Here is a 115,343-nt window from a genome sequence, read left to right on the forward strand (position 1 = left end):
CTAATGATCCGTGCGGCTTGACCATATAACCTCAAGTTGCCTTGGCCGACATGACATGTCGATAGATCCAAGTGCACGCTACGTCACAAGACCAAACGAGAGGCAGGCGCCCAGGCGCGTCTCTTTGTAAAGCCGGCATATCCATGCCCGCTCCCTGCAAAGACACGCTCTGCGGCGACACTCCAAAAGCCTCCCTGGTGAAATTAGCGCTGTGGAACCACCCGATCCCATCCCGAACTCGGAAGTGAAACGCAGCTGCGCCGATGGTAGTGTGGCTCAAGCCATGCGAGAGTAGGTCATCGCCAGGGTTTATACCCAAAAACCCCGCTGCTCACGCAGCGGGGTTTTTCTTTGTGCGCGTCATGGCGCCCCTTGGGACAGCCCCTGGATCCACGCTGCCCAGTGCGGACCCGAGGCGCGGTACATGGCTTCACGTTCGCGCAGCGCGGGTCCTTCTTCATGCAGCGCGTTGAATATCTTCAGCAGCGTGGCATTGCCCAGTGCCTGGTCATAGCGACCACCGAGCAGCGTTGCCATCTCGGCCAGGTAGGCGTGTTTGCCTGTAGAAACGTCGCTGGCACCGGAACGTTCGATATCCCACCGTTCCAGCACCGCGGTATGGGCTTCCAGCCACTTGATCGCCGCTGGCAGCAGTGGTCGCAGGCAGCCCGGCCTGTCGAGATACGCCGCGAATACCGGTTGCGCCAGCAGCTCCGACGGCGCCTTGTCCAGCAGCAACTGACGTGCAGACAGCTCGAAGACCCGCCGTGCCGACGGCGGCCAGGACGCATCAAGATCCGACAAAGCATGCGCCACCAGGTCATTCTGGAGCATCCGCCAGCCATGGCGAAGTTGCCACGAACAGGCTTCAAGGGCCGCGTGTTCCTGCGCCGTAAGCGTCGGGCTGCTGGTGTCATCGACAGCAACATGCGTCAGGGGCGCGCCGACGCATTCCCTTTGCGTCCACACCAGCTCGGAAGGCACAACGCGCATGTAGCCTGAACGACATTGCGAGGCCTGCTGGGGCGTGGTCCGGGCAGCACCGGTACTTGGCTCCCACGTCCGCGGATGCGGGCGGTTGCCAAGGGCGCGTAGGGAAAGTGCCTGATGTATGTGCTGCGTCGTCGACGCGGCAGGAATGGCGGGTGCCACGCGCTGGATGCTCAGCACGGACAGGGCGGCGGTAACGGCGGGAGGGGGCTGGGGCATGCTGGATCCTGGGAGATGATGCAGGTCATCGTTCTCCCCATCAGATCACCTACACCGCACGCACGCGCTTCAAAAACCGCTCAGCCCAGGAATCGCAGGATGATTCCGGCTATGTCGGCCGGTCGTTCCATGTGCACATGATGGGTACCGGGCAACACAGCCAGCTGGCCGTGGCGCAGATGCGCGAGGCGATCGCTGCGCAGGGGCTCGGGATAGTAGGACTGGGCCGGCGTGGCATAGATCACCTGCACAGGACACGCGATCGCCTGCAGCAGGTTGTCGATCTGGCCCTCGGTCAACCGGATCGCGGTCGGCAGCATCAGCCGTTGATCGGTGCGCCAGCGGTACCCGCCCGGCACTTCCTGCACGCCGCGCTCCACCAGCAGCCGTGCGTTGGCTTCGCTCAACTGGTTGGCCATCATCCGGGCGCGGATCGGGGCGGCCAGCGTGGGGAACACCCGCAGCGGTCGAACGGCGGTCCTGCGGCTGGCATCGACGTGCTCGCGCAGCCGCTGTGCCGTTTCCGATTCGGGTCCGCGCAGGCCACCCAGTGCCTCGATGGCGACCAGGCGCTCGACGCGCTCGGACACCGAGGCGGTCAGGCTCGCGATACCAGCGCCCATCGAGTGGCCAAGCAGCGTGAAGCGCTCCCAGCCCAGCGCATCGGCCACATCCAGCACATGGCAGATCGCTGCCGGCGTGGTGTAGCTGGCATCGCGGGACAGGTGGGAGCTGAAGCCATGCCCGGGCAGATCCAGCATGACCATGTCCAGCCCAGGCAGGTGGTCCAGCAGCGGGACGAAGCTGGCGGCGTTGTCCAGCCAGCCATGCAGGGCCAACACCCGGGGCCCTGGGCCGGGTCGCCGCAGACCACTCGCGACCTGCCCAGCGAGCTGCAGCGAAAACGGCTGCAGGCTCACTTCAATGCGTCCTCCGCCAGCTGCGCCAATGCGGCCGCGTGCGCGGCATCATCGTTCAGACAGGGGATATAGCGCATCTGCGCGCCGCGCTCAGCCAGGGTATGGGTGAAGCCCAATGCGACCTCTTCCAGTGTTTCCAGGCAATCGGTGGCAAATCCGGGGCAGACCACGTCGATCTGCTTCACGCCGCGCTCGGCCAGCGCCCACAGGCTGGGTTCGGCGTAGGGCTGCAGCCACTTCTCACGGCCGAATCGCGACTGATAGCCCATCTGCCATTCACTGGCTGACAAGCCCAGCGCCGCCGCGATCGCCGCAGCACTTGCCTCGCATTGCCGCGGATAGGGATCACCGGCATCAGCGACACGCTGCGGGATGCCATGGAACGAGAAAAACAGGATCTCGCCCCGGCCGTTCTGCTCCCACCACCGGCGGATCGACCCGGCAACCGCCTCGACCCAGGCCGGGTCCACCGGATAATCGCGGATCAGCGTGACCTGTACGTCGCCATTCTTCTGCCGCCAGCGATCCACCAGATCCTGCACCGACGCGGTCGTGGTGGTTGAATACTGCGGATACAGCGGCAGCACCACGATCCGGCGGATACCGGCGGCCTTGGCCGCATCCAGCTCGCTGCCCAGCGCGGGAGCGCCGTAACGCATCGCATGGCGGACCCGACGACCGGGCATCACGCGCTGCATCGCCTCGGCCAGGTTGCGTGTGTGCACCATCAGCGGGGAGCCGCCCGGCAGCCACACCTGCGCGTATTTTTCCGCCGAACGTCCGCTGCGCAGCGGCAGGATGATGCCGTACAGCAACGGCTTCCAGAATAGCGCCGGGATTGCGACGACGCGCGGATCTGAAAGGAATTCAGCAAGATAGCGCCGCACTGCGGGGGCAGTCGGGGCTTCGGGCGTGCCTAGGTTTACCGCCAGCACGGCGGATTCGGGTGCGTCGAGCATGGGTCATTGTCGCCGATGAAGTCCAAGGGGGGGATGAGATCGATCAATGAGAGTTATCGAAAGAGTGAATGGACTACTAAAACACTCATAGCTGATTCATCCGAAGGGCCCTACTTTCAGCTACTTGCTATATCTTCTTCGTGAACAGATACGGAGTCCGTCATGCGTCGCCTTCGCCTTACCCTGCTGATCACCGCTGGCCTGATGTTGAGCAGCCAGGCTGCGCTTGCCGGCCCCCTGGAAGACCAGCGTGCGCGCAATGCGGTCCGCGTGCTGGCTGAGATCCAGGGCATTCCCGAACAGGGCATCCCGGACAAGCTGCTCGATGAGGGCCATGCGGTCGTCGTCATCCCCGACACCATCAAGGCCGGTCTGGTCATCGGCGGTCGTCGCGGCCACGGTCTGATGTCGGTGAAGATGCCCGACGGCAGCTGGTCCAATCCGGTATTCATGAAGCTCACCGGTGGCAGCATCGGCTTCCAGGCCGGCGTGCAGTCCTCGGATGTGGTGCTGGTGTTCCGCAACGAACGCAGCCTGGACAACCTGGTCAATGGCAAGTTCACCCTCGGCGCGGATGCCGGCGTGGCGGCCGGCCCGGTCGGGCGCAACGCGGCCGCTGCAACGGATGGCCAGTTGAAGGCGGAAATCTGGTCGTGGTCGCGCGCGCGCGGGCTGTTCGCCGGCGTGGCGCTGGACGGCGCGGTGCTGCAGATCGACGACGCCGCCAACCTGGATGCCTATGGCAGTGGCACCACGCCGCGGATGATTTTCGAAGGGCGTGCCGCAGGTGCCCCGTCGATGGACGTGGTCGCCTTCCGCGATCGCCTGGAAGAGGCGACCTACGCCGCCCGCAACAATCGCGGTTCCGCTGGTGCCGCGCCCGCCCCGCGTGCGGCAGCGGCCGCGCCGGCCGCCCCGGCGCCGCAGGTAGCTGCGCCGCCGGCCGCTGAAGCGACCACCACGCCACTGCAGAACGGACCTGCCACGCCCCCGCCGCAACAGGGCTTCCAGCCGGTCACCGAAGGTGAAATCCGTACCGAGTCACTGGACGGCAACTGACTTCCAGCATGCGCGCCGGCCCCCTGCCGGTGCGCTATGCTCGGGGTCCTGATCCCTGAATATATTTGCGAGCGTCTTTATGGGCAGTTTCAGCATCTGGCACTGGTTGATCGTGCTGGCCGTGGTCCTGCTGGTGTTCGGCACCAAGCGGTTGACCAGCGGCGCCAAGGACCTCGGCTCGGCCGTGAAGGAATTCAAGAAAGGCATGCGTGACGAAGACAAGCCGGGTGCACAGCTCGGTGACGAATCGCGTAACGATGCCTCGCGCAGCAGCACGGTGCAGGACGAGCGCGACCGCGACCCGCGTTGATCCGGAGGGGTAGCGGTGTTTGATATCGGCTTCAGTGAGCTGCTGGTCATTGCGATCGTGGCATTGGTGGTCCTTGGCCCGGAACGGCTGCCGAAAGCGGCGCGCTTTGCCGGCTTGTGGGTGCGCCGTGCGCGCAACCAGTGGGATTCGGTGAAGCAGGAACTGGAGCGCGAACTGCAGGCCGAGGACATCAAGCGGCAGATGCAGGACGTGCGCCAGTCGATGCAGGACACCGAAAGCGAACTACGCGCCAGCGGCGAAGCGGCGCGCCGGCAGATGCAGGAGGTTGACGACCAGGGCCGTGGGATCGCCGAAGAAGTGCGCGGCACGCCCCGCGCTACCGCGTCGGTCGCTGATGTCCGCCCTGTGTCTGAACCCGTTGCGTCGGATCCTCCACCGTCCGCATCGAGCGTGCCGCCCGGCTCCAGTCCGGCACCTGCAACGACTGAGCTGCCGGCCGAAGCGCCTGCGCCTGCCAATGCGAAGGAGAACACCCCATGAGCGAGCACGAGTTCGGTGAAAGTTCGCTGGTGGAGCATCTGGTCGAACTGCGCGCACGCCTGGTACGCGCGCTGCTGGGCCTGGGTGTGGTGCTGTTGGGCCTGCTGCCCTTTTCGCGCACCCTGTACACCGTCGTCGCCGAGCCGCTGATCTCGCAGCTGCCCAATGGGCAGTCGATGATCGCGATCAATCCGGCCGGCGCCTTCTTCGCCCCGCTGAAGCTGACCTTCTTCGTCGCCCTGTTCGTGGCGATGCCGTGGTTGTTGTACCAGCTGTGGGCCTTTGTCGCGCCGGGCCTGTACGCGCGCGAAAAACGACTGGCCGTGCCGATCCTCGGCTCATCGGTGCTGCTGTTCTACATCGGCTGCGCGTTCGCTTATTTCCTGGTCCTGCCGGCGGTCTTCCACTTCCTGACCACGTTCCGACCGGACGTGATCGCGATCACGCCGGATGCGAACGCCTATCTCGACTTCGTGCTGGCGATCTTCTTCGCCTTCGGTGGCAGCTTCGAACTGCCGGTGGCGATGGTCATCCTGACGCTGCTCGGCTGGGTCACGCCGCAACAGTTCAAGGAAGGTCGCGGTTATGCGGTGGTCGGCATCTTCGTGCTGGCCGCGGTGTTGACGCCCCCGGACGTGGTGTCGCAGCTGATGCTGGCCATCCCGATGTGCCTGCTCTACGAGCTCGGCATCCACGCCTCGAAGTGGCTGGTGCCCTCCAGCGTCCGCCAGACCGAACCCTGACCCGGTAGCGCCGGTAGCGCCGGGCCATGCCCGGCGAGTGCAGCGGAGGGCGCGTGGCCCCCGCCTTCGATCAGGCGTGGAACACGTTCGACGGTCCGCTGTCCGGCAATGCCGGCGGCGCGCCCACTTCGCCGAACATCTGCTTCCAGGCGCTGTACACCGCGCCGGCGAACACCGGCATGATCACGCCCATCAGCAGCAACTGCGCGGCGAACAGGGCCAGCATCGCCCCGCCGACCAGCTGGGCCACCATCGCCACGATCATCACCAGGAAGTAGACGGCGAACACCGCCACGAAGGCGAGCAGGAAGAACACCAGCATCGGCAGGAGGTTGTGCACGCAGGCGCGCAGGCTCAGGCGCAGCGCCTGCAGCCCGTTGCGCTGCTCGAACATGACCTGCGGTGACAGCGTGAACAGCGCCAGCGCCACCGCGATGAACACCACCAGCACGCACAGCAGCCACAGCAGGATGCGGCCGGCGGGCAGGCTGGCGGCCAGCGCTTCCATCTCCGCTGGGCTCGGCTGGGCGCCGGACTGGCTCAGTTCGTTGAGCTTGGTCATCACCTCGCTGAGCTGGCCCAGGCCGGAGCTGCCGATCAGCAGCAGCAGCAGGATGCCCAGCACCAGGCCGGCCACCAGCTGCGGCAGCAGCGACACCAGCAGGTGCGGCGCGCGGCCGTCGTGCAGGCCCTGCAGCAGGTGCGCCGGCTGTGCCGGACGACCGTGGTCGACCTCGCGCACCGCCCACACCAGCCCACCGAAGATCAGCGGGCCGGCCAGCGCCATCACCAGCTGCGCCGGCAGCGCCAGCACCGGTACCATCGTCGCCAGCGCCGTCACCAGCAGTGCCGCCAACGCCCAGATCATGCCGAGGATGCCCAGGCCCAGCGGCGCCTTGCGCAGCAGGGTGAAGCCGGACACCAGCCATTCCGCACCAGCCGAAGCCGGTAGCTTGCGCATCTCGCTCATACGAATCCGAAAAACAGGGGAGGGGCAGGGCACAGGCCCCGCGTCCGGTGATTATCCCTGTTTTACGACGCCGTGACCTGAAGCGTGACGGGCCTGGCGCACGAAACGGCGCAGCAGCTGGCGGGCCAGCGGGGCAGCGGTGACGGCCCGTTCAATGCTGCGCGCGCAGCCGCCGTGCTGGCGGATGCACTGGGCACGGGCGCGCACGTAGCCGCGCATGTGGTGGGTGGCGAATTCCGGATGGAACTGCACCCCCCAGGCGCGGTCACCCCAGCGGAAAGCGTGGCAGCCATCCAGCGTGGAACGGGCCAGCACCGAGGCACCTTCCGGTGCGCGCAGCACCGTCTGCATGTGCGTGGCGTGGGCCGGGAAACGCGACGGCAAGCCGCTGAACAGTGGGTCCTGGTCGGCAGCCGGATCCAGTGACAGTTCGATCGTGCCCGATTCGCGGCCGGCCGGGTTGTAGTCCACCTGCCCGCCCAGCGCGTGCGCCAGCAGCTGGTGGCCGTAGCAGATGCCGAATACCGGACTGCCGCCGTGCACCGCCTCGCGCAGCCAGGCCGCGCTGCGTTCGCTCCAGTCGGCACGATCGGTCACATAAGCGGCCGAGCCGGTGACCAGCACGCCGGCATAGCCGCGGACATCGGGCAGCGTGTCGCCGTGTTCGGCGTCGACCACCACGGTTTCCTGTACTTCCAGCCCCGCCGCTACCCGGATCCAATGCGGAAAACGGCCGTAGCGCCGCAGCGAGGCGAGCGGTCGGCCGGTTTCAACGATCAGGAAGGGCAGGCGGTTCATCGGCAGCGGGCACGACTGACAGGACTTCCTCGATTGTAGTCAGCCCAAGGGCCACCTTTTCAAGCCCTGCCTGGCGCAGGGTGCGCAGTCCTGCACCGCGTGCTTCACGCGAGAATGCCCCCAGGTCCATGTCGGCGCGGATCCGGCCACGCAGCCGCGAGCCCAATGGCAGCAGCTCATACAGCCCGATCCGCCCCATGAATCCGGTGCGCCGGCACTCCAGGCAACCGACCGGCCGATACGGCGTGGCGGCATCTGGATATGCCATCTGGCCATCAGCCAGTACCGCCCAGTCGGCCGCTTCCAGCACGTGCGGCACCTTGCAGTGCGTGCACAGGGTGCGCACCAGCCGCTGGGCCAGGATGCCGTTGAGGGTGGAGGCCAGCAGGTAGTGCGGCACGCCCAGGTCGAGCAGGCGGGTGATCGCCGAAGGCGCATCGTTGGTGTGCAGGGTCGACAGCACTAGGTGGCCGGTGAGCGAGGCCTGCACCGCCATCTGCGCGGTTTCCAGGTCGCGGATCTCACCGATCATGATGATGTCCGGGTCCTGCCGCAGCAGGGTGCGCACACCGCTGGCGAAATCCAGGTCGATGTTGGTCTGCACCTGCATCTGGTTGAATTCCGGGGCGATCATTTCGATCGGGTCTTCCACCGTGCACACGTTCACGTCCGGGGTGGCCAGCCGTTTCAGCGTGGAATACAGCGTGGTGGTCTTGCCCGAGCCGGTGGGACCGGTGACCAGCACGATGCCGTGCGGCTGCTCGACCAGCGTGTTCCAGCCGGCCGCTTCCTGCGCGCTGAAACCCAGCTGGTCGATGCTCTTGAAGGCTGCATCGGGATCGAAGATGCGCATCACGCATTTTTCGCCGAACGCGGTGGGCATGGTGGAAATGCGCATTTCCACTTCGCGGCCCCCCGGCGAGCGGGTCTTGATGCGGCCGTCCTGCGGGCGTCGCCGTTCGCCCAGGTCCATCCGGCCGAGCACCTTGATCCGGCTGACCACGGCGGTCATCACCGCCGGCGGCACTTCGAACACCTTGTGCAGCACGCCATCGATGCGGAAACGCATGCGGCCCATGTCGCGCCGTGGCTCCAGGTGGATGTCCGAGGCGCGCTGTTCGTAGGCGTACTGCAGCAGCCAGTCGACGATGTGCACGATGTGCTGGTCGTCGGCATTGACGTCGCCGGCACGGCCCAGTTCCACCAGCTGCTCGAAGCTGGGCAGGGTGCTGCTGGTTTCCGAACGGGCATCGCCGCGCGCGCCACGCACCGAACGGGTGACCCCGTAGAACTCCATGGTGTAGCGGTGCAGGTCCAGCGGATTGACCAGGGCCAGTTCGATGGGGCGCCGGGTGAGGTGCTGCAGGTCGCGCCGCCACTCCTGCGCCAGCGGTTCGCTGGTGGCCACCAGCACGCGTTCGCTGTCTACCGCCAGCGGCAGGAAGCGATGCCGGCGCGCATAGGCGTGGGACACCAGCGCAGTCACGCTGGCCACGTCCACCCGGGTCGGGTCGATGCGCAGGTAGCGGGTGCCGGTGCGCTTGGCCAGCCAGTCGGTGAGCCGCTCCAGCCCCAGTTCGCCGCCGCCGCTGGCGGCCAGTTTCAGGTTGGCCAGCAGCACCAGCGGATGCACTTCGCTGGCGTTCTTCGCGCCCTGTGCGGAAAAGCGCACGCGCTCCAGGTCGCTGTCGGCGACCAGGCCATCGGCCACCAGGGCGGTGGCGACCTGTTCGAACAGCAGCCGGCCGGGCGGCAACACCGCTGCCGGATACGGGGACGACGCTATCGGGTGCTGCTCCATCGTCCTGTGTCCTTGGTTGCCACATGGTGCGTTGAACGCCGCCGCCGCGCCGGCCGGATCGCGCCCAGCGCCCGGCGGTGGTCGCTCGTTATACTAGCGCACCCCTCTGCCCGGCCAAGAAACGACCGCATGTCCGCGACCCCGACCGTTCCGATCACCTTCCAGGGCCTGATCCAGACCCTGAACCAGTTCTGGGCGCAGCAGGGCTGCGTGCTGATCCAGCCGCTCGACCTGGAAGTGGGCGCCGGCACGTTCCACCCGGCGACCTTCCTGCGCGCGATCGGCCCGGAGACCTGGAATGCCGCCTACGTGCAGCCTTCCCGGCGTCCCACCGATGGCCGCTACGGCGACAACCCGAACCGCCTGCAGCGCTATTACCAGTACCAGGTGGCGATGAAGCCGGCGCCGGACAACATCCAGCAGCTGTACCTGGATTCGCTGAAGGCGCTGGGCATCGATCCGCTGGTGCATGACCTGCGCTTCGTCGAAGACAACTGGGAATCGCCGACCCTGGGCGCCTGGGGCCTGGGCTGGGAAGTCTGGCTCAACGGCATGGAAGTGACCCAGTTCACCTACTTCCAGCAGGCCGGTGGCCTGGAGTGCCGCCCGGTGCTGGGCGAGATCACCTACGGTCTCGAACGCCTGTGCATGTACCTGCAGAACTGCGACAACGTCTACGACCTGGTGTGGACCTATGGTCCGGACGGCACGCCGGTGACCTACGGCGATGTCTACCACCAGAACGAAGTGGAGCAGAGCACCTACAACTTCGAACACGCCGACGTGGAAGAAATGTTCCACCGGTTCGATGCCTGCGAACGCGAAGCGAAGAAGCTGGTCGAACTCGGCCTGCCGCTGCCGGCGTATGAGCAGGTGACCAAGGCCAGCCACGCTTTCAACCTGCTCGATGCGCGCCGTGCGATCAGCGTGACCGAGCGCCAGCGTTACATCCTGCGCGTGCGCGCGCTGGCCCAGGGCGTGGCCCAGGCGTATTACGAACAGCGCGAGAAGCTCGGTTTCCCCGGCGCCAGAACGCAGGCCTGATTCCCGCACCTTCCCGAACACCCGGGCGCCGGCCGCGTCGCGCGCTGCGCCCCCAACTGGATTGAACCGATGAGCCACCTGTCTCCCCTGCTGATCGAACTGGGCACCGAAGAGCTGCCGGTCAAGGCCCTGCCTGGCCTGTCCCAGGCCTTCTTCGATGGCATCGTCGACGGCCTGCGCAAGCGCGGCGTCGAGGTCGACCTGGGCGATGCCCGTCCGCTGTCCACGCCGCGGCGGCTGGCCGTGCTGCTGCCGGGCGTGGGCACCGAACAGCCCGAACAACACAGCGAAGTGCTCGGCCCGTACCTGAACATCGCACTGGATGCCGACGGCCAGCCGACCAAGGCGCTGCAGGGCTTCGCGGCCAAGGCCGGGATCGACTGGAGCGCGCTGGAAAAGACCAGCGACGCCAAGGGCGAGCGCTTCGTGCACCGTGCGGTGAAGCCAGGTGCGCGCACCGCCGACCTGCTGCCGGACGTGCTGCGCGAGGCGATCGCGGCGATGCCGATCCCCAAGCCGATGCGCTGGGGTGACCATGCGTGGGGCTTCGCCCGCCCGGTCCATTGGCTGGTGCTGCTGCACGGCCCGGACATCGTCGATGCCGAACTGTTCGGCCTGAAGGCCGACCGCATGAGCCGCGGCCATCGTTTCCACCACGACAAGACCGTGTGGCTGACCCAGCCGCTGGATTACGTCGAGTCGCTGCGCTCGGCCTTCGTGCTGGTCGACCCGGCCGAGCGTCGCCAGCGTATCGTCGCAGAAGTGGAAGCCGCTGCCGCCACCGCCGGTGGCAGTGCGCGCATCACCGAGGACAATCTCGGCCAGGTGGTCAACCTGGTGGAGTGGCCGTCGGCGGTGCTGTGCAGCTTCGAACGCGCGTTCCTGGCGGTGCCGCAGGAAGCGTTGATCGAGACGATGGAGATCAACCAGAAATTCTTCCCGGTGCTGGATGACGCCGGCAAGCTGACCGAGAAATTCATCGGCATCGCCAACATCGAATCCAAGGACGTGGCCGAGGTGGCCAAGGGCTACGAGCGGGTGATCCGTCCGCGCTTCGCCGATGCCAAATTCTTCTTCGACGAAGACCTCAAGCAGGGGCTGGAGTCGATGGGCGATGGCCTGAAGACGGTGACCTACCAGGCCAAGCTGGGCAGCGTGGCCGACAAGGTCGCGCGCGTGGTTGCGCTGGCCGATGCCATCGCCCCGCAGGTCGGCGCCGACCCCGTGCTGGCCCGGCGTGCCGCGCAGCTGGCCAAGAACGACCTGCAGTCCCGCATGGTCAATGAGTTCCCCGAACTGCAGGGGATCGCAGGTCGCCATTACGCGGTGAGCGGTGGCGAGTCGCCGGATGTCGCGCTGGCCATCGATGAGTCCTACCAGCCGCGTTTCGGCGGTGACGACATCGCACTGTCGCCGCTGGGCAAGGTGCTGGCGATCGCCGAGCGCCTGGACACCTTGGCCGGTGGTTTCGCCGCAGGCTTGAAGCCGACCGGCAACAAGGATCCCTTCGCCCTGCGTCGCAATGCGCTGGGCCTGGCCCGCACGGTCATCGAAAGCGGCTTCGAGCTGGACCTGCGCGCGCTGCTGGCGCAGGCCAACACGGGGCTCGCACCGCGCAGCGTGCAGGCCGACGTGGCCGAACTGTACGACTTCATCATCGAACGCCTGCGTGGCTATTACGCCGACAAGGGCGTGCCGGCGTCGCAGTTCAACGCGGTGGCCGAACTGAAGCCCGCATCGCTGTATGACTTCGACCGACGTATTGACGCTATCGGCACGTTTGCAGCCTTGCCGGAAGCGCCGGCCCTGGCGGCAGCGAACAAGCGCATCGGCAACATCCTGCGCAAGGCCGACATCGAGATCCCCGGACAGATCGATCCGGCGCTGCTGCAGGAAGACGCCGAACGCGCGCTGGCCGAAGCGGTCGCCGCGGCCATCGACGATACCGGTGCCAGCCTGCAGCAGAAGGACTACGTCAGCGTGCTGGAACGGCTGGCACGCCTGCGCCCGCAGGTGGACGCGTTCTTCGACCAGGTGATGGTCAATGCCGACGACCTGGCCGTGCGCGGCAATCGCCTTGCGCTGCTGAAGCGGCTGGCCGACCGCTTCGATGCGGTGGCATCGCTGGCCCAGCTGTAACCCGGGCACCACCGGATCCAGGCCAACGTGGGGGCCGCCATGCAGCCCCCACCTAAAATCGCAATTCGGCTCATAGCCGTCTGCGGCATGACGCAACACCATGTGCGTCATGTCGTACTCCAGCCTCTCTCCACATTCGCAGGCGCAGGCGTCCAGCGTTTCGTACGTGGTGCCACGCGCTGAATCCGTGCTGCTGGTCGCTGGATGCGGGACCGCGGACGTCGAACTCGGTGCACTGCGCGGTTCGGCCGATGGTCACCATCGCATGGTGATCGAAACCGGCGGCAGCCTGCTGCTGGCCACCGGCGAGCGCCCGCTGATGCTGCAGGGCCGCAACCTGCAGGTGCTGCCGTTGCCGGACAGCGCCACGCGCCTGCTTGCCTTCCACGACCACGCCAAGGGCCTGCAGCGCACGCTCGAAGGCGACCGTCGCAGTGCCGCCCTGCTGCCGCTGCGCGGCGCGCTGGACCCCCCACACGCGCCGCAGCACTGGCTGCTGGGCGAACTGCTGGGCGACACGCCGGCGTTCCAGGCCATCGCCGCACGCTGGGCGCGGCGCGAGGTCTACCAGCTGGTGCGCTTCGTACTGGAAAACCCCGATCACGGGGTGCAGAAACTCGCTGATCGCTACGGCCTTTCCGTCGCGCAGTTCCGGCGTATCGGCCGACGCGCCTTCGGCCGCTCGCTGAAAGAACAGCTCAGGTTGCTGCGCGCCGGCCGTGTACTGCATCGCTACGCCGACACCGGACACACCTTCACCCGCCTGTCGTCGGATTTCGGATTCTCGTCGCCGTCGCACTTCTGCAGCGAGATCAAATCGCTGTTGGGCAGGTCGCCCAGTTCCATCTATCAATCAGTCCACTCCCTGTGAAATCCATGCGCTCTTTTCTCTGCCTGCTCGCACTGCTGGTCGCCGGGTCGCGATCGTCTTCGAGCCGTTGCTCGCAAGCCGACCGGAGGCGTTGCTGCTGGTAGCGCCGGACGTGCGCAGATTCGTCAAGCGTTTCATCGAAACCCGATTGCCAGGTCTTGCGGTGCTCTCCTTTTCGGAAATATCCGATGCCGTATCCCTTGATGTAGTGAGATCCCTATGACGCTCAAAGAAACCCTCTGCGAGGCCCTCGACCAGCTGGGTGCGAATTCCGGCGATTATCAGTTCGATGATCATTCCACCATCGTCATGTCCTTCGACGATGTGGGAGATATCTATCTCGACCCGCGGGAAGGTGAGCAGGTCTGGCTGTGGGGCGCGATCGAGGAAATCGGCGCGCGTGCAAGTGGCGTGCTGGCCGAACCCTTGCTGGCGGAAGTAATGCGTCCGGTAGCGCATTGGGATGCCGGTGCGATGGTGCTGCGCGAAGACGGCAGGGTCGGCGGGCTGCTGCACCCGGACTACGTGCAGCAGCCAGCCCGGCTTGCCGAGGCGCTGCAGGATTTCCACCAGTGTCTTGCGCGGCTGCAGGCGCTGCGATGACCCTGCTGCGCTCTCTCTGGCGACCTGCCGCGCATCCCGCCGCGATCATCGGCTCGATGCTGCGCGCGCCGTTGCCGCAGGTGGCGATAGGCGATGTATGCCGGCTGCAGCAGGCGGCCCATGACGATGCGCCTGTTGGCTCGGGCACCGTCGTGGCGATGGATCACGGCATTGCATCGATCGGCCTGCTACGTGACAGCGCGGGCCTGTCATCGCAGTGCCTGGTGATCCCGACCGGACACGGACCGACCATCACCGCTTCCGACGCGCTGCTGGGCAGTGTGCTGGATGGCCAAGGGGTGGAGGTGGAGCGATTGTCCGTCGCCGCTGCATCGCCCGCGGTGATCCTTGCGTTCTATGTCATGCATCCGATTGTCAGCTCCGTGCAGACGGCCTACCAGGAGCTCGACCAGCCGCTGACCACGATGCAGGCAACCGCGGATTTCCTGGACGGAAGCCTGGGCGAATACCGTGCCTACCTGGCCCGTCATGCGGACCCGGAACTGCTGCGCTTCTTCGAACGCGCGCAGGTCACCGACGGTGCGGACGTTCCACCGCCCGATCTCGCCGCTGAAGATCGATCGCTGTCCGCGTTGTTGCCGGCCTACGCGCTGAGCGAGCTGAAAGACGCGTTCCTGATGGGGTTCTACCTGTACCTGCCGTTTGTCGTGGTCGATCTGGTGGTGTCCAGCATCCTGCTGGCGCTGGGCATGATGATGATGAGCCCGGTCACCATCTCCGCGCCGATCAAACTGATCCTGTTCGTGGTGCTGGACGGGTGGAGCCTGCTGTCGCAGGGACTGGTGCTGCAGTACCTGGATGTTCCGGCATGACCCCGCCGCGTCCATCATCGGCCCGCAGGCAGGGCGCACGGCCATGAACGAACTGATGGCGATCGGCAACAAGACGCTGATGCTGGTGCTGGTGCTGTCGGCCGCGCCGGTCATCGTGGCAACCGTGGTGGGCCTGCTCATCGGCCTGTTCCAGACCGTGACCCAGCTGCAGGAGCAGACCCTCCCGTTCGGCGCCAAGATGCTGGCGGTGGTGGTGACGATGCTGGTGCTGATGGGTTGGATGGCGCGCACGCTGATCGACTTCGGCAGCCTGGTGTTCGTCCGCGCGCTGGGGGTGTAATGCAGATCGGCATGACCCCGCTGGATGGTGCGTTGCTGCAGGCACTCGGTGAGTATGCCGTGCCGGCCACGCTGGGCCTGGCCCGGCTGCTGGCGTGCTTTGCCTGGCTGCCCTACCTGTCCAGTGGCGCGGTTCCATCGCGGATGGTCAGGACGGTACTGGCGCTGGCGGTGCTGATCGGCGTATGGCCGGTGACCGAAGCGCTGCAGCGGCCGGCGGACATGCCATCACTGGCGCTGGCCGCACTGCGTGAAGTCATGGCCGGCACGGTGCTGGGGCTGCTGCTCGCGCTGCCTTACCACGTCTTCCACGCCATCGGTTCGGTGATCGACACCCAGCGCGGTGCCGGCGTCGGCGCGATGCTCGACCCACTCACCGGGGTGGAGGCCACCGAGATGGCCAACCTGCTGCAGATGATGAGCGCGGTGGTATTCCTGGTGGCAGGCGGGCTCGTGCCGCTGCTGGAGGCCATCCGGGGCAGCTACGTGCTGGTGCCGATGGGGGGCAGCTTCCTGCCGGAGCTGGGCAGCATCCACCACTTCGTGGATATCGTGCTGTCGGCCGCGATGCGCATGGCCGCGCCCGTGCTGCTGCTGTTGCTGCTGGTGGAAATCCTGCTGGGCGTGATCTCCCGTTTCGCACAGCAGCTCAATGCATTTTCGGTATCGCTGGCGGTCAAGTCGATGCTGGCCTTCGCCGCGATGGCGGTCTATTTCATGGCGGTCATGACCGATCAGGTGCCTGCCCTGTGGCGGCAGTACCCGGCGTTGCGCGGCCTGCTGCCCGGGGCGGCGGGATGAGTTCGGGCGCCAGCGAGAAAACCGAGAAGCCGACCGCGCAGCGGCTGGAAAAAGAGGGCAGGAAAGGCAAGTCATTCAACAGCCGTGACCTGGTGGCCGCCGGCGTGTTGTGGCTGGGACTGCCGGCGATCGCGCTGCTCGGATCGCTGGCGCCATTGGCCCAGCTGTACGTGGATATCGTGCGCGGCGGGTTTGCCATGACGCCCACCGCAGCGGCATTGGCCGCGTTGAAGGGGCTGCTGCTGGCGTTGGCACCGGTGCTGCTGGCGGCCGGGGTGGGCGTGGTGCTCTGTTCGCTGGCGATGAGCAGGGGACGCATCGCGACCGAGGCGATCCGCTTTGACCTGAACAAGCTCAATCCCATCAACGGCTTCAAGAACCTGTTCTCCGCCCGCGTGCTGAAGGACCTGCTGCGCACCGTGCTGTACCTGCTGTGCTGCGGACTGTTCGCGTGGCTGGCGCTGGGCATATGGGGCACCGATCTGTTCAGTCAGGTGCAGGCCAGCGATGCGCAGTTGGCCGGCGTCTGGCGGCACGTGGCGCTGATGTTCGGCCTGGGCCTGCTGCTGGCGATGGCGCCGGTCTACCTGCTCGCCGGCCTGCTGGACCACTTCCTGTTCATCCGGGAGATGAAGATGGAAAAGCACGAGGTCAAGCGCGAGCGGAAGGACAACGAAATCAAACCGGAGATCAAGCAGCGCCGGCAGCAGGTCAGCGAAGAGCTGTCGGCGCAGGTCCAGGCCGACACCCGCGGCTCCACCGTGGTGCTTGCCAATCCCACCCATATCGCCATCGGCATTTTCCTGATGGACGACAACATGCCCCTGCCGTTCGTGGCGGTGCGTGAACGGGGTGCGCGCGCACGCAAGGTGATCGCGCTGGCCGAAGCCCACGGGGTGCCGGTGGTACGCGACATCGCGCTGGCACGCGCCATCTACTTCAGCACACGCCGCTACCGGTTCGTGCACAACCGCAGCATCGAGCCGGTGATGCAGATCGTGCGCTGGCTGCGCGACGTTGAGCGCGCCGGAAAGCCGGACCGGGATACCGATGCCGCGCCGCCCGATCCCTCCGATTGACCCCTGTCCCACCACTGGAGCATTGCATGACCATTGACAACGATCCGAACCGCTCCCCCGAGTCCCCTGCCGAAGACCAGGACATCACCCGGCTCATCCTGGAAGGACTGCGCGAGGGCGCCACCGTTGCTGACCTGAAGGGCGTGAGCCGCGACACCCTGGAAGGCGTGTACGCCATCGCCCACCGGTACTACGAAAATGGACAACTGGACGAAGCCGAAGCCTTCTTCCGCTTCCTGTGCCTGTATGACTTCTACAACGCCGACTATGCGCTGGGCATGGGCGCGGTGCTGCACCTCAAGCGCGAGTACGACAAGGCCATCGGCATGTACGCGGTGGCGCAGGCGCTGAACCTGAGCGATGACCGTCCGATGTTCCATGTCGGCCAGTGCCACCTCGCCCTGGGGCGGTCCCGCAAGGCCCGGGAATGCTTTGAAGCGGTGGCCGCACGTGCCGTGGGCAACGATCTGGGGACGCGCTCGGCGGCGTATCTGAAGGTGCTGAAGGAGACCGTGGACGCTGCGGACGGCGCCGACACCAACGCCACCGAGGACGTGAGCGACGGCTGACAGGCCGGCGTCACAACGCCACGGAACGCGCCGGCACACGGGCGGAAACTGAAAGCCATGGCGCGGGCACAGCCGGATACTCACCCCACTGGATCCGTTGCCTGCCGCCACCGTGCAGTCCTGCAAGGCGACGTCCCATTCCCCGGCCCGCCCGGGCGCCACTGCAAGAGGATCACGCATGACCCTGTCCCTGTCCCCCGCTACCGCGCCGCACCTCCCGCTGGTGTTCCGTCGCAGCGGCCACGAGTCCGCCATCCAGGCCGCCACGCTGTTCGACGTGGGCCTGCCGGCCGCACAGATTGAACGGATCAACGCCGAGGTATTCGCCGCCTTCGCCGCCAGTGCGCCGCGCGCCCAGGGCGAACCCCGACCCCACAACGACGCGGTGGCCCTGCGTACCCCCGACCTGGAGCGGCTGTACCGCGCGGCCGGCGATGAAGGCCGGCGCATGTCGCCGCAGAGCCTGCGGACCTGGGCGTTGGGAGAGTTGCAGCAGTCCCTTGGCAAGCAGGGATTCGATCACATCGAGCAACGCCGGCACACCCATCGCAGCACCCTTGACGCGCGTGTGCAGCGCGCCGAACACCTGTCAGCCGAGATGCGGGCGGCGCTCGATGCGGCCACGGCAGCGCAGGACGCGGCCGAGGCCGCTGCGGGAGAGGTGGGTGCGGAGCAAGGTGCGCTGGAAGCGGCGCGCGAACATGTCCAGCAGCTGCAGAGCGAGCTGGACGCACTGCAGCCCAACGACCCGGCCCGCGCGGCGAAGCAGGAGGAACTTGCCGCTGCGCGTGAGGTCCTGCAGCAGGCGCAGCAGCGCTTCGATGCGGCAGCGCAGGCGTTGTGCGAGGCCGCGTTGGAGCTGGATGCCAAGCTGGGCGAACTGGACGAGCTGGAGGCGACGCTGCGCGGCTTCAACCAGGGCCAGGCAATGGTCGCCGGGTACACGGAGCGGAAACTGAGTTCTGCCGACACCTTGACCCTGTTGCTGGCCCTGCTGAGCAAGGAGGAGGCAAAGGACGCCATGGCAACGATGAAAACCATGAGCGAGTTCACTATCCGGACCCTCAAGGCGCGCCAGGCAAAAGAGCAGGAACGCATCCGCCAGCACGAAGAAGAACTGCAGCGCGCACGCGATGCCGAAAAGAAGACCGGCTGCGCGGGAAAGATCTTCGGCTGGATCGGCGCTGCGGTGGGTGCGATCGCCAGCATCGGCGCCATCGTGGTGGGGGCGTTGCACGGCAACGTGGCGCTGATCGCCGGCGGGGTGATGGGCATGATGCTCACCATCGACAGCATCGTCGGCATGACCACCGGATTTTCCGTGGTCGGCAAGGTGGTGGAGGGCGTCGGCTCGGTGATTGCCAAGGGATTGATGTTCTTCGGTGTTTCCGAGGACCTGGCCAAGCAGATCGGTTCGATCGTTGCCACCATCGTGGTCATGGCGGCGATCGTTGTGGCCATGCTGGTCACCGGGAATGCGGCCGCCGCGACCCGGACCGCAGCACTCGCCGTCAAGGGCGCCGTGGAAACGACGGCGGCGGCCGCGGCGCGGATTGTCGAGCAGGCGACCAAGGTGCTGCAGTTCGTGGCACAGGCGGCGGGCGCCATCGGCCAGACCGTGCACAACGTCGGCCAGGTGGTTGTCGCCGGCATCATGATCGACGTAAAAAAGCTGCTGAAACTGATCCAGGAGAGTCTGTTCGGCGATCAGCTGCTGCAGGACATCATGCGGATGTTCGCCGAGAGAACCAAGGAAAAGCTTCGCCGCTCGCTTGACCATGTGACCCAGATGAGCGACGTGCAGCAGGACCGCGCGGATACCAGCGCCTATGTCATCGGCCATATGCGCCAACGCGCCTGAGTGCGCCCCTTTCTTCAACGTCTACAGGAAAACCTTCCATGTCACAGATCTCCCCCGTCCTGCAGCCGGTGCTGCAGCGATTCGCGCCTGCGCCGAATCCCGCCCCGTCGCCCTCGTCGCTGGACGAGGCGCAGGCCCGGCGCGCTGCCGACAGCATTGCGCAGAACAGCGAACGAACGCGGCAGGAGCCGGCCCGCCGCAGCGCCCCTGATCTTGCTGCGCCGGCGGCGTCGGTGGCCGGGTTTGCCGGTTTGGGCGCGCTGCTGCCGCTGATCGCCGGCCAGCATCCGGCCATGGTGCCCGGAGCAACCGCCGAAGCGTTTGCCGTGCTGCATCGGAGCGCAGCGGTCGCGGTCGCCAGCGCGGACGCAGGCGCGCCCGCACTGCTGGCCCAGGCGAGAACACTGACGGACCTGGCTACGGTCGATGGACCGCTGGTGCTGCCGACCACGGCGGAACTGCGCGCACTGGCCGGCACTGCCGATGGCGCGCTGCCGGGCAGGGAGACGCTGCATGCAGTGTTGAGCGATGCACCGGCCGTGCGCGACGTGCTGGAGGAGCTGGCGCAGCCCGATGAGGAACCGGAGATCGGGCAGGGCGGTGATGCGCGCTCGGACTACGTGCTGCTGCTGGTCGCCCTGCTGATGAAGATGAGCGCCAGCCAGCGCGAGCAGTCGGTGGCCATGGTTCACTTGGCCGAGCAGTCGCTGGCCGCGATGACCACCAGCATGGTGGAAAGTGCGAAATCGACCCAGTCATCCAAGATCACCGCTGCCGTGGTCGGTGGGCTGATAGCCGCCGGCGGTGTCGGGCTGGGCGGCGTCGCTGCCTACAAGGGCGTACAGAATCTTCGCACCAACCGTATGGCGGCTGACGCCTCCAATGCCGAAGCCAACCATCTCAACAACCAGACGGCGGTCGGCATGAATACCGCACCGGCCGGCGCCTCGGCACGTCCGCCGCAGGTGGAAGCCCTGCGACAGCGTCCGCAGGCACTGCAGGAGACCGCTTCGGTAAGCGAGACACAATACGCCATCAACAATACGCAGCTCGGCGTGGTGTCCAGCGCGGGTCAGGCGGTCATCCAGACCGGGGGCAGCGTGGGCACCGTAGCGGGCACCCCGTTCGATATCCAGAGCACCGAGCACTCGGTCGATTCCGAGCGTGACCGGATCAACAAGGACATCGAGATCGACCTGGGCAGCAAGATCAACCAGGACGCCAACAAAAGCAGCGAAAGCCAGCAGGCGTTGTTCAACACGCTGGTCAGCCTGGAGCAGGACAAGCACGACGCAATGAAGCACGTCGTCGGCAACATGCGCCGCTGACCGCGCCCATCCACTTCCGGGGTCGGGGCGCATCGCGTGCCGGCTCCGCCTGCCACGGAGCATTCCATGACCATTGAATCCAGCCTGCCACTCGCCCGCAGTCCGTCGCCGTTGCCGCCGCCGACCCGTCCAGAACAGGGGGACGTGGTCGCGACGTTGGCTGAACGGCCTGTCCCCACGCGGCGGTCTCCCGCTTCGCCTCTATTAGCGCACCTTGCCCGGTTTGCGGAGGGCAGCCCGCTGCCAGCGGAAGACACCGAAGCCATGCTGCAGCTTGCGACCCATCAGGAAGCGCTTTTCCTGGCCAGGAAGCAGGCGGAGATAATCGATGTGCTGAGCCATTCGCCTTGGCCGGCGTTCGCCGACGCCGAACCGGACAATGCGCAGGCAAAGCTTACGATGCAGGAGGCACGCCGTGCCCTGCAGGAACGGGTTCCGCAGCAACTGCTGCAGGACGCCGAACAACGGGCCGGCGGCTCCCACGCCGATTTCTTCAAGGAGATCAGCGGGCTGATCGGTCGGCTTGATAAAGAGTGGATCGGCAAGTACAGCGGGTTGCTGGCGGGGTATGTCGGGTTCTACAGGGAACTGACCAATGCCCTGGCCTTGATCAAGGACCAGCTCGGAAAGCCGGATAAAGACGGCATGGTCGAAGTCGACTTCACTGCACTGCGCACGAAGCTTGATGACTTGAAGGCCAAGTGGGCAGGCCAGGGATTCGGTGAAGTATTTGGCACCGAGGCGGCGGCCCGACGGTATCTGGCGGAGGTGGGGATAGAGGGCCTGACCGTGGTCGAGCGAAAGCCTGGCGGCGGCTGGCAGATCAGTATCGATCCCGACCTGATCAACTCACTGCAGCATGTGTTTCCCTCGACGGTAGGTGGGATCAGCGCCAGTGCGCTGAATGAGATGATGGCCCAGAAGGAGATCATGCTGGAGCGCTTCAGTTTCATCACCCGCGCGATACCCGAGAAGTATCAGCGACAGCTGCAGATGTGGGACACGCTGGTGAAGATCCTCAGCAGCACTATCGATTCCACGACGCAGGCAGATCAGGGCGTCATCGCGGCAATGGCAGGCTGACAGGAGAATCACTATGGGCGCTGGCCCTTCAATTTCAATCTCGCCGTCCTCGACCCCTATTCTTCCCAGGGCGCACTCGAGCAAGAACAACGCGTTTGACAGCGTCGGCGTGGGCAACCGCGACCTCCCATCCAGGTCTGCTGGTGGCTACGCTGCAACCCCATCGGCGCAGGTCCGTGAGCCTGAAACGGGCGGTCCGCTGCGTCGCAGCGTATCGCTTGGAAGCCTGATCAGCGTCACCGACGTCTTGCAGAGGGCCGCGACTGCAGGCTTCGAAGATGGCTTTGGCCCGCAGGACGGCCCCGACAGCGGAGGCGTGCAGCGCGCAGACTACCTGCGCCAGCCCAGCCGAAGGAATCCGCTTGATCTTGGCGGGAATGCGCCCCGCTACCAGCAGCAGCACAGCCAGGATGTCTTCGATCTACTCACACCGGCGACGAAGCAGTGGGATGAAAGGGCCAACGCGACTGCCGGGATGCGGAGCGGGGATGGAACAACGCGGCCCCACGCGCTGTTCACCACGACAGAGACGGAGGCATCGACCATGGCGCGCGAGACCGCAGCACGCGAGGTGCTGAAGGAATTGGGTGTTTCAAGAAGCGAGGTGAACGCGCTGCTTACGCGTCACGCCGCGACAACCGGTGGCACGGCCGTGCTGAACGCATGCCGCCTGTTGTCAATGCCGAAACTGAAGGCAAACCGGCAGGCGCATGCAGCGCTGGAAAAGAAACTGGAGCGCTATCTGGAGGCCGACAAAGGCCGTTACACCGGCCTCTATCGTGCCTTCGGCACGGACGCGTCCAAGCCGCTGAAACAACTGAAAGAGTGTATCGAAGCGACCGGGCGGACCGTAGGGCCTGATCAGATCAATGCGCAGTTGTTGGAAGACCTGACGCCGACGCTGGTGCAGGCCCTGGCGGCAAAGAATCCCGAGATGTCGGCCGAGATGCTGCGGAAGCAGTTGCCGGACCTCATCAACGCGCAGGCATTGTCGGCACTCAGAACACGGCTGGACAGGGCAGATATCAGTGGCGCCCTGCAGGACGCCGAGCTGCTGCCGCAGCTGGTCCAGGCGGCCGAACGCCCCCAGCCGCCGGCCAACAAGGCGGCCGATCCGGTAGGCGATTTTGCCAAGGCGATGGCGATGGTGCTGAAAGCGTTTCCCGATATCCACATCGAAAACAACGCCCGCAACATCGTCAACCAGGACGGCTGGGTCTTCCAGGGCGCCAAGGAACCGCCCGTGCAGACGGCAGTGAAACCGCCCGTGCAGCCGGCAGTGGAACCCATCGTGCAGCCGGCGGTGACGGTGGTGCCAGCGGTGATCGAAGAGCAACCCAAGGTGGAGGCTGCGGGGGCGCAGGTGCCGGACGAGGGCATTGACATGACCGGGGACACCTCAGACCCCGACGAAGACGACGGTGTCCCGACGGAAGCCGAGCAGCCGGCAGCGCCGGCTCAACCAGAGCGCGAGGTCCCGCCGCGTACCTCCAGCGAGCGGACCTCGACGCAGTACCCGGCCGGGTTCCACGAGCGGTTCAACAGTGTGCTGAAAGAGTTGAAGAGCAGCAATGCCGCCGACCGCGTCAAATCGGTCTCGATAGGTGGCGTTGACCTGCGTCAAGCGCTCGTTGAGACGGGTCGTCCCCCGAGAGCCGCCGGGGAAGATGAGGGCGTGAACAGTGCAGCCAATGTGGCATTTACATCGCGCAGCCAGCTCAAAAAAACCACGCCCGAGAGCCCTCACGTGCAGTCGGCGACCGTCGTGCCGAATCCAGCTGCCAGTGACAGAACGCAGGAAGAAGAGGCGACTGCGGGGAGCGCACAGCCGAACAGTGGCAGGCTTGCAACGCATTCCTTCCACAGGCTGAAGGGGCCGATCCCGCGCGGGCAGCGCGCAAGCGACGTGCCTGAGCTGCAGCGCAGATCAGATGAGCGGGCCTGATACGCCCGCCAGCGGCGTGCGGCCGTTGATCGCCCTGGTCACCGGTTCGATCGCCGTGGCGGATATCCGCCACGGCGACCGACTGGTGGAAGACCTGGGCATGGACTCGCTGGAAATCGCCGATCTGCTGGTGGAGATCGAAGAGCGCTTCGAGGTGGTCATCACCGTCGATGCGCTGGCCGGTGCGCGCACGGTGGCCGAACTGGAGGCGACCGTGCGCCGGCTGCAATGTGCCACCGGATGATGCAGGCAGGGCGACTGGCAGCGGGCGTCGCGCTCGTTGTCAGTGCCGCTTCCGTGCAGGCGGCATCCTTCTACGCGGGGGTATCCGCCGATGGCCGCCTGGTGGTGGCCGAGCAGCCGATGCAGGGGCTGCACGCCTTTCATCCCGATCCCCTGCGCGAAGAGGAAAGGCGCCCGCAGGTGGGCCGTGGAGACGCATCACGATGGCATGCGCTGCTGCGACAGGTCGCCGAAGAAGTCGGAATCGAAGCGGCGCTGCTGCAGGCCGTGGTCCAGCAGGAATCCGGCTTCAACCCGCGGGCGGTCTCGCCTGCCGGCGCGGCAGGCCTGATGCAGCTGATGCCGGCCACCGCACGGCGTTTCGGCGTGCGTGACCGGTTCGATCCCGCGCAGAACCTGCGCGGTGGGGCGCGCTACCTTGCATGGCTGCTGCACCACTTCGATCAGGATCTCGACCTGGCCCTGGCAGGCTACAACGCCGGTGAAGGCAGCGTGCGCCGCTACGGCAACCGGGTTCCGCCATTTGCCGAAACGCAGGCTTATGTAAGTGCCGTGCGGCGACGCTACGCGCGCTGAATCGACGCGTCGGGAAACCATCATTTACAACTCGGCTTATATCGCCGCCCCCGGTGCGACCCCAACATAGCCAGCGCCAACCACGGCACGTCACTCTCTGTTGAACATCCCATGTTGCATGTACTGAGAATCCTTGCGGGTAACTTGAGCGGCGTCGAGTATTCCGTGTCTGACGGCGTTACCGTGTTCCATGTGGGGCCGCAGGAAGATCTGGCCAATGGCCGGGCCGCGCAGCTGCTCGGTGCCGATGAACGTGCCTATTTCATTCCTGCAGACCTGCCTGCCGCCGCATTCGCGCTGCAGGCGGCCGGTACCGGGCACGGGGTGCAGCTGGGCGAGCGCACGGACGAGCACGCCGCCTGGACATGGCGTGCGCTGCCGCTGCAGCACCCGATCCAGGTCGCCGGCGTGCATTTCGCCGTCCGCGAACAGCACGCACAATGGCCGGCGCAGGTACTTGCCTTCGTGCCACCGGCGCTGCCGGTGGAAGTTCCAGTCGCTGCAGCGTCGGCTGAGCAAAAGCCACCCGGTCGCCGTCGCCCGGTGTTGCTGCTGGGTATCGTGGCGCTGCTGGCCGCAGGCGCAGGCGCCGCATGGTTGCATTGGCAGCACCAGCCGGAAACCCGGGTGCGCGGCCTGGCTGGGGTACTGTCGAATGCACCGGCGGATTACGCGATCGCTCCCGGCAACGACGGCCGTCTTTATGCCTTCAGTGACAGCGCTTCGGCGCGTAGTTGGGGCGAGCGGGCCAGTCGCCGCGCGCAGCGGCGCAATGACATTCATCTGTTGCGCCGCGAAGAAGCCGCACGCCTGGAACAGGCATTGATTGCCGCCGGCCTGGACCTGGTGGTGGTGCGGCTGGACGACCCATCCCGGCCCGAGGTGGTGCTGAATGGCAGCGTGACCACTGCACGCACCACCCAGGTCGGTTCCGTGCTGGCGGCACACGCGCCGTACCTCAAGCAGGCGCGGGTGTCGGCCATCAGCGACCAGCAGCTGATCGCCCTGGCCCGGCAGCAGATGCGCGTATTGGGCATCAGCACCCGCACCGAGCCGCGCGGCGAGCGGGTCAGCATCGTCAATGACGTGTTCCTCGACGATGCCGGCCTCAACGCGATGGCCAGTGCGGCCCGCACGTTTCACCAGCGCTGGGGCATGCGCCGCATCAGCGTGTCTCCGCAACTCTGGGACGACCTGTTGCAGGGGCGTTCCTACCGTTACTCCCCGGGCCAGCTGCTGTCGGTTGGCAGTGGCCGCTGGGACTACAGCCGTGCTGCGGTATCGCAGGCGGCACCTTGACTACCCCTACCCCTATTGGAGAACACCATGAGCGATAGCACCCTCCCCATCACCAGGCCGGGCTGGGGCGACCCTGGCGAAGGCGGCGATGCATCACTGTGGAAGGGGTGGCTGAGCGAGCACTCCAAGATGTTCGACGACGGTGTGAAACACCTGAAGGCGGAGATGACGCGAATCATGGCAAAGCTGGGTGAGGAGGGTAACGCCAGCGATCCCGCCTTGTTGGCCGATTATCAGGCAGCACTTTCCCAATACAACATGTACCGGATGCTGCAGTCGAACTCCTCCAAAAGCCTGTCCGACCAGAGCAAGTCGGTCATCCGCAACCTGGCCTGAGCCCTGCGGCCCGTGCGTCACGCGGGCCGTCCTTCGCGACGAGGATCTTTCCATGATCAGTATTGCCCCGGTATCGGCGGGCGTTTCCCCGCTTGCCGCAGCGGAAGGTGTGTCCGTTCCCCTTTCCAGCCGCTTCAACCAGGCCCTGGCCGAACGCTATGTAACGGCGGGTCAGGAACGCGACGCCATCCTGGCCGCGGCCAATGATCCAGCGGTCGCCGCCGACCCGGCCAGGCTCCATGCGCTGCAGCTGCGGCTGGATGAATACACCAAGCAGATCGCATTGAGTTCGTCGTTGGTCAGCCACGCGACCAAGGGCATCGAAACGCTGGTGAAGAGCTGAGCCATGATCGGTTTCCCGACGCGCCGTGGGGTGGCCATGCTGTTGTGCCTGCTGCTGGTCGGCTGCGCGCGCTCCGAACTGCTGCAGGCACTGGACGAGCGCCAAGCCAATGAAGTGGTGGCCGCGCTGCTCCACCACAACATCCCCGCCGAAAAGCGCCTGCAGGGCAAGGCCGGCTTCGTGGTGCGCGTCGGCGCGGACGACCTGGCCGAGGCCATCGACCTGGTCCAGCTGAAGGGCCTGCCTTCCGCCCCGCGCACCCAGATCGCCGCGCTGTTTCCTGCCGATGCGATGGTCAGCACGCCGCTGGCCGAGCGTGCACGCCTGCTGTCGGCCATCGAGCAGCGCCTGGAGGAATCGCTGACCACGCTGGTCGGGGTGAAGCGGGCGCGCGTGCATGTGAGCTACGACGCCGGCCCGGTCGAGGGCAGCCTGCAACAGCGCAGGCCGCCGGCGATGCATGTCGCCGCGGTGCTGGCGCATTCGGCGGACATGGACCAGGCGGTGCTGCTGGCCACGGCCAAGCGCTTCCTGCGCAATGCCTTCGTCGATGTGGCCTACGACAACGTATCGGTGGTGCTGACGCCGGCCGCCGAGCCGCGCAGTCTGGCGGTGACGCCGGCCGAACCGCAACGTCCGATGTGGGTATGGCTGCTGGTGCCGTTGATCGGCTTGCTGCTGGTGGCTGGCGTCGGTGGGTGGCTGTGGAAGCGTGGCGATCCGCGGGTCCGTGGCATGTTCGATCGCCTTCGCCGCGGCCGCCAGGATGCGTCCGGTACGCCCCATGCATGAGCGACTGCGCATCCTGCATGATCCGGTTGCCTACTACCGGCCGTGGCAGGCCGCACCCGCGGCGTTGTCGGCATCACAGCGCAGTGCGTTGAACCGCTGGCTGTGCCAGGCCCATCGCCTGCCGCCCGCGCCCGCCGACGAAGGTACGCCGGCACCGCTGGTGGATCGGCTGACACGCGGCTGGGGACGCATCCCGACGGCGGCCTGGCTGCTGGCCTGCGCCGGTCATCGGCGACACGTGCTGGGCGCCCGCTGGCTGGCAACCCAGCCGCCTGCCCTGCACGCCTTCCTGCGGCTCGGGTTTCCCGAGGCCGGTGTCCGTTGGTCGCAGCCACCGCCGCCGACGATGCTGCTGGCCTGGGGCGGGCAGCAGCTGCAGCAGGGGCTGCGCAGCCAGCTTCCGGACTGGCTTCACGCGCGGATCGCCCTGTGGTTCGAGGGCCTGCCGGCCCTGCCGGAAGAAGCCCTCGCCGGCGTCCACCCGTTCGACATGACCTGCTTCCTGAGTGCCTGGAACCATGCTGAAGACCTATCCTGAAAGCCTGCTGGAACGCGCTGTCGACCATGTCATCCAGGCCGCCAGCATCCAGCAGGGCATCGACCTTGCCCGCGTGCAGGCGTTTTCCCGTCGGCGCGTGGCGCGCGAGCAGGAACAGGCCCGGCTGGAAGCGCGCGAACTGCGCGCCGCCGCCGCCTTCGAAGGCTATCGGGACGGTGTGCTGCTCGCACTGGGCGCCCTGCAGCACGTGATCGAGGGCGTGCAGCGGGCGCAGTTGACGCTGGCTGCGGCCGTCCGCGACCACGTCCACGCCACCCTGCAGGCAATGAACGCCGCACCGGACGTCGTCATCGAGCCGATCTGCAGTGCCCTTGTCCACCGGTTGGCGCAGGCCGACGCCGCCACCCAGGCCGTGTTGCATGTTCCGCGGCAGCACGAAGCGCTGTTGCAGGCACTGCGCGACGACCCGCGCCTGCGGACGCTGGATGTCCGCCCGGCCGATCGTCAGCTGCCACTGCTGGAGCTGGGGGCGCTGGCATGGGAGCTGGACCTGCAGGGCAGCCTGCTGGAAGACGTGGAGCTTGCACTGGGCCAGGCGCTGCCGGGCGTGCAGGACCGTTTGAACATCCTCGCCAGCGGTTACAGCGCCGAGGTGCTGGAGGCGCTGGATGCCGCCGGCCAGGGTCGCCGTTTCACTCACTTCAAGGACTCGCAATGAACCCTGTCGCTGCCGCAACCTCATCTTCTTCTTCGACCCCATGGCAGGAGGCGGGGCGCCCGCTGTCACTGTCCGAGCGCGTGCTGGCCCACGGCCAGCAGGCCGCGGCCAGCGGCGACGCTGGCGACCCCGGCGCGGGGGACGGCGAGGGCGAGCTCATTCCGCTGCCGAAACCGATCTGGGACATGGAGACCGCGATCAGAGCGTGGTCACGGCAGACGTTCATCGAGAGCATGATGAGCGAAGACGAAGAAGTCACCGGGATTCCCGCGCTCAGCATCGACATCTGATCTGACCGTACGAGCAGGCGCGGGGGCGATATCGTGTCGCCTTCATTCCCGATGTCATCGCCCCCCGCTATGCTGTAGCGATGCAGCTACCGAAAATCGCCCTTCCGCTGATCTGCCTTGCCCTGCTGGCCAGCCCGCTGGCCCATGCGCGCGGCACGATTGAAAAGGTGGACATCCACGGCCTGGATAAAGGCGACGACGCCGAGATCATCGAGAACATCGAGGTCTCGTTGTCGCTTTATGACACGATCGGCAAAGTGCAGGGCGAATCGCGGCTGGAGTATCTGCTGTCGCAGGCCGAGCGCCAGACCCGCGAGGCGCTGGAGCCGTTCGGCTTCTACAACCCGACCATCACCGTCGATGCGCCCCGTAACGGCGACACCCTGCGGGTGGTCATAAATGTCGTGAAAGGCGAGCCGGTGCGCGTCCGCAAGGAGCACATCGAGATCACCGGCCCGGCGATGTACGACCGCTACCTGCAGGACGACCTGGACGCGTTCAGCCCGCGCAAAGGCCAGCCTTTCGAACACACGCGTTACGAGGCCAGCAAGATCACGGTGACCCGCCGGCTGGCCGAGCGCGGCTATTTCGATGCTGATTACACGCAGCACCAGGTGCAGGTGACCCGTGCGGAAAATGCCGCCGACATCGACCTGGCCTGGGACAGCGGGCGCCGCTACAACATGGGCCCGATCACCTTCAAGCAGAACTATTTCGTCGACAAGCTGTTCGACCCGCTGGTGTATTGGGAAGAGGGCAGCTATTTCCACGAGGGCAAGCTGGACCGGCTGCGCGAATCGCTGACCAAGCTGGACTACTTCAGCACCATCGACATCCAGCCGAAGCCGGAAGACGCCGACGAAAACGGCAATGTGCCGGTGGACGTCAACCTGACGCGGGCCAAGCGCAGCATCTACACCACCGGCCTCAGCTACGGCAGCGAAAGCGGCGCCGGTGTGCGCGGCGGGCTGGAGCGGCGCTGGCTCAACAGCCGCGGCCACAAGATGAACACGCAGCTGGACTATGCCGAGAAGCGAAAAAGCCTGACGACCAGCTACCGCATCCCCGCATTCCGCTGGCTTGACGGCTGGTATACGTTTGCTGCCAGTGCCTACGATGAGCAGACCGATTACATCGATCTGCGCAACCTGAAGCTGATCGCCAGCCGCAGTGGCCAGATCAACGAGTTCTGGACCGCCACCGCGTCGATGAACGCGCTGCGTGAGCGCTGGGGCTACGCGTCCGGTACCGAATTCACCGACGCGGTCTATCAGTATTCCACCCTGGTCTATCCCCAGATCGCGGCCGACTACGTCAACGTGGATGACCGCCTGTTCCCGCGCAGTGGCATCAGCGGCAGTGCGACGATGCGCGGCGGCGTGGAAGGGGCCGGGTCGGATACCAGCTTCGTGCAGGCCAACATGGTGCTGCGCTGGTACGTGCCGCTGGGCGAAACCAACCGCCTGATCCTGCGCGGTGAAGGCGGCACCACCTGGACCAGCGACCTGGTGGCGATGCCGCCCAGCCTGCGCTACTTCGCCGGTGGTGACCGCAGCATCCGCGGCTATGCCTGGCGTGAAGTGGGCCCGCGCACGCCCGAACCGGACAAGTTCGCCCTGGGTGCCAAGCACCTGGTGGTCGGCTCGGCGGAATACGAACACTATTTCAACGATGGACCGTGGGGTGCGGCGGTGTTCGTCGACACCGGCAGCGCCTTTGACAACACCATCGATCTGCATACCGGCGTCGGTTTCGGCGTGCGTTGGAAGTCACCTGTCGGCCCGGTGCGGGTGGACATCGCCCATGGCCTGAACGATCCGGATTCACAGTTCCAGATCTACCTGAACATCGGAGCCGACCTGTGAGCACGCCGACCCCGACCCCGCCCAATGCACCCAACGCACAGGCCCCGGTGCCGCGTCGTCGCTTCTACCGCCGCCGTCGTTTCTGGGCGTGGTCCGGCGTGGGCGTGCTCGGCCTGGTGCTGGTCGCGCTGCTGGCGGTGTACTGGCTGCTGCAGACGGTGGCCGGCCGCGACGTGCTGCTGGCCCAGGTGATCGCACGCCTGCCGGCAGGGGCCAGTTTCACTTGGGACAAGGCCGAAGGCCCGGTGGCAGGGCCACTGACCCTGCACAACGTCGAATTCCGCTACAACGACATCCACTTCCATGCCGACCGCGCGCACCTGGAACCGGACCTGCGCCCGCTGCTGGGCCGCAAGCTGCTGCTGGACCGCCTGGAACTGGACAATGCCACGCTGAACCTGGCCAAGAGCGAGGAGCCGTTCGAGCTGCCGTCCTGGCCCGGTTCGTTGCCGCAGATCGAAATGCCGTTGGCCATCCAGGCCGACGTCATCCAGGTCAATGGCCTGCGCGTCACCACCGCCGGTGAGCCGACCATCGACATCGCCCGCATCGGCGGTGGCCTTGAAATCGCCAATGGCGAGTTCAAGGCCAACCAGTTGCTTGTCGACAGCGACATGGGCAATTTCCGCATCAACGGGCATTACATCCCGGCCAACGATTACGACACCGACCTGAGTGTCACCGCCCTCCTGCCGGCGCCACGCGGCCGCACCCCGGCCAGCCTGGGCCTGGTGGCCCGCGGTGACCTGGGCCATATGGAAGTGGCGGTGGCCGGGCGCGCACCCAACCCGCTGCGCGCGCTGCTGGTATTCGACGGGCGCACCGATCCCACCTGGAAGGCCAGCGTGCGTACCGACGCGCTGGACGTGCGCCTGCTGAACCCGGCCCTGGCCGCGTCCACCGTGGAACCGCTGACGGTGGATTTCAGTGCCGCCGGCAAGGGCGGCAATGCCGACCTGCAGGGCACCGCGCAGCTGGGTGGACAGACGATCGAACTGGCACCGTCCAAGGTGCAGCTGGAAGACCAGGTGCTGAATGTGTCGCCGCTGGTGGTCAAGGCCTTCGGCGGCCAGGTTCGGCTGAAGGGCAGCGCCGACTTCCGCCAGCAGGACCAGCAGAAACTCAATTTCTCCATCGTCGCCAATGACCTGACCTATACGCCGGCGGCCGATCCCAACACCGCCGGCGGCGTCGCTGTGCCGGTGACCCTGAAGGAAGCCCGCATGGGCCTGGCCGGCACCCTGCAGGCCTGGGCGGCGGTCGGTACGGCGGACATCGAGCGCGACGGCCAGAAGGCCGCGCTGCAGTTCGATGTACGTGGCAATGACAGCGCAGCACGCATCGAGCAGCTGCAGGCGCGTACGCCCGGCGGCACGCTGGGCGTGGAAGGCAACGTGGCGTGGGCACCGCAGCTGCAATGGGATGCGAAGGCAACGCTCAACGCCTTCGATCCCGGCTACTTCCTGCCGGGCTGGGAGGGTCGACTGTCCGGCAACGTCGCCAGCACCGGTCGCCAGCTGCCGGTGCCGGCCAATGCCGCGCCGGGCACCACCGGTGTCATCGAAGCGACCGTGGACCTGCCGTCATTGAAGGGCACCCTGCGCAAGCGTGCGCTGGACGCACAGGGCAAGTTCGCGCTGCAGGGCAGCCAGGGCGAAGGCCAGCTGAAGCTGGCGATCGGCGCGAGCCGGGTGACCGCATCGGGCAAGGTGGGCGACCGCCTGGATATCGATGCACGCTTCGAGCCCCTGCAGCTCAGCGACCTGCTGCCCGGCGCCGACGGCGGGCTGCGCGGCACGGTGCAGGTCACCGGGCGTCGCGATGCGCCGGACATCACGGCCGACCTGGTGGGCAGCAGCCTGCGCTGGGGCGATTACGCCGCCGAAGCAATCAGCCTGAAGGGGCGCCTGCCGTGGAGCGGCGACAGCGGCACGCTGGCGCTGCAGGGCCGCAACGTCAACGCCGGGATGCTGCTGGAAAGCCTGAACGTGGATGCGCAGGGCAGCGTCAGCAACCTGCGGCTGAGCGCGCAGGGCCGCAACGAGATGGGCGCGCTGGACCTGCAGGGCAGTGTGCGCCAGCAGGGCCAGCAGTGGCGTGGCAAGCTTGAATCCCTGCGCCTGGCGCCGCAGAAGGGCGATCCCTGGGTATTGCGCGGCGCGTCTGATTTCGCGGTCAACGGCAGCAATTACAGCCTGACCGAAACCTGCCTGGCGCCGGCCACCGGCGGCGCGCTGTGCGTGCATGCCAACTGGCCGCGCGAAGGGCTGGTGGTGCGCGGTGACGCGCTGCCACTGACCTTGGTGCAGCCATGGTTGCCGCCCACGTCCGGGCGACGCATCTACCTGCGCGGCGAGGTCACCCTGGATGCGCAGATCCGTCCGCGTGGCAATGCCTGGGAAGGCAACGTGGAAGTGCGTTCGCCCGAGGGCGGCATCCGCCTGGGCGACAACGCACGCGGTGAGCTGGTGTCCTACGACCAGTTCTCGGTCAAGCTGGACATGACCCCGGCACGGATCGAGGCGTTCCTTGGCATGGGCTTCAAGGGCAATGGCTTCGTCAACGCCAAGGTGCAGACCGGCTGGGACGCCAGCGCCCCGCTGAACGGCGAGCTGTATCTCAACATGGCGCGGTTGTACTGGCTGGAACTGTTCTCGCCGGACATCGTGCGCCCGACCGGCCTGATCGAAGGGCACGTGAGCCTGCGTGGAACCCGCAGCCAGCCGCTGCTCGGGGGCGAGGCCACGCTGAGCGACTTCAAGGGCGAATTCCCCGCGTTGGGCCTGACCTTCGAACAGGGCAAGGGCAACTTCACCGCACAGCCGGATGGCTCGGCGAAGATCACCGCACAGGCCAACTCCGGCAAGGGCACCCTGTATGTCGACGGCGGGCTGTCCTGGTTCGGTGATGCGCAGCCGCTGCAGCTGCATATCCATGGCGAGAACGTGCTGCTGTCCAACACCAGCGAACTGCGCGTGGTGGCCAACCCGAACCTGGACTTCACCCTGGCCGGCACCACGATGCAGCTGAAGGGCGAGGTGCTGGTGCCGGAGGCGGACATCGACCTGGAGCGGCTGGACCGCGGTACGTCGGTGTCCGAAGACGTGGTGGTGCTGGACCCGGTGGATCCGGAAGAGACCGCCAGCTCGCCGCTGGACATGGACCTGACCGTGAGCCTCGGTGACAACGTCAAGATGGCCGGCTTCGGCCTGAAGGGCGCACTGACCGGCAAGATGCAGGTGTGGGCCAAGCCGGGCCGCGAAATGACCGCCAATGGCGGGCTGGAAGTGAGTGGTCGCTACAAGGCCTACGGGCAGGACCTGACCATCACCCGGGGCCAGCTGACCTGGAACTACAACCCGGTGTCCGACCCGCGCATCAACCTGCGTGCCGAACGCCGGATCGGTGATGTCACCGCCGGTATCGATGTCACCGGCCGCGCGATGCAGCCACGTGCCCAGGTGTGGTCCGATCCGTCGATGTCGCAGTCCGAAGCGCTCGGTTACCTGGTGCTGGGCCGTAGCCTGACCGGGGCCACCAGCGACCAGACCCAGCAGGTCAACGCCGCATCCGCCGCGTTGTCGGCCGGCAGCGGGCTGCTGGCATCGCAGCTGGGTGCCAAGCTGGGCCTGGACGATGCCGGCGTCAGCCAGTCGCGCGCGCTGGGCGGGTCGGTACTGGGTGTCGGCAAGTTCATCTCGCCGAAATTGTATGTCGGCTACGGCGTTTCACTGGTGGGCAGCGGTTCGGTGCTGACGCTGAAGTATCTGCTCAGTCGTGGCTTCGATATCGAAGTGGAATCGAGCACGGTGGAGAACCGTGGTTCGTTGAACTGGCGCCGCGAGAAATAGCGGCGCCACGTTCAACGTGAACGGACGGCCGGGGTCAAACCCGGTGGTGCGCTCGGTGAAGGCGGAGCTGCCCAGCGTGTGGCAGAACCCGCAGATGCTGGGTCGCGTGACCGGCACGGTTGCCCTGTTTTCGGACCGGGTGCCCTGCCTGAACATCGGCCAGTTGCTGATGCATGCGGCAGCGGAGACATTGCCGGGTGTGGACATCAAGATGGGCTGTGGCGATCCGCCGGGCCTTGGCGGGGTGATCCGGCCGCACCGGAACCCGCCGCGCCTGTTTCCGCTGCCATGAGCCCGAACCCACACAATGGCAGATATCGCTCATCAGCGTCGTCGGTGCCCTCGGGCACCGGCTCCTGGCCTTAGGCTTTCCGCCCACCCATCCGGTCCACTCCATGTCCTCCATCGATTCCTCACTTCCTCCAGCCGCCTGCGCGCGCTGGTCTGGTGGCGGGAGGCGGCATGGACGCTGCAGCTGACCGACCACGGCGATGGCCAGCGCATCGTGCAGCTGTCCGGGCTGCCCGACTGACCAACATTGCCCTTCATGAGGATGTACGAATGAACGGATCACCCGTGACGCCGCCTTCCGGCGCCTCTCCTGCCGCAGCGCCTCCTTCCGACGCCGACGCTGCCCTGCAGCAGGCGTGGACACGCCACATCCTGGATCGCAGGAACACCCTGCTGCTGGATGCAGCGGTCGGCTACATCGACGAAGCCACCCTCGAGCAGCGTCTGGATTGGCTTGCGAGGCCGCTGTCGCTGCCGTTCGGCCGCGCCCTGCAACGCGCCGCCGTGGCGCAGGGCGCCAGCATCGCCCGCGAAGACGCGGCCACCGCCTTGTCGTTGCTGCTGCAGGACTGTGCCGCGCCTGGGCAGGTGCCGCAGGGCGCGGATCGTGCGCTGCTGGTGCGCTGGCGTGGCCCGGACTCCGCGCTGGAGCTTGCCGATGACGCGCTGGTGGTCGCCGATCTGCAGGCGCCGGTGGATGCAGGTCTACAGCATCGGTTCTGGGTGCTGTGGCGTGGTGAAACCGGGATGCCCACCGGCTACCGGCTGGACCTGCTCCGCCAGCAGCCGGAACCCCTGTTCGAAACGTGGGATGAGCAAGAAGCCACGGTGACGTTGGGCGTGGAGCAGGTGTCACCGCCACTGTAACGGCGCGGTGCAGGCGGCCCGGTGTCCGGCGATCATCGTGCCGACGTTGAAGCATCTGCTCAGTCGTGGCTTGGATATCAAACTGGAATCGAGCACGGGAGAGAACCGGGGTTCATTGAACTGCCGCCGTGAAGAGCAGCGGCACCGCGGCAAAGCAGGCTGACTTGAAGGCGGAATCATCAAATTGATGCCTGTCCATAGGCAAGTTTGCAGCAAAGAAGTGCGGGCGTGAACGGGACCTTTCCTGCGCTCGGGCAGGGACCGGAAATGCACCATTCGTGGAATGGGGGGAAAGAAGGGATCGGTAAAGATCCGCGGCACCGGAATTCCCGCTGCTTCCTTTCCCCCCGGATCCATCCATGCACCTCGATCACGCCGCCGCTTCGGCTACGCGCCGTACGCCATGCCCCGCACTGCATCCTGCTGTGCCCACCCCATCGTCCCGACCCGCTCCTTCCCCTGCCCTGGTCCGTAACGGCACGGCCAACGAGGTACCGCGCAGCGAACGACGTCCCGATCCCGAGCAGCGCCTGAGCGGTGCCGCTGCGCTGGAAGCGCTGCTGCAGGGCCGGCCTGAGGCCCGCTGGATCGCGCCACTGCTGGATGGCTCCGCCAACGCCGACGGGTTTCCCTATCCGCGCTTCCTCATGTGGCTGCAGGGTGCCTACGAAAACTGCGCGCCGGACGATCTGCCGGCGCTGCAGGAACGGGTCTGCCAGCTGCTTGGCGACCGTGCGCGCAACGGCGGGTTCGATCCGCCGGTGATGAGGCAGTTCGGTGCGGGCGTGCTGGGCGGCGTGCCGTGGACCGCCCTGCACAAAGTAGCCGAGGCGCTCTATGGACCGCAGGCGCGGATGGCGATGATCGTCGCGCAGTGCGCCAGCACGGTGATCCCGCAGCTTGCCCAGCGGCCCCTGCAGGCCGCCCTTGCCGCAGTGCAGATGCTTCCGATCGAAGCGCTGCTACCGCAGCTGCGCAGCATCGAACAGGTCGACCAGTTCATCGGCAGCCTGCCGGAAAGCCTGCGCGCGTCTTTGTCGGAGCTGCACACCACGCTGACCGAGCTGGAGGATGCGGTAGTGCCGGCGCAGCCGGCGACCCTGGCGCTGCTCGCCGTGGCGGCGGTGCTGTGGAAACTGCATGACAGTGTCCTGCCGCCGCCGCCGGCGGTGCAGGGAGACGCCGCCGGACACGTTGCCGCGCTGCCACAGCACGCGCGCAGCGCACTGCATGTGCATCGTCGCCTGGCCGCGCTTTTTGCGCCGGTGTCGGGCGACGCCGCATGGCTGAAGCAGGTGCAGGAGGACATCGCTGCCTTCGCCGAAATGAAGCATCAACTCGACCACGCTGCCGCCGAAAACATCGATGACAACGTGGCGATCGGTTCGTTGATGGAATTGATGCAGGCACGCCTTGAAGAGCAGCGCGACCAGGATCCTGCCACCGCCAACGAACGCCCGCTGCGCGTGCTGCAGAACGTGGTGAGCGGCTACATCGCGGATGTATCGCCATCGACGGGCCTATGCGCCCAACTGGGCGTATGGCTGGAGGAGCATCTGCAGACCCTGCGCGCGGCCGTGCCTGCTCCCGCCGATACCTACGACGCCCTCGACGCCGATCCGCATGTGGCCGACGCCCTGTTCCCGTCGGGCACGGCCATCCCTTCTGCAGACGCGGGAGGCGCTGGGGTGGAACCGCCGGACGCTGGCGCAGGCGCAGATCCCGCAGCCGCGCGCGAGGCATCGAACGGCGCAGCGGGGGCGACCCATGGCCCGGGCGGTCGCTGGTGGTCGTGGGCGGCGCTGGCACTTCCCGCAGCGCTGCGCGGTGTAGCCAACCACGTCGACGCTGAGGCCGCAGCCCATGAACAGATTGCGCTGCAGCCACCTCCGCCGCAGGAGCCGGCCGAGGACACGCTGGAGAGCGTGCTGGTGGTCGGTGCACAGGCGGCACAGGGTGCGCAGCGTGCGGTGCGCACGATTGCACCGCCCGGATTCGCCGCGCGCCATCCGGGCGCATACACCGCGCTGGTCGGCCTGGGCGGTACGGCGGCCACGTTCGTCGCCGTCCGCTTCGGCCAGATGCTATGGCCGGAATCCCCGGAATCCTTGCCTGCGCCGGCACACACGCCGGCACCGCCGCACCATGCGGTCAGCCCGGCATCGCCTGCCGGCGTGATCGAATGGCCGCATGCCCCGATGGTGGACGTGGGCAACGGAACGTGGGGCAGCACGCTGGATCTGCAGTTGCCGCACGAGCAGCCGGTGGCAGCGCGCCAGCAGGCGTCGCCGCCGGGCACGGCACCCTCTGCCGCGCAGGCGCCGACGGTGGAAGAAGGCAACCCGTCCGATGGCGAACAGGACCTGCTGGCCGTGCGTAACCTGGCCGTTGCGGTGGCCGAAGACATCGCCGAGCATGCCAACCTGCCCTGGTTGCGGGCGGCAGCGGAATCGGAGAAAGCGCTGTACGCCAGCGCACTGCATGATCTGCGCGAGGCCGGCAAGGCGATCGAGGCCGCCCGGCAGCAGGCCGCTGCGGACCTGGGCGGCGACGCGCGACAGCAGGCTGCCGAAATGCACCAGCTGCTGTTCAAGGCGGCATGGTGCCGGCTCACGCTCGACGCGGTGGAAGCCAAGATCCGCGGAGTGATAGGACCCGGCAGGAGCGCGGACACCGTGCTGGAGTTCCTGAAGGCATCGCCCACGGTGGAACGTGCGCGGATGTTCTTCTCGGCCGTGATCGATGGCGGAGAGCGGGTCGAGGTCGAGCTCCCCGACTATCTGATCCTGCGTCGCAACACGCCGGGCGAACCGGGCCATGGCGAAATCGTGGTGTACCGCGTGCAGAGCGGCTCGTTCCGGACCTTCATCAGCCAGGACTCTCTGCGCGACTATCTGAATGAAGAACGCGCCAAGCAGGACACGCTGTCCGAGCAGGACGTCCCGTGGTCGCTCTCGCGGGACGTGCTGCAGGCCGTGCCGCAACAACACCTGCAGGCGGTCCGCGATCTGCTGGCCGACCGCGATCGCAGGCCTACCGACTGGGATCTCGAAAACAACCTGCGTTGGGAGTTCGCACCGGTGGACAACGCGTCACTGCTTGGCATGACGATCGCGTTGGCCGACCAGGAGCAGGCACGGGAGCAGCAGCAGGCGGCGCTTGCCGCGCTGCAGTCCAGCCCCAAGGGACTACGCCTGTCACGTGCCAGGCAGGCATGGGACCAGCAGATCAACGGGCTGGCGAACTTCCACGATCACGCCAGGCCAGCGGTCCAGACCTATTTCCGCACGATCCTGCAGCACATCGACCAGGAACACGGTGGGTCGATGGATCCGGACCTTGTCGAGATCGAACTCAATGAGCGCGTCGGCGATCTGACGGACTGGGCGACCCACTTCTGGATCAGCAGGGGAATCAAGCGCGGCGCTCTGCCCGGTGCGGGCCAATGGCCCTCGGCCAGCGAACTGAAAGGCATGAGGATCACCGTCTTCCGGCGCGGCCCGGAGGGGACGCGGAGCATCGATTCGGCGCTGACCGAAAAGCTGTCCTGGGAAAGCAATCGCCGCTACTTCTGCAGGAAGCTGGACGACCTGGTACATGGCAACAAGCTGGGAGACGCCTACCGGCGTTACCTGGAAGGCATCCAGGGGACGCCCAAAGAGCACCAGCTGGCGGGCGGACAGGCGGAACTGGCCATCGCCAGCGCGCAGGTCATGATCGAAGAAGCGCGCATCCGCGGCGCGCTGTCCGGCAGCGCCTGCGATGCGCTGGCCGCTGCGGCCGCCCAGGAAGGCGGTGGCCACCGCTCGCCTTACCGGGCGGTCGCGCTGGACGGCATCGTCATCCCCGGGGTCTGGTCGCTGCAGGCCGAAGGCACCGACCATGTGTTCGTCACCGAAGGGCCGCAGGGCGCGCAGGTGATGGAGGCAGGAACGTTCCAGCGCTGGCTGGAACGTTCCAACGAAGCGGAAGCCTATATCCGTCAGCGGGCGCTGTATGACGATCACCCAAGACTGGCCGAACTGTTTGCCGGCCGGCGGACCTCCAAGGGGATACCGGTGACGTTCCAGCAGACCGAGGGCCCGCTCAATGAGGCCAGGAAGCTGCTGACGCACCGGCTGGACAACCTGGACACGCTGACCACCAGCCAGTTGGAGCGATTGGGCGAGGCCCTGGACGTGCTGGGGACCGTGGTGGCAACCGGGGCGTGTCTGATTGGATCAGGCGGCATGGCGGCATCGCTGTGCCTGACCGGCACGCTGGCGATATTCGCGCGCGGGGTGAGCGAAGGGGTGGCCGCGGTCGAAGACGGTGACAGACCGCGCGCTGCGGCCGCGATCACCGGTGCGGTCCTCGATGGCATCGATGTGCTGGACGTCACCCGTATCGGCGCGCTTGCCTTCCGCGTGGGCAAGGGAGCAATCGGCACCGTGCAGGATGCGCGTCGGGCCATGAAGACCCTTCACCAGCAGCGGCATGCTTTCACTGACACCGGCCATGTGAGCAGCGCCTTGACACGCGTCGACCTGCCTGCGGGCCGGACGCCGGTGCTGGGTGGTGGCAGTGCGCCGGACTGGCCGGTCTACACACTGGACGGCAAGGACTACATCCGGCCGGCCGCCGGTGGCTTCATCGAAGCGCCGGTGGATGCGCAGGGAATCCGCCGCCTGAAGCATGCCGAGGATCCGCAGGCGCCGATGGCCCCTGTTTCCTTCAGTCAAGGGGCATGGCAACGTCTGGAAGGGCAGCCGGACCCCTTGTTGACCACGCCTGACCGGATACGCGAGCTGCTTCCCCTGGCACGCGCACTGGATGTGCCCGCCCTGCGCAGCCTGCTGGCCGTGCACGGCGTGGCCCATGCCGGTCAACTGACCGCCACTGCGCGCAGCGCGATCGAACAGGCCGGTCGCCGGGCGTTGATCGTCCGCGCCGGCGCGGACGCGGATCCGATGCTGCTGCAGGGAACCGCTGCGCTGGCAGCGCTATGGGCAAGAACGCCGCGGGTGAACGGCGGGCTGCGCGTGGATATCGTTCCGCCGGTCAACAGCGGGCTGCCGCGCGTCCGCCTGGGGCAGGGTGACGGGCCGCTGCTGATGCTCGCTCCGTCGGCACTGGACACGCTGACCGTGCAGACGCTGATCGAGCGGGCCGGACCGGCGGCACTGCGGGTGCGCCTGGGGCTCGCTGCCGATGCCAGCGCCGACGTACTGCAGGCCGAGGTCGTGCGCCATCTACAGGCGACGTTGGCCCAGGTGCAGCAGGCAATCGGCACGGACTGGGAACGGGTACTGCGCGCGCTGGCAACACCGCCGAACGAGATGCGGGTCCTGCGCGACCACTACCCCGCGCTCAGCGTCGCCGAAGCCACCGACGCGCTGCGCCGCGACGAGGGCCTGATGACGCGGCTGCGTCGCGACGAGCCCATAGCGGCGGCGATGTCAGTCATCTCCGCGCGTCGGCATGAGCGACGGGTGCGGCAGAACGTGCTCGATGGCCGGATAAGCCGACTGGATGAGATCAGCGCGCTGGCCGTCCTGTTGCAGGATGTCTTCCCCGGCACGACCACCCGGGTGCTCAGCGATGGCCCCCAGATCCAGCTGCAGCTGCAGCGGACCGGACCGGCAGCCGGCACAAAGCGACCGGCCACGATCCGCTTTGATGCATCCGGTGCCGTCCAGTTCCGCGGGTCGCGGGGTTGGCAGGACGCAGGTGACTGGAAGCAGGCCCTCTCCGCGCAGCTGACCGATACCGAGCGCAGGCTGCTGGCCGACACGCCGCTGCAGGAACGCCTGGAACGGGCGATGGCCGCAAACCCACTGGAGGTCAGCTGCCTGCGGTCGGGAAAGCGCAGCCCCTGTGACGTCGCCGATCCGGACCTGTCGGTCGCTTCCCCGCAGCCATCCGTCTCCCTGCTGGCCGGACCGCTGAAGACCCGCGCGCACCAAGCGCGCCTGGCGTCGCGCGCCGCTGCGCGCGACGCACAGAACGCGGAGCTGCAACGCAGCTACACCGCTGCGCGGGAGCTCTTTTCAAACGTAGTGGCCGACCGGCTGCGGGCGCTGGACAGCATGGAACTTGAACCGCTGAAAAAGCTGGGCAGGCTCTATGCCACCATCTGGCAGAGCACGTTCACCATCGACCAGTACCGAAGCCGGCTGGGGGAGGCCCTCACTGCGTGGAAGGAGAACCTTGCGCAGTGGAGCGACAGCAAGATACTGGACACGGCCAAGCGCTGGAAGGGCGGAAAGGGCGAGGCGCTTTCAGCAGCGCAGCGTACGGTATTGACCCAGCTCGACGCAGCCGTGAAAGCGACCACGAGGGACCCCTACCTGCTCGCCAACATCGCCACGGTGGATGCCAGCCTGGTATGGGAAGGCACGCCGATCCGCATCAGCGCGACCTACACCAGCAATCCGGTCGTTGCCCGGTACGGTACGGATATCCGGCCCGCCATCGAACCGGAGCACCTGGTCGTCAAGGCGCATCTGAAGCCCGGCGCCACGCTGGGCGATGTGCCGAAGAGTGGGGACTTCTACCATGTGGAGAGTGAACTCAAGGGACTGATGCCCGGCGAGTATCTGCATGGGATGGACGCCTGGCCGATGGGTGACATAAAAGAAGCGCCCGATGGTTCGCTCGAATTTCCGGCACCCAAGCGCATGACCGCTGAAGGCCGGGCCGCACTGGCATCGAAACCGGGATTCAAGCAGCAGACGCTGGAGCACATCCAGGACGGTGAATACTATTACGAGGTCGGCTTCCGGCCCTGCTCCGAAGCGGCGTTCTTCAAAGAGCTGTACGACCAGCTGCGCAAGCTCGATCCGGTCGCCTTCTCGCCCGAGCACGTTGCGGAGAGCCTTTCCAGGCTGGAAGGCCACCTCGATATGTACACGGAAACCGTGCGGGCAAGTCTGCCGACGCCGGGTCAGCGCGTTCATCAACGGCTCTCCCAAGGCCACGATCCGTGTCGGCTCGTCCTACATCGACGTGCCCGCAGCCAAGGCGTATCGCAGCGGCGGAAGGCTGGTGGACGACGTGGCGATCTTCGAGCCTGATCCGGCCGCCGGGATCGCAGACGATCTGGCCGACTGAGTCACAGACCGTGATGAACACCCCTTTTCTCAAGCTCCATCAGCACGGCATGGCCCGCGCTTACGACGACACCCCACGTGAGGATGCACGAATGACTCTACTGACCGGCACGCCACCCACCGGCGCCTTGCCTGCCACAGCCGCTCCGCGTGACCTGGACGCTACCCTGCAGCAGGCGTGGACACGCCACGCCCAGGACCGCGGGAACACACTGCTGCTGGATGCAGCGGTGGGCTACATCGACGACGCCACCCTCGACCGGCGCCTGCAATCGCTTGCGACACCACCGTCGCTGGCCTTTGGCCAGGCCTTGCAGCGGGCGGCCCTGACGCAGGGCGGCAGCATCACCCAGACAGACACGGCCACCGCCTTGTCGCTGCTGCTGCAGGATTGTGCTGCGCCCGGGCCGCTGCCGCAGGGCGCGGATCGCGCGCTGCTGGTGCGCTGGCGTGGCCCGGACTCCGCGCTGGAGCTGGCCGATGACGCGCTGGTTGTGGCCGATCTGCGGCTGCCGGTGGATGCGGGTCTGCAGCATCGGTTCTGGGTGCTGTGGAACGGGGAAAACGGCACGCCTGCCGGCTACCGCCTGGACCTGCTCCGTCAGGACGCCGATCCCCTGTCCCAGGCGTGGGACGAGGAAGACGCGGTGGTGACGCTGCACGTAGAGCGGCTGTCACCACCGCTATGACGGCGCAGTGCGGGCGGCCGACTGACAGCCCGCAACCCAACCTCCGGCGGTTGTCGCGTGGGGCACGCAGAGGCTAAGGTCATGGGCTCACCTGATCCGCCGGATGCCCCGCATGTCCCTCCGCAGAACCCTTCCCGTTTCCCTGGCCCTGGGCCTGACCATGGCGGCAGGCGCACAGGCCGATGAAGGCATGTGGATGCCGTCCCAGCTCCCCGAGCTGGCCAAACCGCTGAAGGCGGGGGGCTTCAAAGGGGATCCGGGCGCGCTGGCGACGGTCACCGCGCCCCCGCTCAGTGCGGTGGTGCGCGCGGGCGGTGGCACCGGTTCATTCGTTTCGCCCTACGGCCTGCTGTTGACCAACCATCACGTGGCGATGGGGGTCATCCAGTACAACAGCAGCGCCGGGCACAACCTGATCGACGATGGCTTCATTGCCCGTGACCGGGCCGATGAGCGCCCGTCGAATCCGGATTTCCGCGTGCTGGTCACGGTGGGCTTCGACAACGTGACCGACCAGGTTCTGGCGCAGGCCAGGGGCAAGACCGGCCGCGCGTACTTCGATGCGGTGGATGCGGCCAGCAAGCAGATCGTGGCGGACTGCGAACGCGCAGGCAACGTGCGCTGCAGCGTGGCCGATATGTACTACGGCACCGATTTCTACCGGATTTCGCAGCTGGAACTGACCGACGTGCGCCTGGTGTACGCACCGCCGCGGGCGATCGGCAACTACGGCGACGAGATCGACAACTTCATGTGGCCGCGGCATACCGGTGACTTCACCCTGCTGCGTGCCTACGTCGGCAAGGACGGCAAGCCGGCCGCCTACAGCGCCGACAACGTGCCCTACCAGCCGCCGGCACATCTGCAGATGTCGCTGCAGGGACCGAAGGAAGGCGATTTCGCGATGCTCGCCGGCTATCCCGGCATCACTTACCGCCACCGCACCGCGGCCGAGTTCGCCAGCCAGATCGACGCCGTGCTGCCGCGCCGCGTCGCGCTGTTCCAGCAGATGATCGACACCATCGAAGCGGCGACCAAGGACGACACGCAGGCGCGCACGCGCTACGCCTCGCAGTTGCAGTCGCTGAAGAACAACCGCAAACGCGCTGCCGGTGAACTGGAGGGCCTGCTGCGCAGCGATGCCAAGACCCGGCGCGCCGCCGACGAGCAGGCGATGCTGGCCGATGCCGATCCGCGCTATCGCGGCGATATCCAGGCCCTGCTGGGCACCCTGTCGCAGGGCGCGGCGGTGGGCGAGCGTGACCTGCTGCTGGACCAGGTCGCCAACCAGACCCAGTTGCTGCGCTCGGCGCTGCTGCTGGAACGGCTGCGCATCGAATCGGCCAAGCCGGACGCGCAGCGCGAAAGCGGCTTCCAGCAGCGCGACCAGGCACTGATCGAAGGGGTGTTGAAGCAGGCCCAGCGTCGCTACGACCCGGCCGTCGAGAAGGCCTTGTTGAGCGCGCTGCTGGCGCGCTACCAGCAGCTGCCCGACGCCCAGCGCCTGCCCGAATTCGATACGGCCTTCGGGCGCACGCCGCAGGCGCTGGCGACGGCACTGGATGGGCTGTACGCGCGCACCACGCTTGGCGAGGAAGCGCAGCGGCTGTCGCGGTTTGCAGCGGCACGCGAAGGCAAGGCGCTGGCGCCGGACCCGTTGCTGGCCCTGGCCGGCCCGTTGGTAGCCGCGCAGCTGCGCATCGAAGACGAGAAGAAGACCCGCGACGGTGAGGGCCTGCGCCTGCGACCGGCGTACATGCAGGCCCTGTTCGCCTGGCGCGCAAAGCAGGGGCGTGCGGTGTACCCGGATGCCAACCGCAGCCTGCGTATCAGCTATGGCAAGGTGGAAGCGCTGAGCCCGCGCGATGGCGTGCATTACGATCCGGTGACCACCGTGGCCGGCATCGTCGAAAAGAACACCAACGCCTACCCGTTCGATGCGCCACGCCCGCTGCTGCAGGCGATCGCCAAGGCTGACTTCGGCAGCACCGCCGACCCGGCGCTGAAGACCCAGACGGTCAACTTCCTGACCAACCTGGACACCACCGGCGGCAACTCCGGCTCCCCGGTGCTGAATGCCAAGGGCGAGCTGATCGGCCTCAACTTCGACAGCAACTGGGAGTCGGTCAGCGCCAGCTGGTGGTTCGATCCGCGCTTCAAGCGCGCCGTCCACGTGGACATGCGCTACCTGCGCTGGCTGCTGGCCAAGGTCTATCCGGCGCCCGCACTGCTGCAGGAAATGGGCGTGCCGGCGGAATAAGCCACCGGCAGGGGTGCGGGCGACAGAACCCTCTACACTGTCGCCATCTGCTGATCACGGAAACTGGCCTGAGTGTCGAGCTGGATCCTGCTGCTGGTGTCCGTTGCCTATGCTGCGCTGCTGTTCGGCGTGGCGTGGTGGGGTGACCGACGCCCGCTGTACCCGGACCGGCCCTGGCTGCGGCCGGTGGTCTACAGCCTGGCGCTGGCGGTGTACTGCTCGTCGTGGACCTTCTACGGCGCGGTCGGCACCGCCGTGCGCAGCGGCATCGGCTACCTGTCGATCTACGTCGGCCCGCTGCTGATGATGCTGTTCGGCTGGCGCATCATCGAGCGCCTGGCGCTGGTGGCGCGCAGCCAGAACGTGGTCTCCATTGCCGATTTCATCTCCTCGCGCTTCGGCCGCTCACGGCGGCTGGCCGCGCTGGTGGCGATCATCGCGCTGATCGGCGTGGTGCCCTACCTGGCGCTGCAGTACAAAGCCGTGGCCATGAGCCTGCAGGTACTGACCGGCGACAGCGGCCCGACCGGCTACTTCAGTGATCCGGCGCTGTACGTGGCGCTGCTGATGGCGCTGTTCGCCACCCTGTTCGGTACCCGCCAGGTGGACGCCACCGAACACCACCACGGCATGATGCTGGCCATCGCGCTGGAGTCGGTGATCAAGCTGCTGGCGATGGTGGCGGTGGGCGTGTTCGCCTACCTGTGGCTGAGCGAGCGCACCGATGCGGTGGTGCAGTCGGCGCATACGCTGTTCACCTCGCTGCCGCCGGTGGGATTCATCTCGCAGACGCTGCTCAGCTTCCTGGCCATCGTGTGCCTGCCACGGCAGTTCCACGTGGCGGTGGTGGAATGCGGTGATGTGCGCGACGTGCGCCGCGCGCGCTGGATGTTCGGCGGCTACCTGGTGGTGATCTCGGCCATGGTGATCCCCATCGCCACCGCCGGCGTCACCCTGTTCGGCACCGGCGGCACGGTGGCCGACGATGCCATGGTGCTGGCGCTGCCGCTGCATGAAGGCCGCAATGCGCTGGCGCTGATCGCCTACGTGGGCGGCTTCTCGGCTGCCACCGGCATGGTGATCGTGTCGTCCATCGCGCTGGCCACCATGATCAGCAATGACCTGGTGATGCCGGTGCTGCTGCGCCGCAGTGGCGGCACCGGTGAAGCCGCGGACGTGGCATCGCGGGTGTTGTGGATCCGCCGCCTGGCGATCCTGTTCCTGGCGTTGATCGCCTATACGTACTACCGCAGCAGTGGCAACGACAACTCGCTGGCGTCCTACGGGCTGATGGCCTTCGCCGCGGTCGCGCAGTTCGCGCCCGGGCTGATCGGCGGGCTGTACTGGCGCGGCGCCAGCCGTCGCGGCGTGGAAACCGGCATCGTGCTCGGCTTCGCCACCTGGATCTACACCCTGCTGCTGCCTGCGCTCACCCAGTCCGGGCTGCTCGATGCGGGCTGGTTGAACGAGGGGCCGTTCGGGGTGGCGTGGCTGCGCCCGCAGCAGCTGTTCGGCATGAGCGGCTGGGACCCGTTGACCCACGGTACGTTCTGGTCGCTGCTGGTCAATGCGGCGACGATGATGCTGGTGTCGGCGCGCTGGCGGCCCAGCGTGGACGAGCGCCTGCGCGCGGCGCCTTTCCTGGACCCGTATGCGCAGCGGCCCTCGGTGGCCAGCGGCTGGCCCGGCCACGTGCACGTCGGCGACCTGCTGGCGCTGGCATCGCGGGTGGTGGGCGAGCGCCATGCACGGCGTTCGTTCTTCGAACAGGCACAGTCGCTGGGGCGCGAACTGCAGACCCAGGTGCCGGCCGACCGGCCGTGGGTGCAGTTCACCGAACGCCTGCTGGCCGCCTCCATCGGCGCGGCATCGGCGCGCCTGCTGCTGACCAGCCTGCTGCGCGGATCCGGCATGGACCTGGGCGAAGTGGTGGCGGTGCTCGACGAAGCGGGCCAGGAGTTGCGCTTCAACCGCGAGATCCTGTCCACCACGCTGGAAAACATCAGCGCCGGGGTCAGCGTGGTCGACCCGGACATGCGCCTGACCGCCTGGAACCGTCGCTACCAGGACATGTTCGGCTATCCCGACGGCATGCTGTACGTGGGCCGCCCGGTGGCCGACCTGATCCGCTACAACGCCGAGCGCGGTGAACTCGGCGAAGGGGAAATCGAACGCCAGATCAGCCGGCGCATCCGGTACATGCGCGCCGGTTCGCCGCATGTGTTCGAACGCACGCGCAGCGATGGCAAGGTGATCGAGATGCGCGGCCAGGCGTTGCCGGGCGGTGGCTATGTCACCAGCTACAACGACATCACCGATTACAAGCACGCGGAAAAAGCCCTGCTGGAAGCCAACGAAACACTGGAACAGCGCGTGGCCGAACGCTCCAACGCCGCCGAGGCCGCGCAGCAGTCCAAGACGCGCTTCCTGGCGGCGATCAGCCATGACGTGCTGCAGCCGCTCAACGCGGCGCGCCTGTTTGCTTCGGCACTGCGCGAAAGCCACCACAACAATGAAGAGCAACGCCACCTGGCCGAGCGCGTGGACGCCTCGCTGCGTGCCGCCGAAGAGCTGCTGGATGGCCTGCTGGATGTCTCCCGCCTGGATGCCGGCGGACTGCACCCGGTGATCGGCGAGTTCGATGCCAGTGCCCTGATGCGCGAACTGGCGGCGCAGTACTCGCCGGTCGCCGCGGGCCGCGGCCTGCGCCTGGACCTCTTCGCACGCCCGGCCTGGGTACGCAGTGACCGCCGCCTGCTGCGCCGGGTGATGCAGAACTTCCTGGCCAACGCGCTGCGTTACACCCGCCAGGGCCGCATCGTGCTGGCCGTGCGCCTGCGTGGCAACGAAGTGGAGCTGCAGGTCTGGGATACCGGGCCGGGCATTCCCGAACACCACATGCAGCAGATCTTCGATGAGTTCCACCGTTACCAGCAGCCGTTCGACTGGGGCGAACAGGGACTGGGGCTGGGGCTGTCGATCTGCCAGCGCATCTCGCGCCTGCTCGACCATCGCCTGAATGCCCGCAGCCGGGTCGGCAGCGGGTCGATGTTCTCCATCGCGCTGCCCCGCGTGGCGGCCACGCCGGGTGCCAGCGAGCAGGAGCTGATGGCGGCGGCCCCGGCTGCGGTACGCGCCGATTCGCTGGCCGGCATGCGCGTGCTGTGCGTGGACAACGACGAAGAGATCCTGGACGGCATGCGCGCACTGCTGGGCCGCTGGCAGGTGCAGGTGATCACCGCCAGCACGGTAGACCAGGCGTTGGAAAAAATGGCCGAGCATCCGGACGTGATGCTGGTGGATTACCACCTGCACGACCGGCTGGACGGACTGGATACGCTGGTCGCCCTGCGCGAGGCGGCCGGCAGCGACCTGCCGGGCGCGTTGCTGACCGCCGATGGTCGCGACGAATTGAAGCGGATGGCCCGCGACCGTGGCTATCGCCTGCTGACCAAGCCGATCAAGCCCGCATCGCTGCGTGCGTTCCTGGCGGCCTACGCGACCCCGCGCGACTGATCGGTGCCGGGCGCGTCGATGCGCGATCGCTGGTGGCTGACGCACAGGCGCGCCCGGTATACAGGCTCTCTTTACCGCGGACACCAGGCCATGCAGGTCGTTTCACCCGGCGCGATTCAACAGGCACCCACCGTCAACCGGCACCTGCCTGCAAGCGCATCAGCGCTGCCCGGTGTGCTGCACGCCGTGCTCAACGCGCCCGTGGATTCGTCGCTTGCACCGGCACTGGCCATTGCGGTGGGCGGGGCCGCAGGTGCCGGCGTATCGCTGCTCTGCAACGGCAGCAGCAGGCTGTTCGGCGATGCGCTGATCGGTAGCGCGCTGGGTGTGATATCGCATTCGTTCGCGCGCGGTCGCCACCGTGAAGATGCCGCGCATGGCCGCCGTTGGGACGTGTTGAACCAGACCCCGAAGCTGCGTGCCTGGCTGCAGAAGCACGATATCCGCTTCGTTGACCGGGAGCGGGTGGCGTATATGCATGGCGCCATGCAGGGGTTGGTGCAGGGCACGGTGGATCACTACCGTGGCTACTGCGCCGACCATGCCATGGTCTGCGATCCGCAGGCCGTCGACGCCATCGTCCGCTTCTGCTGGAGAGAGTGCGTGGACCGCGGACCGTTCCTGGCGCTGCAACCGAACAAAGGTTTTTTCTATCTGGCCGCCATCGAGGATCACGCAGCCGATGCGCTCAACCGCGAACTCAGGGCGGGTGAGGCCGCCAGCGTGGCATTCCGCCGGCGTGGCTATGTGTTCATGCGCTGGGAACTGGTGCCGGTCACCCACCGGGCCGGGGCACCGGCGCAGCAGGATCGGCCTGCATCACCGGTGTGCCACCTGCTGCCTGCGCCGGATCCGGCGTCCACGGCGCTGGCCGAATGCTACCGACCGTCGGTCGACTCTGTGGTGATCATCCGCCATCGACGGACGAGCAACCTGCGCGTGGATACCGCGCGCAGGCCCCAGCGCTGGTGGGAGAACTGACGCGCGGCGTGGCGATCAGGCCGCGCCGCTGAGGTGTTCGTACAGGATGGTGGAACCGATGATCATCAGGATGATCCCGCCGATGATCTCCGCCCGCTTGCCGACCATGTTGCCGAGTACCCGGCCCAGCATGATGCCGGCAGTGACCATGGTCAGCGTGCACAGGCCGATGACCAGGGCCATCACGCCGATGTGCACGTCCATGAAGGCCAGGCCGATGCCGACCGCCATCGCATCGATGCTGGTGGCGAAGCCGGTGACTGCCAGGCGCCAGAAGCCATGATGGCGCGACGGATCCTCGTCGGTTTCATCGTCGTGCGGGCGCAGGCCGTTGACGATCATGTGCAGGCCGAGCGCCACCAGCAGGCCGAACGCGATCCAGTGATCGAAGGCCTCCACGTAGTCCAGCGCGGCGCGGCCGAGCAGCCAGCCGATCACCGGGGTGATGGCTTCGATGGCACCAAAGATGAGACCAGCGCGCAGCGCATCGCGGAACACCGGCTTGCGCATGGCGGCGCCCTTGCCGATCGCCGCGGCGAAGGCATCGGTGGACATGGCAAAGCCGATCAACAGAATCGAAACAGGGGACATCAGGATCACGGCAGGTCGGGCGAGGACGGACACGACGGCCCGCGTTCGCGCCCAACCTGTCGTTGCGCACGCGGACCGCTGGTCTCGCCAACCAAGATGGCTGCCCGCACCACGGCGCACTGGCCGAGCATGTTGATACGGGCGTTTCCCGGTGACAGGAAACAGGCTACTCCCCAAGGGGACGCGAAGCTTAGCACCGGGATTGCGGCCTGCGGCGTCACCGCGCGATTGCGCAGGTGAAGCTGGTTTTCATAGCTCAGGCTATACCGCGACCTGGCAGCGCCGAGCCACGCTCGGCGAGCGCAGCGGCCGCGCTACCCGCAATGGCTCAATCTTCTTCGGGCGGCAGCACGATCTGCTCGTCGTCGATGGCCAGCTTGCCGGCCATCAGCACCGCCTGGGTGCGGTTGGTCACGCCCAGCTTTCGCAGGATGGCGGTGACGTGGGCCTTGATGGTGGCCTCGGACACGTTCAGGTCGTAGGCGATCTGCTTGTTCAAGCGTCCCGCGCCGAGCATCTGCAGCACGCGGAACTGCTGCGGGGTGAGTTCGCGCAGGCGTTGGCCGACTTCGCGCTCTTCGCGCCCGGTCGGCGGCACGTTGTGCGCTTCCGGTGGCGCCCAGGTTTCGCCATCCAGGATCATTCCGAGCGCATGGCCGATGGTGTCCGAATCGGCCGATTTGGGGATGAAGCCGAACGCACCGTGGTCGAGCGCGCGGCGCATCACCGTTGGTTCTTCGCGGGCGGACACCACCACCACCGGCAGGTGCGGGTGCAGTGAACGCATGTGCACCAGGGCATTGAAGCCCTGGGCACCGGGCATGTTGAGGTCCATCAGGACCAGGTCGGCGTCGTTGTGCTGGTCGGCCAGCGCATACAGCGCTTCCACGCTGTCGGCTTCGAACAGCTGCACGCCGGGGATGACGCGCTTCACCGCGCCCCGGAGGGCTTCGCGGAACAGCGGATGGTCGTCGGCAATCAGGAGGGTGGGCATGGCATCAGCTTACGGAAAACAGGAGGGAAGGGGGCGGGCGCCGCTCGCTTCGCCATGCGCAACAGGCGGCTCCCGACGCGCGGACCGGGCCCTCCTCCCGGTCCACGGCGTGGCGTGTTACTTGACCTTGCGTTCGTCCACCAGCGATGCCACCACCGACGGATCGGCCAGGGTCGAGGTGTCGCCCAGCTGGTCCGGCGCGTTCTCGGCGATCTTGCGCAGGATGCGGCGCATGATCTTGCCCGAACGCGTCTTCGGCAGGCCGGGGGCCCACTGCAGGTGGTCGGGCGTGGCGATCGGGCCGATCTCCTTGCGCACCCACGCCACCAGTTCCTTGTGCAGTTCCTCGCTGGGCGCCTCGTCGGCGATCAGCGTGACATAGGCATAGATGCCCTGGCCCTTCACCTCGTGCGGGAAGCCGACCACGGCGGCTTCGGCCACCTTCGGATGCGAGACCAGCGCGCTTTCCACTTCGGCCGTGCCGATGCGGTGGCCCGACACGTTGATCACATCGTCGACGCGCCCGGTGATCCAGTAGTAGCCGTCTTCGTCACGGCGGCAGCCGTCGCCGGTGAAGTAGGCCCCTGGGTAGGTGCGGAAATAGGTATCGATGAAGCGCTGGTCGTCGCCGTACACGGTGCGCATCTGGCCCGGCCACGAATCGCGGATGATCAGGTTGCCTTCGGTGGCACCGTCCTTGATTTCGCCATCGGCATTGACCAGCGCCGGCTGCACGCCGAAGAACGGCAGGCTGGCCGAGCCCGGCTTGAGGTCCACCGCGCCCGGCAGCGGCGAGATCAGGATGCCGCCGGTTTCAGTCTGCCACCAGGTATCGACGATCGGGCAGCGGCTGTCGCCGACGACCTCGTAGTACCAGCGCCACGCTTCGGGATTGATCGGCTCGCCGACGCTGCCGAGCAGCCGCAGCGACGCGCGGGAGGTGCGCTTGACCGGCTCCTCGCCTTCGCGCATCAGGGCGCGGATGGCGGTCGGCGCGGTGTAGAACAGGCTGACCTTGTGCTTGTCGATCACGTTCCAGAAGCGCGAGGTATCGGGGTAGTTCGGCACGCCTTCGAACATCAGCGAGGTCGCGCCATTGGCCAGCGGGCCGTAGACGATGTAACTGTGGCCGGTGACCCAGCCGACGTCGGCGGTACACCAGTAGATGTCGTCTTCGCGCAGGTCGAACACCGCCTCATGGGTGTACGCCGCGTACAGCAGGTAGCCCCCCGTGGTGTGCAGCACGCCCTTAGGCTTGCCGGTGGAACCGGAGGTGTAGAGGATGAACAGCGGATCTTCGGCGTTCATGCGCTCCGGTTCGCACTCGGCCGGCTGGCTGTCCACCACGTCGTGGAACCAGCGGTCGCGCGGGGCCTGCATGTCCACCGCGCCGCCGGTATGCCGCACCACCAGCACGGTTTCCACCGTGTTGGTGCCGGGCAGCTTCAGCGCCGCATCGACGTTGGCCTTCAGCGGGATCTTCTTGCCGCCACGCAGGCCTTCATCGGCGGTGATGATCAGCTTGCTGGCGCAGTCGCTGACGCGATCGGCGATCGAGTTCGGGGCGAATCCGCCAAACACCACCGAATGGATGGCACCAATGCGCGCGCAGGCCAACATGGCCACGGCGGCGTCGACGATCATCGGCAGGTAGATGGTGACCCGGTCGCCTTTCTTGACCCCGAGGTTGCGCAGCGCGTTGCCGAGCCGGCAGGTGCGCTCGTACAGCTCGCGATAGGTCACATGCTGGGCCGGCGCGTCCGGGCTGTCCGGTTCGAACAGCAGGGCGGTCTTCTCGCCGCGCTTTTCCAGCTGGCGGTCCAGGCAGTTCACGCTGGCGTTGAGCTCGCCGTCTTCGAACCACTTGATGCGGAAGTCGGCCAGGTCATAGCTGACGTTCTTGATGATGCTCGGTTGCTTGAACCACTGCAGCCGCTGCGCCGCTTCGCCCCAGAACGCATCCGGGGCGTCGATCGACGCCTGGTACTGCTGCTGGTAAGTGGTTTTGTCGATCCGCGCGTTCTTGGCGAACTGCGGGTCGACGGGATAGAGATCAGCCATGGCACCCTCACTTGCACGTGGACTTTGATGTGCGGTTGCAGCATACGGCGCAACCGTTGCCACCCAGTTTGCCCGATCCGTCCGCCCCCGCCACACCGCGGCGCTTAGACCATGGTCGCAAGCGCGAGGCGCAGCGGCCGCACCCGGTGGCGATAGCTCCCGCCTCGTCCCCCAGGTACGACTAATGGCCAATAGCGGGTGTGCGTCAACCGGTCGCACCCTCGGCTTCGACCGTGCCCCACGCGCGTCTTTCGATTTGCCACTTGGGAGAGAGGGCAACATGAATCACCGTACGTTGAAGACGCTGCGCACGCCGTTGGCTGCCTGCATGCTGGTCGCACTGGCTGCACCGGGCATGGCGTTCGCCGAAACCGCGAGGGAAAAAGCGCTGGAAGCACGCGTGGGCGAGCTGGAACGCCAGGTGCAGTTGCTGCTGTCATCGCAGCAACAGCAGCAGAGCCAGATCAGCCAGACCCAGCAGGCGGTCACCGAAGTCAGGACGGTGCAGGCCGAACAGAAGCCGGCGGTGCCGGCGGGCAAGCAGCCGATCCAGGTCACCACCATCACCCCGGGCGCTGCGCCGGGCACCACGGTCAAGATCGGCGGCTTCATCAAGGCCGACTTCCTGGCCACCCAGACCGGCGATGGCCAGCTGGCCGATGACGCGACCGGCCGCGCGCTGTACCTGCCGGGCCAGACCCCGGTGGCCGGCGCAGGCGGAACCGGTGAGCGTTCGGACGTGGACTTCAACGCCCACGCCAAGTTCTCGCGCTTCAACATCGGCGTGGACAACGTCAGCGAAAGCGGCAACAAGGCCGGCGCGTTCTTCGAGATGGATTTCTTCGGCAATTCGCTCGGCAACCAGACCGCCACCAACACCTACGGCGTGACCCTGCGGCATGCCTACATGTACTGGAACAAGTGGACCGCCGGCCAGACCTGGACCAACTTCATGGATGCCGCTTCGATTCCCGAAGCTGCCGATTTCGTGGGTCCCACCGATGGCGTGGTGTTCATCCGCCAGGCACAGATCCGCTACACCACCGGCGGCCTGAGCGTGGCGCTGGAAAACCCGGAAACCACCACGCTGACCGGCGTGCGTAATCCGGTCACCGGTGCCTGGACCAACGCCAGCGCCAACTCCGATCGTGGCGGCCTGCCGGACCTGACCGTGCGGTACGGCTGGAAGGGCGACTGGGGCACCTTCGGCGTGGCCGGCCTGGTGCGCCAGCTGAAAGTGGACAACCAGACCACCGGCGCGGACGCCGACAAGATCGCCGGCGGCCTGACCCTGGGCGGCAAATGGGTGATGGCCGACTCCGATACGCTGCATTACCAGCTCACCGGCGGCGAGGGCATTTCGCGCTACATCGGCCTGGGTATCACCGCCGACACCGCCTATGACATCGCCCGCGACGAACTGGCGACCACCGGCGTGCTGGCCGGTTACGTGGGCTGGCGCCATGCCTTCACCCCGAAGCTGCGCACCAACCTGATCTACGCGCGCAGTGACTACGACAACGACGGAACGCTGGGCCCGCTGGTTACCAAGAGCGTGCAGAGCATCCGCGGCAACGTGTTCTATACGCCGATGCCGAAGGTCGATATCGGTGCGGAATACATGTACGGCGTGCGCGAAATCGAAGACGGTCGCAAGGGCGACATCAACCGCGTGCAGTTCACCACCAAATACAGCTTTTAATTGAGTGCCGGCCCCGGTCGGCACCCACCGTCAACGATTGCTTCGGAGGGGAAGCGTCCCATGTCAACAACACCTGCACCCGCACAACTCACCAAGGGTCACAAGAAGGTCATCTTCGCGTCGAGCCTTGGTACCGTCTTCGAGTGGTACGACTTCTTCCTGTACGGCTCACTCGCCGCGATCATCGCCAAGCAGTTCTTCAGCGGTGTCAATGAAACCACGGGCATGATCTTCGCCCTGCTGGCCTTCGCCGCCGGCTTCTTCGTGCGCCCGTTCGGCGCGGCCTTCTTCGGCAGCCTCGGCGACCGCATCGGCCGTAAATACACCTTCCTGGTCACGATCCTGATCATGGGCATCTCGACCTTCCTGGTCGGCGTGCTGCCCAACTACGCCTCGATCGGCTTCGCCGCACCGGTGATCCTGATCATCCTGCGCCTGGCCCAGGGCCTGGCGATGGGGGGCGAGTACGGTGGCGCGGCGACCTATGTCGCCGAACATGCCCCGGCCAACAAGCGCGGCCTGTACACCAGCTTCATCCAGTGCACCGCCACGCTGGGCCTGTTCATGTCGCTGCTGATCATCCTGGCCTGCCGCTACTTCCTGGGCAACGAAGCCTTCGAAGCCTGGGGCTGGCGCATCCCGTTCCTGGTGTCGATCGTGCTGCTGGGCATTTCGGTGTGGATCCGCCTGCAGCTGAGCGAGTCCCCGCTGTTCCAGCAGATGAAGGCCGAAGGCAAGGGCTCCAAGACCCCGTTCCGTGACAGCCTCAAAGACGGCAACCTGAAGCTGATGCTGCTGGTCCTGCTGGGTGCAGCGGCCGGCCAGGCGGTGGTGTGGTACGGCGGCCAGTTCTACGCGCTGTTCTTCCTCAGCAGCATGCTGAAGGTCGATGCCACCACCTCCTACCTGCTGATCGCCGCGGCGCTGGCGCTGGGCGTGCCGTTCTTCATCTTCTTCGGCTGGCTGTCCGATCGCATCGGCCGCAAGTGGATCATCCTGGCCGGCTGCCTGCTGGCTGCGGTGACCTACATCCCGGTGTTCAAGGGCCTGACCCATTTCGCCAACCCGGCCATCGAAGAAGCCCGCAGCAGCTCGCCGGCCCTGGTCATCGCCGATCCGAACACCTGCTCGTTCCAGTTCGATCCGGTCGGCCTGCGCAAGTTCACCAGCTCCTGCGACGTGGCAACCGCCGCGCTGACCAAGGCCGGCGTGCCGTACGACGTACAGCCGGCACCGGCCGGTTCGCTGGCGGTGGTCAACGTCGGCACGTCCAAGGTGAGCTCGTATGAAGCGGCCGGGCTGGCCAAGGAAGACGGCAAGGCCAAGGCCGATGCTTTCGGCACCGAGCTGAAGGCCGCGCTGGTCGAGGCAGGTTATCCGGCCAAGGCGGACAACGCGCGCATCAACATCCCCGGCACGATCTTCATGCTGTGGATCCTGGTGCTGTACGTGACCATGGTGTACGGCCCGATCGCCGCCTACCTGGTCGAACTGTTCCCGACCCGCATCCGCTACACCTCCATGTCCCTGCCGTACCACATCGGCAACGGCTGGTTCGGTGGCTTCCTGCCGGCGATCTCGTTCGCGCTGGTGGCCGGCACCGGCAATCTGTACTACGGCCTGTGGTACCCGATCGCCATCGCGTTGATGACGGTGGTCATCGGCGGCCTGTTCCTGCACGACACCAAGAACGTGGACATCACCAAGTAACGGTGGCGGACACGTAGTGAACGAAGGGCCGCGGCGAAATCCGCGGCCCTTTCGCGTTCAAGTCCGGTAGTGACGGCCGCTGGCCGTCATGCACGTGCCGCCGCCCACGCCGCTGCGCTCGCCGAGCGTGGCTCGGCGCTACCTCCCGTTCAGCCTGTTCAGGCACAATCGCGGAAACCTTATCCGGTACTCCGCCATGCGCTTCCTGCTGATCTCCACCCTGCTGCTCGCCACCACCGCCTGCACGTGGGTGCCGATCGAGTCGTCCGGCAAGACCGTGCGCGTGCTGGCCCCCGGCGCAGTCCCGGCCGGCTGCCTGACCAAGGGCGAAGTCGTGGTGACGGTGAAGAGCAAGGTCGGCTTCTACAACCGCAACCCGCTGCGCGTGCAGGAAGAGCTGGAAACCCTGGCCCGCAACGAGGCGCCCAGCGCCGGGGCCAATGCCGTGCAGGCCGCCGCGCCGCCGGCCGACGGCAGCCAGCGCTTCGCCGCCTTCCAGTGCCCGCCGCGCTGAACGGCACCATACGGCCAAGGCTGAATCGGTAAAGGTGCGGTCAGGCCAAGAGGGTTATAGAATGACGCCCCCTTTGCCTGAGCCTTGGCGCTAACTCGATGCTCTTCAAGAATGTCTCGATCGCCGGCCTGGCGCATGTCGACGCGCCCCACACGCTAACGACCAAGGAAATCAACGAACGCCTGCAGCCCACCCTGGACCGCCTCGGTATCCGTACCGACGTGCTGGGTGATGTTGCCGGGATCCATGCGCGCCGCCTGTGGGATGAGGGCACGCTGGCCTCGGACGCGGCCACCATGGCCGCCCGCAAGGCACTGGAAGACGCCAACATCGGCCCGGCCGACGTCGGCCTGGTGATCAACACCTCGGTCAGCCGCGACTACCTGGAGCCGTCCACCGCCAGCATCGTGTCCGGCAACCTGGGCGTGGGCGAGGAATGCGTGACCTTCGACGTGGCCAATGCCTGCCTGGCGTTCATCAACGGCATGGACATCGCCGCGCGGATGATCGAACGCGGCGAACTGAACTACGCGCTGGTCGTCGATGGTGAAACCGCGAACCTGGTGTACGAGAAGACCCTGGAGCGGATGACCGCCCCGGGCGTCACCGCCGAAGACTTCCGCAACGAGCTGGCGGCGCTGACCACCGGTTCGGGCGCGGCGGCGATGGTCATGGCGCGTTCGGAACTGGTGCCCGATGCCCCGCGCTACAAGGGCGGCGTCACCCGTTCGGCCACGGAATGGAACCAGCTGTGCCTGGGCAACCTGGACCGCATGGTCACCGATACCCGCCTGCTGCTGATCGAAGGCATCAAGCTGGCCCAGAAGACCTTCGCTGCGGCGAAGATCGCGCTGGGCTGGGCGGTGGAGGAACTGGACCAGTTCGTCATCCACCAGGTCAGCCAGCCGCACACCGCCGCGTTCATCAAGAACTTCGGCATCGATCCGAAGAAGGTGATGACCATCTTCGGCGAGCACGGCAACATCGGTCCGGCTTCGGTGCCGATCGTGCTGAGCAAGCTCAAGCAGCTGGGCAAGCTGAAGAAGGGCGATCGCATCGCGCTGCTCGGCATCGGCTCGGGACTGAACTGCTCGATGGCCGAAGTGGTCTGGTAACCCAGGCCCGGTAACGTCTTCCCAAGGGCCGGTACTACCGGCCCTTTCTACAGGTGCACCGCATGCGCGATCTTCCCGGCTACCCGTCCACCCCCCATCGGTTCGAGGTCCGTCCGGGCCTGTCGATGAGCTACCTCGACGAAGGTCCGCGCGACGGCGAGGTGGTGGTGATGGTCCACGGCAATCCGTCGTGGAGCTATTACTGGCGCACGCTGGTGGCCGGCCTGTCCGACCGCTACCGCTGCATCGTGCCGGACCACATCGGCATGGGCCTGTCGGACAAGCCGGCCGACGATCGTTACGACTACACCCTGCAGTCGCGCGTGGATGACCTGGACGCGCTGCTGGTGCATCTGGGCATCACCGGTGCGGTGACCCTGGCCGTGCACGACTGGGGCGGGATGATCGGGTTCGGCTGGGCCTTGTCCCACCATGCCCAGGTCAAGCGCCTGGTGGTGTTGAATACCGCGGCGTTCCCGATGCCGGCGGCGAAGAAAATGCCCTGGCAGATCGGCCTGGGCCGGCACTGGAAGGTCGGCGAGTGGATCATCCGCCGCTTCAACGCGTTTTCCGCCGGGGCTTCATGGCTGGGCGTCGAGCGCAGGATGCCGGCCGCCGTGCGCCGCGCCTACGTGGCGCCGTATGACAGCTGGGACAACCGCATCAGCACGATCCGCTTCATGCAGGACATCCCGCTGTCGCCGGCCGACAAGGCGTGGTCCCTGCTTGAGCGCTCCGGCCAGGTGCTGCCGTCGTTCGCCGATCGTCCCGCCTTCATCGGCTGGGGCCTGCGCGATTTCGTCTTCGACCATCACTTCCTGAAGGGCTTCCAGGCGGCGCTGCCGCAGGCGGAAGTGCACGCGTTCGAGGATGCCGGTCATTACGTGCTGGAAGACAAGCACGACGTGCTGGTGCCCGAAATCCGCGCCTTCCTGGACCGCAACCCGTTGTAAGCAGGACGGCGGCGGCTGCCCGGCCCTGTGACATGGTGCGTGGTCCTGCGGCGAGCCATGGTGACGGGGTCTGACCCCCGACTCCGACCCCTGACTCCGACCCCACTCAGGCCGCGATCGGTGCCTGCGGCGAGGGGCTGTTGCCGTTGTCGTCCGGGTGGTCGTCATCATTGCCGGCGGCGTCGCGCCAGCGCCAGTCGGCCGGGGTCAGCGGGTCCAGGCCGTAGGCGATGCGGGCTTTCTCGCACTGCGCGCTGGGCTTGCCGTATTCCCATGAAGCGTCCACCTCGCGGCACACGCTGGGCCGGTTGGGATGGATGGTGCAGCGTGAATACACCCCGATCTGCGCGTCCAGCGCCACGCAGCGCACCGGTGCCGAATGGGTGCCGCGCATGCACAGGCGATGCGGGTCGAGCGCTTCGGTCAGCTGGTGCGGTACGCCGCCGGGCGTCACTTCGTCCGATTCCATCCAATGGAAGGCGACACGGTACTGGGTGCAGCAGGCGCCGCAGGTCATGCAGGGGTGTTGCATGGGCAAGGCCGCCTCGGGGCAGGCATAGGACAGGGACGAAGACGCGGATTTTCCACGATGCGGGCCCGCGCGCAAGAAATTCCGTATCCGGCGACAATGAACGGATGAATCGATACAGCAATATCGCCGCCCGGCTGCCTGAACTGGCGCGTGAGCGGCCCGACCAGATCGCCATCCGCTGCCCGGGACGCCGCGGCCCGGGCAATGGCATGGCCGCCTATGACGTCACCCTGGACTACCGTCAACTGGACGCCCGCAGCGATGCGATGGCCGCCGGACTGGCCTTGCACGGCATTGGCCGCGGGGTGCGCGCGGTGGTGATGGTGCGGCCTTCGCCGGAGTTCTTCCTGTTGATGTTCGCGCTGTTCAAGCTGGGCGCGGTGCCGGTGCTGGTGGATCCGGGCATCGACAAGCGCGCGCTGAAGCAGTGCCTGGACGAGGCGCAGCCGCAGGCCTTCATCGGCATCCCGCTGGCCCACGTGGCCCGTCTGGCGCTGCGCTGGGCGCCGTCGGCCACGCTGCTGGTGACCGTGGGCCGCCGGCTGGGCTGGGGCGGTACCACGCTGGCTGCGCTGGAGCGTGCCGGCACGGGTACGCCGCCGATGCTGGCCGCTACCGATGGCGAAGATACCGCTGCGATCCTGTTCACCAGCGGTTCCACCGGCGTGCCCAAGGGCGTGGTCTACCGCCACCGCCATTTCGTCGGCCAGGTCGAGCTGCTGCGTTCGGCATTCGGCATGGAAGCGGGCGGGGTGGACCTGCCGACCTTCCCGCCGTTCGCCCTGTTCGACCCGGCACTGGGCCTGACGTCGGTGATTCCGGACATGGACCCGACGCGGCCGGCCAAGGCCGATCCGCGCCGCCTGCACGATGCGATCAAACGCCATGGCGTCACCCAGTTGTTCGGCTCGCCCGCGCTGATGCGGGTGCTGGCCGATCATGGCCAGCCGCTGCCGGGGGTCAAGCGGGTGACCTCGGCGGGGGCGCCGGTGCCCCCTGACGTGGTCGCCAGGATCCGTCGGCTGTTGCCGCCCGACGCCCAGTTCTGGACGCCGTATGGCGCCACCGAATGCCTGCCGGTCGCGGTGATCGAAGGGCGCGCGCTGGAAAACACCCGGGCCGCCACCGAAGGCGGTGCAGGCACCTGCGTGGGCGGGGTGGTGGCGCCGAACCAGGTGCGGATCATTGCCATCGATGACGCGGCGCTGCCGGACTGGACGCAGGTGCGTGAGCTGCCGGTGGGCGAGGTAGGCGAGATCACCGTGGCCGGACCCACCGCGACGGAAAGCTATTTCAACCGTCCGCAGGCGACCGCGGCGGCGAAGATCATCGAGACGCTGGCCGACGGCAGCACCCGCGTGGTGCACCGCATGGGCGATGTCGGCTACTTCGATGCGCAGGGCCAGCTGTGGTTCTGCGGGCGCAAGACCCAGCGCGTGGAAACCGCGCAGGGGCCGCTCTACACCGAACAGGTCGAGCCGGTGTTCAACACCGTGGCCGGCGTGGCGCGCACTGCGCTGGTCGGCGTCGGCGTGCCAGGTGCGCAGGTGCCGGTGCTGTGCGTGGAGCTGCTGCCCGGGCATTCCGATTCCGCCGCCCTGCATGAAGCGCTGCGCACCAAGGCCGCCGTGCGCCTGCCCGAGGCACGCCTGCAGGACTTCCTGGTGCATCCGGGCTTCCCGGTGGATATCCGGCACAACGCCAAGATCGGCCGCGAGAAGCTGGCGATCTGGGCCACGAAACAACGGGAAAAACAGGCATGAAGATCCTTGTCACCGGCGGCGGTGGATTCCTGGGACAGGCCCTGTGCGCCGGCCTTGCCGAACGCGGCCACCAGGTGCTCAGCTTCAACCGCGGCCAGTACCCGGCGCTGCAGGCCATGGGCGTGGGCCAGATCCAGGGCGACCTGGCCGATGCGCAGGCGGTGCTGCATGCCGTGGCCGGGATGGACGCAGTGCTGCACAACGCGGCCAAGGCCGGTGCCTGGGGCAGCTATGACAGCTACTACCAGGCCAACGTGGTCGGCACCGACAACGTGATCGCCGCCTGCCGTGCGCAGCAGGTGCCGAAGCTGGTCTACACCTCCACCCCCAGCGTGACCCATCGCGCCACGCATCCGGTGGAAGGGCTGGGCGCGGACGAGGTGCCGTATGGGGAAGACTTCCAGGCACCGTACGCCGCAACCAAGGCGATCGCCGAACAGCGCGTGCTGGCGGCCAACGATGCCGCGCTGGCCACCGTGGCGTTGCGCCCGCGGCTGATCTGGGGGCCGGGTGACCTGCAGCTGGTACCCCGGCTGGCGCAGCGCTCGCGCGCCGGACGCCTGCGCCTGGTCGGCGATGGCAACAACCTGGTGGACACCACCTACATCGACAACGCCGCGCTGGCGCACTTCCTCGCATTGGATGCACTGGCGCCCGGCGCGGCGTGTGCGGGCAAGGCCTATTTCATTTCCAACGGCGAACCGCTGCCGATGCGCGAGCTGCTCAACAAGCTGCTGGCCGCGGCGGGTGCACCGGCGGTGACGAAATCGGTGAGCTTCAAGACGGCGTACCGCATCGGTGCGATAGCCGAAAAACTATGGCCGCTGCTGCGCCTGCCGGGCGAACCGCCGCTTACCCGCTTCCTTGCCGAACAGCTGTGCACGGCCCACTGGTACAGCATGGAACCGGCGCGCCGCGACTTCGGTTACGTACCGGTGGTGAGCATTGACGAAGGACTCACGCGGCTGAAAGCTTCATCAATCGGCGAGATTTCCGTCACCCGATGAACACCGCCGGCACGTGAGTATGGTCCCCAACGCCACCCCGGCACGTTAACCGCGAGGATCGCCATGCTGCACTACGCCGTCATCTTTTTCGTCATCGCCCTGATTGCCGCCGTGCTCGGTTTTTCCGGTATCGCCGGTGCCGCCAGCAACATCGCCTGGATCCTGTTCGTGGTCTTCCTGGTGCTGGCCGTGATCTCGATGTTCCGCAAGCGAACCTGACCTTCGGTCACGTTGCTTGAAGACGAAGCCGGGCATAGCCCGGCTTTGTTGTTTCTGCGGGATGCTGCCGCAGCGTGACGGCCAGCGGCCGTCACTACCAGGATTGCGGTAGCGCCGAGCCGTGCTCGGCGAGCGCAGCGGCAGCGGCTACGGCGTGACGACCAACGGTCGTCACCCACCACGGGCACCGAATGACGGCCAGCGGCCGTCACTACCGTGTTCGGCGGCGGTCAGTACCGCATCGCAGGTAGAATGCCCGCCATGCCTCTTTCCCTGCTCAAGTCGCTCAAGCCGGTTGCCGGCCGTGCCCTGCAAGCCGCGCTCAACCGCGCGCTCGCGCTGGATCCTGATACCCGCCAGGCGCTGACCGCGCTGGATGGCCGCCATATCGACCTGACCCTGGAAGCGCCCGCGCTGGCGATGCGCATCAGCGTGCACGGCGAGGCACTCGAAGTGGGCCCGGTGGACCATCGCGAAGCCGACCTGGCCGTGCGCAGCAGCCTGTCCGGTGTGCTGGCCCAGCTGCCGCTGCTGGCGAAATCGCGCGGCGCGCAGGCCAACCCGGCCGGCCGGGTGCGGGTTGCCGGTGATGCCGAACTGGCGCGCCGCCTGCAGCAGCTGGCGAAAGGATTCGACCCGGACTGGCAGTTGCCGTTCGTGCGCGTGTTTGGTGAAGTGCTGGGCGTGCAGGTGGCCAATACCCTGCGCAGCGCCCTGCAGCACGCGCGCCGCGGCGCGTCCGACCTCGCGCATACCGCCGCCGAGTTCGTCACCGAGGAATCGCGTGACGTGGTGCCGCGCGGCGAACTGGACGCCTTCCATGACGACGTGGACGTGCTGCGCGACGACGTCGAGCGCATCGCCGCGCGCGTGCAGCGCCTGCGGGGTGCCGCATGAAGGCGCTGCTGCGGGCCAGCCGGATCGGCCGCATCATCCTGCGCTACCGCCTGGACGACCTGCTGCAGGGCACCCCGGCCGAGCGCTGGCTGCGGCTGGCCAAGCCGTTCGTGCCGCGGGCATCGGCCGACATCGCCGCGCAGACCCGTGGTGCGCGGCTGCGCCTGGCGCTGCAGGACCTTGGCCCGATCTTCGTCAAGTTCGGGCAGATCCTGTCCACCCGCCGCGACCTGGTGCCGCCGGACGTCGCCGTTGAATTGACCCTGCTGCAGGACCGGGTCAAGCCGTTCGATGGCGATACCGCACGCCGCATCGTCGAACAGGCGCTGGGCATGCCGGTCAGCGCGGCCTTCGCCAGCTTCGACACCGAACCGCTGGCGTCGGCGTCGATCGCCCAGGTGCACGCCGCCACGCTCGGCGATGGTCGCCAGGTGGTGGTCAAGGTGCTGCGCCCGGATATCGAAAAGCAGATCGTCGCCGACATCGCCCTGCTCAACTCGCTGGCGACGCTGGTCGAGCGCACCCATCCGCGCGCCGACAAGATCCGCCCGCGCGAAGTGGTGGCGGAGATCGAAAACACGCTGTCGGCCGAACTGGACCTGCAGCGCGAAGGGGCCAACGCCAGCGTGCTGCGCCGGTTCTGGGAAAACTCGGACGACCTGTACGTGCCCGAGGTGATCTGGAGCCACACCGCCGAACGCGCGCTGACCCTGGAGCGCGTGTGGGGCATTCCGTCGGACGACATCGAAGCGCTGGACCGCGCCGGCATCGACCGTGTCGCGCTGGCGGCCAAGGGCGTTCGGGTGTTCTACACCCAGGTGTTCCGTGACAACTTCTTCCACGCCGATGCGCACGCCGGCAACATCTGGGTCGATCTGGATCCGCAGCGCCGCGCCAATCCGCGCTTCATCGCGCTGGATTTCGGCATCATGGGCCAGCTCTCGCAGGAGGACCAGTACTACCTCGCCGAGAACTTCATGGCCATCTTCAACCGCGATTACCGGCGCATCGCCGAACTCCATGTGCAGGCGGGGTGGATGCCCGACCACGTGCGCATCGACGAGCTGGAATCGGCGGTGCGCTCGGTCTGCGAACCGTACTTCACCCGCCCGCTGTCGCAGATTTCGCTGGCGGAAGTGCTGATGAAGCTGTTCCGCGTGGCGCAGCGCTACCAGCTGACCCTGCAGCCGCAGCTGATCCTGCTGCAGAAGACCCTGCTCAACATCGAAGGCGTGGGCCGCCAGCTGGATCCGCAGATCGATATCTGGGCGGTGGCCAAGCCGGTGCTGGCGAAGATCCTGCGCGCGCGCTACAGCCCGCGCCGGGTGCTGCGCGAGATCGGCAAGCGGGTGCCGGAAATCATGACCCATGCGCCGGACATGCCGCGGCTGGTGCACGCCTGGCTGAGCCAGCAGGTGGAAGGTCGGCACGAGCTGTCGATGCGCTCGCGCGACCTGGCGGCGCTGGACGCCAGCCTGCAGCGCCTGCAGAAACGCGCCGTCGGCGCGATCACCGGTGTCGGTCTGCTGGCGATCGCCGCGCTGATGTACGTGCTGCAGCCGCCGGGCCTGTACTTCGGCGACATGCCGATCTGGAGCGGGGTGTCCGGCGCGCTGGGTGCGCTGGCGCTGGCGCGGGCGTGGTGGCGATGACGGGCAGCGCGACAGTGATCGATGAAGTGAGTCCGGACGACGACACCGCCGCCGCAGCGCAGCTGCCGCCGCTGCAGCTGCTGCACCAGGACGAGCGCCTGGCGGTGGTCAACAAACCGGCCGGGCTGATGGTCCATGACAGCAAGCTGGCGCGCGGCGAAGATGACTTCCTGGCCGATCGGCTGCGTGAGCAGCTGGGCCGGCAGATCTTCCTGGTGCATCGGCTGGACCGCGCCACCAGCGGCTGCCTGCTGCTGGCCTTCGACCGCGAAACCGCCAGTGCGCTGGGCAAGTCGCTGATGGGCGGTGAGGTGCAGAAGGACTACCTGACCGTGTGCCGTGGGTGGCCGGCAGAGGAAAGCTGGCAGGTCGACCACGACCTGGATGGCGGTCCCGGCAAGCCGGTGAAGAAGCCGGCGGTGACGGATTTCCAACGCCTGGCGACCGGCGAGCTGGCGGTGCCGAGTGGGGAGTTCAGCACCTCGCGTTATGCGCTGCTGCGCTGCCAGCCGCAGACCGGGCGCTTCCGCCAGATCCGCCGCCATCTCAAGCACCTCTCGCACCACATGATCGGCGACACCAGCCATGGCGATGGGCGGCACAACCGCATCTTCCGCATGCAGGGCGTGCACCGCATGCTGCTGCATGCCGAGCGCCTGCGTTTCCCGCATCCGGATGGCAGCACGCTGGACGTACGCGCGCCGGTGGATGCGGCCTTCCAGAAAGCGCTGGACCTGTTCGGCTGGGACGTCCCGCCGGGCGGGCTACAATCCCCGCCATGAAAATCGCCTCGTGGAACGTCAATTCGCTCAATGTCCGCCTGCCGCACCTGGAGCAGTGGCTCAAGGACTTCGGCCCGGACATCGTCGGCATCCAGGAAACCAAGCTGGAAGACCACAAGTTCCCGGATTCGGCGCTGATCGCCGCCGGCTACCGCAGTGTGTTCGCCGGCCAGAAGACCTACAACGGCGTGGCGCTGCTGTCGCGCGAGCCGGCGCAGGACGTGCAGATCGGCATCCCCGGCTTCGAAGACGAGCAGAAGCGCGTCATCGCCGGCACCTTCGGCGACCTGCGGGTGATCAACCTGTACGTGGTCAACGGCCAGGACGTGGGCACGGACAAATATGCCTACAAACTGCGCTGGCTGGAGGCGGTGCACGCCTGGATCGCCAGTGAACTGCAGCGCTACCCGAAGCTGATCGTGATGGGTGATTTCAACATCGCCCCGGACGAGCGTGACGTCAACGACCCGTTGGTCTGGAACGAGAACCACATCCTGACGTCCACCGCCGAACGTGGCGCGTTGAACAAGCTGCTGCAGCTGGGCCTGCACGATGCGTTCCGCCTGCACAGTGACGAGGCCGGGGTGTTCAGCTGGTGGGATTACCGCGCCGCCGGCTTCCGCCGCAACCTGGGGCTGCGCATCGACCTGACCCTGGTATCGGATGCGCTGAAGGCGTCGGCCGTGGCATCGGGCATCGATCGCGAACCGAGGACCTGGGAGCGCCCCAGCGACCACGCCCCCGCCTGGGTGCAGCTGGGCTGAAACAACGAGGCCCGGCAGTTGCCGGGCCCCGTCGTGATGCCGCATCCGGCCAGCGGCCGGGATTACCGCAGCGTCAGCGTATGCTCTTGCGGGTGAACAGGTTGACGATCGCCAACAGGATCACCGCGCCGATCAGCGAGAACAGGAAGGTCCGTATCGTAATCGCTTCGTTGATGCCGCCGCCGAACAGCCAGCCCGCAATCAGCGCACCGACGATGCCGACCACCACGTTGAGGATGATGCCCTGCTGGCCATCGCGCCTCATGATGATGCTGGCCAGCCAGCCTACGATGCCGCCTACGATCAACCAGATGATGATGCCCATCGCCTCACCTCCACGTCCCAAGGGACTTCAGTTGACGCGTACTGCCGTGAACCGCTTGTGCAGCCGCGCCGGCAGGTCCGCGCAGTGAGCGCGTCGGCGACCCTCGAAGGCCCGTGGCGCTTCGGTCCGGTGACGGTCTGGCGCCGCCCGCACGTACCGGGGCAGCGCGGCGAACCGCAGGCGCGACAGGTGCTGGCCGAAGCGCTGGGCGGCGATCCACTGGCGCTGCCGCTGGTCCGTGACCCGCGTGGCCGCCCGGAGCTGTCCGCTGCGTTGTCCGGCTATGGCACCGGCTGGAGCCACAGCGGCCAGCTGCTGCTGGTGGCGCTGGGCGAAGGCGTGCGGCTGGGCGTGGACCTGGAACTGCTGCGGCCACGGCCGCGCCTGCTGGAAATCGTCCGCCGCTTCTTCCACCCGGCGGAAATCGAATGGCTGGAGAGCCTGTCCGAGGCCGATCGCGAACACTGGTTCTTCCGCGTCTGGTGCGCCAAGGAGGCCATGCTGAAGGCGGACGGGCAGGGCATCTCCTTCGGCCTGCACCGGCTGCAGTTCGCCCCCGCCGGCGACGGCAGCCTGCAGCTGCACTGGTGCGACCCCGCGCTCGGACCGGCCGCGCGTTGGCACCTGCACGAGTGGCAGGCGCACGCCGATTTCCGCGCCGCGCTGGCCTGGCACGCCGTCTGAAGGTAGCGCCAAGCCATGCTCGGCGAGCGCGAAGCGCGGCGTCGGACAGCGTCCGCCGAGCATGGCTCGGCGCTACCAAGGCCGGCCCGATCAACGCAATGGCAATAAACCGGCGATAATCACGCCATGAGCGAACACAATCTTCCGCCTGCCGTCGCCGACACGCTGCAGCGTGGCCTGGCCGACATGGGGCTGGCCGCCGAGCTGGCGCCGCCGCTGCTGCGTTACCTGGCCCTGCTGCACCGCTGGAACCAGACCTACAACCTCACCGCCGTGCGCGATCCGCAGGAGATGGTGACCCGCCACCTGCTGGATTCGCTGGCGATGCAGCCGCACGTGGCCGATGGCACGCTGGCCGATCTGGGCACTGGTCCCGGGCTGCCCGGCATTCCGCTGGCCATCGCCTGTCCCGGCCTGCAGGTGACCCTGGTGGAAAGCAATGGCAAGAAAGCGCGCTTCATGCGCGAAGCCGTGCGCCAACTGCAACTGGGCAACGCGCGGGTCGCCGAATCGCGCGCCGAAGCCCTGGACGAACCCGGCCAGTACGACCAGATCACCGCGCGTGCGATGGATACGCTGGAAGGCATCGTGCGCGTCGGCGGCCACCTGCTGCGTCCCGGTGGGGTGCTGCTGGCGATGAAGGGCATCCATCCGCACGAAGAAATCGCCGCGCTGCCGGCCGGCTGGCGCGTGCGCGATGTGGTGCCGCTGCAGGTTCCCGGGCTGTCCGGCGAGCGCCACCTGGTGACCATCACCGGTCCTTGAAGGGCTGCGCCGATCCTTGTCCGGCAAGGTCCCGGCACATCCCGATTTCCGCCCGGGGCCGGTTGTACGCATAATGACCAGCCCCAGCAACCGTCGACGAGGCTCACCCGCATGGCCCGCATCATCGCCATCGCCAACCAGAAGGGTGGCGTCGGCAAGACCACGACCGCCGTCAACCTGTCCGCCGCCCTGTCCCACGCCCCCAAGCGCGTCCTGCTGGTGGACCTGGATTCGCAGGGCAACGCGACGATGGGCAGCGGCGTGGAAAAACGCGAGCTGGTCTCGTCCACCTATGACCTGCTGCTGGGCGAGAGCACCGCGGCGGAAGTGCGGGTGAAGTCGGCTGAAGGCTACGACCTGCTGCCAGGCAACATCGACCTGACTGCCGCCGAGATCCAGCTGATGGGGCAGGGCGAGCGCGAACAGCGCCTCAAGCGCGCGCTGGCACCGATCCGCGATGAGTACGATTACATCCTGATCGACTGCCCGCCGGCGCTCTCGCTGCTGACCCTGAACGCCCTGGCCGCCGCCGATTCGGTGCTGGTGCCGATGCAGTGCGAGTACTACGCGCTGGAGGGCCTGAGCGCACTGGTGGAAACCATCGAAGCGCTGCGCGGCAACCTCAATCCGGCACTGGAAATCGAAGGCGTGCTGCGCACCATGTTCGACGTGCGCAACAACCTGGCCAACGCGGTGTCCGGCGAGCTCACCGAACACTTCGGTGACCTGGTGTTCCGCACCATCGTGCCGCGCAACGTGCGCCTGGCCGAAGCGCCCAGCCATGGCCAGAGCATCGTCGGCTACGACCGTGCATCGCGCGGCGGCGTGGCCTACCTCGGCCTGGCCGGCGAGATCATCCGTCGCAACAACGATCGCAACAAGGCCGCCAAGGCCGTGGAGACTGCCTGATGACCACCAAGCCCGCCGCAGGGAAGAAGCGTGGCCTCGGCCGCGGCCTGGACGCCCTGCTGGGACCGAAGGCTTCGGTGAGCCAGGTGCAGGCCACTGCGGTGATCGAGCCGCTGCCCGGTGAAGTGCTGCGCCGGCTGCCGATCGGCGAGCTGCAGCCGGGCAAGTACCAGCCGCGGCGCGAGATGGACCAGGCCAAGCTCGCCGAGCTGGCCGATTCCATCCGTTCGCAGGGCGTGATCCAGCCGATCCTGGCGCGCCAGCTGCCGGGCGGCAATTACGAAATCGTCGCCGGTGAACGCCGCTGGCGTGCATCGCAGCTGGCCGGGCTGGACGAAGTCCCGGTGGTGGTGCGCGAACTGGAAGACCGCACCGTCATCGCGATGGCGCTGATCGAGAACATCCAGCGCGAAGACCTCAACCCGTTGGAAGAGGCCGAAGCGCTGCACCGGCTGATCAGTGAGTTCACCCTGACCCATGCCGAAGCGGCCGAAGCGGTCGGCCGTTCGCGTGCGTCGGTGTCCAACCTGCTGCGCCTGCTGGAACTGCCGATCGCGATCCGCGTGCTGCTGGAATCACGCCGGCTGGAAATGGGCCACGCCCGCGCGCTGCTGACGCTGGCCCCGGAACTGGCCGGCAAGCTGGCCCAGGAAGCGGCCGACGAAGGCTGGTCGGTACGCGAAGTGGAGCGCCGCGCGCAGGCATTCGCCGCCGGCAAGATACCGGGCAACCGCCCGCAGCCGGCGCCGCGCACCGCACCGCAGGCCGATATCGCCTCGCTGGAAACCGAGCTGAGCGAATCGCTCGGTGCCAAGGTGGCGATCAACCACGGGCGCGGGGGCAAGGGCAAGCTGGTCATCCACTACACCGATCTGGACACGCTCGATGGCGTGCTGGAAAGGCTGCGGGCCCAGCGCGGCTGAGCCACGGCATGACGATCCTGCTCACCGGTGCTGCGGGATTCATCGGGGCCTACACGGCGCAGGCGCTGCTGCAGGCCGGCCAGGCGGTGGTCGGCCTGGACAACTTCAACGCCTATTACGATCCGCAGCTCAAGCGTGACCGCGTGGCCGCGCTGTGCCCGCAGCTGGATCTGCGCACCCTGGAGCTGACCGACCGCGACGGCCTGGCCGCGCTGTTCGACCAGGTGCAGCCGCGCGCGGTGATCCACCTGGCGGCGCAGGCCGGCGTGCGTTATTCGCTGGAAAATCCGCAGGCCTACGTCGACAGCAACCTCAGCGGCTTCGTCAACATGCTGGAGGCCTGCCGCCGTCATGGCGTGCAGCACCTGGTCTACGCCAGCAGCAGTTCGGTGTATGGCGATTCGGCGATCCCGCCGTTTTCCGAAGACCAGCGCGTGGACCAGCCGCGCTCGCTGTATGCCGCCACCAAGGCCGCCAACGAACTGATGGCCTACAGCTACGCCCAGCTGTACGGCCTGCGGGCGACCGGGCTGCGCTTCTTCACCGTGTACGGTCCTTGGGGGCGACCGGACATGGCGCCGCTGCTGTTCGCGCGTGCGGTGCTGGCCGGGCGGCCGATCGAGGTGTTCAACGAAGGGCGGATGCAGCGGGATTTCACACATGTTTCCGACATCGTGGCCGGCATCCTTGGCGCGCTCTCCCATCCCAGCGCTGAGCCGGTGCCGCACCATGTGTTCAACCTGGGCAACCATACCCCGGTGGAGCTGGAGCGGTTCATCGACGTCATCGAGCGTGCTGCCGGTCGTGCTGCCTGCAAGGTCTACAAGCCGATGCAGGCCGGCGACATGGTGCGCACGATGGCCGATACCCGTCGCGCCCATGACGCTTTCGGCTACTCGCCGTCGCTGTCGATCGAACAGGGCCTGCCGCCGGTGGTGGCATGGTGCCGGGCGTATTTCGGCGAGCGCGCCTGAAAGCGGCGCATCTGGGCAACCAGGTTCATCTTCGGATAACCTCGGCTGCGGAGAATGCGCGCTGTTTGTCCCTCCCTTCGCCGAGTTCCCGATGAGTCATCCTGAGCTTTCCGTCGTCGTCCCGGTGTTCAACGAGCGTGACAACGTCGCCGCGCTGGTGGCTGAAATCACCGCGGCATTGCGCGGACGCACCGCCTTCGAGATCGTCTACGTCGACGACCACTCCCGCGACGACACCCTGGCCGTGCTGCAGGGCCTGAAGGCCACCACGCCGGAGCTGCGCGTGCTGCACCATGTCAGCCAGAGCGGGCAGAGCACGGCGGTCCGCACCGGGGTCAAGCAGGCGCGCGGTGCCTGGATCGCCACGCTGGACGGCGATGGCCAGAACGATCCTGCCGACATTCCGAAACTGCTCCAGGCCCGCGCCGCCGCCGATGCCCGGGTCAAGCTGTTCGCCGGCTGGCGGGTCAACCGCAAGGACAGCGGCAGCAAACGCTGGGCCAGCCGCTGGGCCAATGCGATCCGCGCGCGCGTGCTGCAGGATGCCACCCCCGATACCGGCTGTGGCATCAAGCTGTTCGAACGCGAGGCGTTCCTGGACCTGCCCTACTTCGACCACATGCACCGTTACCTGCCGGCACTGATGCAGCGTGCCGGCTGGAGCACGCAGAGCGTGCCGGTCAACCACCGCCCGCGCACCGCGGGGGTATCCAAGTACAACAACCTGCAGCGCGGGCTGGTCGGACTGCGCGATCTGCGCGGGGTGGCGTGGCTGATCACACGCAGCCGCCGTACCGCCGTGGAAGAGCGCTGATGGAGCTGTCCCTGCTCGACCAGCCGCTGACCTGGTTGTACTGGACCGGGCTGCACGTCACCGGCTGGAAGCTGATCGGCTACACCGGCGCGCTGATGTTCGGCGGCCGCTGGCTGGTGCAGTTCGTCGCCTCGCGGCGCGCCGGCAAGCCGGTGATCCCGCGGCTGTTCTGGTACATGAGCGTGGTCGGCAGCCTGATGACGCTGAGCTACTTCCTGTTTTCCGCGAAACAGGATTCGGTCGGCGTGCTGCAGAACCTGTTTCCGGCGTTCACCGCGCTGTACAGCCTGAAGCTGGATATCGCCCACCGCGGCTGGAAGCGCGACAAGGCCGTTCACTAGGCAGCGGGCAGGACGTTCGACCCATGTAGCAGGGCCGCATCGGTGCCATCATCGAAGGCCTGCCTCCCCGGGAATCTGTCGCTCGTGAAAACCCGCCTTGCCGTTGCCCTGCTGCTTGCCCTGTCTGCTCCCGCGCTTGTCCATGCGGCCCCGCCGGTTGCCACGGCGGCGCCGGCCAGCGTTGCCAATGAAAGCGCAGCCGACGCTGCCTTCCGCGCGATCTACGAAAAGGAATGGGCGTGGCGCCAGGCCGGTGGAGGCGAAGCCAGCGAGGACGGTGACGCTCCGGAAAGCGCCGCGCGCATGCCCGATGTCGGCCCGGCCGCACAACAGGCACGGCTTGCGGTCTGGGACGGCGTGCTGAAGCAGCTGGATGGAGTGGATGCCAAGGCCCTGTCGGCGGTCAACCAGGTCAACCTAGCGATCTACCGCGACCAGGTGTTCAACCTGGCCGAGGAAGTGCGCCTGCGCAGCTACGAGATGCCGTTCAATTCGGATTCCTCGTTCTGGTCCAACCTCTCCTTCATGGCCCGTCGCGAGATGAAGACCGCGCAGGACCATCGCAACTACATCGCGCGCCTCAACGACGTGCCGCGCTATTTCTCCCAGCAGACCGACAACATGCGGGCCGGCCTGGCCCGTGGCTTCAGCGTCCCGCGCGCGGTGCTGGATGGCCGCGAAGTAGCGATTTCCAACGTCGCCGACCTCACCGATCCGACCCAGTCGCCGCTGTACGCACCGTTCAAGAAGCTGCCTTCCAGCATTCCCGCCGCCGAGCAGGCGCAGCTGCAGGCGCAGGCCCGCGAGGCGATCGCCGGCAAGGTCATCCCGGCCTTCCAGCAGCTGCGCAGCTTCTTCCTGCAGGAGTACGTGCCCAAGGCACGCACCACGCTGGCCGCCGAGGCCATGCCCGACGGCAAGGCGTTCTACAGGCAGCAGATCCACGAATACACCACGCTGGACCTGAGCCCGGATGAGATCCACGCGATCGGCCTGGCCGAGGTGGCACGCATCCAGTCGGAAATGAACGCCATCATCAAGCAGGTGGGCTTCAAGGGCAGCTTCGGCGAGTTCCTGACCTTCCTGCGTACCGATCCGCAGTTCTATGCCAAGACCCCCGACGAGCTGCTGCATCGCGCGGCATGGATCTCCAAGCGCGTGGACGGGGTGATCGGCAGGTACATGACGCTGCCGCGCGCGCGCTTCACCATCGTGCCGGTGCCGCCGGACATCGCCCCGTTCTGGACCGCCGGCCGCGGCGGCATGGGCACCTACTGGCTCAACACCTACAACCTGCCTGCGCGCCCGTTGTACAACCTGCCGGCACTGACCCTGCACGAGTCCGATCCGGGCCATGCGCTGCAGGGTGCGCTGGCGGCCGAACAGGGCGAACTGCCGGAGTTCCGTCGCAACAGTTACATCTCCGCCTACGGCGAAGGCTGGGGCCTTTACTGCGAAAAGCTGGGCGTGGAGATGGGCATCTACGAAACCCCCTACGAAGACTTCGGCCGGCTGACCTACGAAATGTGGCGTGCGGCGCGGCTGGTGATCGATACCGGCGTGCACAGCAAGGGCTGGAGCCGCGACCAGGCGCTGGCCTACCTGCGCGACCACACCGCGCTGAGCGAGCACGAAGTGTCCACCGAAGTGGACCGCTACATCTCCTGGCCGGGCCAGGCGCTGAGCTACAAGCTGGGCGAGATCGCGATCGTGCGGCTGCGCGCGCAGGCGGAAAAGGAACTGGGTGACCAGTTCGACATCAAGGCCTTCCACGACGCCGTGCTGCAGCAGGGCTCGGTGCCCTTGCCGGTGCTGGAAAAGCAGATCCAGGCATTCATCGTCGAACGGCGCAAAGGCTGATTACTGGTAGCGCGGATCCTGCGTTGCGGCAGGCTTGTCTGAATGCACAGACAGGCCTCCCGCATGTTGCAACCGGTACATCACAGTCCGGTCGTTCCGGCCGCGTCGACAAGCCGCGGCGTTGCTGTCCGCTCCAATGCGGACAGCGCGTTGCGACCCCATGCGGTAACAAACGCGGCCGCTGATGCCAGCGTGATCCTGATGTGCGGCATGCCGTGTTACGGCGAGCATGCTCCGCCGGGCATCAGCAACGTACTGAGCGCCCCGGAACGCTTCGTCATCGAAGCCGATTATCGCCGGCACCGTGGTTACCTCAACAACCCGGAGTATCTGTTCAATCTCGATGCCGGCAAGGTGCCGGCCCACGCCGCCTATCGGGTGCTGTGCACGCAGTTCCAACGGCCAGGCAGCTTCGCCATACGGCAGGCGGAGCAGGGTGCCTTCATGCTGGTGCATCGCTCGCAGCGGACGCCGCAGCTGGTGCGTACCGCGCTGGAGCACTCCGACAGGGGCTGGCATCTGCACGTCGCCGACACCGCGAACAGCGGCTGGAACGGCGTGCGCGGCAGGCACTTCGAGACGCTGGACGCCCTGAAGGGCGCCTTGCCGCCCGGCATGCACGAGGTCGCCGGCGCCTCCCTGCATGATCTGGAGACCACCCATCTCTAGCATCGGCACGGCTTCGCACTGCGATTGTGTAACGCGCGCTGCGCTCGCTACCCTGCCGGTGATGATCCGCTCGCTGCGCCACCGCCGGTTGTTCCTGCTCCGCCTGCTGATGCTGGTGGTGGTGGCGCTTGGCACGGCCGGGGGCGCGTTGGCGTCGGCGCTGGGTGACCTGCACGAACTGTCGCATGCCGATCATCCCGCGCTGCCCCATGGGGACGCAGAAGCCGAAACCGGCCATGACGACGACGACACCAGCGCGCGCCTGCTGCATGCGCTGGTGCACTGCGGTCATTGCCATGGCCAGGGCGGCGTGCTGCCCTTCGCCCATGCAGGCTGGGAACTGATCGCCGCGCCGGCCCGGGCGACCCACGGCCCACTGGATGCCAGCTGGCGTCCCGCCCCGCAGGACAGCCCGCTGCGTCCCCCGATCCAGGCCTGATCCGCGATCCGCCGCTGGCGGAGCAACCGATCCTGTCCTGAGATTGCTGGAGAAACCCCATGTTCAAACGCCTGGCCGCGCTTGCGGTCCTGGTGCTGTCGCCATGCGCCAACGCGCAGGTGACGTTGCCCGCTGCCCCGTTGACGCTCGATGCGGCGGTCGACCGTGTTGCACGCACGCATCCCGACCTGCGCCTGCTGCCGTTGCAGCAGCAGGCCGCCCGCGCCCGCTTCGACGCTGCCGGCCTGGCACCGCCGCTGGTGTTCGGCGTGGACCTTGAAAACGCACTCGGCAGTGGCGACAGCCGCGGCGTCGACGCGCTGGAGACCACCGTGTCGCTGGCCGGTGTACTGGAAAGGGGCGGCAAGCTGGATGCCCGCCGCGCCGTCGCCCAGGCCAACCTTGATGCGCTGGCGCCGCAGCGCGAGATCATCCGCCTGGACATGATGGCCGAGGTAGCGCGTCGCTACCTGGCGATCACCCTCGCTGCCGCTCGCCAGCGCATCGCACTGGATGACATCGAACAGCGTCGCCGCGCGGTGCAGGCGGCGCAGCTGCGGCTCACCGCCGGCGCCTCGCCGGCGTCCACGTTGATGACCGCGCAGGCGGCGCTGGCCCAGGCCGAGCTGGACAGGGACCGTGCCCTGCAGGAGGGCAGCGCGGCGCGGCTGTCGTTGGCTGCGCTGTGGAACGCACGCGAGGTCGACTTCGACGTGGCCACTGGGGATCCGCTGCAGCTGCCTGCCCTGCAGGACTTCAGCCAGCTGGCCGACCTGCTCGAACGGACGCCGGAGCTGGCGCTGATCGCTGGCGAACAGCGCATGCGCCAGGCCCAGCTGCAGCTGGCCGGCAGCCAGCAGCGCGGTGATGTGTCCTGGCAGTTCGGCGTGCGCAACGACCGCGCCAGTCGCGATTCGTCGCTGGTGGGCAGCTTCAGCGTGCCGCTGGGCAACGCCCGGCGCGCGGATCCGGAGCTCCGTGCCGCTCGCAGCGAACTGGAAATGAGCGGCGTGGAGCGGCAGGGCCGCGCGCTGCAGCTGCACGCCACCCTGGCCGAAGCACACGGGCGTTACAGCACCGCCCGGCTGGAGGTCACCCGCATGGACCGCGACGTGCTGCCGCAGCTGCGTCGTGCCGAAAAAGCCGCCGAAACCGCGTGGCGTGCCGGTGCCATCAGTTACCTGGAATGGGCCCAGCTGCAGGCGATGCGGACCGAGGCCCGGCAGCGACAGCTGGATGCCGCGCTGTCCGCGCAGCTCGCCCTGATTGAACTCCAGCGGCTGACCGGTCAGCCGCTGGTCGCAACCGTCACCTCCACCGCCACCGAAGGAACCGCACCATGACCCGCACCCCCGTGGCCATGCGCCGCATGCTCGCGATCCTGCTGCTGTGCGCCCTGCTGGCAGGCTGCAGCGGCAAGCCGGCTGACCCCGCCTCCGCCGAAGACACCCACGCGCACCCCGAAGGCGAAGCGCATGAGGATGAAGCGGCTGCGGAAAGTACCCGCATCACCGACGCGCAGGCACGCGCCGCCGGCATCGTCAGCGCCGCGGTGGGCCCCGGCACCATCGCCGATGAGCACGAAGTACAGGGCCTGCTGGCGCCGGTCGATGGGCGCAGCGCACAGGTCACCGCGCGTTTTCCCGGACCGGTGCGCGCGCTGCGCGCCAATGTCGGTGACCGCGTGCGTGCGGGCCAGCCCTTGGCCAGCATTGAAAGCAACCTCAGCCTGACCACCTACAGCATCGCCGCGCCGATCTCCGGCGTGGTGCTGTCGCGGCAGGTGCAGCTGGGTGCGGTGGCGGCCGAAGGCCAGGTGCTGTTCGACATCGGCGACCTGTCCCAGCTGTGGGTCGACCTGCACATCTTCGGCGCTGACACCCAGCACATCACCGCCGGTGTGCCGGTCACCATCACCCGCATGACCGACGGCATCACCCAGACCGCGACCCTCGAACGCGTGCTGCCCGGTACCGCCACCGCCAGCCAGAGCACGGTGGCCCGGGCCACCATCGACAACGCCGATGGCCTGTGGCGGCCGGGTGCCGCGGTGCGCGCGCGCATCGTGGTGGCCAGCACACCGGCGCCGCTGGCGGTACCGCTGACCGCACTGCAGTCACTGGAAGGCAAGGACGTGGTGTTCGTCCGCGAAGGCGACACCTACCAGGCACGCGTGGTCCAGTTGGGCGCACGCGATGCGCGCCAGGTCGCAATCACCGCTGGCCTGCAGGCCGGGGAACAGGTGGTGGTGGAGCAGAGCTACACGGTGAAGGCCGACATCGGCAAGGCGGGGGCAGCGCATGAGCACTGAGCCGCGCGACGATCGCGCTCGTCCGGGCCTGCTGGAACGCATGATCGGCGGCGCCATCACCCATCGCTGGCTGATGATGGCGCTGACCGCGGTGCTGGTGCTGGTGGGCATCTGGAGCTTTGGCCGGCTGCCCATCGATGCCACGCCGGACATCACCAACGTGCAGGTGCAGATCAACACCGCAGCGCCCGGCTATTCGCCGCTGGAGAGCGAACAACGCATCACCTACGCGGTGGAAACCGCGATGGCCGGGCTGCCGGCGCTGGAGCAGGTGCGTTCGCTGTCGCGCTACGGGCTGTCCCAGGTAACCGTGGTGTTCGACGACGGCACCGACCTGTACTTCGCCCGCCAGCAGGTGGCCGAACGCCTGCAGCAGGTCCGCTCGCAGCTGCCCGCCGGACTGGATCCGCAGCTCGGGCCGATCGCCACCGGGCTCGGCGAAATCTTCATGTACACCGTCGACGCCGCGCCCGGCGCGCGCAAGCCCGATGGCACGGCGTACACCGCCACCGACCTGCGTACCCTGCAGGACTGGGTGATCCGGCCGCAGCTGCGCACCGTGCCCGGAGTCACCGAAGTCAACACCATCGGCGGCTTCCAGCGCCAGGTCCACATCACTCCGGACCCGGCACGCCTGCGCGCACTCGGCTTCACGCTGGAAGAGGTGGCCGCTGCAGTGGAAGCCAACAACCAGAACGTGGGCGCCGGCTACATCGAACGCAACGGACAGCAGTTCCTGGTGCGCATCCCCGGCCAGGTGGCCAACCTGGAAGAGATCGGCAACATCGTGCTGGACCGCCGCGAAGGCGTGCCGATCCATGTGCATGACGTGGCCGAGGTCGCCGAAGGCGCGGAGCTGCGCAGTGGCGCGGCCACCCAGGACGGCCACGAGGTGGTGATGGGCACGGTGGTGATGCTGGTCGGTGCGAACAGCCGCGAGGTGGCCCAGGCCGCCGCCGCGAAACTGGCGCAGGCACAGCGCAGCCTGCCCGAAGGGGTCACCGCCACCGCCAGTTACGACCGCACCGCGCTGGTGGACCGCACCATCAGCACCGTCGCCAGGAACCTGCTGGAAGGCGCGCTGCTGGTGGTGGTGGTGCTGTTCCTGCTGCTCGGCAACGTGCGTGCGGCGCTGATCACCGCGGCGGTGATCCCGTTGGCGATGCTGTTCACCCTGACCGGCATGGCCCGTGGCGGGGTATCGGCCAACCTGATGAGCCTGGGTGCGCTGGACTTCGGTCTGATCGTCGATGGCGCGGTGATCATCATCGAAAACTGCCTGCGCCGCTTCGGTGAGCGCCAGCATGCGCTGGGACGCGACATGAGCGCCGCCGAGCGCTTTGCCGAAACGGCCAGCGCGACCGCTGAAGTGATCCGCCCGAGCCTATTCGGCCTCGGCATCATCACCGCGGTCTACCTGCCGATCTTCGCGTTGACCGGCGTGGAGGGAAAGATGTTCCACCCGATGGCGATCACCGTGGTGCTGGCGCTCAGTGGCGCGATGCTGCTGTGCCTGACCTTCGTGCCGGCCGCCATCGCGCTGTTCCTTGGTGGGCGCGTGCAGGAAAAGGAAAACCGGGTGATGGCGTGGCTGCGCCGGCGCTACCAGCCGCTGCTGGGCGTCGTGCTGCAGCGTGGGCGCTGGGCGGTGGCCACCGCGCTGGTGCTGGTGGTGGGTTGCGGCGTGCTGGCCAGCCGCCTCGGCAGTGAGTTCGTTCCCAGCCTGGACGAGGGGGACGTGGCGATGCATGCCATGCGCATCCCCGGCACCAGCCTGGGCCAGTCGGTACGGATGCAGGTGCAGATCGAAACGCGCCTGCTGCAGGTGCCCGAAGTGGCCAAGGTGTTCTCCAAGATCGGCACGCCGGAAGTGGCGTCGGACCCGATGCCGCCGTCGGTGGCCGACACCTTCGTGATGATGAAGGACCGCCGCGACTGGCCCGATCCGCGCAAGCGACGCGACGTGCTGCTGGGTGAACTGGAAGCGGCGGTGGAACAGCTGCCCGGCAACAACTACGAGTTCACCCAGCCGATCCAGATGCGCATGAACGAGCTGATTTCCGGCGTGCGCGCGGACGTGGCCGTGGTGGTCTACGGCGATGACCTGGACATGCTGGCGCAGGTGGGCCGGCGCGTGCAGCAGGTGGTTTCCGGCGTGCCCGGCGCCGCCGACGTGCGGCTGGAGGAAACCAGTGGACTGCCGCTGCTGACCCTGCGCCCGGACCGCCAGGCATTGGCCGGTTACGGGCTCAATCCGGGCCAGGTGCAATCCACCGTGGCCACGGCAGTGGGCGGCACGGTGGCCGGACAACTGTTCGAAGGCGACCGCCGTTTCGACATCGTGGTGCGCCTACCCGAAGCCCTGCGCCAGGATCCGGCGGCGCTGGCGGACCTGCCGGTGTCACTGGAGCCTGCGTTGGCCAACGGCAACGCCGACGAGCTGAGCCGCGGCGGCAGCGCGGCCAGCGGCGGACCGCGCACGGTACCGCTGCGTGAACTGGCGCGGATTGAAACCAGCGAAGGGCCGAACCAGGTCAACCGCGAAAACGGCAAGCGACGCATCGTGGTCACCGCCAACGTGCGTGACCGTGATCTCGGCGGTTTCGTCGCCGAACTGCAGTCCGCCGTGGGTACGCAGGTGGTGGTTCCCAATGGGTACTGGATCGACTATGGCGGCAGCTTCGAACAGCTGATTTCGGCCAGCCAGCGCCTGGCGGTGGTGGTGCCGGTCACCCTAGTGCTGATCTTCGCGCTGCTGTTCTGGGCCTTTGGTTCCGGTCGCGACGCGCTGGTGGTGTTCAGCGGGGTGCCGCTGGCGTTGACCGGCGGCGTGCTGGCGCTGGCACTGCGCGGCATGCCGCTGTCGATCTCCGCCGGGGTCGGCTTCATCGCGTTGTCCGGCGTCGCCGTGCTCAACGGACTGGTGATGATCAGCTTCATCCGCCAGCTGCGCGGGCAGGGACTGGCGCTGCCGGACGCGGTGCGCGAAGGAGCGCTGGGCCGCCTGCGACCGGTGCTGATGACCGCCCTGGTCGCATCGCTGGGCTTCGTGCCGATGGCCTTCAACGTCGGTGCGGGTTCGGAAGTACAGCGGCCGCTGGCGACGGTGGTGATCGGCGGCATCGTGTCGTCCACGCTGCTGACCCTGCTGCTGCTGCCGGTGCTGTACCGCTGGCTGCACCGCCGCGAACACTGAAGGAAGGCCAAGTGGGTGACGCCCCGCTCCGGTGGGTGACGACCTCCTCTGGTGGGTGACGACCGTTGGTCGTCACTGCTTCTGACACCGGACAGCGTGACGACCAACGGTCGTCACCCACCGGAGAGGGTCATCCCCCCACCCGGTAGTGACGGCCGCTGGCCGTCAACGCCGCTACGCCGGCAGCTTCGCGATCACCTTGATCTCGAACTGGAATCCGTACAGCCAGGTCACGCCGATCCCGGTCAGGGTGGGATGCGGCGCCTCACCCCAGTACTCCGGCACGATCGCCCAGGCCTTTTCGAAATTCTTCTCCGGGTCGACGATGAACACCGTTACGTCGACCACGTCGTCGAAGCTGCAGCCGGCCGCCGCCAGCACCGCGTTGAGGTTGTCGAAGGCGCGGCGGACCTGGGCTTCCAGCTCGGGCTCGGGCGAGCCGTCTTCGCGGCTGCCGACCTGCCCGGACACGAACAGGAAGCCGTTGGCACGCACCGCCGGCGAATAGCGATTGCGTTCGTACAGGGCCTGGCGGCCAGCGGGAAACACGACATCACGGGTCATGGGATTGCTCCATCAGGGCCGCGGCAGGCCGCCGCAGCACGGGGTTACATGCTGGACCGCCTGCTCTGCTGGATAAACCGACAGAAGCCGCCTAGATTGTTCGGCAAATCCGACAGATCAGGCCCTGCATGGACCGTTTCGACGCAATGCGCGCCTTCGTCCGGGTAGTGGAAACCGGCAGCTTCACCAAGGCGGCGCAGACCCTGCAGCTGGGCCGTACCCGGGTGACCGAGCGGGTCCAGCAGCTGGAGGCCCACCTGCGCGTGCGCCTGCTCAACCGCACGACCCGGCAGGTCAACCTGACCGCAGAAGGCGAGCTCTACTATCCCCGGGCGGTGTATTTGCTCGCCGAACTGGACGCGGCCGAAGCCAGTCTCTCCACCGCCACCGACGCCCCGCGCGGGCGCCTGCGCATCGATGTGCCCAGCCCGTTCGCCCGCCTGCTGCTGGTGCCGGCGCTGCCGGACTTCCACGCGCGCTATCCGGACATCGAACTGCAGATCGGGGTCAGCGACCGCGAGGTCGACCTGATCGGTGACAACGTCGACTGCGTGATCCGCGGCGGTGAGCCGATCGAGCAGTCGCTGGTGGCGCGGCATATCGGTGATCTCCGCTTCGGCATCCATGCCAGCGCCGGCTACCTGGAACGCCATGGCGTGCCCGCCCATCCCCGCGAACTGGAAGGGCCGGACCACCTGACCGTCGGCTTCCTGCGACCCCGAACCGGACGCACGCGCCGCTTCGTGATGCAGCGGGGCGAGGAACAGATCGACGTACGCGGGCGCCACGTCATCGCCATCGACGACGGCGATGCCTATCTCGCCGCCGGCCTGGCCGGCCTGGGCATCATCTGCGTGCCGGAGTACATGGCGGCCGCGCCGGCCGCGCGCGGCGAACTGGTGCAGCTGTTCGACGACTGGCGGATCGAATCCATGCCGATGCACGTGATGTTCCCGCCCACCCGGCATGTGAGCCAGCGCCTGCGGGTGTTCATCGACTGGGTGACCGCGCTGATGCAGGCATGAACCGACCGCGCTGCCTCTGGTGGGTGCATGCCGGTGCCGCCTAGGCTGCAGGCACGGCGCGCCTGCCAGTCATGCGCGCCGTGCAGATCGCCCGGCCGGGCGTCCACAGGGCTGCCAGCGTGCACGTAGAAGCCATCCGCATCCAGAACCTGCGCGCTTTCAGCGACGCCAGCATCGATTTCCGCCGCGACGGCGACGCCGCCGTGGGCGCGCCGCTTGCCAACGTGCATGTGCTGCTCGGCGGCAACGGCGCGGGCAAATCCAGCGTGCTGCGGGCCATCGCGCTCGGCGTGCTGGCACCGGTATTCGAACGCGATGCCACGCTGGAGCGCACCGGCTGGGTACGCAGGCCGCCAGGCACCGGTGGCGGCAGCGCCTGCATGGCCGAGGATGCCGCGCGCATCGACATCGACCTGCGCCTGCATGGCCAGGACCTGCTGGCGTGCGCCGGACGGCCGCTGCAGGCACTGCCGATACAGGCCCGGATCGAGCGTGTCGGCGACATGGAGCTGCTTGACTGGCTGCGCCCGCAGCAGGCCGAGCTGGGCCGCGAAATGCGGCTGATCCAGCAGGTGCGTGAGCCCAGTGCGTTCTTCCTGGTGGCCTACGGCGCCTCGCGCTGGGTCGACCACGCGCAGGCGGCCGCGGATGCGGCACCGGTGCCGGTGGGACGGCAGCGACGCCAGCGCGTGGCCAGCCTGTTCGACAACCGCGGACTGCTGCCACTTGCCGCCTGGCTGCCTGCGTATGCGGCGCAGAATCCCGGCCGCCATCGACAGGTGGTCACCCTGATGAACCGGCTGCTGCCGGACGGCTGCCGGATGGCGACCACGGCGTCCCAGGACCCGCCGCTGTTCGAGATCGACGGCGCGCAGCTTCCCTTCTCCGGCCTGTCCGATGGTTACCAGGCCTACGTCGGCTGGATTGGCGACCTGCTCCACCAGTTGTGCCTGGGCGCACCGTCGGGCCGTCGGCTGGCCGACAACCAGGGCGTGGTGCTGGTCGATGAGATCGACCTGCACCTGCACCCCGCATGGCAGCGCTCGCTGCTGTCCACCCTGTCCCAGGCGCTGCCCAAGCTGCAGTTCATCGTGACCACCCACAGCCCGCTGGTGGTCGGTGCGCTGCAGCCGCAGAACCTGATCGTGCTTGATCGCAAGGACACGCTCGGAACGCGTTGCCGTCGGTTGCCTGAGCGGGTGCACGGGCGCAGCGCCGACGAGATGCTGCTCAGTCCGTACTTCGGGCTGGCCACCACCCGGCCGGCGGCGGTGGGCGGCCGGCTGGAGCGCCTGCGGCTGGCCAGCCAGCACGGCGATGCCGCCGCGGCGGTGGCCTATCTGCAGCTGCTCGCCTCGGGGGAGGGCCTGGCATGATCCGCATCCGCGTGGCCGAAGCGCAACTGCGTGCACTGGTCAGCGCGCACGACCGCCGCTGGCTGGACAAGGCGCGGCTGCGTACCGCCGAGTACCGGCGACAGGGCCGCTACGTCGAAGGCAGCGAATTCTGGGGCGACATCAAGCAGGTCTACATCGAGCTGCAGCATGAGAAATGCGCCTACTGCGAAAGCCGCCTGGCCGGCCATGCGCTGGCCAGCAAGGTCCACGAGGTGGAGCACTTCCGGCCTAAATCGAGGGTCAGCGCGTGGCCACCCGCCACCGGCAAGGGCGCGGTGGGCTTCCTGCCGCCGTGTGCGGTGGGCCGGGCCAGCACGCGCGGTTACTACCTGCTGGCCTACCACCCGCTGAACTATGTGATTGCCTGCACGCGCTGCAATTCGACGTTGAAGGCCGACTTCTTCCCGGTACGCGGCAGACGCAGCACGCGCGCATCCACGCCACGCGCGGCGCGCGCTGAAGATCCGCTGCTGGTGTATCCGCTCGGTACCCTGGACACCGACCCCGCGCGCATCCTCCGCTTCGATGGCGTACTGGCCGTGCCACGTCGCACGCGCGGTGGCGACCATGAGCGCGCGCGGGTGACCATCGAATTCTTCCAGCTCAACCACCAGGACCTGACCAGCCGGAGGGCACGGCTGCTGGGGGCGTTATGGCTGTCGTTGCGCGCCGTGCAGCTGCCGGGCTTGCCGGATGACCTGCGCCAGCTGCAGCAGCAGTCGATCGCCTACGCACAGTCCGATCGTGCCGAGTTCGCCGCCTGTGCACGCGACTTCGTCGCGCTTCATGGTGCTGACAGGGAACGCGCGGATACGCTTGGCGGCTTGGCGCTGCAGTTGGCCACGGGCTGACCGAGCAGCCGCGCCACGGCCGCCACGCCGGTCGCCACGCCGTCTTCGGCTGCCATCTGCCGGCCCAGTGCCGCCGCGCGCCCGCGCACGTCCGGGCGTTCGGCAAAGGCGAGTGCCGCGGACAGTCGCCGGGGGTCCAGCCGCCGGGGCGAGAGCGCCGCCGGCGACACGCCGAGTCGATGCAGGCGGTCGGCCCAGAAGAACTGATCGGCCGCGAACGGCATCACCATCGACGGCACGCCGGCGCGGCAGGCCGAATGCGTGGTACCGCTGCCGCCATGGTGGATCACCAGCGAGGTCAGCGGGAACAGGGCTTCATGCGGCACCGGCCCCACCACGTGCACGTCGTGCGGCAGCGCCAGCGCCGGCGTGCCCGACCAGCCCGGCGACAGCAGCACGCGGCGCCCTTCAAGCATGCGCAGCAGGGCCGACAGCACGGCGTCGCGGTCGAATCCGGTCATGCTGCCGAAGCCCACGTAGACCGGCGGCGCGCCGGCATCCAGGAACGCCTGCAGGGCGGGCGGGGGCGACCACCCGGCGCTGTCGGGCAGGCGCCACTGGCCGCATACCAGATGGTCGGCCGGCCAGTCCGCGGGTGCGGCCACCAGGCTGGGCGACACGCCGTACAGCATCGGCGCATCGATCCACGGGGTGGTTGCCGGGGGCAGGCCCAGCACCGCTTGCCGGGCCTGGTTGATCGGTGCGCGGAACTGCTGCCAGATCAGCCGGGTGACCAGCCGGTGGCTGATCCGGTTCAGCGCGGCCGGTGTCCAGCCCGGGGGCAGGAAGGGGGAGGGGAAGGCGCGGGTCGGGGTGATCGGGATCATGCCGGTGCCGATCACCGGGATGCGGTGGCGTTCGGCCACGCTGAGGCCGACGAAGGCGGCCAGCCCCCCGGCCAGCACCGCGTCACAGCCTGCAGCGGCCCGGTCGGCCTGGCCCATCCAATCGGCCACATGCCGCCGCGCCATCCGGGCCAGTCCGCTGCTGGCGGCCCGTGGGCTGTTGCCGCGCGACAGCAGCGCCACCACTTCTTCGTGGATGTCGCCCTGCAGGGCGGCGTGCGGCACCTCCAGTGCCTGCGCGCTGCCCAGCGTGCCGGCGTCGGCGAGCAGCATCACCTCGTGGCCGGCATCGATCAGCCCGCGGCACAGCAGGGTAAGGGGGCGGGTGTCGCCTTCGGTGCCGTAGGTGAGTGCGAGTAATTTCATCCCGCCTGTGTAGCAGGCCGCGGGCGAGGGCACCGTGGAGCTGCCCTGGCTTGCAGGTTCGGTCTGATCCGGGCATACTTCGCGGCTCGCTGTGTCCGGTCAACCCCGGGTGGCGGTACCGGCAACACGTCCTCCGGTATGCCCAGGTCAGCGTAACCCTTTGATTCTCTTGACGTGTGATGGAAAACCATCGAGGCCGCCGTCGCCCGGGCTACGGGCTGACAAACATCATTATCGAGGTGCGCAATGTCCCGCGTATGCCAAGTTTCCGGCAAGCGAGTGCAGACGGGTAACAACGTCTCGCACGCCAACAACAAGACCCGTCGTCGTTTCCTGCCCAACCTGCACGAGCGCCGCTTCTGGGTCGCCAGCGAAAACCGCTGGGTCAAGCTTCGTGTTTCCGCGCATGCACTGCGCACCATCGACAAGAACGGCATCGACTCCGTTCTGGCTGAGCTGCGTTCGCGCGGCGAAAAGGTCTGAGGAGTAAACGATCATGGCAGGCAAGCGCGACAAGATCCGTCTGATTTCGACGGCCGGTACCGGCCACTTCTACACGACGGACAAGAACAAGAAGAACACCCCCGGGAAGATGGAATTCCTGAAGTACGATCCGGTCGTGCGCAAGCATGTCCCGTACAAGGAAGGCAAGATCAAGTAATCCGCCAGGATGCTTGAGCTTCCCGAGTGAAGAAACCCGCCGCGAGGCGGGTTTTTTTATGGCCGTGACCCACCCCGTGCCAGAATGGCGCTCCCTTTGCGCGGGTGGGGCGATGCTCTTGGAATGGACGCTGGGCTCATGGCTGCTGCTGCTGGACTGGCTGATCCGGCTGGCCGCGCTGTTGTGGATCCCCGCCCGCACCACCCCCGGCGCCGCACGCAGCTGGCTGCTGCTGGTCGGCTTCGTGCCCCTGCTGGGCCTGCCGCTGTACCTGCTGTTCGGCCACCCGTGGCTGTCCGGCGAGCGCCTGCGCCGCCAGGCCGAGGCCTCGCAGGTGATCCGCGAAGAACAGGCGCTGCAGTCCGCCCTGCGCTGGCAACCGGACGCGGACACCACCGTCGCCGAAATGGTGCCGCTGGTGGAACGGCAGGGCGATTTCATGCCGGTGCACGGCAACGCGCTGGATCTGCTGACCGGCTATGACGATTCGCTGGCGCACCTGATCGCCGATATCGACCAGGCCGAAGAGCGCGTCCACCTGCTGTATTACCTGATGTTCGACGATGCGGTGGGCGATGCCATCGTGGAGGCGCTGCAGCGTGCCGCTGCGCGCGGCGTGCAGTGCCGCCTGCTGCTGGATGCGGTGGGCGCCAAGCGCGGCCTGCGTGCCTACCGCAAGCGCCTGCTGGCGCGCGACGTGGACGTGCGTGCGATGCTGCCGGGCGGCCTGCGCTGGCGGCGCAGCGGGCGCATGGACCTGCGCAATCACCGCAAGATCGCGGTGATCGACAACAAGGTCGGCTACATCGGCTCGCAGAACCTGGCCGATGCCTCGTTCGTGCGCGGCCGTCCCAACCGCGAACTGGTCGCGCGCCTGCGCGGTCCGGCCGTCGCCCACCTGGAGGCGGTGTTCGCCAGCGACTGGTACATGGAAACCGGCCAGCGGCTGGACGTGATGGCCGACGTGCCGGTGTGCAGCGAAGACGTGGCCACCCAGCTGCTGCCCAGCGGCCCGGCGTACCCCTTCAGCAACGCGCGCGATGCAGTGAACGCGATGATCCACCTGGCACGCCGCCGCATCGTGCTGGTCACCCCGTACTTCGTGCCCGACGAGGCCACGCTGAGTGCGCTGCGCATCGCCGCGTTGTCCGGGGTGGACGTGCAGCTGATCGTATCGGCCACCAGCAATGCACGGCTGACCGCATGGGCGCAGGAGGCGTACTACGATGAGCTGCTGCGCAGCGGCGTGCGCATCGCGCTGTACGAGCCGCATTTCCTGCACGCCAAGCACCTCAGCGTGGATGAGGACATCGCGCTGCTGGGATCGATCAACCTGGACATCCGGTCCTTCGCGCTGAATGCCGAAATCGGCCTGCTCTGCTATGACCGCACGATCGTGCGCCAGCTGCTGGATATCGAAGAAGACTACCTGCGCCAATCGCGACCGCTGGAGCTTTCGCAGTGGCGCAAGCGGGCCACCTGGCGGCGCAGCCGCGAAGGCATCGCGCGGCTGGCCGATGCGCTGATGTAAAGGCGCTGGTCGATCCTTCGCCTACAATCACCGCATGAACGATACAGCGACTCCGCACCGCATCGACCTGGCCATCATCGGCGGTGGCGCCGCCGGTGCGCTGACCGCCCTGCACCTGCTGCGCCACGCCAAGGCCCCGCTGCAGGTCCAGTTGTTCGAGCCGGCCTCGACCCTGGCCGAGGGCATCGCCTATGCCACGCCGGCACCGCAGCACCTGCTCAACGTGCCGGCCGGCCGGATGAGCGCGCTGCCGGACCAACCCACGGATTTCACCGATCACCTGCGCCAGGTCGACGCCTTCCCGCAGGATGATGATGCGTCGCTGGCAGGCCGCTTCGTGCCGCGTCGGCATTACGCGGCGTATCTGCGCCAGCGCCTGGCCGAGGCGGGCGAGGGCAGCCCGGTGCAGCTGCAGGTGGTTCCGCAGGCGGTGCTGTCGCTGCGCCGGCACGCGGGCGCGGCACGGCTGGAACTTACCGATGGCACCGTTGTCGATGCCGGCCACGTCGTGCTGGCCTGCGGCAACAGCGTGCGCCCGATCCCGCTGGCCGGCGCCGACGCCCTGCCACACCACTGCATCGCCGAAGCCTGGGATTACGATGGCGTCCGCCTGCTTGCGGGCGAGCAGGCCATCGGCATCATCGGCTCCGGGTTGAGCATGGTGGACAGCGTGGTGGCGTTGTTCGCGGCAGGCCAGAGCGGCGTGCTGCACGTGTTTTCGCGGCACGCGCTGATGCCGTTGCCGCATGCCCACGGGGCGCCGGCGTCCTATGACCCGCAGCCCTTGCTGGCGATGCCGCTGCGCACCCGGCTGCGCACGCTGCGCCGGCATGCCCGCGAGGCCGCAGCGCAGGGCATTCCGTGGCAGAGCGTGATGGAGCGCATCCGTCCGCTGGGCAAGGCGCTGTGGCAGACCCTCGATGACGCCGACCAGCGCCGCTTCCTGCGCCATGGGGTGCGGCACTGGGACGTGCATCGGCACCGGATTGCCGAAGAAGTCCACGTACAGCTGCGCGATGCACTGGCCGACGGCCGCCTGCAGCTGCACCGCGTGCGCCTGCAGGGCGTGGTGGAAACCGAGTCGGGCCTGCGCCTGTCCGCCTTGTCCCACGGCGCAGCGGTGCAGTGGGATCTCGGCGCACTGGTCAACGCCACCGGCGTGGAGACGCGTGCCGAGGGCCTGCGCAATCCATTGCTGAGGCAGCTGCTGGCCGAAGGCATCGCGCGCCCCGGGCCGCATGGCCTGGGCCTGGACAGCCAGGCCGCAGGTGACCGGCTGATCGATGCCGACGGCAACGCGGATGACGCCATCGGCGTGCTGGGCAGCCTGCGCATCGGCACGTTGTGGGAAAGCCTGGCCGTGCCTGAACTGCGTCAGCAGGCGGAAGATGCGGCACGCCACGCGGTGCGGGAGCTCGAAGCAGCGATGCCGTAAAATGGGGGCATGGATGTCTCCCACCTGCTTGATGGCCTGAACCCGGCCCAGCGCGATGCCGTGTCCGCCCCCCCTGGCCACCACCTGGTGCTGGCCGGTGCGGGCTCCGGCAAGACCCGCGTACTGACCCACCGCATCGCCTGGCTGCACGAAGTGTTCGGCGTGCCGACCCATGGCATTTTCGCGGTGACCTTCACCAACAAGGCTGCCGGCGAGATGCGCCATCGCATCGACGCGCAGCTGCCGAATGGCAGCCGCGGCGCCTGGATCGGCACCTTCCATGGGCTGGCCAACCGCCTGCTGCGCCTGCATTGGGCCGAAGCCAAGCTGCCTGATTCGTTCCAGGTGATGGACTCCGATGACCAGCTGCGGCTGGTCAAGCGCGTGGTGCAGGCACTGGAGCTGGACGACGGCAAGTACCCGCCCAAGCAGATCGCCTGGTGGATCAACGAACAGAAGGACGAGGGCCGCCGCCCGCAGCATATCCAGCCCGAACCTAACGACGCCTGGCTGGACACCATGCGCCAGGCTTACACCGAATACCAGGCGCGCTGCGACCGCGCCGGGCTGGTCGACTTCGCCGAACTGCTGCTGCGCGCGCATGAGCTGCTGCGCGACAACCCCGCCTTGCTGGCGCACTACCGCGCGCGCTTCCGCGAGATCCTGGTCGACGAATTCCAGGACACCAACTCCATCCAGTACGCCTTCGTGCGCGTACTGGCCGGCGACAGCGGGCATGTGTTCGTGGTCGGCGACGATGACCAGGCCATCTATGGCTGGCGCGGTGCGAAGGTGGAGAACGTGCAGGGCTTTCTGCGCGATTTCCCCGGCGCGCAGACCATCCGGCTGGAACAGAACTACCGCTCCACCGCCAACATCCTGGGCGCGGCCAACGCGGTCATTTCGCACAATCCGGACCGCATCGGCAAGGAGCTGTGGACCGACAGCGGCGACGGCGATCCGATCGACCTGTACGCGGCCTACAACGAAATGGACGAGGCACGTTACATCGTCGAGCGCGCCCGCCAGTGGGTGCGCGATGGCGGCAGCCACGGCGAAGTGGCGGTGCTCTACCGCAGCAACGCGCAGTCGCGCGCGCTGGAAGAAGTGCTGCTGAGCGAGCAGGTCCCGTATCGGGTGTATGGCGGCATGCGCTTCTTCGAGCGCGCCGAAATCAAGGACGCACTGGCCTACCTGCGGCTGCTGTCCAACCGCAACGACGACGCGGCCTTCGAGCGCGCGGTCAACACCCCGACCCGTGGCATCGGCGACCGCACCCTGGACGAGGTGCGCCGTGAGGCGCGCGCGCAGGGCATTTCGCTGTGGGAAGCCACCATGCTGGTCACCCAGGGCAACGCGTTGGCGGCACGCGCGCGCAATGCGCTGGCGGGCTTCCTGGTGCTGGTCAATGAACTGCAGGGGCAGACCCTGCACATGACCCTTGCCGAGCGCATCGACCACGTGCTGGCACGTTCGCTGCTGCGCGAACACTGGAGCAAGGAAAGCCGCAACGCGCTGGACTCCGAATCGCGCACCGACAACCTCGACGAACTGGTGTCGGTGGCCTCGCGCTTCGTGCGCCGGGCCGACGATGTCGAAGAAGTGGAGGACATGGACGAGCTGGTCGCCTTCCTCGCCTATGCCGCGCTGGAAGCAGGCGAAGGCCAGGCCCAGGCCAACGAAGACGGCGTGCAGTTGATGACCCTGCATTCGGCCAAGGGCCTGGAGTTTCCGCTGGTGTTCCTGGCCGGCATGGAAGACGGCCTGTTCCCGAGCGCGCGTTCGCTGGAAGAAAGCGGGCGGCTGGAAGAAGAGCGCCGGCTGGCCTACGTCGGCATCACCCGCGCGCGGCAGAAGCTGGTGCTGTGCTACGCCGAATCACGGCGCATCCATGGCCAGGACAACTACGGCGTGCCGTCGCGCTTCCTGCGCGAGATCCCGCGCGAGCTGCTGCATGAAGTACGGCCGAAAGTGCAGGTCTCGCGGCCGGCATCGCTGGGGGCCAGCCGTGGCGGGCATGCCGCGCTCGAAGCGCCGCCGCTGAAGCTCGGCACGATGGTCACCCATCCCAAGTTCGGCGAAGGCATGGTCACCGACTACGAAGGCAGCGGCGCGCATGCGCGCGTGCAGGTGGAGTTCGCCGATGCCGGCAGCAAGTGGCTGGTGATGGCCTACGCCAACCTGACCGCGCTGTAGGGTTGGCAGGCCGCGCCCTGGCGAGGAGCCATCCTGACCAGCGCGGTATTTATGAAAGCCCACGCCTATGGCTGGAGGCAGTATTTCCTTCTTGTTCAATGGAGGAAAGCGCATGCCCGCTGTTGGCCCCTCGTTGCAGGCAACACCCGAAGGGATCCGCACGCGGCATCGCTCCGATCCCCCGCAGGAACGCGTCGCAGGATCGGCCATCGGCAGTCTGCTGGTCAGCAACACCGCGCCGTTGCGCATGCGCCACCCGTCTGCACCCTCAGGTGCCCGACGGGTGTCCACGGAGAACTACCCGCCTGTCGCCGGTTCACCCGACGCGATGCGGCAGACGACCACGCTGCGCGCCCTGCATTGCACGATGGACGGGGTGCGGCGCGCATTGCAGAGCGGAGATACGGAGGCTGGCCGACGCGCTGCGGCAGCCCTGCTGGGTAGTGGTGTGCAGCGGCGGCTGGTGCTCGACCTGCAGCTTTCTTCTGCCACGCCCGCATTGAGGCAGGCCGGCGTGGACGGGAACCTGCACTGGCTGCACGCCGTGACGGGTCTGGTGCGGGAGCAGGCGCTGCCGGCCGCCGAGGTGATCGACTATCTGCTCGTGCCAGGATCGGATGGACGCAATGCGCCGTCCACCAGCCGTTATCTGCGTGATCCGGCGCTTGGCCAGGCTTTCGTCACCCTGCTCGACACCCTGCATGAAAACGACAGCAGCAACGGGGCACTCACCGCCATGCGCGGACGGGCGCGGAGCCATCTGGTGGCAGCGGGACCGGCGGTCGCGGCCCCACCTGCATTGCACGATGTGGTCCAGCAGGCCTGCGAGGCGACGCAACCCACGCGTCTGGCGGGGCTGGAGTCATCGCTGCTGCGACGAAGCGTAGAGGCGAACATGCCGGCCTTGATCACCGCTTCCGAAGCCGAAGCCGTGGACCGCATGGTCGTGAAGGAGTTCCAGTCCGGCGGCGCCGATGGCCTTGGCAGCAATCCCGTGTTCCAGTCCACGCCATCACGGGTGCGCACGCTGGAAGAGCAGATGCAGGATGCCCGCGCCACCTACACGCGGGAAGTCGGCGGCCTGCGAAGGCGCCAGGGCGAGGAGCTGGTGGCCAACATCCAGCAGGAATATGAAGAGGCCGTGCTGGCCGAGGATCCTGCGTTGTCCAACGTCCAGCGCGGTGCGCTGCTACGGCAGCTTTCCGGACACGCCGTGCAGGGGGTGGATCGTATCGTCCACATTTTTCATCCGGGTCCTGAAGCCGAAGAAGAAGACCCGGCACCGGTGCGGACATGGACCGGTGCCGGCAGCCGCCCCGCCGCGCTGGTCACCATCGAGGGTGCAGACTGGCGGGTGAAGGAGACCGGGGACACCGGTCTCAGCGCGATGGAGGCCAGCCTGTCGCGGGTGTTCCAGCTTACCGGCCTGGCGGCGCCGGACGCACGTGTGGTGGATGCCGATCCTTCCCTGCCAGGCGACAGCCAGCGCTTCGCCTCGCGCTACGAACCCAGTTTCATGGATCTTGGCCGTTACCTGGATACGCCGGCCGCCGAAGCACTGGCCGCCGCAGGCGATGAAGCCGCCAGGATGGGCTATGCCCAGCTGCGCGGCGACCATGCAGCGGCGGTTTCCGACTGCGATGCGATTCTGCAGCGCGCTGGGGTCGATCATTTCTGGCAGCTGCAGGATGCGGGACTGCAGGCCGCGCACGCAGCCGCCGACCGGCGGCGATTCGATGCGCTGGAGGCGATGAATCGCCTGCTGCCGACCGCACAACGCAGCGACCAGGTCCGGCATTTCATTGCCTCGCGATGGCTCGGCAACTGGGACCACCTCAACTTCCGGATGGAGAATTTCGGCTACGCCGAGCGCGACGGACAACCCTTGGCGATGACCGTCGATTTCGGCTCGTGCGGGCCACTTGGATTCGCCACGCTGGACGCGCGCAGGGTGATGCTGCCCAAACGGGCCAGTGCGGACATCGCCCTGCTGCAACGCCCCGCTTCGCTGTTTCCCATCCCGGATGCGTTTGTTGAAAATGCCGCGGAATTCGACGCGATGGGCGCAGATCCGGGGCGGCTGCACGACACGCTGGGCTGGCCGTACGGGTTCCAGTCGGAAAGCGTTGCCGACCTGATGCGCACGCCTGCCGTCCCCGATCCGGCCATTGCCGATGCGATGGCGGAAATGGGGTACCGTCTGGCCCTGATTCCTGCAGCCACCGTGCATGCGGTGATCGGCGCCGGGTGGCAGGTTCCCGCCGACGCGCCGGAGGGTCGCTGGCCGGACGCCGCAACGATGGCCGGCGTCCTGGTACAGCGCCGGCAGGCATTGCTCGCCCAGTACGCACCGGGGCAGATCCGTGACTGGATCAGCACCGACCCCGAGCGCGCCGCCCAGGTGCGGCAGCAGATGCTGGATGGTATCGGTGCTGCACTGGACGGTGCTGGCGACTCCACGGTCCAGCAGGAACATGCCGCTGCACTGCAGGCCAGGCATCAGATGCTGCTGGACGGCGATTTCGCCGCCATCGTGGGCGATCCCAATGCACGCGAGCCCAATGCCGTCACGGCACGGATCAGGGCACTGCAACGGCTGCATGACTGCAATCGCAGACTGGCCGCCGCGCTGGACACCCATGCCGAGGCGGACATCCGCGCGATCGCGGGAGAGCTGCTGTCCCCATCGGTGTTCGGAGAGCTGCTGACCGACCTGGAACTGGGTGCGGGCGCGGATGAGCGCAGACGCACCAGCTTCGAAGCGAACCGCGATTGGCTGTTGCTGGTGAAGCGCCTGGTGGACGACGGTTACCTGGCTGCCGCACAGGTCACGCACTGCCTGTTGCAGACGTTCGAAGGGGCCACCTATCCGCCCAACATCGGCGCGCACGCACATCGAGACCCCGCGCTCGGGATGGCGTTCATCGAGCTGATGGAGACCCTGATGGCCAGGTCGGTGGACATTACCCCGGCCCTGCTGCGCGAGGGCCTGTTGACGGCAAAGGTGAAGGGTTTCCCGAACTATTACGCCGCGTTGGCGGCATCCGGTGCATCGATCGCCTGGGACCAGCGCCTGCAACAGGCCGAGCTGCTGCCAGGCAACGCAGAGTACATCCGCCTGAGGTCGCTGCGCAGCTGGGCGGTGAAGAAGGTGTCCTACGAGCTGCGGCGCGGTGACGAGCCGCTCCACGTCGATGGACACGCACAACGGCTGGCGGCGCTGCCGCTGCGCGACCTCATCCAGCACGTGGACGCCGCGTATGGTACCCGCCGCGTGATCGAACTGGAGCTGCCTGAGATACGTGCGAGCCTGCGCATGAAGCTGACCAGCCAGGTCGAGGAAGAGGCGCTGACGGAACTTGTCCAGCGCAGCGTGGAAGGCGCCTGGAAAGAAGCCATCGTCAAACATCGGCTTCCGCGTGACACGCCGGTGCCGCCCAGAATGCTCGAAGAGCTCGAACGCAGCGCACTGGGCACCTATCGTGACCAGATGAAGAAATCACGCATGCCGGAAGCCGAGGCGCTTATCCGGGCCGGTGAGCAGCACTACACGGACGCGGTGCTGGCGCAGCCGGACATGGCGTTGGCGGAAAGGCGCCAGTTGCTCAAGCAACGTGCCGAGGAGATCACCTCTGCCATCAGCAGCATGGTCCGCGCTGCCGGCGACAGTGACGAACCGGCGGTGGATGCAAGGGCCATCGGGCAGCGTGCACAGCAGCAGGGCGCCAGCACGGCCGCCGAGCTGGCCGCGCATGCGACGGCCCAGGCGCAGCAGGATGCGCAGGCACAGGCACAGGCACAGGCGCGTGCCAGGGCCGAACAGCAGGCACGCAGCAAGGCCGGTGAATCGGCCCAGCGCGCATCCACGAGCGCCGCGGCCAAAGCCAGCCACGCCGCGGCTCTCGCCGCCTCCTCCCAGGCCCGTGCGCAGGCCCAGGCCGCCGCACGTAGCGAGTCAAAGCGCCGTGCAGATGAAAGAGCAGCCAAGGACGCATCGGCACGTGCCACGCGTGATGCGATCGTCCACAGCACCCAGTTCAATAATGAGGTGCAGACGCGCCTGGCCATGCTGCGCGCGCCAACCCCGCCCGGTGCGGCGCCCTCGTCCTCCCGGCAGACGCAGCGGCAGATAGAGCAGCGTGCGGCCGCGCTCAGGAATGATCGCCGGAATGCACAGCTGTACGCACGCCTGGAGGCGCTCAGGGCGGACGTTCCAGGCGCAGCGTCGGCCCCTCGCTCCAGCGCCGGCCGTCAACGCACCCGGCAGTACGTGGATCCGAGCAGCGGCGCGTCCGGCAGCACGACCCGATGATCCGCAGGTCGTGCGTCAGCAGTGCGGGCTTGTGCCCACCGCATAGGCCAACCCACGCCGCAGCAGCGCGCGCACATGGGGATCGGCATAGACCGCCGCATCGTGGCCGAAACCGGTGTACCAGCTGCGTCCGCGGCCCATCGGCCGGCACCAGGTGATGGGATGGTCAGCGCCCATGGTGCCGCCCGGGTAGCTGGCCTCATCCACCGTCGCCAGCACCTGCACCCAGGGTCGCGGGTTGCGCCGGTAGTTGTAGATCTCGTCGGTGATCGACCATTGGCGGCCTTCGTGGCCGCCGCCGTGCAGGGTTACCTTGGCGGTCTGCAGGCCCGGTGGATGCTTGTGGAACCAGGCGCCGACCAGCTCGCCGTAGAATGGCCAGTCGTACTCGGTATCGGCCGCCGCATGCAGGCCGAGGTACCCGCCGCCGCCTTCGATGTAATCCTTGAAGGCCGCCTGCTGGGCCTCATCCAGCACATCGCCGGTGGTATTGGCGAACACCACGGCGCGGTACGCGGACAGTCCCTCGCCGGTGAAGACCGCGCTGTCTTCGCCGTGCACCACCCGCAGGCCCTGTTCGGACGCCAGGGACCGCAGCGTATCCACGGCCACCGGAATCGAGTCGTGGCGGAATTTGGACGTGCGGGTGAAGACCAGGATCGCGTCGTCGGCAACGGCCGGCCAGGGCAGCAGGAACAGGGCCATGCAACAGCAGAGGAGGGTACGCATGCGGCGGATTCTGCCACGCACCGCGCGTCGGGCCATGCTGCACTGCATTGATCCTGCTCAAGGCATGGCCTGCACGGCGGGTGTGTAATGCTCGCGTTCCAACACGGCAGACCACCGAGGAGCCCGGCCATGTACAAGCGCATCCTGATTGCCACCGACGGATCGGAACTGGCGGAAAAAGGCCTGATGAAGGGCCTGGAGCTGGCCAAGGACCTGGACGCGGAGGTCGATATCGTGACCGTATCCGAGCCTTGGGCCGTCGGCATGTACGACGCCATGGGCTGGAGCGTGGGCTACATGAACAGCCCGGAATACAAGGCCGACCGCGAAGAGACGGCGCAGAAGATCCTGCAGCCCGCACTGGCCACGGCGCAGGCGCAGGCCGTGCGGGCCAATGGCGTGCACGTGCTGGACCGCTATGCCGCCGACGGCGTGATCGACGTGGCCGGCGAGCGCAGCTCGGACCTGATCGTGATGACCTCGCATGGCCGGCGCGGGATGACCCGCGTGCTGCTCGGCAGCCAGACCGCCGAAGTCCTGGCACGCAGCAGCATCCCGGTGCTGGTCATCCGCTGACGCCGGCCGACCGGGGTCGGCGCCAGCGGGCACAGCGTTCCCTGGGGAGGGGACCCGGCGTCGGTCGCAGGAAGCGGCCGGCGCCGTTTTTCTTCCGGCCCCAGCCCCCGCGCCACGTTCAGTCGCGCAGCTTCAGGGTCTGCGATTCGTCGAGGCTGCCATCGGCCAGCAGCACCACGTAGCGCTCGCCGCTGCGGTCGAACAGCACCGGGATCGGATCGCGGAACAGCGGCCGCCGCACGAAGCGCAGCTGCCAGCCGAAATGTTCCAGGGTCTGCACGGCGGACAGCTGTTCGGCGGTCAGCCCCTGGCGAAGGGCGGCCTGGTCGATCGGCAGGTTGCGGCGTTCTACGTTGCTCATTTCGAAAGAACGTGCATCACCAGCTGTAGAGCTTCCAGTACACCGGTGACACGCCATCCTTGGAATTGTCCATGCGGCCATCGCCGTTCTGGTCGTAGATGAAATAGGGGGAACCGCGCAGCGGGGTCACCTTGACCATGCGCAGCTGGCCCGCCACCCGGTACTCCTCCAGCACGTCGCCGTTGTCCAGCGTGCGCTTGGCGATGTCGGCACCGGCCACGTCGACCGGCGGTGCACCGGCGCCACCGGAGGTCGCGCAGCCGGCCAGCAGCAGGGCCAGCAGCAGCGGTGCGGCGAGCATCATGGGTTTCATGGGCAGGAGTCCTTGGCCGGGTGTGCAGGGGATTATGCCCCAGCCGGCGTGACCGACGCGCAGGCGCGGGGCGCGTAGAATCGTCGCATGAGCAGATTAGTCCTTATCGACGGGTCCAGTTACCTGTATCGCGCGTTCCACGCGCTGCCGCCGCTGTCCAATCCGCAGGGTGAACCGACCGGTGCGTTGTTCGGCGTGGTCAACATGCTGCGCGCAACGCTGAAGGAGCGCCCGGCCTACGTGGCGTTCGTGGTCGATGCGCCGGGCAAGACCTTCCGCGATGACCTGTACGACCAGTACAAGGCCAACCGCCCGCCGATGCCGGACGAGCTGCGCAGCCAGGTCGAACCGATGTGCCGCATCGTCGAAGCGCTCGGCATCAGCATTCTGCGCATCTCCGGCGTAGAGGCCGACGATGTGATCGGTACGCTGGCCCTGCAGGGCGTGGCGCGCGACCTCAGCGTGACCATTTCCACCGGGGACAAGGACTTCGCCCAGCTGGTGCGGCCGGGGATCGAACTGGTCAACACCATGACCGGCAGCCGGATGGATTCGGACGCTGCGGTGATGGAAAAATTCGGCGTGCGCGCCGACCAGATCGTCGACCTGCTGGCGTTGATGGGCGATGCCGTGGACAACGTGCCCGGTGTCGAGAAATGCGGCCCCAAGACCGCCGCCAAGTGGCTGGGCGAGTACCAGCACCTGGACGGGGTGATCGCCGCCGCGCCGGGCATGAAAGGCAAGATCGGCGAGAACCTGCGCGCGGCGCTGGAGCGGTTGCCGCTGAACCGCGAGCTGGTGACCATCCGTACCGACGTGGCGCTGGAGTCCGGCCCGCAGGACCTGCCGCTGCGCGAGCGCAACGTCGAGGAACTGCGCGAACTGTACGCGCGGTATGGCTTCACCCAGGCATTGAAGGAGCTGGAAGGCAGCGCCGGGCTCGCGCCCAGCGTGGCCAGCGAGGCAGCGCCGAGCCTGCGCGGCACCGCCGCCGGCTTCGCCCGCGGTGGCAGCGACGCGACGCCGGTGGCTGACCTGGACCCGTCGCTGTCGTTGCCGGGCGAGTACGAGACGGTCCTCGAGCCGGCCCAGCTGCAGGCCTGGGTCGAGCGGCTGCAACACGCGGACCTGGTCAGTTTCGATACCGAAACCGATGCGCTGGATGCCATGCGGGCGCGGCTGGTGGGCATCAGCCTGGCGGTGGAGCCGGGCAAGGCCGCCTACATCCCGATCAACCACGATTACCCCGGCGCGCCGGCCCAGCTGCCGATGCAGCAGGTGCTGGATGCGCTGCGCCCGGTGCTGGAAGACCCGGCGAAGAAGAAGCTCGGCCAGCACGGCAAGTACGACCTGCACGTGCTGCGCCGGCACGGCATCGACGTGCGCGGTTACCACGACGACACCATGCTGGAAAGCTTCGTGCTCAATTCCACCGCCACGCGGCATGACATGGATTCGCTGGCGCAGCGCTACCTCGGCTACACCACGATCAAGTTCGAGGACGTCGCCGGCAAGGGCGCCAAGCAGATCTCGTTCTCCCAGGTGGGCATCGACGAGGCCAGCCGCTACGCCGCCGAAGATGCCGATGTGACCCTGCGGTTGCACCGCGCGCTGGCGCCGCAGTTGCTGGCGCTGCCGTCGCTGGACCAGGTGTACCGGGAAATCGAAATGCCGCTGGTGCCGGTGCTGGCCAGCATCGAAGCCAACGGCGTGCAGGTGGACGTGGCCGAACTGCGCCGCCAGAGCCAGGACCTGTCCACGCGCATGCTGGCCGCGCAGCAGAAGGCCACCGAACTGGCCGGGCGCAGCTTCAACCTGGATTCGCCCAAGCAGCTGCAGGCGGTGTTGTTCGACGAACTCAAGCTGCCCGCCCTGGTGAAGACGCCGAAGGGCCAGCCGAGCACCAACGAAGAAGCGCTGGAGGCCATTGCCGAACAGCACGAGCTGCCGCGGGTGATCCTTGAGTACCGTGGGTTGGCCAAGCTGCGCAGTACCTATACCGACAAGCTGCCGGAGATGGTCAACGCCGATACCGGCCGGGTGCACACCAGCTACCACCAGTCCGGTGCGGCCACCGGGCGGCTGTCATCGTCCGATCCAAACCTGCAGAACATTCCGATCCGCACCGACGACGGCCGCCGCATCCGTCGTGCCTTCGTGGCACCGGAGGGCAAGCTGCTGCTGGCCGCCGATTACTCGCAGATCGAGCTGCGGATCATGGCCCACCTGTCCGAAGACCCGGGCCTGGTACGCGCCTTCGAACAGGGGGCGGACGTGCACCGCGCCACCGCCGCCGAAGTGTTCGGGCGCCGCCTGGACGAGGTGACCAGCAACGAACGCCGCGCCGCCAAGGCGATCAACTTCGGCCTGATGTACGGCATGAGTGCGTTCGGCCTGGCACGCAACCTGGGCATCGACCGTGGCCAGGCGCAGGATTACGTCGCGCTGTATTTCAGCCGGTATCCGGGGGTGCGTGATTTCATGGACCGCATGCGCGAGCAGGCGCGCGAGCAGGGCTATGTGGAAACCCTGTTCGGCCGGCGCCTGTATCTGAACGACATCAACGCGCGCAACCAGGGCCTGCGTGCCGGTGCCGAGCGGGCGGCCATCAATGCGCCGATGCAGGGCACCGCGGCCGACATCATCAAGCGGGCGATGGTGGACGTGGATCGCTGGCTGCAGGCATCGGCGGCGCCGGCCCGGATGATCCTGCAGGTGCACGATGAACTGGTGTTCGAGTGCGAGGCCGGTTTCATCGACGAACTGCGTACCGCGGTGGTCCTTCAGATGTCGCAAGCGGCACAGTTGAAGGTGCCGCTGGTGGTCGATACCGGGCACGGCCAGAACTGGGACGAAGCCCATTGAGTCGTATCCAGCGCTTTATGACGCTGAATGGGTTAATCGGTGAGATTTAGCTGACTAAATGATGAATATTCTGGTGGAGGTGGTTGGCTAAATGGGCCGCCTTCACGATTCATCAATGTTCGAAGTGCTTCCATAGGTTCCAACAGGCGCAACGCCTGTTGTGGATCTCTCCCATCCCCTGGAGAAGATCTCGGAACGGGGGCTCCTCCCCAAGCGCCCGTTCCCCGGCCCCGTTGACCTCCCCCTGGTCAGCGGGGCTTTTTATTTGCGGCGTCGGCAAGGTGCCGTCGTTACAGCCAGTCGCGCGGTACCAGGTAGTCGGCCAGCCGCGCTTCGGCGCTGCCGGGTTCGGGCTGGAAGCCGTATTCCCAGCGCACGCGTGGCGGCAGGCTCATCAGGATGCTTTCGCTGCGGCCCCCGCTCTGCAGGCCGAACAGGGTGCCGCGGTCGTAGACCAGGTTGAACTCCACGTAGCGGCCGCGCCGGTACAGCTGGAACTCGCGCTCGGCATCGCCGTACGGGTCGTCCTTGCGCCGCGCCACGATCGGCAGGTAGGCGTCCAGGAAGCCATCGCCGACCGCGCGCAGGTAGTCGAAGTCGCGCTCGAAATCGCCATGCAGGTCATCGAAGAACAACCCGCCCACGCCGCGCGTCTCGTTGCGGTGGCGCAGGAAGAAGTACTCGTCGCACCAGCGCTTGTGCGCCGGGTAGCGCTCGGCGCCGAACGGCGCGCACAGGTCATGCGCGGTCTGGTGCCAGTGCTGCACGTCTTCGTCGAACGGATAGAACGGGGTCAGGTCGAAGCCACCGCCGAACCAGCGGGCCACCACCTGTCCCTCCCGTTCGGCCTGGAAGAAGCGCACGTTGGCGTGGGTGGTGGGTACCCGCGGATTGAGCGGGTGGAACACCAGTGATACGCCGGTGGCGCGCCACGAGGCGCCCGCCAGCTCCGGCCGGTTGGCCGAGGCCGAAGGGGGCAGGCGGCTGCCGGCCACGTCGGAAAAGCCGATGCCTGCCTGCTCGAACACGGCGCCGTCGCGCAGGATGCGGGTGCGGCCGCCGCCGCCTTCGGCGCGCTGCCACAGGTCTTCCTGGAAGCGGGCCTGGCCGTCGACGCCTTCGATGGCGGCGCAGATACGGTCCTGAAGGTCGGTGAGGTAAGCGCGGACGCGGTCGAACTCGTTCATGCGTGCAGTTTAGCCGGTGCCCGCGGCCCGCGGCAGGTCGCGCCGCGCGTTCGCCGGGCACGGCGCGGCGCCAGCGGCCGGCAGAGGGACCTCAGCGCTTGTGGTTGCCGGTGCGCGGGGCGGCCGGTGCATCGTCCTTGCTGCTCTGTTCGGCGGCGTCCTGCAGCGCCCGGCCCAGCTCCATCAGCGTCCAGTTACGGGTGGCCACCACGTCGCAGGCCACGTGGCGGCCGCTGCGGTCGGCCTCGCACAGCTGCTGCAGCTGTGCGCGCGCGTCCACGTCGGCGCTGTTTTCCTGTGCACTGGCCAGGTTCTCGCAGCCTTCGCGCACGCCGGCGCGGCACACCTGCAGGTAGCTGCCGGCGGCCTGTACCCACTCACCGGACAGCGCCTGCCGGTTGCCCAGCGTGTTGCAGCCCTGCAGGCTGCCGGCCTTGCAGCAGGCGGCAGCCCCGTCGGCGCTGCCGGCCTGCGGGCAGTCCCGCGGCAGCGGCACGACGTTGAAGACCACCGGCGCGGTGCACTGCGCGGGACCCCCGCTGCGCTGGAAGACGCGCATCCGGGTCCACTCGTCCATGCCGACCAGCTTGCCGCCGGGCAGGGCCTGGAACACGAAGTCCCCGCCCTTGTCGTGGCGCAGCCGGATCTCACCGTCTTCCAGCCGCGCGCGCGCCTGCGCGCCCATGCCCATTCCCACCAGGCCGCCGTCAGCGAAGTCCAGCGTGTCCAGCAGCCCGCCGTCACTGCGGTACTCACCGCAGGGCAGGGCGGTGGCCGGCTGCGGCCGCGCCGCGCTGCCGAGCGCCTGCAACGGCGCATGCAGCTCGCAGGCGCGCTCGTCGCCGCTGCGGCAGCTGAGCTGCAACGCCGCCACGGCCTGCACGAAGGCGCCGGCCTTCCACTGTTCCTCGGCCACCTCGCGGCAGAAATCGCCGTCCGGATGGGCCACGCACAGCGACTGCAGGGACGCCAGCCGGCCTGCCGGCAGCACGATCTCACGCTGGTCGAACACGCCGGTCAGCGCCATGCCCATCGCCTTGGACAGCGCCGCCTTGGCCGCTACCTCGCAGGCCTGCGCGTCATAGGCGGGGTCGGCTTCCCTGCACACCGCCGGTTCCTGCAGGTCCGGGTCGTCATTCGGGGCGCGGGTGTCGGCCTGGCGCGCCTCGCTGACCCATTCGCGCAGCAGGCCGCTGCAGGCCACGCCGGTGCCCTGTTCGCACCACTGCTGCAGGCGCGTTGCATCGGCGCTGTACAGCTGGTTGCCACAGGTGGCCTCATCGTAGACGGCGCAGTCCTGCGCGTTGGCCACGGCAGCAGCGGACAGGAGGAAAAGCGCGGCGATCGCGCGCAGCGGCAGCGTCATCACTGACATGCAGACTCCGGGGGAAGAAAAGAAGAAAGAGGGGGAGGTCAGTAACGCGAACGGATGTCCGGGCGCATCAGGCGCCACGCCAGCCAGCCCTGCAGCACCGCGAACAGCACGCAACTGCCGAGCACGGTGGCGGTGAACAGGATGCGCTGGGCATTCAGTGCCTCGACCACATCGGCCTCGCCGAGTTTGCCGATCAACACCGCGGCAACGCGATCCATCCACCACGCCACGCCGATGTTGGCGATGCCGGTGATCACCAGCAGCCAGACAAAGCTCAGCAGCCCCCAGCGGGTGCCCTTGTACAGGCCCCAGCTGGAGACCAGTGACGGCACGCAGACCGCGGCCAGCAGCAGGCTGGTGGCCACCGGGTGGGCCAGCATCCAGCGCAGGCTGGACGGCCACTCGCTTTCCTCGGCCAGCGCGACCAGCATCTGCCACGGTTGGCTGGCGGCGATCGGCCAGGCCACCAGCGCCTGCAGCAGGAACCACACGATCATGGCCACGCAGACCAGCAGGGTGGTCAACGCGATCGGGCGCACGAAATCCGTGCGCGCGGGTGTGCCATGGCGCGGCGTGGCCAGGGTGGGGGGCAGCTGTGACATCCGGTGTCCTTGCAGGGGGAAACGACGCCAGCCGGGTCGTGCCGATCGCAACCGGCACGACCCCGTTGGTTACTTCACGTTTTCGTTGAACAGCTTGAGGATGCGCTTGTACTGGTCCAGCCAGGAATCGGCACGGGTGTAGCCATGGCGTTCCAGCGGGTAGGGCGCGATGGTCCAGTTGTCCTTGTGCAGTTCGATCAGGCGCTGGGTCAGGTTGACCGAATCCTGGAAGAACACGTTGTCGTCCATCATGCCGTGGCCGATCATCAGGTGGTCCTGCAGGTTCTGCGCGTACTCGATGGGCGAGGAAACGCGGTAGGCCTCCAAGTCGATGTCCGGCGTGTTGAGGATGTTGGCGGTGTAGGCGTGGTTGTAGTTGTGCCAGTCCACCACCGGGCGCAGTGCGGCGCCGGCCTTGAACGTGCCCGGCGAACGGAACAGCGCCATGAAGGTCATGAAGCCGCCGTACGAGCCGCCGTAGATGCCGGCGCGGTCACGGTCGCCCTGCTGGGTTTGCGCCAGCCAGTCCAGGCCGTCCTTGTAGTCTTCCAGCTCCGGGTGGCCCATGTTGCGGTAGATCGCGGTACGCCAGTCGCGGCCGTAGCCCTCGCTGCCGCGGTAGTCCATGTCCAGCACGATGTAGCCCTGCTGCACCAGCAGGTTGTGGAACATCTGTTCGCGGAAATAGGCCGGGTAGCGCTGGTGCACGTTCTGCAGGTAGCCGGCACCGTGCACGAACATCACGATCGGATACTTTTTGCCGGGTTCCTTGTTCTCAGGCTCGTAGTACTTGGCCCAGACCACGCCGGCACCGTGCTTGGACGGCACCGCCACCAGCTTCGGCTGGATCCACTCGCGCGCCTTGAATTCGGCGCTGCGGGTATCGGTCAGCACGCGCGCCTGGCCGCCGGTCGCCGGCACCACGGCCAGCTGTGCCGGCAGGTACGCGCCGGAGTAGCGCACCAGCAGCTGCTGGCCATCCGGAGACACGCTGAAATCCTCAACGCCGTTGAGGGCGGTCAGCTCGCGCACCTGGCGGCTGGCCACGTCGACGCTGCACACTTCATAGTCGTGCGGGGCCTGCTGGTTGCACAGGAAATAGAAGCCCTTGCCATCGGCCGACAGCGCCGGCGCGGAGGTCTCCCACTTGCCGCTGGTCAGCGCCTGCGGCTTGCCGGCACCGGCCTGGGTGTACAGGTGCGAGAAGCCGGATTCCTCGGACAGCAGCCACAGCGTGCGGCCGTCGGCCATCCAGCCGTAATCATTGAAGCCCCAGTTGATCCAGGCCTGGTCGGTAAGGCGGTGGCGGTTCTGCAGGCGGCCATCGGCCGCGGCCACGCTGACGATCCAGCGGTCCTTGTTGTCGTTGGCGCGCAGCATGATCGCGGCCTGCTGGCCATCGGCGCTCCAGCGGATGCCGCCGCCCATGAAGTCGCTCATCAGTTCCAGCGGGCGGTTGCCCTTCAGCGCGTCCTTGCCGGCCTGTCTGCGCAGGCTGGCCAGCGGATCGGTGCCGATGCCGGGCAGCGCGTCCAGCGACACCTTGTCGGCCTTGCCGGTGCGTGCATCGACCAGCCAGAAGGTGTGCGGTTCCGGGTCATTGCGTCCGACGCGCGTGCGGGTGTCTTCGGTTTCTTCGTAACCGGATTCGGTCACGTACAGCGGCATCTTGCTGGTGCGACCTTCTTCGAAGCCCTTCGGCTTGGTCACCACCACCAGGTGCACGCCATCGGGCGACAGCACGCTGTCGACGATCTCCACATCGGCGCCGAGGAACACCGGACCCGGCGCGCGGGTCGGGTCGGTCTCGCGCCAGCGCTGGTCCTGCTCCTTCAGCGCCTCGCGCTGTTCGCGGTCGCGGCGCAGGGTTTCCAGCGTGCGCAGCTGCTGCTCGCGCAGGGTATCTGCCTTGGGCGCGTCGGACGGATTCTTCTCGGCCTTCAGGCTGGCCACCTGGGCCACGCCGCTGGCGGCGGTCCAGTGGAACCAGTTCTGTCCGTTGCGCCAGATCACGCCGCCGTCGGTGGCGAAGTTGATGCCGCTGGAGCGTTCATTGCCACGGGTGAGCTGGGTCAGTGCGCCACTGCGCAGGTCGCGCACGAACACATCGCCGTTGCGGGCGAAGGCCATGCGGCTGCGGCTGCTGTCATACACCGGATTGGCCACGTCCAGGCTGCCGCGCTGGTCGTCGGCCACCTGGGCGGCGACGCCCCCGCTGAGCGGCTGGCGGAACGTGTCGCGCACCGGGCTGCCCTTGCGCTTGAGCTGATACTCGACCTGCTGGCTGTTCCAGGACCACCAGGCGCGTTCCACCGGCGGCCCGATCCAGTCCGGGTCGGCCATGGCCTGTTCGATGGTGATCGGGGTCGGCGCGGCCTGTATGGCCGGAGCGGCCAGCAGGGCGGACAACAACAGGGACAGCGGCAGCACTCGGGACATGGACGGGACGCACCGTGAAGGAGAAAACCGGCCAAGGGTAGCAGTCCCTCCCCGGCAGGGGCTGGCCCACAGGTCATGGAAGGGTGTGCGGCTGCTGGCGGCTTGGGGGTCTTCCAGCGGTGGCTGGGCCGGTCGGGGTACCTATGCGGGGCACGCGTGAATACGTCCATGTAGCTCTTCGCGGCTCCTGCCGCTCAAGGCCCCGCACAGCCACCCCGACCGGCCCCCGGACAGATGCGGTGGCCGCCAGCCACGCAGGAAAAGAAAAAAGCAGGGGTTTTTCCTGCCCCGCCAACACGCAGCCCTGCAGTACCTGCTTCTGCCGTTGCCAGCCACCGCTGCGACAAAGTGAAGCAGGGCGGCATCCGGTCGCATCCCCTGTTAACGCAAATCCACCCAGACTGGTCCGGTATCCCCACCCGCGCCCGGCAGGAGGCGTCCCTTGGACGCATTGTTGTTGTCCCGTTTCCAGTTTGGATTCGTGGTCAGTTTCCACGTGCTGTTCCCCGCCTTCACCATCGGCACCGCCAGCTGGCTGGCCTTTGTCGAGTGGCGCTGGCTGCGCACCCGCAACCCGATCTGGCGCGAGCTGTACTTCTTCTGGCAGAAGATCTTCGCCGTGTCCTTCGGCATGGGTGTGGTCAGCGGCATCGTCATGGCCTTCCAGTTCGGCACCAACTGGCCGCGCCTGACCCAGGTGGCCGGCTCGGTGATCGGCCCCTTGCTGACCTACGAAGTACTGACCGCCTTCTTCCTGGAAGCCAGTTTCCTCGGCGTGATGATGTTCGGCTGGGGCCGGGTGTCGCCACGGCTGCACTTCCTGTCCACCTGCATGGTGGCCCTGGGGACGCTGTTTTCCACGTTCTGGATCCTGGCCTCCAACAGCTGGCTGCATACCCCCGCCGGCTATGAAATGGTCAATGGCATCGTGCATCCGGTCGACTGGTGGAAGGTGGTGTTCAACCCGTCCTTCCCGTACCGGCTCACCCACATGGCGCTGGGTTCGTTCATCACCACCTGCTTCGTGATCGGCGGCATCGGCGCGTTCTACCTGCGCCGTGGCGTGCACGTGGAAGCAGGTCGCCGCATGCTCACCGCCGCGGTGATCTTCGCGGCGATCACCGTACCGGCGCAGATCTTCGTCGGCGACATGCATGGCCTGAACACCCTCAAGCACCAGCCGATGAAGATCGCCGCGATGGAAGCCCACTGGCACCAGACCCCGCCCGGCGAGGGCGTGCCGCTGGTGGTGTTCGCCCTGCCCGACGAACAGCAGGAACGCAACGATTTCGAGGTCGCCATCCCCAGGCTCGGCAGCCTCATCCTGACCCACTCGCGCGACGGAACCTTCGCCCCGCTGACCTCGGTACCGGCCAGCGAGCGGCCGCCGGTGACCCCGGTGTTCTTCGCCTTCCGCATCATGGTCGGGCTGGGCACGTTGATGCTGCTGCTGGCGCTGGTGTCGGCCGTCGCGCTGTGGCGCGGCAGGTTGCTGCAGTCGCGCTGGCTGCTGCGTGGCTGGAACTGGATGCTGCCCAGCGGCTTCATCGCGCTGGTGTCGGGTTGGTTCGTGACCGAAATGGGGCGCCAGCCGTGGGTGGTGTACGGCCTGCTGCGCACCGCCGATGCAGTGGGGCCGCAAAGTGCCTGGATGACCGCACTGTCGCTGGGGGTGTACGTGGTCGGCTATGCCTTCGTGTTCGGCTGGGGCATCTGGTACCTGGTGAAGATCCTGCGCCAGGGCCCGCATCCGCATGAAGAAGGACCGTCGCTGGACGGCGGCCACCACACCCCGGCGCGTCCGCTGTCCGCTGCCGATGAACCGTTGGAGGAGCGCTGACATGGACCTGATGACCTGGCTGCCGGTGGCATGGTTCGCGGTGATCGGCTTCGGGGTGCTGATGTACGTGGTGCTGGACGGCTTCGTGCTGGGCATCGGCATCCTGGCGCCCTTCGCGCACAGCGAAGAAGAACTGGACCAGATGATGAACACCGCCGCGCCGATCTGGGACGGCAACGAGACCTGGCTGGTGCTCGGCGGTGCGGGCCTGCTGGCGGCCTTCCCGAAGGCCTATTCGGCGCTGCTTTCGGCGCTGTACCTGCCGGTGCTGCTGCTGGTGATGGCGCTGGTGTTCCGCGGCGTGGCGTTCGAGTTCCGCTTCAAGGCGCACCGCTCCAAGCGGCTGTGGAGCGTGGCGTTCGGGCTGGGTTCGCTGCTGGCCAGCTTCGCCCAGGGGGTGATCCTGGGGGCGCTGGTGCAGGGCCTGCCGATCGTCGACGGGGTCTACCAGGGCGGCGCGTTCGGCTGGTTCAGCCCGTTCGCGATGCTGACCGGCGCCTCGCTGGTGGCCGGCTATGCATTGCTGGGCAGCACCTGGCTGATCCTCAAGACCACCGGCCCGGTGCAGGTGCTGGCGCGGCAGCTGACCCGGCCGCTGGTGGCGGCGGTGATCGTGGCGATGGGGCTGGTCAGCAGTTGGCTGCCGTTCCTGCAGTCGCACCTGATGCAGCGCTGGTTCGCCGATGGCAATTTCTGGTGGCTGTCGCCGGTGCCGATCCTGACCCTGGCGGTGGCCGGTGCGCTGTGGCGCAGTGCCGTGCATCCCAAGCGCGACCTGCCGCCGTTCCTGCTGACCCTGGCGCTGTTCGTGCTCGGGTTCGCCGGGCTGGTGCTGGGCATGTGGCCCTACCTGCTGCCACCGAGCATGACCCTGTGGGATGCAGCGGCACCGGCGTCTTCGCTGGGCTTCAGCCTGGTCGGCCTGGTGGTGCTGCTGCCGGTGATCCTGGGCTACACGGCATGGTCGTACCGGGTGTTCCGCGGCAAGGTGGAAGCCGGCGCGGGCTACCACTAGGCCCGGCTGGTGACGACCGTCGGCCGCGCTGGGTGACCAACGTTGGCTGCGGTGGGTGACGACCGTTGGCTGTGGTGGGTGACGACCGTTAGCCTCGGTGGGTGACGACCGTTGGTCGTCACGCTCTTCGCCCCGGCCGTGCTAGCGTGCGGCGCTCCGCGCAACCGCAGCCTGTTCTCCCGCAATGATCGAGTTTTCCGTTGTCGACTGGGCCGCCTGGGCGCCCGGGCTGGCCACCCGCAGCGCCTGGCAGGACTGGGCGCAGGCACCGTGGCTGCCCGAAGGCGAGGACACCCCCGGGCTGCCGGAGGTACCGGCGATGCAGCGTCGCCGGATAGAACGGCTGGGTCGCATGGCGATCCAGGCCGCCTGCTGGTGCGAAGCCGGCGAGGGCGCGGACAGCCGCGTGCCGCTGGTGTTCGCCAGCCGCCACGGCGATGTCGCGCGTTCGATGGAACTGCTGGCCGCGCTGGTGGCCGAAGAAGCGTTGTCACCGACCACCTTCGGCCTGTCGGTACACAATGCGATCGGCGCGCTGTACTCCATCACCCGCGGCCACCGTGGCAACAACCTGGCACTGGCGGCGGGCAAGGCCACCGCCGAAGCGGCCTGCCTGGAAGCGGCCGGACTGCTGGCCGATGGCGCCGAGGAAGTCCGCATCGTGGTCTACGACCCGCCGTTGCCGGCACTGTATGCGGAATTCATCGATGAGCCGGCACCGTTCCATGCCTGGTGTTGGCGCGTCAGGCGCCCCGATGCCGCTGGCGTGCGCCTGCAGCTGCACTGGCAGGCCACCGATGCGCCCGATGATCCGCCCGGTTTGCTGCCGCATGCGTTGGACCTGCAGCGTTTCCTGTTGTCCGCGCAGCCGCGCTGCGAACGGGTGATCGACGGCCAGCGCTGGACCTGGGCGCGTGGCGGCTGAGGCCCTTGCTCGCGGCCTGGACCGGGCCTGGCGGGTGCTGGCCACCGGCGTCAGCTTCGCGGCGTTCGGGCTGGGCGGGTTGATCGCCGGTGTGGTCGTGGGGCCCTTGCTGCTGGTCCTGGTGCGCGATCCCGCGCGTCGCCGTCGCCTCGCGCGGCGCGGCGTCCAACACGGATTCGCCCTGCAGGTGGCGATCATGCGCGGCCTCGGCGTGCTCACGGTGTCGGTCAGTGGCGCGCCACGGCTGCAGCGTGAAGGCCTGCTGGTGCTGGCCAACCATCCCACCCTGATCGACGTGGTGCTGCTGGTCGCGCTGCTGCCGAATGCGGACTGCGTGGTCAAGCGCGCGGTGGCCCGCAATCCGTTCATGCGCGGCACGGTCGGTGCCGCCGGCTACATCGTCAATGACGACGGGCCGGCGCTGGTCGACGCCGGCATTGCCGCGGTGCGCGGCGGGAGCTGCCTGGTGATCTTCCCCGAAGGTACCCGCAGCGAGCCCGGCCAGCCGCTGAAACTGCGCCGCGGCGCGGCCAACATCGCCGTGCGCGGCCGGCTGGACATGACCCCGGTACGGATACGCTGCAACCCGCCAACGCTGGAAAAGGGACGGAAATGGTATCGTGTGCCCCCGCGACGCTTCCACGTTTCGCTGGAGGTCGGTGAGGACATTCCGATCGATACGTTTCTCGACGAAGACGCAGTGGCAGGAGGGGAAGCCCTGGCCGCGCGGCGCGTCACCGATTACCTCACCCATTACTTCCAACCCTGTGGAGAGCTGCCCCGTGCAGGAACTTGAGCACGAGATCAAGGAGCTGATCATTTCGGCGTTGTCGCTGGAAGACGTCTCCGCCGCCGATATCGATGCGGCCGCGCCGCTGTTCGGCGAAGGCCTCGGCCTGGATTCCATCGATGCACTGGAGCTGGGCCTGGCCCTGCAGAAGCAGTACGGCGTGAGCCTGTCCGCCGATTCGGAAGAAACCCGCCGTCATTTCGGCAGCGTGCAGGCCCTGGCGGCCTTCGTCGCCAGCCACCGCGCGTGAGTGCGGGTGCCGCCATGACCAAGACCGACCTGTTCGCGCATATCGCGCGGCTGCTGACCAGCAGCTTCGAGATCGATCCGGCGCTGATCGTGCCCGGTGCACGCCTGCATGCCGACCTGGATATCGACAGCATCGACGCCGTCGACCTGATCGTGCAGTTGAAGCCACTGCTGGGCCGCAACCTGCAGCCGGATGCCTTCAAGACCGTGCGCACCGTGCAGGACGTGGTCGATGTCGTGCATGGCCTGTTGCCCGACCCGGCTGCTGCCTGACCACGCGCGCCGGACCGCCATCGTGTCCCATCCGCGCAGGGTCGCTTTCGTGCTGCTGTCGCTGGCCTATCCGCCGCTGATGTACCTGGCGATGGGCCGGTTCGAACCGCGCTGGCTGTCGTTGCTGTTGTTCGCGGTGGCGCTGCTGCGCGCACTGGGCACCCGCGAACGGCTGTGGATCTGGTCGGCCGCCGGCACCGGGCTGTTGGCGGTGGTGGCGCTGCTGGGCAATGAGGCGCTGCCGCTGAAGCTGTACCCGGCGCTGGTCAACGCGGTGCTGCTGGTGTTCTTCCTGGTCAGCCTGCGCCATCCCCCGACCGTGGCCGAGCGCTTCGCACGCTTGCAGGATCCCCAGTTGCCGCCGTTCGCCATCGCTTACACGCGCCGCGTGACGCAGGTCTGGTGTGGCTTCTTCGTGGTGAACGGCGCACTGGCGCTGGCCACGGCCCTGTGGGCGTCCGATGCCACCTGGGCGCTGTACAACGGCTTGCTGGCCTATCTGTTGATGGGCCTGCTGCATGCCGCCGAATGGACCGTGCGGCGACGGGTGAAGGCGGCCCACGGCCATGTCTGAGTGGATTCCGCTGCACCTTCTGCTGCAGTCCGCACGGCCTGGCCGCACGGTGGGCGCGCTCGACGGCGCGGTGCTGGACCACGCCGGGCTGCTGGCCCGGGCGCGCGGCTGGCAGGTGGCGTTCGCGGCCGCCGAAGGGCGCGACTGGGCGCTGTACTTCACTGACAGCCTGGCTTTCGCCGCCGCGCTGCTGGGCGCCTGGTCGGCCGGCAAGCGGGTCCACCTGCCGGGCGATGACCTGCCCGGGACGTTGCAGGCGCTGCGACCGCACGTGGATGGTTTCGCCGGCGATGTCGATGCGTGCTGGCAGCCGCTGCACGCGGCGGCGCCCACAGACGTGCCGCCGGTCGGCGTCGTGCTGGATCCACAGGCCTGCCGGCTGGTGGTGTTCACCTCCGGCAGTACCGGCGAACCTGCGGCGATCGAAAAGCGCCTGGAACAGCTCGGCGCCGAAGTCGAGGCGCTGCAGCAGGCGTTCGGCGCGCTGCTGGCCGGTGCCCACGTGCACGGCACCGTCTCCCACCAGCACATCTACGGGCTGCTGTTCCGCGTGCTGTGGCCGCTGGCCGCGGGCCGGGCGATCGAGCGGCGGCGTTTCTTCCATGAAGACCTGGTCGCCGCGCTGGCCGCCGCACCCAGCGTGCTGGTGGCCACCCCGGCGCACCTGAAACGACTGCCACCGCAGCTGGACTGGGCCGGCGCGCGCGGCCAGCTGCGCGCGGTGTTTTCCTCCGGCGGACCGCTGCCGGCACAGGCTGCCACGGAGGTGCGTGCGGTGCTGGGCATCGCGCCGATCGAAGTGTTCGGCAGCAGCGAAACCGGCGGTATCGCCTGGCGCCGTTGCGAGGGTGAAGCCCCCGCGTGGCAGCCGTTGCCCGGCGTGCAGTGGCGCATCGATGACGGTCAGTTGGCGGTGGCATCGGCGCACCTGGCGCAGGACGGCTGGTGGCGCAGCGAAGACCGTGCCGAAGCCAGTGCTGACGGCGGTTTCCGCCTGCTCGGGCGCGCCGACCGCATCGTCAAGATCGAAGAGCGCCGGGTATCGCTGGGTGCGCTGGAACAGGCCCTGTGCCGCGACGCGGGCGTGGCCGAAGCGCAGGTGCTGGTGCTGCCCGGCGCGCGCGCGCAGCTGGCCGCGGTGATCGTGCCGCACGACCGCACGCTGGCACAGGCCGGCGATGCCGAGCGACGCGCCTTCATCGGCCGCCTCACCGCGCGGTTGGCCGAAGGCCATGACGCCGTGACCCGGCCGCGGCGCTGGCGGCTGGTTGCCGCGACGCCGGTCAATGCGCAGGGCAAGCCGACCCAGGCGCTGCTGCAGGCGCTGTTCCAGAAAGCGCTTCCAACGCCGCAGTGGCTGGCACGCGACGCCACCACGGCGCGGCTAGCGTTGCTGCTGGTGCCGGAACTGATGGCGTTCGAAGGGCACTTCCCCGGCGTCGCCGTGCTGCCGGGCGTGGCCCAGGTGGACTGGGCGATCCAGCTGGCGCGCGAAGCCTTCGACCTGCCGCCCCGGTTCCTGCGCATGGATGCGTTGAAGTTTCAGCAGGTTGCGCGCCCGCACGACGTGCTGCAGCTGCACCTGGACTGGGACCCGGTCCGGTGCGTGCTCGGATTCCGGTTCAGCTCCGATCACGGCATTCACGCCAGTGGCAAAGTACTGTTCGCCGATGCCGATTGATTCCCTGGTTCCCGCCGCCGAGTACGCCCTGCTGGTCGTGGTACCGGTGTACGACCATGAGCACGCCATCGCTGACGTGGTGGCCGGTATCCGCGCTGCGGGACTGCCGTGCCTGCTGGTCGACGACGGTTCGCATGCGGACTGTGCCGCCGTGCTGGGCGGGCTTGCACGGCAGCCGCACGTCGGCCTGCTGCGGCTGCCACACAACCAGGGCAAGGGCGGCGCGATGCTGGCCGGATTCAGCGAGGCGGCACGGCTGGGCGCCACCCATGTCCTGCAGATCGATGCCGATGGCCAGCACGACACCACTGAGCTGGGCCGTTTCGCCGCGCTGTCGCAGAGCCACCCGGACGCGGTGATCTGCGGCATCCCGGCCTATGACGAAACGGTGCCGAAGATCCGCCTTTACGGCCGTTATGGCACCCATGTGTGGGTCTGGATCAACACCCTGTCGCTGCACCTGCGTGATTCGATGTGCGGCTTCCGGGTGTATCCGCTGGCGCCGGTGCTGCAGGTGATGGCCGAGGAAACGATCGGCCGGCGCATGGATTTCGACACTGAGATCCTGGTGCGGCTGTACTGGCGCGAGGTACCGGTGCATCACCTGGCCACGCCGGTTACCTATCCGAAGGATGGCGTGTCGCACTTCGATGTGTGGCGCGACAAC

General features: G+C 67.6%; 99 protein-coding genes, 1 rRNA gene and 1 pseudogene (1 of these 101 running past the window's edge). 81 read left to right on the plus strand and 20 right to left on the minus strand.

Going from position 1 to position 115,343, the window contains the following annotated elements; all coding sequences use genetic code 11:
* The first annotated feature begins 193 nt into the window (after window positions 1–193).
* Window positions 194–308: ribosomal RNA gene (gene rrf / locus ABB28_RS02165) — 5S ribosomal RNA — on the plus strand.
* Window positions 309–360: 52 nt separating this feature from the next.
* On the opposite strand, the gene ABB28_RS17900 is transcribed toward rrf, so the two are convergent.
* The 3 genes from ABB28_RS17900 to hemH all read right to left on the minus strand — a co-directional run bounded on the left by ABB28_RS17900 (window position 361) and on the right by hemH (window position 3,088).
* Window positions 361–1,209 (minus strand): hypothetical protein, encoded by an 849-nt coding sequence (locus ABB28_RS17900; protein WP_152983356.1) that lies wholly within the window; start codon window positions 1,207–1,209, stop codon window positions 361–363.
* 80 nt (window positions 1,210–1,289) lie between these two features.
* On the minus strand, window positions 1,290–2,129 hold the full coding sequence (locus ABB28_RS02175; protein WP_057507044.1) for an alpha/beta fold hydrolase: 840 nt from the start codon (window positions 2,127–2,129) through the stop codon (window positions 1,290–1,292).
* A complete protein-coding gene (gene hemH, locus ABB28_RS02180; protein WP_057507045.1) occupies window positions 2,126–3,088 on the minus strand; it encodes a ferrochelatase in 963 nt (320 codons plus the stop codon). The genes ABB28_RS02175 and hemH overlap by 4 nt, the downstream gene beginning before the upstream one ends.
* A 162-nt stretch (window positions 3,089–3,250) precedes the next feature.
* Here hemH and ABB28_RS02185 point away from each other — a divergent pair, with 162 nt between their 5' ends.
* The 4 genes from ABB28_RS02185 (at window position 3,251) to tatC (ending at window position 5,701) form a co-directional block, all read left to right on the plus strand.
* The gene (locus tag ABB28_RS02185; protein ID WP_057507046.1) at window positions 3,251–4,147 is read left to right on the plus strand and encodes a lipid-binding SYLF domain-containing protein; all 897 of its coding nucleotides are present in this window, start codon (window positions 3,251–3,253) and stop codon (window positions 4,145–4,147) included.
* 79 nt (window positions 4,148–4,226) lie between these two features.
* On the plus strand, window positions 4,227–4,457 hold the full coding sequence (tatA, locus tag ABB28_RS02190) for a Sec-independent protein translocase subunit TatA (RefSeq protein ID WP_057507047.1): 231 nt from the start codon (window positions 4,227–4,229) through the stop codon (window positions 4,455–4,457).
* 15 nt (window positions 4,458–4,472) lie between these two features.
* Entirely contained in the window at window positions 4,473–4,958 is a 486-nt protein-coding gene (gene tatB / locus ABB28_RS02195; protein WP_057507048.1) for a Sec-independent protein translocase protein TatB, read from the plus strand.
* On the plus strand, window positions 4,955–5,701 hold the full coding sequence (tatC, locus tag ABB28_RS02200) for a twin-arginine translocase subunit TatC (protein WP_057507049.1): 747 nt from the start codon (window positions 4,955–4,957) through the stop codon (window positions 5,699–5,701). The genes tatB and tatC overlap by 4 nt, the downstream gene beginning before the upstream one ends.
* A 70-nt stretch (window positions 5,702–5,771) precedes the next feature.
* On the opposite strand, the gene ABB28_RS02205 is transcribed toward tatC, so the two are convergent.
* From ABB28_RS02205 to ABB28_RS02215, 3 genes are read right to left on the minus strand one after another with little or no spacing between them, the layout of a single operon-like run.
* On the minus strand, window positions 5,772–6,671 hold the full coding sequence (locus tag ABB28_RS02205; protein WP_057507050.1) for a BPSS1780 family membrane protein: 900 nt from the start codon (window positions 6,669–6,671) through the stop codon (window positions 5,772–5,774).
* Window positions 6,672–6,722: 51 nt separating this feature from the next.
* Window positions 6,723–7,469: a glutamine amidotransferase gene (locus ABB28_RS02210; protein WP_057507051.1), complete on the minus strand. Its 747-nt coding sequence runs from the start codon at window positions 7,467–7,469 to the stop codon at window positions 6,723–6,725.
* Window positions 7,441–9,270: a GspE/PulE family protein gene (locus ABB28_RS02215; RefSeq protein ID WP_057507052.1), complete on the minus strand. Its 1,830-nt coding sequence runs from the start codon at window positions 9,268–9,270 to the stop codon at window positions 7,441–7,443. Before ABB28_RS02215 ends, ABB28_RS02210 begins: the two co-directional genes overlap by 29 nt.
* Before the next feature lie 129 nt (window positions 9,271–9,399).
* Here ABB28_RS02215 and glyQ point away from each other — a divergent pair, with 129 nt between their 5' ends.
* The 31 genes and pseudogenes from glyQ (at window position 9,400) to ABB28_RS02370 (ending at window position 50,233) form a co-directional block, all read left to right on the plus strand.
* A complete protein-coding gene (glyQ, locus tag ABB28_RS02220; protein ID WP_057507053.1) occupies window positions 9,400–10,314 on the plus strand; it encodes a glycine--tRNA ligase subunit alpha in 915 nt (304 codons plus the stop codon).
* A 69-nt stretch (window positions 10,315–10,383) separates the two neighbouring features.
* A complete protein-coding gene (gene glyS, locus ABB28_RS02225) occupies window positions 10,384–12,453 on the plus strand; it encodes a glycine--tRNA ligase subunit beta (RefSeq protein ID WP_057507054.1) in 2,070 nt (689 codons plus the stop codon).
* Window positions 12,454–12,562: 109 nt separating this feature from the next.
* On the plus strand, window positions 12,563–13,324 hold the full coding sequence (locus ABB28_RS02230; RefSeq protein ID WP_161809839.1) for a helix-turn-helix domain-containing protein: 762 nt from the start codon (window positions 12,563–12,565) through the stop codon (window positions 13,322–13,324).
* Window positions 13,325–13,543: 219 nt separating this feature from the next.
* The gene (locus tag ABB28_RS02235; protein WP_057507056.1) at window positions 13,544–13,927 is read left to right on the plus strand and encodes an InvB/SpaK family type III secretion system chaperone; all 384 of its coding nucleotides are present in this window, start codon (window positions 13,544–13,546) and stop codon (window positions 13,925–13,927) included.
* On the plus strand, window positions 13,924–14,760 hold the full coding sequence (locus tag ABB28_RS18425) for a hypothetical protein (protein ID WP_057507057.1): 837 nt from the start codon (window positions 13,924–13,926) through the stop codon (window positions 14,758–14,760). The genes ABB28_RS02235 and ABB28_RS18425 overlap by 4 nt, the downstream gene beginning before the upstream one ends.
* Before the next feature lie 43 nt (window positions 14,761–14,803).
* Window positions 14,804–15,061, plus strand: coding sequence for a type III secretion system export apparatus subunit SctS (gene sctS / locus ABB28_RS02245; RefSeq protein ID WP_057507162.1), 258 nt, complete (start codon window positions 14,804–14,806; stop codon window positions 15,059–15,061).
* 11 nt (window positions 15,062–15,072) lie between these two features.
* Window positions 15,073–15,861 carry a type III secretion system export apparatus subunit SctT gene (gene sctT, locus ABB28_RS02250; protein WP_057507163.1) on the plus strand — a complete coding sequence of 263 codons (789 nt, stop codon included), beginning with the start codon at window positions 15,073–15,075 and terminating at the stop codon, window positions 15,859–15,861.
* On the plus strand, window positions 15,858–16,940 hold the full coding sequence (locus ABB28_RS02255) for an EscU/YscU/HrcU family type III secretion system export apparatus switch protein (protein WP_083491866.1): 1,083 nt from the start codon (window positions 15,858–15,860) through the stop codon (window positions 16,938–16,940). Before sctT ends, ABB28_RS02255 begins: the two co-directional genes overlap by 4 nt.
* 26 nt (window positions 16,941–16,966) lie before the next feature.
* Entirely contained in the window at window positions 16,967–17,509 is a 543-nt protein-coding gene (locus ABB28_RS02260; RefSeq protein ID WP_057507058.1) for a SycD/LcrH family type III secretion system chaperone, read from the plus strand.
* A 178-nt stretch (window positions 17,510–17,687) separates the two neighbouring features.
* Window positions 17,688–19,370, plus strand: a complete 1,683-nt coding sequence (gene sctE, locus ABB28_RS02265; RefSeq protein ID WP_057507059.1) for a type III secretion system translocon subunit SseC family protein — start codon at window positions 17,688–17,690, stop codon at window positions 19,368–19,370.
* 38 nt (window positions 19,371–19,408) lie between these two features.
* Window positions 19,409–20,698, plus strand: coding sequence for a hypothetical protein (locus tag ABB28_RS02270; protein ID WP_057507060.1), 1,290 nt, complete (start codon window positions 19,409–19,411; stop codon window positions 20,696–20,698).
* 66 nt (window positions 20,699–20,764) lie between these two features.
* Entirely contained in the window at window positions 20,765–21,781 is a 1,017-nt protein-coding gene (locus tag ABB28_RS02275; RefSeq protein ID WP_083491867.1) for an IpaD/SipD/SspD family type III secretion system needle tip protein, read from the plus strand.
* A gap of 13 nt (window positions 21,782–21,794) precedes the next feature.
* The gene (locus ABB28_RS02280; RefSeq protein ID WP_152983357.1) at window positions 21,795–23,726 is read left to right on the plus strand and encodes a hypothetical protein; all 1,932 of its coding nucleotides are present in this window, start codon (window positions 21,795–21,797) and stop codon (window positions 23,724–23,726) included.
* Window positions 23,713–23,970: an acyl carrier protein gene (locus tag ABB28_RS02285; RefSeq protein WP_057507063.1), complete on the plus strand. Its 258-nt coding sequence runs from the start codon at window positions 23,713–23,715 to the stop codon at window positions 23,968–23,970. Before ABB28_RS02280 ends, ABB28_RS02285 begins: the two co-directional genes overlap by 14 nt.
* 227 nt (window positions 23,971–24,197) lie before the next feature.
* Window positions 24,198–24,545, plus strand: a pseudogene (locus tag ABB28_RS18315) (lytic transglycosylase domain-containing protein); the annotation flags it as partial.
* A 111-nt stretch (window positions 24,546–24,656) separates the two neighbouring features.
* The gene (locus tag ABB28_RS02295) at window positions 24,657–25,844 is read left to right on the plus strand and encodes a PrgH/EprH family type III secretion apparatus protein (RefSeq protein ID WP_083491869.1); all 1,188 of its coding nucleotides are present in this window, start codon (window positions 24,657–24,659) and stop codon (window positions 25,842–25,844) included.
* 27 nt (window positions 25,845–25,871) lie between these two features.
* Entirely contained in the window at window positions 25,872–26,180 is a 309-nt protein-coding gene (locus ABB28_RS02300; RefSeq protein ID WP_148049437.1) for an EscF/YscF/HrpA family type III secretion system needle major subunit, read from the plus strand.
* 52 nt (window positions 26,181–26,232) lie between these two features.
* Window positions 26,233–26,523, plus strand: a complete 291-nt coding sequence (sctI, locus tag ABB28_RS02305) for a type III secretion system inner rod subunit SctI (RefSeq protein ID WP_057507067.1) — start codon at window positions 26,233–26,235, stop codon at window positions 26,521–26,523.
* 3 nt (window positions 26,524–26,526) lie between these two features.
* Complete coding sequence (sctJ, locus tag ABB28_RS02310; protein ID WP_083491870.1) at window positions 26,527–27,315, plus strand: type III secretion system inner membrane ring lipoprotein SctJ; 789 nt, start codon at window positions 26,527–26,529, stop codon at window positions 27,313–27,315.
* The gene (locus ABB28_RS02315) at window positions 27,308–27,853 is read left to right on the plus strand and encodes a hypothetical protein (RefSeq protein ID WP_057507069.1); all 546 of its coding nucleotides are present in this window, start codon (window positions 27,308–27,310) and stop codon (window positions 27,851–27,853) included. The genes sctJ and ABB28_RS02315 overlap by 8 nt, the downstream gene beginning before the upstream one ends.
* Window positions 27,834–28,532 carry a hypothetical protein gene (locus ABB28_RS02320; RefSeq protein ID WP_152983358.1) on the plus strand — a complete coding sequence of 233 codons (699 nt, stop codon included), beginning with the start codon at window positions 27,834–27,836 and terminating at the stop codon, window positions 28,530–28,532. The genes ABB28_RS02315 and ABB28_RS02320 overlap by 20 nt, the downstream gene beginning before the upstream one ends.
* Window positions 28,529–28,822, plus strand: a complete 294-nt coding sequence (locus ABB28_RS02325) for a hypothetical protein (RefSeq protein ID WP_152983359.1) — start codon at window positions 28,529–28,531, stop codon at window positions 28,820–28,822. Before ABB28_RS02320 ends, ABB28_RS02325 begins: the two co-directional genes overlap by 4 nt.
* Window positions 28,823–28,902: 80 nt before the next feature.
* On the plus strand, window positions 28,903–30,687 hold the full coding sequence (locus tag ABB28_RS02330) for an autotransporter assembly complex protein TamA (protein WP_057507072.1): 1,785 nt from the start codon (window positions 28,903–28,905) through the stop codon (window positions 30,685–30,687).
* On the plus strand, window positions 30,684–34,538 hold the full coding sequence (locus tag ABB28_RS02335; RefSeq protein ID WP_057507073.1) for a translocation/assembly module TamB domain-containing protein: 3,855 nt from the start codon (window positions 30,684–30,686) through the stop codon (window positions 34,536–34,538). Before ABB28_RS02330 ends, ABB28_RS02335 begins: the two co-directional genes overlap by 4 nt.
* 106 nt (window positions 34,539–34,644) lie before the next feature.
* Window positions 34,645–34,830 (plus strand): hypothetical protein, encoded by a 186-nt coding sequence (locus ABB28_RS02340; protein WP_152983360.1) that lies wholly within the window; start codon window positions 34,645–34,647, stop codon window positions 34,828–34,830.
* A gap of 269 nt (window positions 34,831–35,099) precedes the next feature.
* Window positions 35,100–35,696, plus strand: a complete 597-nt coding sequence (locus ABB28_RS02345) for a hypothetical protein (protein ID WP_057507075.1) — start codon at window positions 35,100–35,102, stop codon at window positions 35,694–35,696.
* Window positions 35,697–36,055: 359 nt separating this feature from the next.
* Window positions 36,056–42,751: a hypothetical protein gene (locus tag ABB28_RS02350; RefSeq protein WP_161809840.1), complete on the plus strand. Its 6,696-nt coding sequence runs from the start codon at window positions 36,056–36,058 to the stop codon at window positions 42,749–42,751.
* Between the two features lie 128 nt (window positions 42,752–42,879).
* The gene (locus tag ABB28_RS02355) at window positions 42,880–43,476 is read left to right on the plus strand and encodes a hypothetical protein (RefSeq protein ID WP_152983361.1); all 597 of its coding nucleotides are present in this window, start codon (window positions 42,880–42,882) and stop codon (window positions 43,474–43,476) included.
* A gap of 112 nt (window positions 43,477–43,588) precedes the next feature.
* A complete protein-coding gene (locus ABB28_RS02360; RefSeq protein ID WP_057507078.1) occupies window positions 43,589–45,736 on the plus strand; it encodes a S46 family peptidase in 2,148 nt (715 codons plus the stop codon).
* A 72-nt stretch (window positions 45,737–45,808) separates the two neighbouring features.
* Window positions 45,809–49,252 carry a hybrid sensor histidine kinase/response regulator gene (locus ABB28_RS02365; protein WP_057507079.1) on the plus strand — a complete coding sequence of 1,148 codons (3,444 nt, stop codon included), beginning with the start codon at window positions 45,809–45,811 and terminating at the stop codon, window positions 49,250–49,252.
* Window positions 49,253–49,342: 90 nt separating this feature from the next.
* Complete coding sequence (locus tag ABB28_RS02370; protein ID WP_152983362.1) at window positions 49,343–50,233, plus strand: hypothetical protein; 891 nt, start codon at window positions 49,343–49,345, stop codon at window positions 50,231–50,233.
* A 15-nt stretch (window positions 50,234–50,248) separates the two neighbouring features.
* Here the strand turns inward: ABB28_RS02370 and mntP are convergent, their stop codons facing one another.
* From mntP to acs, 3 genes are all read right to left on the minus strand, one after another.
* The gene (gene mntP, locus ABB28_RS02375) at window positions 50,249–50,824 is read right to left on the minus strand and encodes a manganese efflux pump MntP (protein WP_057507081.1); all 576 of its coding nucleotides are present in this window, start codon (window positions 50,822–50,824) and stop codon (window positions 50,249–50,251) included.
* Window positions 50,825–51,152: 328 nt separating this feature from the next.
* On the minus strand, window positions 51,153–51,818 hold the full coding sequence (locus tag ABB28_RS02380) for a response regulator transcription factor (RefSeq protein WP_057507082.1): 666 nt from the start codon (window positions 51,816–51,818) through the stop codon (window positions 51,153–51,155).
* Window positions 51,819–51,935: 117 nt separating this feature from the next.
* Window positions 51,936–53,879 (minus strand): acetate--CoA ligase, encoded by a 1,944-nt coding sequence (acs, locus tag ABB28_RS02385; RefSeq protein WP_057507083.1) that lies wholly within the window; start codon window positions 53,877–53,879, stop codon window positions 51,936–51,938.
* A gap of 280 nt (window positions 53,880–54,159) precedes the next feature.
* Between acs and ABB28_RS02390 the strand changes: the two genes are divergently transcribed.
* The 5 genes from ABB28_RS02390 (at window position 54,160) to ABB28_RS02410 (ending at window position 59,873) form a co-directional block, all read left to right on the plus strand.
* Window positions 54,160–55,581 (plus strand): DcaP family trimeric outer membrane transporter, encoded by a 1,422-nt coding sequence (locus tag ABB28_RS02390; RefSeq protein WP_057507084.1) that lies wholly within the window; start codon window positions 54,160–54,162, stop codon window positions 55,579–55,581.
* Between the two features lie 60 nt (window positions 55,582–55,641).
* On the plus strand, window positions 55,642–57,291 hold the full coding sequence (locus tag ABB28_RS02395) for an MFS transporter (protein ID WP_057507085.1): 1,650 nt from the start codon (window positions 55,642–55,644) through the stop codon (window positions 57,289–57,291).
* A 196-nt stretch (window positions 57,292–57,487) separates the two neighbouring features.
* Complete coding sequence (locus ABB28_RS02400) at window positions 57,488–57,805, plus strand: DUF4156 domain-containing protein (RefSeq protein WP_057507086.1); 318 nt, start codon at window positions 57,488–57,490, stop codon at window positions 57,803–57,805.
* Between the two features lie 98 nt (window positions 57,806–57,903).
* Complete coding sequence (locus ABB28_RS02405) at window positions 57,904–58,920, plus strand: 3-oxoacyl-ACP synthase III (RefSeq protein ID WP_057507087.1); 1,017 nt, start codon at window positions 57,904–57,906, stop codon at window positions 58,918–58,920.
* Between the two features lie 62 nt (window positions 58,921–58,982).
* Window positions 58,983–59,873, plus strand: coding sequence for an alpha/beta fold hydrolase (locus tag ABB28_RS02410; RefSeq protein ID WP_057507088.1), 891 nt, complete (start codon window positions 58,983–58,985; stop codon window positions 59,871–59,873).
* Between the two features lie 106 nt (window positions 59,874–59,979).
* On the opposite strand, the gene ABB28_RS02415 is transcribed toward ABB28_RS02410, so the two are convergent.
* A complete protein-coding gene (locus ABB28_RS02415; protein ID WP_057507089.1) occupies window positions 59,980–60,405 on the minus strand; it encodes a YkgJ family cysteine cluster protein in 426 nt (141 codons plus the stop codon).
* 104 nt (window positions 60,406–60,509) lie between these two features.
* Here ABB28_RS02415 and oleC point away from each other — a divergent pair, with 104 nt between their 5' ends.
* The 7 genes from oleC to xth all read left to right on the plus strand — a co-directional run bounded on the left by oleC (window position 60,510) and on the right by xth (window position 67,489).
* Entirely contained in the window at window positions 60,510–62,168 is a 1,659-nt protein-coding gene (gene oleC / locus ABB28_RS02420) for an olefin beta-lactone synthetase (protein ID WP_057507090.1), read from the plus strand.
* On the plus strand, window positions 62,165–63,175 hold the full coding sequence (gene oleD, locus ABB28_RS02425) for a 2-alkyl-3-oxoalkanoate reductase (protein WP_057507091.1): 1,011 nt from the start codon (window positions 62,165–62,167) through the stop codon (window positions 63,173–63,175). Before oleC ends, oleD begins: the two co-directional genes overlap by 4 nt.
* A gap of 63 nt (window positions 63,176–63,238) precedes the next feature.
* Window positions 63,239–63,394: a DUF1328 domain-containing protein gene (locus tag ABB28_RS17625; RefSeq protein WP_083491872.1), complete on the plus strand. Its 156-nt coding sequence runs from the start codon at window positions 63,239–63,241 to the stop codon at window positions 63,392–63,394.
* A gap of 261 nt (window positions 63,395–63,655) precedes the next feature.
* Window positions 63,656–64,291, plus strand: coding sequence for a ubiquinone biosynthesis accessory factor UbiJ (locus ABB28_RS02430; RefSeq protein WP_057507092.1), 636 nt, complete (start codon window positions 63,656–63,658; stop codon window positions 64,289–64,291).
* Window positions 64,288–65,943 (plus strand): ubiquinone biosynthesis regulatory protein kinase UbiB, encoded by a 1,656-nt coding sequence (gene ubiB / locus ABB28_RS02435; protein WP_057507093.1) that lies wholly within the window; start codon window positions 64,288–64,290, stop codon window positions 65,941–65,943. Before ABB28_RS02430 ends, ubiB begins: the two co-directional genes overlap by 4 nt.
* 26 nt (window positions 65,944–65,969) lie before the next feature.
* Window positions 65,970–66,725: a pseudouridine synthase gene (locus tag ABB28_RS02440; protein WP_057507164.1), complete on the plus strand. Its 756-nt coding sequence runs from the start codon at window positions 65,970–65,972 to the stop codon at window positions 66,723–66,725.
* A complete protein-coding gene (gene xth, locus ABB28_RS02445) occupies window positions 66,722–67,489 on the plus strand; it encodes an exodeoxyribonuclease III (protein ID WP_057507094.1) in 768 nt (255 codons plus the stop codon). The genes ABB28_RS02440 and xth overlap by 4 nt, the downstream gene beginning before the upstream one ends.
* Window positions 67,490–67,562: 73 nt before the next feature.
* On the opposite strand, the gene ABB28_RS02450 is transcribed toward xth, so the two are convergent.
* On the minus strand, window positions 67,563–67,814 hold the full coding sequence (locus tag ABB28_RS02450) for a GlsB/YeaQ/YmgE family stress response membrane protein (RefSeq protein WP_057507095.1): 252 nt from the start codon (window positions 67,812–67,814) through the stop codon (window positions 67,563–67,565).
* Window positions 67,815–67,898: 84 nt separating this feature from the next.
* On the opposite strand from ABB28_RS02450, the gene ABB28_RS02455 reads away from it, so the two are divergent.
* From ABB28_RS02455 to ABB28_RS02515, 13 genes are all read left to right on the plus strand, one after another.
* On the plus strand, window positions 67,899–68,498 hold the full coding sequence (locus ABB28_RS02455) for a 4'-phosphopantetheinyl transferase family protein (protein ID WP_057507165.1): 600 nt from the start codon (window positions 67,899–67,901) through the stop codon (window positions 68,496–68,498).
* 126 nt (window positions 68,499–68,624) lie between these two features.
* A complete protein-coding gene (gene rsmG / locus ABB28_RS02460) occupies window positions 68,625–69,263 on the plus strand; it encodes a 16S rRNA (guanine(527)-N(7))-methyltransferase RsmG (RefSeq protein ID WP_057507096.1) in 639 nt (212 codons plus the stop codon).
* Window positions 69,264–69,374: 111 nt separating this feature from the next.
* Window positions 69,375–70,172, plus strand: a complete 798-nt coding sequence (locus tag ABB28_RS02465; protein WP_057507097.1) for a ParA family protein — start codon at window positions 69,375–69,377, stop codon at window positions 70,170–70,172.
* Window positions 70,169–71,095: a ParB/RepB/Spo0J family partition protein gene (locus ABB28_RS02470; protein ID WP_425479498.1), complete on the plus strand. Its 927-nt coding sequence runs from the start codon at window positions 70,169–70,171 to the stop codon at window positions 71,093–71,095. The genes ABB28_RS02465 and ABB28_RS02470 overlap by 4 nt, the downstream gene beginning before the upstream one ends.
* A gap of 8 nt (window positions 71,096–71,103) precedes the next feature.
* Window positions 71,104–72,069, plus strand: a complete 966-nt coding sequence (locus ABB28_RS02475; protein ID WP_057507099.1) for an NAD-dependent epimerase/dehydratase family protein — start codon at window positions 71,104–71,106, stop codon at window positions 72,067–72,069.
* Between the two features lie 91 nt (window positions 72,070–72,160).
* Entirely contained in the window at window positions 72,161–72,883 is a 723-nt protein-coding gene (locus ABB28_RS02480) for a glycosyltransferase family 2 protein (RefSeq protein ID WP_057507100.1), read from the plus strand.
* Window positions 72,883–73,224: a lipid-A-disaccharide synthase N-terminal domain-containing protein gene (locus ABB28_RS02485; protein WP_057507101.1), complete on the plus strand. Its 342-nt coding sequence runs from the start codon at window positions 72,883–72,885 to the stop codon at window positions 73,222–73,224. Before ABB28_RS02480 ends, ABB28_RS02485 begins: the two co-directional genes overlap by 1 nt.
* Before the next feature lie 84 nt (window positions 73,225–73,308).
* Window positions 73,309–75,084 carry a DUF885 domain-containing protein gene (locus tag ABB28_RS02490; RefSeq protein ID WP_057507102.1) on the plus strand — a complete coding sequence of 592 codons (1,776 nt, stop codon included), beginning with the start codon at window positions 73,309–73,311 and terminating at the stop codon, window positions 75,082–75,084.
* A 192-nt stretch (window positions 75,085–75,276) separates the two neighbouring features.
* On the plus strand, window positions 75,277–75,753 hold the full coding sequence (locus ABB28_RS02495; RefSeq protein WP_152983363.1) for a hypothetical protein: 477 nt from the start codon (window positions 75,277–75,279) through the stop codon (window positions 75,751–75,753).
* 61 nt (window positions 75,754–75,814) lie between these two features.
* Window positions 75,815–76,192, plus strand: coding sequence for a hypothetical protein (locus tag ABB28_RS02500; protein WP_057507104.1), 378 nt, complete (start codon window positions 75,815–75,817; stop codon window positions 76,190–76,192).
* A 59-nt stretch (window positions 76,193–76,251) separates the two neighbouring features.
* On the plus strand, window positions 76,252–77,535 hold the full coding sequence (locus ABB28_RS02505; protein ID WP_057507105.1) for a TolC family protein: 1,284 nt from the start codon (window positions 76,252–76,254) through the stop codon (window positions 77,533–77,535).
* Entirely contained in the window at window positions 77,532–78,503 is a 972-nt protein-coding gene (locus tag ABB28_RS02510) for an efflux RND transporter periplasmic adaptor subunit (RefSeq protein ID WP_057507106.1), read from the plus strand. Before ABB28_RS02505 ends, ABB28_RS02510 begins: the two co-directional genes overlap by 4 nt.
* 40 nt (window positions 78,504–78,543) lie before the next feature.
* Window positions 78,544–81,699, plus strand: a complete 3,156-nt coding sequence (locus tag ABB28_RS02515) for an efflux RND transporter permease subunit (protein ID WP_425479499.1) — start codon at window positions 78,544–78,546, stop codon at window positions 81,697–81,699.
* A 174-nt stretch (window positions 81,700–81,873) separates the two neighbouring features.
* On the opposite strand, the gene ABB28_RS02520 is transcribed toward ABB28_RS02515, so the two are convergent.
* Window positions 81,874–82,263, minus strand: coding sequence for a RidA family protein (locus ABB28_RS02520; RefSeq protein ID WP_057507107.1), 390 nt, complete (start codon window positions 82,261–82,263; stop codon window positions 81,874–81,876).
* Between the two features lie 128 nt (window positions 82,264–82,391).
* Here ABB28_RS02520 and ABB28_RS02525 point away from each other — a divergent pair, with 128 nt between their 5' ends.
* From ABB28_RS02525 to ABB28_RS02535, 3 genes are all read left to right on the plus strand, one after another.
* The gene (locus tag ABB28_RS02525) at window positions 82,392–83,288 is read left to right on the plus strand and encodes a LysR family transcriptional regulator (protein WP_057507108.1); all 897 of its coding nucleotides are present in this window, start codon (window positions 82,392–82,394) and stop codon (window positions 83,286–83,288) included.
* A 119-nt stretch (window positions 83,289–83,407) separates the two neighbouring features.
* The gene (locus ABB28_RS02530) at window positions 83,408–84,664 is read left to right on the plus strand and encodes an AAA family ATPase (protein WP_161809841.1); all 1,257 of its coding nucleotides are present in this window, start codon (window positions 83,408–83,410) and stop codon (window positions 84,662–84,664) included.
* The gene (locus tag ABB28_RS02535) at window positions 84,661–85,536 is read left to right on the plus strand and encodes a hypothetical protein (protein WP_057507110.1); all 876 of its coding nucleotides are present in this window, start codon (window positions 84,661–84,663) and stop codon (window positions 85,534–85,536) included. The genes ABB28_RS02530 and ABB28_RS02535 overlap by 4 nt, the downstream gene beginning before the upstream one ends.
* On the opposite strand, the gene ABB28_RS02540 is transcribed toward ABB28_RS02535, so the two are convergent.
* Window positions 85,470–86,747, minus strand: coding sequence for a glycosyltransferase (locus tag ABB28_RS02540; RefSeq protein ID WP_057507111.1), 1,278 nt, complete (start codon window positions 86,745–86,747; stop codon window positions 85,470–85,472). The two genes, ABB28_RS02535 and ABB28_RS02540, sit on opposite strands and share 67 nt — an antisense overlap.
* A 246-nt stretch (window positions 86,748–86,993) precedes the next feature.
* Here ABB28_RS02540 and rpmB point away from each other — a divergent pair, with 246 nt between their 5' ends.
* The 6 genes from rpmB to ABB28_RS02570 all read left to right on the plus strand — a co-directional run bounded on the left by rpmB (window position 86,994) and on the right by ABB28_RS02570 (window position 96,882).
* On the plus strand, window positions 86,994–87,230 hold the full coding sequence (gene rpmB / locus ABB28_RS02545) for a 50S ribosomal protein L28 (protein WP_019185625.1): 237 nt from the start codon (window positions 86,994–86,996) through the stop codon (window positions 87,228–87,230).
* Window positions 87,231–87,240: 10 nt separating this feature from the next.
* The gene (gene rpmG, locus ABB28_RS02550; protein WP_182339464.1) at window positions 87,241–87,408 is read left to right on the plus strand and encodes a 50S ribosomal protein L33; all 168 of its coding nucleotides are present in this window, start codon (window positions 87,241–87,243) and stop codon (window positions 87,406–87,408) included.
* A gap of 112 nt (window positions 87,409–87,520) precedes the next feature.
* Window positions 87,521–88,939 carry a cardiolipin synthase gene (gene cls, locus ABB28_RS02555; RefSeq protein WP_057507112.1) on the plus strand — a complete coding sequence of 473 codons (1,419 nt, stop codon included), beginning with the start codon at window positions 87,521–87,523 and terminating at the stop codon, window positions 88,937–88,939.
* A gap of 34 nt (window positions 88,940–88,973) precedes the next feature.
* Window positions 88,974–90,374: an FAD/NAD(P)-binding protein gene (locus ABB28_RS02560; RefSeq protein ID WP_057507113.1), complete on the plus strand. Its 1,401-nt coding sequence runs from the start codon at window positions 88,974–88,976 to the stop codon at window positions 90,372–90,374.
* Between the two features lie 9 nt (window positions 90,375–90,383).
* Window positions 90,384–92,570 carry a DNA helicase II gene (gene uvrD, locus ABB28_RS02565; protein ID WP_057507114.1) on the plus strand — a complete coding sequence of 729 codons (2,187 nt, stop codon included), beginning with the start codon at window positions 90,384–90,386 and terminating at the stop codon, window positions 92,568–92,570.
* 112 nt (window positions 92,571–92,682) lie between these two features.
* Window positions 92,683–96,882 (plus strand): hypothetical protein, encoded by a 4,200-nt coding sequence (locus ABB28_RS02570; protein ID WP_152983364.1) that lies wholly within the window; start codon window positions 92,683–92,685, stop codon window positions 96,880–96,882.
* 15 nt (window positions 96,883–96,897) lie between these two features.
* On the opposite strand, the gene ABB28_RS02575 is transcribed toward ABB28_RS02570, so the two are convergent.
* Window positions 96,898–97,611 carry a ThuA domain-containing protein gene (locus tag ABB28_RS02575; protein WP_083491875.1) on the minus strand — a complete coding sequence of 238 codons (714 nt, stop codon included), beginning with the start codon at window positions 97,609–97,611 and terminating at the stop codon, window positions 96,898–96,900.
* A 129-nt stretch (window positions 97,612–97,740) separates the two neighbouring features.
* Here ABB28_RS02575 and ABB28_RS02580 point away from each other — a divergent pair, with 129 nt between their 5' ends.
* A complete protein-coding gene (locus tag ABB28_RS02580; protein ID WP_057507117.1) occupies window positions 97,741–98,187 on the plus strand; it encodes a universal stress protein in 447 nt (148 codons plus the stop codon).
* A gap of 118 nt (window positions 98,188–98,305) precedes the next feature.
* Here ABB28_RS02580 and ABB28_RS02585 read toward each other — a convergent pair whose 3' ends face one another.
* Both ABB28_RS02585 and ABB28_RS02590 read right to left on the minus strand, forming a co-directional pair.
* Window positions 98,306–98,548, minus strand: coding sequence for a hypothetical protein (locus ABB28_RS02585; RefSeq protein ID WP_057507118.1), 243 nt, complete (start codon window positions 98,546–98,548; stop codon window positions 98,306–98,308).
* Between the two features lie 16 nt (window positions 98,549–98,564).
* Window positions 98,565–98,861, minus strand: coding sequence for a DUF2782 domain-containing protein (locus ABB28_RS02590; RefSeq protein WP_057507119.1), 297 nt, complete (start codon window positions 98,859–98,861; stop codon window positions 98,565–98,567).
* An 87-nt stretch (window positions 98,862–98,948) separates the two neighbouring features.
* On the opposite strand from ABB28_RS02590, the gene polA reads away from it, so the two are divergent.
* Complete coding sequence (polA, locus tag ABB28_RS02595) at window positions 98,949–101,726, plus strand: DNA polymerase I (RefSeq protein ID WP_057507120.1); 2,778 nt, start codon at window positions 98,949–98,951, stop codon at window positions 101,724–101,726.
* 290 nt (window positions 101,727–102,016) lie between these two features.
* On the opposite strand, the gene hemF is transcribed toward polA, so the two are convergent.
* From hemF to ABB28_RS02615, 4 genes are all read right to left on the minus strand, one after another.
* A complete protein-coding gene (hemF, locus tag ABB28_RS02600; protein ID WP_057507121.1) occupies window positions 102,017–102,913 on the minus strand; it encodes an oxygen-dependent coproporphyrinogen oxidase in 897 nt (298 codons plus the stop codon).
* A 91-nt stretch (window positions 102,914–103,004) separates the two neighbouring features.
* Window positions 103,005–104,288 carry a hypothetical protein gene (locus tag ABB28_RS02605; protein WP_152983365.1) on the minus strand — a complete coding sequence of 428 codons (1,284 nt, stop codon included), beginning with the start codon at window positions 104,286–104,288 and terminating at the stop codon, window positions 103,005–103,007.
* A 38-nt stretch (window positions 104,289–104,326) separates the two neighbouring features.
* Entirely contained in the window at window positions 104,327–104,890 is a 564-nt protein-coding gene (locus tag ABB28_RS02610; protein ID WP_057507123.1) for a hypothetical protein, read from the minus strand.
* Window positions 104,891–104,959: 69 nt separating this feature from the next.
* Window positions 104,960–107,329: a S9 family peptidase gene (locus ABB28_RS02615; RefSeq protein WP_057507124.1), complete on the minus strand. Its 2,370-nt coding sequence runs from the start codon at window positions 107,327–107,329 to the stop codon at window positions 104,960–104,962.
* Window positions 107,330–107,771: 442 nt separating this feature from the next.
* Between ABB28_RS02615 and ABB28_RS02620 the strand changes: the two genes are divergently transcribed.
* From ABB28_RS02620 to ABB28_RS02660, 9 genes are all read left to right on the plus strand, one after another.
* Window positions 107,772–109,169, plus strand: a complete 1,398-nt coding sequence (locus ABB28_RS02620; protein WP_057507125.1) for a cytochrome ubiquinol oxidase subunit I — start codon at window positions 107,772–107,774, stop codon at window positions 109,167–109,169.
* 1 nt (window position 109,170) lies between these two features.
* A complete protein-coding gene (gene cydB / locus ABB28_RS02625; protein WP_057507126.1) occupies window positions 109,171–110,184 on the plus strand; it encodes a cytochrome d ubiquinol oxidase subunit II in 1,014 nt (337 codons plus the stop codon).
* A 184-nt stretch (window positions 110,185–110,368) separates the two neighbouring features.
* The gene (locus tag ABB28_RS02630) at window positions 110,369–111,109 is read left to right on the plus strand and encodes a beta-ketoacyl synthase chain length factor (protein WP_057507127.1); all 741 of its coding nucleotides are present in this window, start codon (window positions 110,369–110,371) and stop codon (window positions 111,107–111,109) included.
* On the plus strand, window positions 111,099–111,905 hold the full coding sequence (locus tag ABB28_RS02635) for a lysophospholipid acyltransferase family protein (RefSeq protein ID WP_057507128.1): 807 nt from the start codon (window positions 111,099–111,101) through the stop codon (window positions 111,903–111,905). The genes ABB28_RS02630 and ABB28_RS02635 overlap by 11 nt, the downstream gene beginning before the upstream one ends.
* Window positions 111,892–112,149 (plus strand): phosphopantetheine-binding protein, encoded by a 258-nt coding sequence (locus ABB28_RS02640; protein WP_057507129.1) that lies wholly within the window; start codon window positions 111,892–111,894, stop codon window positions 112,147–112,149. Before ABB28_RS02635 ends, ABB28_RS02640 begins: the two co-directional genes overlap by 14 nt.
* Before the next feature lie 14 nt (window positions 112,150–112,163).
* Window positions 112,164–112,421: an acyl carrier protein gene (locus ABB28_RS02645; RefSeq protein WP_057507167.1), complete on the plus strand. Its 258-nt coding sequence runs from the start codon at window positions 112,164–112,166 to the stop codon at window positions 112,419–112,421.
* A 22-nt stretch (window positions 112,422–112,443) separates the two neighbouring features.
* A complete protein-coding gene (locus ABB28_RS02650; protein ID WP_245625250.1) occupies window positions 112,444–112,995 on the plus strand; it encodes a COG4648 family protein in 552 nt (183 codons plus the stop codon).
* On the plus strand, window positions 112,988–114,676 hold the full coding sequence (locus ABB28_RS02655) for an ApeI family dehydratase (RefSeq protein WP_057507131.1): 1,689 nt from the start codon (window positions 112,988–112,990) through the stop codon (window positions 114,674–114,676). Before ABB28_RS02650 ends, ABB28_RS02655 begins: the two co-directional genes overlap by 8 nt.
* Window positions 114,666–115,343 carry the 5' portion of a glycosyltransferase family 2 protein gene (locus ABB28_RS02660; RefSeq protein WP_057507132.1) on the plus strand. The gene runs 93 nt beyond the window's last position, so only the first 678 of its 771 coding nucleotides appear in the window; it begins with the start codon at window positions 114,666–114,668; the stop codon falls past the right edge of the window. Before ABB28_RS02655 ends, ABB28_RS02660 begins: the two co-directional genes overlap by 11 nt.

This window comes from Stenotrophomonas chelatiphaga (assembly GCF_001431535.1).
Classification (GTDB): Bacteria; Pseudomonadota; Gammaproteobacteria; order Xanthomonadales; family Xanthomonadaceae; genus Stenotrophomonas; species Stenotrophomonas chelatiphaga.

Bases quoted from the DNA above. Each gene is read 5' to 3' on its own strand.
- ABB28_RS17900 (WP_152983356.1), bottom strand. From the start codon at position 1,209: ATGCCCCAGCCCCCTCCCGCCGTTACCGCCGCCCTGTCCGTGCTGAGC.
- hemH (WP_057507045.1), bottom strand. From the start codon at position 3,088: ATGCTCGACGCACCCGAATCCGCCGTGCTGGCGGTAAACCTAGGCACG.
- ABB28_RS02185 (WP_057507046.1), top strand. From the start codon at position 3,251: ATGCGTCGCCTTCGCCTTACCCTGCTGATCACCGCTGGCCTGATGTTG.
- tatA (WP_057507047.1), top strand. From the start codon at position 4,227: ATGGGCAGTTTCAGCATCTGGCACTGGTTGATCGTGCTGGCCGTGGTC.
- tatC (WP_057507049.1), top strand. From the start codon at position 4,955: ATGAGCGAGCACGAGTTCGGTGAAAGTTCGCTGGTGGAGCATCTGGTC.
- ABB28_RS02205 (WP_057507050.1), bottom strand. From the start codon at position 6,671: ATGAGCGAGATGCGCAAGCTACCGGCTTCGGCTGGTGCGGAATGGCTG.
- ABB28_RS02210 (WP_057507051.1), bottom strand. From the start codon at position 7,469: ATGAACCGCCTGCCCTTCCTGATCGTTGAAACCGGCCGACCGCTCGCC.
- ABB28_RS02215 (WP_057507052.1), bottom strand. From the start codon at position 9,270: ATGGAGCAGCACCCGATAGCGTCGTCCCCGTATCCGGCAGCGGTGTTG.
- glyQ (WP_057507053.1), top strand. From the start codon at position 9,400: ATGTCCGCGACCCCGACCGTTCCGATCACCTTCCAGGGCCTGATCCAG.
- glyS (WP_057507054.1), top strand. From the start codon at position 10,384: ATGAGCCACCTGTCTCCCCTGCTGATCGAACTGGGCACCGAAGAGCTG.
- ABB28_RS02230 (WP_161809839.1), top strand. From the start codon at position 12,563: ATGTCGTACTCCAGCCTCTCTCCACATTCGCAGGCGCAGGCGTCCAGC.
- ABB28_RS02235 (WP_057507056.1), top strand. From the start codon at position 13,544: ATGACGCTCAAAGAAACCCTCTGCGAGGCCCTCGACCAGCTGGGTGCG.
- ABB28_RS18425 (WP_057507057.1), top strand. From the start codon at position 13,924: ATGACCCTGCTGCGCTCTCTCTGGCGACCTGCCGCGCATCCCGCCGCG.
- sctS (WP_057507162.1), top strand. From the start codon at position 14,804: ATGAACGAACTGATGGCGATCGGCAACAAGACGCTGATGCTGGTGCTG.
- sctT (WP_057507163.1), top strand. From the start codon at position 15,073: ATGACCCCGCTGGATGGTGCGTTGCTGCAGGCACTCGGTGAGTATGCC.
- ABB28_RS02255 (WP_083491866.1), top strand. From the start codon at position 15,858: ATGAGTTCGGGCGCCAGCGAGAAAACCGAGAAGCCGACCGCGCAGCGG.
- ABB28_RS02260 (WP_057507058.1), top strand. From the start codon at position 16,967: ATGACCATTGACAACGATCCGAACCGCTCCCCCGAGTCCCCTGCCGAA.
- sctE (WP_057507059.1), top strand. From the start codon at position 17,688: ATGACCCTGTCCCTGTCCCCCGCTACCGCGCCGCACCTCCCGCTGGTG.
- ABB28_RS02270 (WP_057507060.1), top strand. From the start codon at position 19,409: ATGTCACAGATCTCCCCCGTCCTGCAGCCGGTGCTGCAGCGATTCGCG.
- ABB28_RS02275 (WP_083491867.1), top strand. From the start codon at position 20,765: ATGACCATTGAATCCAGCCTGCCACTCGCCCGCAGTCCGTCGCCGTTG.
- ABB28_RS02280 (WP_152983357.1), top strand. From the start codon at position 21,795: ATGGGCGCTGGCCCTTCAATTTCAATCTCGCCGTCCTCGACCCCTATT.
- ABB28_RS02285 (WP_057507063.1), top strand. From the start codon at position 23,713: ATGAGCGGGCCTGATACGCCCGCCAGCGGCGTGCGGCCGTTGATCGCC.
- ABB28_RS02295 (WP_083491869.1), top strand. From the start codon at position 24,657: ATGTTGCATGTACTGAGAATCCTTGCGGGTAACTTGAGCGGCGTCGAG.
- ABB28_RS02300 (WP_148049437.1), top strand. From the start codon at position 25,872: ATGAGCGATAGCACCCTCCCCATCACCAGGCCGGGCTGGGGCGACCCT.
- sctI (WP_057507067.1), top strand. From the start codon at position 26,233: ATGATCAGTATTGCCCCGGTATCGGCGGGCGTTTCCCCGCTTGCCGCA.
- sctJ (WP_083491870.1), top strand. From the start codon at position 26,527: ATGATCGGTTTCCCGACGCGCCGTGGGGTGGCCATGCTGTTGTGCCTG.
- ABB28_RS02315 (WP_057507069.1), top strand. From the start codon at position 27,308: ATGCATGAGCGACTGCGCATCCTGCATGATCCGGTTGCCTACTACCGG.
- ABB28_RS02320 (WP_152983358.1), top strand. From the start codon at position 27,834: ATGCTGAAGACCTATCCTGAAAGCCTGCTGGAACGCGCTGTCGACCAT.
- ABB28_RS02325 (WP_152983359.1), top strand. From the start codon at position 28,529: ATGAACCCTGTCGCTGCCGCAACCTCATCTTCTTCTTCGACCCCATGG.
- ABB28_RS02330 (WP_057507072.1), top strand. From the start codon at position 28,903: ATGCAGCTACCGAAAATCGCCCTTCCGCTGATCTGCCTTGCCCTGCTG.
- ABB28_RS02345 (WP_057507075.1), top strand. From the start codon at position 35,100: ATGAACGGATCACCCGTGACGCCGCCTTCCGGCGCCTCTCCTGCCGCA.
- ABB28_RS02350 (WP_161809840.1), top strand. From the start codon at position 36,056: ATGCACCTCGATCACGCCGCCGCTTCGGCTACGCGCCGTACGCCATGC.
- ABB28_RS02355 (WP_152983361.1), top strand. From the start codon at position 42,880: ATGACTCTACTGACCGGCACGCCACCCACCGGCGCCTTGCCTGCCACA.
- ABB28_RS02360 (WP_057507078.1), top strand. From the start codon at position 43,589: ATGTCCCTCCGCAGAACCCTTCCCGTTTCCCTGGCCCTGGGCCTGACC.
- ABB28_RS02370 (WP_152983362.1), top strand. From the start codon at position 49,343: ATGCAGGTCGTTTCACCCGGCGCGATTCAACAGGCACCCACCGTCAAC.
- mntP (WP_057507081.1), bottom strand. From the start codon at position 50,824: ATGTCCCCTGTTTCGATTCTGTTGATCGGCTTTGCCATGTCCACCGAT.
- ABB28_RS02380 (WP_057507082.1), bottom strand. From the start codon at position 51,818: ATGCCCACCCTCCTGATTGCCGACGACCATCCGCTGTTCCGCGAAGCC.
- acs (WP_057507083.1), bottom strand. From the start codon at position 53,879: ATGGCTGATCTCTATCCCGTCGACCCGCAGTTCGCCAAGAACGCGCGG.
- ABB28_RS02390 (WP_057507084.1), top strand. From the start codon at position 54,160: ATGAATCACCGTACGTTGAAGACGCTGCGCACGCCGTTGGCTGCCTGC.
- ABB28_RS02395 (WP_057507085.1), top strand. From the start codon at position 55,642: ATGTCAACAACACCTGCACCCGCACAACTCACCAAGGGTCACAAGAAG.
- ABB28_RS02400 (WP_057507086.1), top strand. From the start codon at position 57,488: ATGCGCTTCCTGCTGATCTCCACCCTGCTGCTCGCCACCACCGCCTGC.
- ABB28_RS02405 (WP_057507087.1), top strand. From the start codon at position 57,904: ATGCTCTTCAAGAATGTCTCGATCGCCGGCCTGGCGCATGTCGACGCG.
- ABB28_RS02410 (WP_057507088.1), top strand. From the start codon at position 58,983: ATGCGCGATCTTCCCGGCTACCCGTCCACCCCCCATCGGTTCGAGGTC.
- ABB28_RS02415 (WP_057507089.1), bottom strand. From the start codon at position 60,405: ATGCAACACCCCTGCATGACCTGCGGCGCCTGCTGCACCCAGTACCGT.
- oleC (WP_057507090.1), top strand. From the start codon at position 60,510: ATGAATCGATACAGCAATATCGCCGCCCGGCTGCCTGAACTGGCGCGT.
- oleD (WP_057507091.1), top strand. From the start codon at position 62,165: ATGAAGATCCTTGTCACCGGCGGCGGTGGATTCCTGGGACAGGCCCTG.
- ABB28_RS17625 (WP_083491872.1), top strand. From the start codon at position 63,239: ATGCTGCACTACGCCGTCATCTTTTTCGTCATCGCCCTGATTGCCGCC.
- ABB28_RS02430 (WP_057507092.1), top strand. From the start codon at position 63,656: ATGCCTCTTTCCCTGCTCAAGTCGCTCAAGCCGGTTGCCGGCCGTGCC.
- ubiB (WP_057507093.1), top strand. From the start codon at position 64,288: ATGAAGGCGCTGCTGCGGGCCAGCCGGATCGGCCGCATCATCCTGCGC.
- xth (WP_057507094.1), top strand. From the start codon at position 66,722: ATGAAAATCGCCTCGTGGAACGTCAATTCGCTCAATGTCCGCCTGCCG.
- ABB28_RS02450 (WP_057507095.1), bottom strand. From the start codon at position 67,814: ATGGGCATCATCATCTGGTTGATCGTAGGCGGCATCGTAGGCTGGCTG.
- rsmG (WP_057507096.1), top strand. From the start codon at position 68,625: ATGAGCGAACACAATCTTCCGCCTGCCGTCGCCGACACGCTGCAGCGT.
- ABB28_RS02465 (WP_057507097.1), top strand. From the start codon at position 69,375: ATGGCCCGCATCATCGCCATCGCCAACCAGAAGGGTGGCGTCGGCAAG.
- ABB28_RS02475 (WP_057507099.1), top strand. From the start codon at position 71,104: ATGACGATCCTGCTCACCGGTGCTGCGGGATTCATCGGGGCCTACACG.
- ABB28_RS02480 (WP_057507100.1), top strand. From the start codon at position 72,161: ATGAGTCATCCTGAGCTTTCCGTCGTCGTCCCGGTGTTCAACGAGCGT.
- ABB28_RS02485 (WP_057507101.1), top strand. From the start codon at position 72,883: ATGGAGCTGTCCCTGCTCGACCAGCCGCTGACCTGGTTGTACTGGACC.
- ABB28_RS02500 (WP_057507104.1), top strand. From the start codon at position 75,815: ATGATCCGCTCGCTGCGCCACCGCCGGTTGTTCCTGCTCCGCCTGCTG.
- ABB28_RS02505 (WP_057507105.1), top strand. From the start codon at position 76,252: ATGTTCAAACGCCTGGCCGCGCTTGCGGTCCTGGTGCTGTCGCCATGC.
- ABB28_RS02510 (WP_057507106.1), top strand. From the start codon at position 77,532: ATGACCCGCACCCCCGTGGCCATGCGCCGCATGCTCGCGATCCTGCTG.
- ABB28_RS02515 (WP_425479499.1), top strand. From the start codon at position 78,544: ATGATCGGCGGCGCCATCACCCATCGCTGGCTGATGATGGCGCTGACC.
- ABB28_RS02520 (WP_057507107.1), bottom strand. From the start codon at position 82,263: ATGACCCGTGATGTCGTGTTTCCCGCTGGCCGCCAGGCCCTGTACGAA.
- ABB28_RS02525 (WP_057507108.1), top strand. From the start codon at position 82,392: ATGGACCGTTTCGACGCAATGCGCGCCTTCGTCCGGGTAGTGGAAACC.
- ABB28_RS02535 (WP_057507110.1), top strand. From the start codon at position 84,661: ATGATCCGCATCCGCGTGGCCGAAGCGCAACTGCGTGCACTGGTCAGC.
- ABB28_RS02540 (WP_057507111.1), bottom strand. From the start codon at position 86,747: ATGAAATTACTCGCACTCACCTACGGCACCGAAGGCGACACCCGCCCC.
- rpmB (WP_019185625.1), top strand. From the start codon at position 86,994: ATGTCCCGCGTATGCCAAGTTTCCGGCAAGCGAGTGCAGACGGGTAAC.
- cls (WP_057507112.1), top strand. From the start codon at position 87,521: ATGCTCTTGGAATGGACGCTGGGCTCATGGCTGCTGCTGCTGGACTGG.
- ABB28_RS02560 (WP_057507113.1), top strand. From the start codon at position 88,974: ATGAACGATACAGCGACTCCGCACCGCATCGACCTGGCCATCATCGGC.
- uvrD (WP_057507114.1), top strand. From the start codon at position 90,384: ATGGATGTCTCCCACCTGCTTGATGGCCTGAACCCGGCCCAGCGCGAT.
- ABB28_RS02570 (WP_152983364.1), top strand. From the start codon at position 92,683: ATGCCCGCTGTTGGCCCCTCGTTGCAGGCAACACCCGAAGGGATCCGC.
- ABB28_RS02575 (WP_083491875.1), bottom strand. From the start codon at position 97,611: ATGCGTACCCTCCTCTGCTGTTGCATGGCCCTGTTCCTGCTGCCCTGG.
- ABB28_RS02580 (WP_057507117.1), top strand. From the start codon at position 97,741: ATGTACAAGCGCATCCTGATTGCCACCGACGGATCGGAACTGGCGGAA.
- ABB28_RS02585 (WP_057507118.1), bottom strand. From the start codon at position 98,548: ATGAGCAACGTAGAACGCCGCAACCTGCCGATCGACCAGGCCGCCCTT.
- ABB28_RS02590 (WP_057507119.1), bottom strand. From the start codon at position 98,861: ATGAAACCCATGATGCTCGCCGCACCGCTGCTGCTGGCCCTGCTGCTG.
- polA (WP_057507120.1), top strand. From the start codon at position 98,949: ATGAGCAGATTAGTCCTTATCGACGGGTCCAGTTACCTGTATCGCGCG.
- hemF (WP_057507121.1), bottom strand. From the start codon at position 102,913: ATGAACGAGTTCGACCGCGTCCGCGCTTACCTCACCGACCTTCAGGAC.
- ABB28_RS02605 (WP_152983365.1), bottom strand. From the start codon at position 104,288: ATGTCAGTGATGACGCTGCCGCTGCGCGCGATCGCCGCGCTTTTCCTC.
- ABB28_RS02610 (WP_057507123.1), bottom strand. From the start codon at position 104,890: ATGTCACAGCTGCCCCCCACCCTGGCCACGCCGCGCCATGGCACACCC.
- ABB28_RS02615 (WP_057507124.1), bottom strand. From the start codon at position 107,329: ATGTCCCGAGTGCTGCCGCTGTCCCTGTTGTTGTCCGCCCTGCTGGCC.
- cydB (WP_057507126.1), top strand. From the start codon at position 109,171: ATGGACCTGATGACCTGGCTGCCGGTGGCATGGTTCGCGGTGATCGGC.
- ABB28_RS02630 (WP_057507127.1), top strand. From the start codon at position 110,369: ATGATCGAGTTTTCCGTTGTCGACTGGGCCGCCTGGGCGCCCGGGCTG.
- ABB28_RS02645 (WP_057507167.1), top strand. From the start codon at position 112,164: ATGACCAAGACCGACCTGTTCGCGCATATCGCGCGGCTGCTGACCAGC.
- ABB28_RS02655 (WP_057507131.1), top strand. From the start codon at position 112,988: ATGTCTGAGTGGATTCCGCTGCACCTTCTGCTGCAGTCCGCACGGCCT.